The organism is Saccharopolyspora indica (assembly GCF_027853965.1).
GTDB lineage: Bacteria > Actinomycetota > Actinomycetes > Mycobacteriales > Pseudonocardiaceae > Saccharopolyspora > Saccharopolyspora indica.
The window spans coordinates 227,355-337,826 of sequence record NZ_JAQGLB010000004.1; the positions used below are offsets into that span (position 1 = coordinate 227,355).

General features: G+C 70.4%; 113 protein-coding genes and 1 tRNA gene (2 of these 114 running past the window's edge). 61 read left to right on the forward strand and 53 right to left on the reverse strand.

Annotated features, from left to right (window positions below):
- Positions 1-465: the start of a sensor histidine kinase gene (locus OU416_RS11645; RefSeq protein ID WP_270926905.1), read on the reverse strand. Its footprint begins 1,371 nt before the window's first position; 465 of the gene's 1,836 nt are visible here — the first part of the coding sequence; it begins with the start codon at positions 463-465; its stop codon lies off the left edge, out of view.
- 207 nt (positions 466-672) lie between these two features.
- Between OU416_RS11645 and OU416_RS11650 the strand changes: the two genes are divergently transcribed.
- Together OU416_RS11650 and OU416_RS11655 are read left to right on the forward strand one after the other, a co-directional pair.
- The gene (locus OU416_RS11650) at positions 673-1,380 is read left to right on the forward strand and encodes an ABC transporter ATP-binding protein (protein WP_270926906.1); all 708 of its coding nucleotides are present in this window, start codon (positions 673-675) and stop codon (positions 1,378-1,380) included.
- Positions 1,377-3,611: an ABC transporter permease gene (locus tag OU416_RS11655; RefSeq protein ID WP_270926907.1), complete on the forward strand. Its 2,235-nt coding sequence runs from the start codon at positions 1,377-1,379 to the stop codon at positions 3,609-3,611. The genes OU416_RS11650 and OU416_RS11655 overlap by 4 nt, the downstream gene beginning before the upstream one ends.
- A 359-nt stretch (positions 3,612-3,970) precedes the next feature.
- Here the strand turns inward: OU416_RS11655 and OU416_RS11660 are convergent, their stop codons facing one another.
- Positions 3,971-5,209, reverse strand: a complete 1,239-nt coding sequence (locus OU416_RS11660; protein WP_270926908.1) for a nitric oxide synthase oxygenase — start codon at positions 5,207-5,209, stop codon at positions 3,971-3,973.
- A gap of 264 nt (positions 5,210-5,473) precedes the next feature.
- Here OU416_RS11660 and OU416_RS11665 point away from each other — a divergent pair, with 264 nt between their 5' ends.
- Positions 5,474-5,911, forward strand: coding sequence for a nuclear transport factor 2 family protein (locus OU416_RS11665; RefSeq protein ID WP_270926909.1), 438 nt, complete (start codon positions 5,474-5,476; stop codon positions 5,909-5,911).
- A gap of 84 nt (positions 5,912-5,995) precedes the next feature.
- Here OU416_RS11665 and OU416_RS11670 read toward each other — a convergent pair whose 3' ends face one another.
- From OU416_RS11670 to OU416_RS11685, 4 genes are all read right to left on the reverse strand, one after another.
- A complete protein-coding gene (locus OU416_RS11670) occupies positions 5,996-6,436 on the reverse strand; it encodes a GNAT family N-acetyltransferase (RefSeq protein WP_270926910.1) in 441 nt (146 codons plus the stop codon).
- Positions 6,437-6,461: 25 nt separating this feature from the next.
- On the reverse strand, positions 6,462-6,965 hold the full coding sequence (locus OU416_RS11675) for a DinB family protein (protein WP_270926911.1): 504 nt from the start codon (positions 6,963-6,965) through the stop codon (positions 6,462-6,464).
- A gap of 17 nt (positions 6,966-6,982) precedes the next feature.
- Entirely contained in the window at positions 6,983-7,627 is a 645-nt protein-coding gene (gene trmB, locus OU416_RS11680) for a tRNA (guanosine(46)-N7)-methyltransferase TrmB (protein WP_270927177.1), read from the reverse strand.
- Positions 7,628-7,747: 120 nt separating this feature from the next.
- On the reverse strand, positions 7,748-8,302 hold the full coding sequence (locus tag OU416_RS11685; RefSeq protein ID WP_270926912.1) for a hypothetical protein: 555 nt from the start codon (positions 8,300-8,302) through the stop codon (positions 7,748-7,750).
- Positions 8,303-8,520: 218 nt separating this feature from the next.
- On the opposite strand from OU416_RS11685, the gene OU416_RS11690 reads away from it, so the two are divergent.
- Positions 8,521-8,988 carry a universal stress protein gene (locus OU416_RS11690; protein ID WP_270926913.1) on the forward strand — a complete coding sequence of 156 codons (468 nt, stop codon included), beginning with the start codon at positions 8,521-8,523 and terminating at the stop codon, positions 8,986-8,988.
- A 1,106-nt stretch (positions 8,989-10,094) separates the two neighbouring features.
- On the opposite strand, the gene OU416_RS11695 is transcribed toward OU416_RS11690, so the two are convergent.
- The 5 genes from OU416_RS11695 to OU416_RS11715 all read right to left on the reverse strand — a co-directional run bounded on the left by OU416_RS11695 (position 10,095) and on the right by OU416_RS11715 (position 14,749).
- A complete protein-coding gene (locus tag OU416_RS11695; RefSeq protein WP_270926914.1) occupies positions 10,095-10,823 on the reverse strand; it encodes a hypothetical protein in 729 nt (242 codons plus the stop codon).
- The gene (locus OU416_RS11700) at positions 10,820-11,761 is read right to left on the reverse strand and encodes an ABC transporter ATP-binding protein (RefSeq protein ID WP_270926915.1); all 942 of its coding nucleotides are present in this window, start codon (positions 11,759-11,761) and stop codon (positions 10,820-10,822) included. Before OU416_RS11700 ends, OU416_RS11695 begins: the two co-directional genes overlap by 4 nt.
- A 165-nt stretch (positions 11,762-11,926) precedes the next feature.
- On the reverse strand, positions 11,927-12,727 hold the full coding sequence (locus OU416_RS11705; protein WP_270926916.1) for an HAD family hydrolase: 801 nt from the start codon (positions 12,725-12,727) through the stop codon (positions 11,927-11,929).
- A 51-nt stretch (positions 12,728-12,778) separates the two neighbouring features.
- Positions 12,779-13,435, reverse strand: coding sequence for a response regulator (locus OU416_RS11710; protein WP_270926917.1), 657 nt, complete (start codon positions 13,433-13,435; stop codon positions 12,779-12,781).
- Positions 13,436-13,567: 132 nt separating this feature from the next.
- The gene (locus OU416_RS11715) at positions 13,568-14,749 is read right to left on the reverse strand and encodes a sensor histidine kinase (RefSeq protein ID WP_270926918.1); all 1,182 of its coding nucleotides are present in this window, start codon (positions 14,747-14,749) and stop codon (positions 13,568-13,570) included.
- Positions 14,750-14,908: 159 nt separating this feature from the next.
- On the opposite strand from OU416_RS11715, the gene OU416_RS11720 reads away from it, so the two are divergent.
- The 3 genes from OU416_RS11720 (at position 14,909) to OU416_RS11730 (ending at position 18,897) form a co-directional block, all read left to right on the forward strand.
- A complete protein-coding gene (locus OU416_RS11720) occupies positions 14,909-16,444 on the forward strand; it encodes a dynamin family protein (RefSeq protein WP_270926919.1) in 1,536 nt (511 codons plus the stop codon).
- Between the two features lie 110 nt (positions 16,445-16,554).
- Entirely contained in the window at positions 16,555-16,881 is a 327-nt protein-coding gene (grpE, locus tag OU416_RS11725; protein WP_093151142.1) for a nucleotide exchange factor GrpE, read from the forward strand.
- Between the two features lie 168 nt (positions 16,882-17,049).
- Positions 17,050-18,897, forward strand: coding sequence for a dynamin family protein (locus OU416_RS11730; RefSeq protein WP_270926921.1), 1,848 nt, complete (start codon positions 17,050-17,052; stop codon positions 18,895-18,897).
- A 70-nt stretch (positions 18,898-18,967) separates the two neighbouring features.
- Here the strand turns inward: OU416_RS11730 and OU416_RS11735 are convergent, their stop codons facing one another.
- Positions 18,968-19,396, reverse strand: a complete 429-nt coding sequence (locus OU416_RS11735) for a DoxX family protein (RefSeq protein WP_270926922.1) — start codon at positions 19,394-19,396, stop codon at positions 18,968-18,970.
- Between the two features lie 189 nt (positions 19,397-19,585).
- Between OU416_RS11735 and OU416_RS11740 the strand changes: the two genes are divergently transcribed.
- Positions 19,586-20,035 carry an NUDIX domain-containing protein gene (locus OU416_RS11740; protein WP_270926923.1) on the forward strand — a complete coding sequence of 150 codons (450 nt, stop codon included), beginning with the start codon at positions 19,586-19,588 and terminating at the stop codon, positions 20,033-20,035.
- 101 nt (positions 20,036-20,136) lie between these two features.
- On the forward strand, positions 20,137-20,673 hold the full coding sequence (locus tag OU416_RS11745) for an AAA family ATPase (RefSeq protein WP_270926924.1): 537 nt from the start codon (positions 20,137-20,139) through the stop codon (positions 20,671-20,673).
- A gap of 95 nt (positions 20,674-20,768) precedes the next feature.
- On the opposite strand, the gene OU416_RS11750 is transcribed toward OU416_RS11745, so the two are convergent.
- The 3 genes from OU416_RS11750 to OU416_RS11760 form a co-directional block, all read right to left on the reverse strand.
- Entirely contained in the window at positions 20,769-22,760 is a 1,992-nt protein-coding gene (locus OU416_RS11750) for a PhoX family protein (RefSeq protein WP_270926925.1), read from the reverse strand.
- 178 nt (positions 22,761-22,938) lie between these two features.
- Positions 22,939-24,162 carry an MFS transporter gene (locus OU416_RS11755; protein WP_270926926.1) on the reverse strand — a complete coding sequence of 408 codons (1,224 nt, stop codon included), beginning with the start codon at positions 24,160-24,162 and terminating at the stop codon, positions 22,939-22,941.
- Positions 24,163-24,378: 216 nt separating this feature from the next.
- Positions 24,379-26,121: a hypothetical protein gene (locus OU416_RS11760; protein WP_270926927.1), complete on the reverse strand. Its 1,743-nt coding sequence runs from the start codon at positions 26,119-26,121 to the stop codon at positions 24,379-24,381.
- 516 nt (positions 26,122-26,637) lie between these two features.
- On the opposite strand from OU416_RS11760, the gene OU416_RS11765 reads away from it, so the two are divergent.
- The gene (locus OU416_RS11765) at positions 26,638-27,042 is read left to right on the forward strand and encodes a hypothetical protein (protein WP_270926928.1); all 405 of its coding nucleotides are present in this window, start codon (positions 26,638-26,640) and stop codon (positions 27,040-27,042) included.
- 91 nt (positions 27,043-27,133) lie between these two features.
- Here OU416_RS11765 and OU416_RS11770 read toward each other — a convergent pair whose 3' ends face one another.
- The 8 genes from OU416_RS11770 to OU416_RS11805 all read right to left on the reverse strand — a co-directional run bounded on the left by OU416_RS11770 (position 27,134) and on the right by OU416_RS11805 (position 34,106).
- Complete coding sequence (locus OU416_RS11770; RefSeq protein WP_270926929.1) at positions 27,134-29,434, reverse strand: LuxR C-terminal-related transcriptional regulator; 2,301 nt, start codon at positions 29,432-29,434, stop codon at positions 27,134-27,136.
- 64 nt (positions 29,435-29,498) lie between these two features.
- Positions 29,499-30,347, reverse strand: coding sequence for a DUF3592 domain-containing protein (locus tag OU416_RS11775; protein ID WP_270926930.1), 849 nt, complete (start codon positions 30,345-30,347; stop codon positions 29,499-29,501).
- Between the two features lie 42 nt (positions 30,348-30,389).
- Positions 30,390-31,706 (reverse strand): MBL fold metallo-hydrolase, encoded by a 1,317-nt coding sequence (locus tag OU416_RS11780; RefSeq protein WP_270926931.1) that lies wholly within the window; start codon positions 31,704-31,706, stop codon positions 30,390-30,392.
- The gene (locus OU416_RS11785) at positions 31,706-32,053 is read right to left on the reverse strand and encodes a cupin domain-containing protein (RefSeq protein ID WP_270926932.1); all 348 of its coding nucleotides are present in this window, start codon (positions 32,051-32,053) and stop codon (positions 31,706-31,708) included. The genes OU416_RS11780 and OU416_RS11785 overlap by 1 nt, the downstream gene beginning before the upstream one ends.
- A 59-nt stretch (positions 32,054-32,112) precedes the next feature.
- The gene (crcB, locus tag OU416_RS11790) at positions 32,113-32,487 is read right to left on the reverse strand and encodes a fluoride efflux transporter CrcB (protein WP_270926933.1); all 375 of its coding nucleotides are present in this window, start codon (positions 32,485-32,487) and stop codon (positions 32,113-32,115) included.
- Positions 32,484-32,825 (reverse strand): DUF190 domain-containing protein, encoded by a 342-nt coding sequence (locus tag OU416_RS11795; protein WP_270927178.1) that lies wholly within the window; start codon positions 32,823-32,825, stop codon positions 32,484-32,486. Before OU416_RS11795 ends, crcB begins: the two co-directional genes overlap by 4 nt.
- Entirely contained in the window at positions 32,825-33,268 is a 444-nt protein-coding gene (locus tag OU416_RS11800) for a fluoride efflux transporter FluC (RefSeq protein ID WP_270926934.1), read from the reverse strand. Before OU416_RS11800 ends, OU416_RS11795 begins: the two co-directional genes overlap by 1 nt.
- Positions 33,269-33,350: 82 nt before the next feature.
- The gene (locus tag OU416_RS11805; protein WP_270926935.1) at positions 33,351-34,106 is read right to left on the reverse strand and encodes a MerR family transcriptional regulator; all 756 of its coding nucleotides are present in this window, start codon (positions 34,104-34,106) and stop codon (positions 33,351-33,353) included.
- Between the two features lie 171 nt (positions 34,107-34,277).
- On the opposite strand from OU416_RS11805, the gene OU416_RS11810 reads away from it, so the two are divergent.
- Together OU416_RS11810 and OU416_RS11815 are read left to right on the forward strand one after the other, a co-directional pair.
- Positions 34,278-34,949: a biliverdin-producing heme oxygenase gene (locus tag OU416_RS11810; RefSeq protein WP_270926936.1), complete on the forward strand. Its 672-nt coding sequence runs from the start codon at positions 34,278-34,280 to the stop codon at positions 34,947-34,949.
- Between the two features lie 134 nt (positions 34,950-35,083).
- Positions 35,084-36,928 (forward strand): acyl-CoA dehydrogenase, encoded by a 1,845-nt coding sequence (locus OU416_RS11815; protein ID WP_270926937.1) that lies wholly within the window; start codon positions 35,084-35,086, stop codon positions 36,926-36,928.
- A 173-nt stretch (positions 36,929-37,101) separates the two neighbouring features.
- On the opposite strand, the gene OU416_RS11820 is transcribed toward OU416_RS11815, so the two are convergent.
- Entirely contained in the window at positions 37,102-37,533 is a 432-nt protein-coding gene (locus OU416_RS11820) for a DUF3224 domain-containing protein (RefSeq protein WP_270926938.1), read from the reverse strand.
- A 51-nt stretch (positions 37,534-37,584) separates the two neighbouring features.
- On the opposite strand from OU416_RS11820, the gene OU416_RS11825 reads away from it, so the two are divergent.
- Entirely contained in the window at positions 37,585-38,547 is a 963-nt protein-coding gene (locus OU416_RS11825) for a helix-turn-helix transcriptional regulator (protein ID WP_270926939.1), read from the forward strand.
- Here the strand turns inward: OU416_RS11825 and OU416_RS11830 are convergent.
- The gene (locus OU416_RS11830; RefSeq protein ID WP_270926940.1) at positions 38,538-39,263 is read right to left on the reverse strand and encodes a TetR/AcrR family transcriptional regulator; all 726 of its coding nucleotides are present in this window, start codon (positions 39,261-39,263) and stop codon (positions 38,538-38,540) included. The two genes, OU416_RS11825 and OU416_RS11830, sit on opposite strands and share 10 nt — an antisense overlap.
- Before the next feature lie 78 nt (positions 39,264-39,341).
- Between OU416_RS11830 and OU416_RS11835 the strand changes: the two genes are divergently transcribed.
- Positions 39,342-40,520 carry a DUF418 domain-containing protein gene (locus OU416_RS11835; protein WP_270926941.1) on the forward strand — a complete coding sequence of 393 codons (1,179 nt, stop codon included), beginning with the start codon at positions 39,342-39,344 and terminating at the stop codon, positions 40,518-40,520.
- Here OU416_RS11835 and OU416_RS11840 read toward each other — a convergent pair.
- Both OU416_RS11840 and OU416_RS11845 read right to left on the reverse strand, forming a co-directional pair.
- Positions 40,426-41,739: a glycosyltransferase family 87 protein gene (locus OU416_RS11840; RefSeq protein WP_270926942.1), complete on the reverse strand. Its 1,314-nt coding sequence runs from the start codon at positions 41,737-41,739 to the stop codon at positions 40,426-40,428. The two genes, OU416_RS11835 and OU416_RS11840, sit on opposite strands and share 95 nt — an antisense overlap.
- Positions 41,740-41,872: 133 nt before the next feature.
- Positions 41,873-42,640, reverse strand: a complete 768-nt coding sequence (locus tag OU416_RS11845; RefSeq protein ID WP_270926943.1) for a deoxyribonuclease IV — start codon at positions 42,638-42,640, stop codon at positions 41,873-41,875.
- Positions 42,641-42,806: 166 nt separating this feature from the next.
- On the opposite strand from OU416_RS11845, the gene OU416_RS11850 reads away from it, so the two are divergent.
- From OU416_RS11850 to OU416_RS11880, 7 genes are all read left to right on the forward strand, one after another.
- Complete coding sequence (locus OU416_RS11850) at positions 42,807-43,733, forward strand: hypothetical protein (protein ID WP_270926944.1); 927 nt, start codon at positions 42,807-42,809, stop codon at positions 43,731-43,733.
- 196 nt (positions 43,734-43,929) lie between these two features.
- The gene (rpsF, locus tag OU416_RS11855; RefSeq protein ID WP_235863400.1) at positions 43,930-44,286 is read left to right on the forward strand and encodes a 30S ribosomal protein S6; all 357 of its coding nucleotides are present in this window, start codon (positions 43,930-43,932) and stop codon (positions 44,284-44,286) included.
- Between the two features lie 42 nt (positions 44,287-44,328).
- Complete coding sequence (locus OU416_RS11860; protein ID WP_093151210.1) at positions 44,329-44,811, forward strand: single-stranded DNA-binding protein; 483 nt, start codon at positions 44,329-44,331, stop codon at positions 44,809-44,811.
- A 46-nt stretch (positions 44,812-44,857) separates the two neighbouring features.
- A complete protein-coding gene (rpsR, locus tag OU416_RS11865; protein WP_093151213.1) occupies positions 44,858-45,094 on the forward strand; it encodes a 30S ribosomal protein S18 in 237 nt (78 codons plus the stop codon).
- Between the two features lie 19 nt (positions 45,095-45,113).
- The gene (gene rplI, locus OU416_RS11870) at positions 45,114-45,566 is read left to right on the forward strand and encodes a 50S ribosomal protein L9 (RefSeq protein WP_093151215.1); all 453 of its coding nucleotides are present in this window, start codon (positions 45,114-45,116) and stop codon (positions 45,564-45,566) included.
- Positions 45,567-45,987: 421 nt separating this feature from the next.
- Positions 45,988-47,379 carry a replicative DNA helicase gene (gene dnaB, locus OU416_RS11875; protein WP_270927179.1) on the forward strand — a complete coding sequence of 464 codons (1,392 nt, stop codon included), beginning with the start codon at positions 45,988-45,990 and terminating at the stop codon, positions 47,377-47,379.
- 55 nt (positions 47,380-47,434) lie between these two features.
- A complete protein-coding gene (locus OU416_RS11880; RefSeq protein ID WP_270926945.1) occupies positions 47,435-47,992 on the forward strand; it encodes an SMI1/KNR4 family protein in 558 nt (185 codons plus the stop codon).
- Here the strand turns inward: OU416_RS11880 and OU416_RS11885 are convergent.
- Positions 47,897-48,961 carry a helix-turn-helix transcriptional regulator gene (locus tag OU416_RS11885; RefSeq protein ID WP_270926946.1) on the reverse strand — a complete coding sequence of 355 codons (1,065 nt, stop codon included), beginning with the start codon at positions 48,959-48,961 and terminating at the stop codon, positions 47,897-47,899. The genes OU416_RS11880 and OU416_RS11885 overlap by 96 nt on opposite strands.
- A 101-nt stretch (positions 48,962-49,062) precedes the next feature.
- On the opposite strand from OU416_RS11885, the gene OU416_RS11890 reads away from it, so the two are divergent.
- Positions 49,063-49,467: a VOC family protein gene (locus OU416_RS11890; RefSeq protein ID WP_270926947.1), complete on the forward strand. Its 405-nt coding sequence runs from the start codon at positions 49,063-49,065 to the stop codon at positions 49,465-49,467.
- Positions 49,468-49,563: 96 nt separating this feature from the next.
- On the opposite strand, the gene OU416_RS11895 is transcribed toward OU416_RS11890, so the two are convergent.
- Positions 49,564-50,307 carry an SDR family oxidoreductase gene (locus OU416_RS11895; RefSeq protein ID WP_333779632.1) on the reverse strand — a complete coding sequence of 248 codons (744 nt, stop codon included), beginning with the start codon at positions 50,305-50,307 and terminating at the stop codon, positions 49,564-49,566.
- Positions 50,308-50,446: 139 nt separating this feature from the next.
- Here OU416_RS11895 and OU416_RS11900 point away from each other — a divergent pair, with 139 nt between their 5' ends.
- Positions 50,447-51,367 (forward strand): LysR family transcriptional regulator, encoded by a 921-nt coding sequence (locus OU416_RS11900; RefSeq protein ID WP_270926949.1) that lies wholly within the window; start codon positions 50,447-50,449, stop codon positions 51,365-51,367.
- Here OU416_RS11900 and OU416_RS11905 read toward each other — a convergent pair.
- On the reverse strand, positions 51,328-51,912 hold the full coding sequence (locus tag OU416_RS11905) for a GNAT family N-acetyltransferase (RefSeq protein WP_270926950.1): 585 nt from the start codon (positions 51,910-51,912) through the stop codon (positions 51,328-51,330). The two genes, OU416_RS11900 and OU416_RS11905, sit on opposite strands and share 40 nt — an antisense overlap.
- A gap of 133 nt (positions 51,913-52,045) precedes the next feature.
- Complete coding sequence (locus tag OU416_RS11910; RefSeq protein ID WP_270926951.1) at positions 52,046-53,155, reverse strand: FAD-dependent oxidoreductase; 1,110 nt, start codon at positions 53,153-53,155, stop codon at positions 52,046-52,048.
- Between the two features lie 67 nt (positions 53,156-53,222).
- On the opposite strand from OU416_RS11910, the gene OU416_RS11915 reads away from it, so the two are divergent.
- A complete protein-coding gene (locus tag OU416_RS11915; protein ID WP_270926952.1) occupies positions 53,223-53,918 on the forward strand; it encodes a TetR/AcrR family transcriptional regulator in 696 nt (231 codons plus the stop codon).
- A 48-nt stretch (positions 53,919-53,966) separates the two neighbouring features.
- Here OU416_RS11915 and OU416_RS11920 read toward each other — a convergent pair whose 3' ends face one another.
- Positions 53,967-54,407: a MarR family winged helix-turn-helix transcriptional regulator gene (locus tag OU416_RS11920; protein WP_270926953.1), complete on the reverse strand. Its 441-nt coding sequence runs from the start codon at positions 54,405-54,407 to the stop codon at positions 53,967-53,969.
- 111 nt (positions 54,408-54,518) lie between these two features.
- Here OU416_RS11920 and OU416_RS11925 point away from each other — a divergent pair, with 111 nt between their 5' ends.
- Positions 54,519-55,601, forward strand: coding sequence for an epoxide hydrolase family protein (locus tag OU416_RS11925; RefSeq protein ID WP_270926954.1), 1,083 nt, complete (start codon positions 54,519-54,521; stop codon positions 55,599-55,601).
- Between the two features lie 40 nt (positions 55,602-55,641).
- On the opposite strand, the gene OU416_RS11930 is transcribed toward OU416_RS11925, so the two are convergent.
- Both OU416_RS11930 and OU416_RS11935 read right to left on the reverse strand, forming a co-directional pair.
- Positions 55,642-56,136 carry a GNAT family N-acetyltransferase gene (locus tag OU416_RS11930; RefSeq protein WP_270926955.1) on the reverse strand — a complete coding sequence of 165 codons (495 nt, stop codon included), beginning with the start codon at positions 56,134-56,136 and terminating at the stop codon, positions 55,642-55,644.
- Positions 56,137-56,321: 185 nt separating this feature from the next.
- Positions 56,322-57,215, reverse strand: coding sequence for an RNA polymerase sigma-70 factor (locus tag OU416_RS11935; RefSeq protein WP_270926956.1), 894 nt, complete (start codon positions 57,213-57,215; stop codon positions 56,322-56,324).
- A gap of 234 nt (positions 57,216-57,449) precedes the next feature.
- Here OU416_RS11935 and OU416_RS11940 point away from each other — a divergent pair, with 234 nt between their 5' ends.
- Both OU416_RS11940 and OU416_RS11945 read left to right on the forward strand, forming a co-directional pair.
- Positions 57,450-57,935 carry a carboxymuconolactone decarboxylase family protein gene (locus OU416_RS11940; RefSeq protein WP_270926957.1) on the forward strand — a complete coding sequence of 162 codons (486 nt, stop codon included), beginning with the start codon at positions 57,450-57,452 and terminating at the stop codon, positions 57,933-57,935.
- A gap of 464 nt (positions 57,936-58,399) precedes the next feature.
- The gene (locus OU416_RS11945) at positions 58,400-58,867 is read left to right on the forward strand and encodes a hypothetical protein (protein ID WP_270926958.1); all 468 of its coding nucleotides are present in this window, start codon (positions 58,400-58,402) and stop codon (positions 58,865-58,867) included.
- A gap of 61 nt (positions 58,868-58,928) precedes the next feature.
- On the opposite strand, the gene OU416_RS11950 is transcribed toward OU416_RS11945, so the two are convergent.
- From OU416_RS11950 to OU416_RS11960, 3 genes are all read right to left on the reverse strand, one after another.
- Positions 58,929-60,101, reverse strand: coding sequence for a hypothetical protein (locus OU416_RS11950; protein ID WP_270926959.1), 1,173 nt, complete (start codon positions 60,099-60,101; stop codon positions 58,929-58,931).
- A 158-nt stretch (positions 60,102-60,259) separates the two neighbouring features.
- On the reverse strand, positions 60,260-60,892 hold the full coding sequence (locus tag OU416_RS11955; protein WP_270926960.1) for a hypothetical protein: 633 nt from the start codon (positions 60,890-60,892) through the stop codon (positions 60,260-60,262).
- A gap of 9 nt (positions 60,893-60,901) precedes the next feature.
- On the reverse strand, positions 60,902-61,750 hold the full coding sequence (locus tag OU416_RS11960) for an alpha/beta fold hydrolase (RefSeq protein ID WP_270926961.1): 849 nt from the start codon (positions 61,748-61,750) through the stop codon (positions 60,902-60,904).
- A gap of 72 nt (positions 61,751-61,822) precedes the next feature.
- Here OU416_RS11960 and OU416_RS11965 point away from each other — a divergent pair, with 72 nt between their 5' ends.
- The 3 genes from OU416_RS11965 to OU416_RS11975 are packed head-to-tail and all read left to right on the forward strand — an operon-like array spanning position 61,823 to position 64,383.
- The gene (locus tag OU416_RS11965; protein ID WP_270926962.1) at positions 61,823-62,833 is read left to right on the forward strand and encodes a helix-turn-helix domain-containing protein; all 1,011 of its coding nucleotides are present in this window, start codon (positions 61,823-61,825) and stop codon (positions 62,831-62,833) included.
- A gap of 15 nt (positions 62,834-62,848) precedes the next feature.
- On the forward strand, positions 62,849-63,172 hold the full coding sequence (locus tag OU416_RS11970) for a YciI family protein (protein ID WP_270926963.1): 324 nt from the start codon (positions 62,849-62,851) through the stop codon (positions 63,170-63,172).
- A complete protein-coding gene (locus OU416_RS11975) occupies positions 63,169-64,383 on the forward strand; it encodes an RNA polymerase sigma factor (RefSeq protein WP_270926964.1) in 1,215 nt (404 codons plus the stop codon). Before OU416_RS11970 ends, OU416_RS11975 begins: the two co-directional genes overlap by 4 nt.
- 24 nt (positions 64,384-64,407) lie before the next feature.
- On the opposite strand, the gene OU416_RS11980 is transcribed toward OU416_RS11975, so the two are convergent.
- From OU416_RS11980 to OU416_RS11995, 4 genes are all read right to left on the reverse strand, one after another.
- Complete coding sequence (locus OU416_RS11980; protein ID WP_270926965.1) at positions 64,408-65,358, reverse strand: aldo/keto reductase; 951 nt, start codon at positions 65,356-65,358, stop codon at positions 64,408-64,410.
- 109 nt (positions 65,359-65,467) lie between these two features.
- Positions 65,468-65,950 (reverse strand): hypothetical protein, encoded by a 483-nt coding sequence (locus OU416_RS11985; protein WP_270926966.1) that lies wholly within the window; start codon positions 65,948-65,950, stop codon positions 65,468-65,470.
- Positions 65,947-67,383 carry a sensor histidine kinase gene (locus OU416_RS11990; RefSeq protein WP_270926967.1) on the reverse strand — a complete coding sequence of 479 codons (1,437 nt, stop codon included), beginning with the start codon at positions 67,381-67,383 and terminating at the stop codon, positions 65,947-65,949. The genes OU416_RS11985 and OU416_RS11990 overlap by 4 nt, the downstream gene beginning before the upstream one ends.
- A 93-nt stretch (positions 67,384-67,476) precedes the next feature.
- The gene (locus OU416_RS11995) at positions 67,477-68,385 is read right to left on the reverse strand and encodes an NmrA/HSCARG family protein (protein WP_270926968.1); all 909 of its coding nucleotides are present in this window, start codon (positions 68,383-68,385) and stop codon (positions 67,477-67,479) included.
- A 95-nt stretch (positions 68,386-68,480) separates the two neighbouring features.
- On the opposite strand from OU416_RS11995, the gene OU416_RS12000 reads away from it, so the two are divergent.
- Positions 68,481-69,035, forward strand: a complete 555-nt coding sequence (locus OU416_RS12000; RefSeq protein WP_270926969.1) for a TetR/AcrR family transcriptional regulator — start codon at positions 68,481-68,483, stop codon at positions 69,033-69,035.
- On the opposite strand, the gene OU416_RS12005 is transcribed toward OU416_RS12000, so the two are convergent.
- Entirely contained in the window at positions 69,019-69,711 is a 693-nt protein-coding gene (locus OU416_RS12005) for a MerR family transcriptional regulator (protein ID WP_270926970.1), read from the reverse strand. The two genes, OU416_RS12000 and OU416_RS12005, sit on opposite strands and share 17 nt — an antisense overlap.
- Before the next feature lie 113 nt (positions 69,712-69,824).
- Here OU416_RS12005 and OU416_RS12010 point away from each other — a divergent pair, with 113 nt between their 5' ends.
- The 3 genes from OU416_RS12010 to OU416_RS12020 all read left to right on the forward strand — a co-directional run bounded on the left by OU416_RS12010 (position 69,825) and on the right by OU416_RS12020 (position 72,739).
- A complete protein-coding gene (locus OU416_RS12010; protein WP_270926971.1) occupies positions 69,825-71,012 on the forward strand; it encodes an erythromycin esterase family protein in 1,188 nt (395 codons plus the stop codon).
- A gap of 69 nt (positions 71,013-71,081) precedes the next feature.
- Positions 71,082-72,071 (forward strand): GlxA family transcriptional regulator, encoded by a 990-nt coding sequence (locus tag OU416_RS12015; protein ID WP_270926972.1) that lies wholly within the window; start codon positions 71,082-71,084, stop codon positions 72,069-72,071.
- A gap of 68 nt (positions 72,072-72,139) precedes the next feature.
- Positions 72,140-72,739, forward strand: a complete 600-nt coding sequence (locus tag OU416_RS12020) for an isochorismatase family protein (RefSeq protein WP_270926973.1) — start codon at positions 72,140-72,142, stop codon at positions 72,737-72,739.
- A 16-nt stretch (positions 72,740-72,755) separates the two neighbouring features.
- Here the strand turns inward: OU416_RS12020 and OU416_RS12025 are convergent, their stop codons facing one another.
- On the reverse strand, positions 72,756-74,129 hold the full coding sequence (locus OU416_RS12025; RefSeq protein ID WP_270926974.1) for an alpha/beta fold hydrolase: 1,374 nt from the start codon (positions 74,127-74,129) through the stop codon (positions 72,756-72,758).
- 94 nt (positions 74,130-74,223) lie between these two features.
- On the reverse strand, positions 74,224-74,829 hold the full coding sequence (locus OU416_RS12030) for a TetR/AcrR family transcriptional regulator (RefSeq protein WP_270926975.1): 606 nt from the start codon (positions 74,827-74,829) through the stop codon (positions 74,224-74,226).
- A 98-nt stretch (positions 74,830-74,927) separates the two neighbouring features.
- On the opposite strand from OU416_RS12030, the gene OU416_RS12035 reads away from it, so the two are divergent.
- The gene (locus tag OU416_RS12035; protein ID WP_372907226.1) at positions 74,928-75,284 is read left to right on the forward strand and encodes a hypothetical protein; all 357 of its coding nucleotides are present in this window, start codon (positions 74,928-74,930) and stop codon (positions 75,282-75,284) included.
- Here OU416_RS12035 and OU416_RS12040 read toward each other — a convergent pair.
- Positions 75,259-76,401 carry a serine hydrolase domain-containing protein gene (locus OU416_RS12040; protein WP_270926977.1) on the reverse strand — a complete coding sequence of 381 codons (1,143 nt, stop codon included), beginning with the start codon at positions 76,399-76,401 and terminating at the stop codon, positions 75,259-75,261. The two genes, OU416_RS12035 and OU416_RS12040, sit on opposite strands and share 26 nt — an antisense overlap.
- A 140-nt stretch (positions 76,402-76,541) precedes the next feature.
- Here OU416_RS12040 and OU416_RS12045 point away from each other — a divergent pair, with 140 nt between their 5' ends.
- From OU416_RS12045 to OU416_RS12055, 3 genes are all read left to right on the forward strand, one after another.
- A complete protein-coding gene (locus tag OU416_RS12045) occupies positions 76,542-76,952 on the forward strand; it encodes a hypothetical protein (RefSeq protein WP_270926978.1) in 411 nt (136 codons plus the stop codon).
- Positions 76,953-77,107: 155 nt separating this feature from the next.
- Positions 77,108-78,379: a threonine--tRNA ligase gene (gene thrS, locus OU416_RS12050; protein ID WP_270927180.1), complete on the forward strand. Its 1,272-nt coding sequence runs from the start codon at positions 77,108-77,110 to the stop codon at positions 78,377-78,379.
- Between the two features lie 257 nt (positions 78,380-78,636).
- Positions 78,637-79,563, forward strand: coding sequence for an LCP family protein (locus OU416_RS12055; RefSeq protein WP_333779633.1), 927 nt, complete (start codon positions 78,637-78,639; stop codon positions 79,561-79,563).
- 37 nt (positions 79,564-79,600) lie between these two features.
- Here OU416_RS12055 and OU416_RS12060 read toward each other — a convergent pair whose 3' ends face one another.
- On the reverse strand, positions 79,601-80,038 hold the full coding sequence (locus OU416_RS12060; protein WP_270926979.1) for a carboxymuconolactone decarboxylase family protein: 438 nt from the start codon (positions 80,036-80,038) through the stop codon (positions 79,601-79,603).
- A gap of 27 nt (positions 80,039-80,065) precedes the next feature.
- Complete coding sequence (gene sigJ / locus OU416_RS12065; protein ID WP_270926980.1) at positions 80,066-80,944, reverse strand: RNA polymerase sigma factor SigJ; 879 nt, start codon at positions 80,942-80,944, stop codon at positions 80,066-80,068.
- 202 nt (positions 80,945-81,146) lie between these two features.
- Between sigJ and OU416_RS12070 the strand changes: the two genes are divergently transcribed.
- The 3 genes from OU416_RS12070 to OU416_RS12080 are packed head-to-tail and all read left to right on the forward strand — an operon-like array spanning position 81,147 to position 82,454.
- Complete coding sequence (locus OU416_RS12070) at positions 81,147-81,548, forward strand: SSI family serine proteinase inhibitor (protein WP_270926981.1); 402 nt, start codon at positions 81,147-81,149, stop codon at positions 81,546-81,548.
- A 48-nt stretch (positions 81,549-81,596) separates the two neighbouring features.
- Positions 81,597-81,932, forward strand: coding sequence for a tRNA-binding protein (locus OU416_RS12075; RefSeq protein WP_270926982.1), 336 nt, complete (start codon positions 81,597-81,599; stop codon positions 81,930-81,932).
- 15 nt (positions 81,933-81,947) lie between these two features.
- A complete protein-coding gene (locus OU416_RS12080) occupies positions 81,948-82,454 on the forward strand; it encodes a DinB family protein (RefSeq protein WP_270926983.1) in 507 nt (168 codons plus the stop codon).
- A 125-nt stretch (positions 82,455-82,579) separates the two neighbouring features.
- Here the strand turns inward: OU416_RS12080 and OU416_RS12085 are convergent, their stop codons facing one another.
- A complete protein-coding gene (locus OU416_RS12085) occupies positions 82,580-82,981 on the reverse strand; it encodes a DoxX family protein (RefSeq protein ID WP_270926984.1) in 402 nt (133 codons plus the stop codon).
- Positions 82,982-83,107: 126 nt separating this feature from the next.
- On the opposite strand from OU416_RS12085, the gene OU416_RS12090 reads away from it, so the two are divergent.
- The 4 genes from OU416_RS12090 (at position 83,108) to OU416_RS12105 (ending at position 86,541) form a co-directional block, all read left to right on the forward strand.
- Positions 83,108-83,545 (forward strand): GtrA family protein, encoded by a 438-nt coding sequence (locus OU416_RS12090; protein WP_270926985.1) that lies wholly within the window; start codon positions 83,108-83,110, stop codon positions 83,543-83,545.
- 48 nt (positions 83,546-83,593) lie between these two features.
- Positions 83,594-83,962, forward strand: a complete 369-nt coding sequence (locus OU416_RS12095; protein WP_270926986.1) for a hypothetical protein — start codon at positions 83,594-83,596, stop codon at positions 83,960-83,962.
- Between the two features lie 424 nt (positions 83,963-84,386).
- On the forward strand, positions 84,387-85,736 hold the full coding sequence (locus OU416_RS12100; RefSeq protein ID WP_270926987.1) for an FAD-binding oxidoreductase: 1,350 nt from the start codon (positions 84,387-84,389) through the stop codon (positions 85,734-85,736).
- A gap of 217 nt (positions 85,737-85,953) precedes the next feature.
- On the forward strand, positions 85,954-86,541 hold the full coding sequence (locus OU416_RS12105; RefSeq protein ID WP_270926988.1) for a hypothetical protein: 588 nt from the start codon (positions 85,954-85,956) through the stop codon (positions 86,539-86,541).
- A 290-nt stretch (positions 86,542-86,831) separates the two neighbouring features.
- Here the strand turns inward: OU416_RS12105 and OU416_RS12110 are convergent.
- A tRNA-Gly gene (locus tag OU416_RS12110) sits at positions 86,832-86,902 on the reverse strand.
- An 80-nt stretch (positions 86,903-86,982) separates the two neighbouring features.
- Between OU416_RS12110 and dcd the strand changes: the two genes are divergently transcribed.
- From dcd to OU416_RS12130, 4 genes are all read left to right on the forward strand, one after another.
- Positions 86,983-87,564, forward strand: coding sequence for a dCTP deaminase (dcd, locus tag OU416_RS12115; protein WP_270926989.1), 582 nt, complete (start codon positions 86,983-86,985; stop codon positions 87,562-87,564).
- A 198-nt stretch (positions 87,565-87,762) separates the two neighbouring features.
- Entirely contained in the window at positions 87,763-89,169 is a 1,407-nt protein-coding gene (locus OU416_RS12120) for a sugar porter family MFS transporter (RefSeq protein ID WP_270926990.1), read from the forward strand.
- 111 nt (positions 89,170-89,280) lie between these two features.
- Complete coding sequence (gene vanY-N, locus OU416_RS12125; protein ID WP_270926991.1) at positions 89,281-89,907, forward strand: D,D-peptidase/D,D-carboxypeptidase VanY-N; 627 nt, start codon at positions 89,281-89,283, stop codon at positions 89,905-89,907.
- Between the two features lie 88 nt (positions 89,908-89,995).
- Positions 89,996-91,138, forward strand: a complete 1,143-nt coding sequence (locus OU416_RS12130) for an epoxide hydrolase family protein (protein WP_270926992.1) — start codon at positions 89,996-89,998, stop codon at positions 91,136-91,138.
- Between the two features lie 101 nt (positions 91,139-91,239).
- Here OU416_RS12130 and OU416_RS12135 read toward each other — a convergent pair whose 3' ends face one another.
- Positions 91,240-94,254, reverse strand: coding sequence for a TIR domain-containing protein (locus OU416_RS12135; RefSeq protein ID WP_270926993.1), 3,015 nt, complete (start codon positions 94,252-94,254; stop codon positions 91,240-91,242).
- Between the two features lie 84 nt (positions 94,255-94,338).
- The gene (locus OU416_RS12140) at positions 94,339-95,271 is read right to left on the reverse strand and encodes a sigma-70 family RNA polymerase sigma factor (protein WP_270926994.1); all 933 of its coding nucleotides are present in this window, start codon (positions 95,269-95,271) and stop codon (positions 94,339-94,341) included.
- Positions 95,272-95,391: 120 nt separating this feature from the next.
- Here OU416_RS12140 and OU416_RS12145 point away from each other — a divergent pair, with 120 nt between their 5' ends.
- The 3 genes from OU416_RS12145 to OU416_RS12155 are packed head-to-tail and all read left to right on the forward strand — an operon-like array spanning position 95,392 to position 99,834.
- Positions 95,392-97,620 carry a tetratricopeptide repeat protein gene (locus OU416_RS12145; protein WP_270926995.1) on the forward strand — a complete coding sequence of 743 codons (2,229 nt, stop codon included), beginning with the start codon at positions 95,392-95,394 and terminating at the stop codon, positions 97,618-97,620.
- 22 nt (positions 97,621-97,642) lie between these two features.
- Positions 97,643-99,127 (forward strand): NB-ARC domain-containing protein, encoded by a 1,485-nt coding sequence (locus OU416_RS12150; protein WP_270926996.1) that lies wholly within the window; start codon positions 97,643-97,645, stop codon positions 99,125-99,127.
- A complete protein-coding gene (locus tag OU416_RS12155; RefSeq protein WP_270926997.1) occupies positions 99,082-99,834 on the forward strand; it encodes a tetratricopeptide repeat protein in 753 nt (250 codons plus the stop codon). The genes OU416_RS12150 and OU416_RS12155 overlap by 46 nt, the downstream gene beginning before the upstream one ends.
- Before the next feature lie 51 nt (positions 99,835-99,885).
- Here the strand turns inward: OU416_RS12155 and OU416_RS12160 are convergent, their stop codons facing one another.
- Entirely contained in the window at positions 99,886-102,108 is a 2,223-nt protein-coding gene (locus OU416_RS12160; RefSeq protein ID WP_270926998.1) for a (Fe-S)-binding protein, read from the reverse strand.
- 359 nt (positions 102,109-102,467) lie between these two features.
- Here OU416_RS12160 and OU416_RS12165 point away from each other — a divergent pair, with 359 nt between their 5' ends.
- The 9 genes from OU416_RS12165 to OU416_RS12205 all read left to right on the forward strand — a co-directional run bounded on the left by OU416_RS12165 (position 102,468) and on the right by OU416_RS12205 (position 109,986).
- On the forward strand, positions 102,468-102,899 hold the full coding sequence (locus OU416_RS12165; protein WP_270926999.1) for a DUF1707 SHOCT-like domain-containing protein: 432 nt from the start codon (positions 102,468-102,470) through the stop codon (positions 102,897-102,899).
- A gap of 80 nt (positions 102,900-102,979) precedes the next feature.
- Positions 102,980-103,303, forward strand: coding sequence for a DMT family transporter (locus tag OU416_RS12170; protein ID WP_270927000.1), 324 nt, complete (start codon positions 102,980-102,982; stop codon positions 103,301-103,303).
- A complete protein-coding gene (locus OU416_RS12175; RefSeq protein ID WP_270927001.1) occupies positions 103,300-103,917 on the forward strand; it encodes a TetR/AcrR family transcriptional regulator in 618 nt (205 codons plus the stop codon). The genes OU416_RS12170 and OU416_RS12175 overlap by 4 nt, the downstream gene beginning before the upstream one ends.
- A gap of 17 nt (positions 103,918-103,934) precedes the next feature.
- Entirely contained in the window at positions 103,935-104,627 is a 693-nt protein-coding gene (locus tag OU416_RS12180) for a GAP family protein (protein ID WP_270927002.1), read from the forward strand.
- Between the two features lie 103 nt (positions 104,628-104,730).
- Positions 104,731-105,573, forward strand: a complete 843-nt coding sequence (locus tag OU416_RS12185; RefSeq protein ID WP_270927003.1) for a DUF4097 family beta strand repeat-containing protein — start codon at positions 104,731-104,733, stop codon at positions 105,571-105,573.
- A 187-nt stretch (positions 105,574-105,760) separates the two neighbouring features.
- A complete protein-coding gene (dnaK, locus tag OU416_RS12190; RefSeq protein ID WP_121505342.1) occupies positions 105,761-107,635 on the forward strand; it encodes a molecular chaperone DnaK in 1,875 nt (624 codons plus the stop codon).
- Positions 107,636-107,652: 17 nt separating this feature from the next.
- On the forward strand, positions 107,653-108,324 hold the full coding sequence (gene grpE, locus OU416_RS12195) for a nucleotide exchange factor GrpE (RefSeq protein WP_372907176.1): 672 nt from the start codon (positions 107,653-107,655) through the stop codon (positions 108,322-108,324).
- A gap of 25 nt (positions 108,325-108,349) precedes the next feature.
- On the forward strand, positions 108,350-109,531 hold the full coding sequence (dnaJ, locus tag OU416_RS12200) for a molecular chaperone DnaJ (protein WP_270927005.1): 1,182 nt from the start codon (positions 108,350-108,352) through the stop codon (positions 109,529-109,531).
- A 2-nt stretch (positions 109,532-109,533) separates the two neighbouring features.
- Positions 109,534-109,986, forward strand: a complete 453-nt coding sequence (locus OU416_RS12205) for a heat shock protein transcriptional repressor HspR (RefSeq protein WP_270927006.1) — start codon at positions 109,534-109,536, stop codon at positions 109,984-109,986.
- Between the two features lie 191 nt (positions 109,987-110,177).
- On the opposite strand, the gene OU416_RS12210 is transcribed toward OU416_RS12205, so the two are convergent.
- Positions 110,178-110,472 carry the 3' portion of an FAD-binding oxidoreductase gene (locus tag OU416_RS12210; RefSeq protein ID WP_270927007.1) on the reverse strand. The gene runs 809 nt beyond the window's last position, so 295 of the gene's 1,104 nt are visible here — the last part of the coding sequence; its start codon lies beyond the right edge, outside the window; the stop codon is at positions 110,178-110,180.

Here is a 110,472-nt window from a genome sequence, read left to right on the forward strand (position 1 = left end):
GGCCACCCGCAACCGGACCGCGACCGATACCAGGCAGCTCAGCACGAGCACGGCGGTCACCGGGATGGCCTTGCGCAGCGGGCTCGCCCGGAACAGGTAGAGCACCAGCAGCAGGCCGGCGGCGTTCTCGGTCGGCAGGATCTCCGCCAGGCCGAGGCTGTAGACGTACGAGCGGGTCACCGCCAGCACCCCGGTGTTGCCGAGCAGCACCACCGCGGCGAGCAGTCCACATCGGACCGGGTACCGCCTGCCGAAGATCGCCAGCAGCGCCATCACGGCGATACCGGGGAGCATCAGCACCGCACTGCGCCGGTCGCCGTATATCTCCAGCAGCGCCAGCGTGTCGCCGCACAGGACCAGGCCGAGCAACGCCGCGAAGATCCATTGCTCGCGCAGCAAGCTGCCGAACCGGTGCCACCAGGGCGCGTCCGGTCCGGGTCCGTTGGGCGTCGCGAAGCTGCTCACGCTGAAACGGTAGTCGGTGCGCCCGGTCGGGCACCTTGGCCGATCGGCTGGAACAACCTGGCCGATCGGCCGACCTCCGCAGCACGATCAGCGGCCCGCAGGCCGATCCGGAAATCGCTGCCGCCGACCAGTGTTGATGGCATCGCGGCGGCCCGTTCCGAGCGGCGCCCCACCACCCAGAGCAGTGCGCACGAGCAGGAGGAAGACATGTCGGCTCCCATGGCCGCGCAACGGCCCGGAGATCCGTTCCTGGTGGGACGGGGTCTGGTCAAGAACTACGGCGCGTACCGCGCGCTGGCCGGGGTGGACATCTCCCTCCGCGCCGGCGAGGTGGTCGCGATCGTGGGGCCGTCCGGATCCGGCAAGACCACGCTGCTGCACGTGCTGGCAGGCATCCTGCGCCCGGACGGCGGGGAGGTCCTGCTCGACGGGCACCGCATCGACCAGCTCGGCGAGGCCAAGCGCAGCGCGCTGCGCAGGCACGAGTTCGGGTTCGTCTTCCAGCAGGGCATGCTGGTCGGCGAGCTGACCGCGGCCGAGAACACGGCGTTACCGCTGCTGCTGGCCGGGGCCAACCGCAAGCAGGCGATGGCAGGTGCGCGGGACTGGCTCGGGCGGCTCGGCCTCGGCGGCATGGAGGACCGGCTGCCCGGTGAGCTCTCCGGCGGCCAGGCGCAGCGGGTCGCGATCGCGCGAGCGCTCGCCCACCGGCCGAAGGTGATCTTCGCCGACGAGCCAACCGGCGCGCTGGACACGCGCACCGGTGAGGAGACCACCAACGCGCTCTTCAACGCCGCGGCCGCCACCAACGCGGCCGTGGTGATCGTGACGCACGACCGCGATCTGGCCGCCAAGGCCGGCCGCGTGGTGGAGATCCGCGACGGGCTGATCGCCGGTGGGGTGATGGCCGCATGAATCCGGTGCAGTTGGCGCTGCGGGTGCTGCGCGTGGACTCGCGCAGCCGCCTGTCCGCCGTGCTCACCGCCGCGGGAGTCGCGGTGGCCACCGCGCTGATCCTCTTCCTGGCGACCCTCCCGAACGCGACGGAAGCCCGTTTGACGCGGTCGGAATGGCAGCAGGGCTCGGTGACGGAGTCCGGTGTCACGATGGCCAACCGGGACTTCTTCCAGAACGATCCCATCGTGCGGCTGGACGTCTCCGGCCGGGCCGAGCAGGGCAGCGGGGCGCCGGACTACCCCGGCCCCGGCGAGGTGCTGCTGTCCCCGCGACTGGCCGAACTGGCCGAGCAGCATCCGGACCAGACGCTCGCCGACCGGTTCGCGGGCCAGGTGGTCGGCACGATCGACGAAAGCTCGCTGAAGTTCCCCGAGCAGCTGGTCGCGATCGTCGGGCACGCACCAGGGGCGCTGGACGCGGCGGAGGCCGCGGAGAAGGCGGAGCTGGCCGGTGCGTTGGCGGTCAGCAACAGCGACTTCATGCTGGACATCCTGGCTGGAGTCGGCATCGTGCTGCTGGCGATCCCCAGCATGGTGCTGGTCGCCTCGGCCGCCCGCCTGACCGCAGCACGACGGGAACGCCGACTGGCCGCGCTGCGGTTGGCCGGAGCCACTCCCGGGCAGGTGATCGGCGTGGTCACCGCCGAGACGGCCGTCGCCGCCGTGACGGGCACGGTCGTGGGGCTGCTGCTGAGCTGGCCGCTGCGGTACCTCGGCACGCAGATCCCGTGGGGCGGTGGCACCTGGCTGGCCAGTGACTTCACCCCGTCGGTGGTCATCGTCGCGCTGGTCGGTCTGCTGATCCCGGCGCTGGTCGTGCTGGCCGCGGTGCTGGGCCTGCGGCGGGTGGTCCGCACGCCGCTCGGCGCGGCGATGAGCCACACGCGGAAGCGACCGAAGGCGTGGCGCCTGCTCTCGCTGGTCGCCGTGGGCGCGTTCTTCCTCTTCGGGCTTTACACGGCCGAGGAGACCGGCGGCATGGGCGTCCTGCTCGCCTCGCTGGCAGCGGTGCTGCTGTCGGCGTCCATCATCGGGCCGTGGCTGACCGGGACGCTCGGTTCGCTGTTCGCCGCCGCGTGGCGGAAGCCGTCGGTGCTGCTGGCCGGAAGGCGGTTGAGCAGCGATCCGAAGGCCGCCTACCGCTCGGTGTCGGGCATCGTGCTGGCGGTGTTCGTCGGGACGATGGCACTGACCCTGCTCCCCAGCTTCGAGGCGTTCGCCGGCGGCGGCCGCTCGTTCAAGGACACGGTGCTCTACGTGGACGTCCCGACGGCGCAGGCCGCTGAGCAGGAAAAGCGCATCAGGGACGGACTGGCCGCCAGCGGAACGGACGCGACGGTGGCGAGCACCGAGAAGATCTTCCTGGAAGCGCCCGACGGGCAGACCGTCTCCGGGCTCGTGATCGATTGCCGGGCTGCGGCGGCGCTGACCCGGATCAACGTCGGGGACTGCGCCGGGCCACCCGCGATCCGGGCCGCCGCGTCCCAGCAGCTGCCCAGCTCGGGTCTGAAGGTGCAGGCATCCCCGCTGGCAGGCGCCACCTTCGACGAAACTCCGTCGATCGTGCTGCCCGGGGAAGTCCCGATTCGCCCGCTGGGTGCCAACGAGGATCCGGACCTCGACTACACGGTGCTGGTCGATCCCGCGCTGGTGCCCGGGTTCCCGGAGGGGGAATCGACGCTGGCGGTGAACCCGGCGAACGATGCGGACCGGGAGAAGGTGCGGACGGTGCTCGCGGCCGCCGTGCCGGGGGAGAGCTTCAACAGCCGTGAGCTGCGGCTCTACGACCAGCAGCTGATGCTCGGCGACCTCAAGCGGGTCACCGCCATCGGGCTCGGGCTGACCGCGTTGCTGGCCGGGTGCAGTGCGGCGATCACGGCGGCCTCGTCGGTGGTCGACCGGCGGAAGACCTTCGCCGCGCTGATCGCCGCAGGTACTCCGGTCCGGGTGCTCAGCCGAGCTCTGCGCACTGAAGCCGCGCTGCCTGCGCTGGTCGCGACGATCGGGGCGGGCGTAGCCGGGACCGCGGTCGCAGCCGGGATCTTCACGCTGTTCGGTGACTACCCGGTGGTGCTCAGCGGCTGGCTCCTGGCGCCGGTGGTCATCGGACTGGCCGTCGCGGTGATCGCGTCCGCCAGCAGCGGGCCGATGCTGCGCCGGATCAGCGCGGAGCGCATCAGCGAGGAGTAGACCAAACGGCAGGTCGGTGTGCGGGCACGGTCGGGAACGGCCGTGCCCGCACACGCATGCGTCCGGCCAGCCGATCGGCCAGTCAGGCACCGCACGGGACTGGCCGATCGGTCAGCCGGCCCGGCCACCTGACCGATCCGCCGACCCCCTGGAAGAGGAGAAGCTTGTGGTGTCAACGCGGAAGGGCGCGAGCAGCGGAGCGCCGGGAGCCAGGAAGGTCGGGGTTGAAATGGTCACCACCATCTTTTCCATCATCGGAGGCGTCCTCGCAGTGGCCGTGCTGCTGCTCATGTCGATCAGCTCGGTCCTGCCGGACCTGCTGGAGCGCTTCGCGCCCCGTCAGAGCGCCGACGAGGCGGTCACTCGACGGATGGATCGGTCCCGAGGCAGCGCCGGTTCAGCCGCGACAGCTCGTCGTAGCGCGGTTGCCTCGGTGCGGGGGACTGGAAGCCACGCGGTGCTCCCTGCCGGGCACGCCGGTTCGCTTCCCTGGTGACGCTGAACATCGGCCGGGAGGCGCTGGGGCGCTGTCCGGAGCGCAACCAGGCGAGTCGGTGCAGGGCTTCGCTGTGGTGATCGGTGATCGTGACCCGCGCGGAGTCGAAGGAGAACAGCACGGCCCGGTTGATCTCGACGATCGCCCGGTCCCGCCACAGGGTTCGTTCTGTCGAGGTGTCCATGCCCAGCCGTTCGGCGACGTGCCGGGTGATCCCGTAGGCGTTCTCGTCGGCCAGCCCGCGGGTGCCGATCTCGGTTCCGACGAACCAGGTGTTGAACGGCGCGGCCGGGTAGCGGATTCCGCCGATGTCCAACTGCATATTGCTGATCAGCGGCACCGTGTGCCAACGCAGTCCGAGCTCGGCGAACCACGGGTGCTCCGGGTGTTCCAGCGGAACCTCCTGCACCACGTCGCGGGGCGGGGCGACCAGCTGGATGCCCTCGTGCGCGGTTTCCACCACGAGCGGCAGGTGGTCGAAGCGGCCGCGCTGGACCGGCGGCTTCCAGCCCATCCGCTGGACTTCCGCGGTGAAGCCGCTGTAGCGGGCGTCGCCGAGCACTCCGCCACCGGACATCGCGTATCCGGCGTAGCGCACCACCTGCTCGTTCCAGATGCGCGGGCCGGGGGTGCTGGGGGAGTCCGGGGCGAAGACGGTGACCAACGGCTGGATCCGGCCGGCATTGGTGGCCAAGCGCAGGTGCTCGAAGCACTCGCTGGCAATGGCCGAGCCGTTGCGCAGCCCGCGCAGGTCGCGGACCTTCAGCCGGCGCCAGGGAACACCGCTGGTGCACCAACCGCTGTCGCGGAGCGCGACTCGAGCGCCGTAGGCGAGTTCGGGGCCGGTGTGCCGATAGGTGCCGGTGGCGGCGATCGCGCGACGTACCTCGGTCAGCCGTTCGGCGAGCGATCCGGCCTTCGGGTGCGCGTCGTGGAAAGCACGCAGGAACTCTTCGGCAGCTGAGACGTCCGTGGTCGAATCCGTCCGCACGAGCGCGCTCGACGGGCTGCCGCCGGACTCGCCGACCTCGCACGCAACGTCGGGAGCCGACTCGGGCGGGCGTTGCTGGACCGGGATCACTTCATCACGGGTAACCGTCACGGGCCGGAAACGTAGTCGCGATCGGCGCTTACTCGTCACTCCAGCGGCACTCTTCTTTCCGGTGAAATTCCTGGCCACGATCGTAGCCGTGACAACCGGATGTGAACGGCATCGGCCAACTTGCGCCCGAACTTGATCGCTCAATCAAGCGAATCGTTATCTGTTGATCTTCGCGGTGAGCGGATCTCCGCACTCCCACCAAGAGCGATCGCGACGTCCGGAAGGCGCCAGCCAACGGCATCCGCAACGACAATGCTGGGGGCCGTGACCGATCAGAGCAACACCAGGACGATCTTGAAGCGCATGTACGCGGCCGAGGCCGAGTACCTGTTGGCGGGCGGGCCCGGCAGCGCCGACTTCGAACTCCTCGCGGAGCACTTCTCGCCAGAGGTCGTGCTGCACCAGGCCGAAGCGCTGCCCTACGGCGGGATCTGGCGCGGCCACGCGGACCTGGAACGGTTCTTCGCCGCGATGAGCCGGACCTGGGCGGTGTTCGAGTTCACCGAGCAGGAGTTCGTCGCCACCGACGAGAGCACCGGGACCGCAGTCGTGCTCACCCAGGTGCGGGCCCGCTCCCGCGCCACCGGTCGCGACCTCGAGTTCCCGATCCTGCAAACGATCACCGTCCAGGACGGCCGGATCACCGAGGTCCGACCGTTCTACTGGGACACAGCAGCGATCGCTGCGGCCTGCAAGCCCTAGCGGGCAGCGCCGCGGCCGAACGGGCCGCCACGGGTGGGCGTCCCGGGCAGCGACCGGCTTGCCCGGGACCCCCACACCAGCCGCTCAGGCGGGCTGGCGCGCCATGAAGACGTCCACCGGATCCTCGGACTCGATGGAGAACCCGTGCCGCTCGTACAGCCGCAGGGCCGGGCTGCCCTGCAGGACGTTCAGCCGCACCAGCACGCCATCGCGGTCGCACTGCTCGAGCAGCAGGCGCAGCACGCCCGAACCGATGCCGCTGCCCTGCAGGTGCGGTGCGAGGTAGAAGTGCTCCAGCCAGTGGGCGTCCTCGGCCGGTCGCAGAGCCACGCAGCCGGCGAACGCGCCGTCCACTTCGATCACCCGGGTGCACGCGGGGTCGAACCCGTCGCGCAGCCGCTGCCGCACGCGCTGCTCGTCGTACCGGCCGAGCCGCTCCAGGTCCGCCCGCAGCACCACGGCGCGCAGTTCGGCCACCGCCTCGACGTCGGCCTCCGAAGCCGCTCGGACATCCCAGCTCACCACGGTGGCCACGCTACTTCGGGCCGGTCTAGCGCCCGACGGAGCCGTCGATGTGCTCGCGGAGGATGTCCGCGTGGCCGGCGTGCCGCGCGGTCTCCTCGATCATGTGCACCAGGATCCAGCGCATCGACGGCGGGGTCGCCTCGCGCACCGAACGCGCGCCAGGCGTGCCCAGGTCGTCGCACGCCAGGACGACTTCGTTGCTCCGCCGGATCGCGCGCCGGTAGGCGCTGATCAGCTGGTCGGCGGTTTCGTCCGCGGCGAGCGGTGCTTCGTCGTCCTGGACGGGGACGTCGGCACCGTCGTAGGACCATTCGAACCAGTTGGCCTCGACCGCCGTCAGGTGCTTGATCAGGCCGAGCACGCTGGTGCCGGAGGCGACTCCAGGAGTGCGGGCTTGCTGGTCGGAGAGGCCTGCTGTCTTGGCGATGACGGCTTCCCGCAGGTAGTCCAGGAAGGTCAGCAGCGTCGTCCGCTCGTCGGTGTTGCTGTTCGGCGGCCCGAGATCGCCGCGCGGCGCGTCGTCGGTCATGCCGCGACAGTACGCGGTCAGATCCGCTCGAAGATCAGATCGCGGATCTCCCGGCCTTCCTCGTGCGCCCGGTTCTCGAACTTCGTGACCGGCCGCCACTCCGGCCGCGGCGCCCAGCCGCCTGGTGCGTCGGCGTAGCGGTTGCGCAGCTGGGACTCGCCCGAGCAGACCTCCATCATCTGCTCGGCGTAGTTCTCCCAGTCGGTGGCCAGGTGCAGCACCCCGCCCGGCTTGAGCCGGGAGGCGATCAGCGCCACCGATGCGGACTGGACCAGCCGCCGCTTGTGGTGGCGCTTCTTCGGCCACGGGTCGGGGAAGTAGATGCGGACCTCGTCCAGCGACTCCGGTTCGAGGTGCTCGCGCAGCAGCACGAGCGCGTCGCCGCGCAGCAGCCGGAGGTTGGTGACCTCCAGCTTCTCCGCGCGGAGCATGAGCTGGGCCAGGCCGGGCTTGTAGACCTCGACCGCGAGGTAGTTGGCCTCGGGCTGGGCGGCCACCAGTTGCGCGGTCGTCTCCCCCATGCCCGAACCGATCTCCAGCACGACCGGCGCCGAGCGGCCGAACCAGGACGCCACGTCCAGCGGGCCCGTCGGCAGCGCGGTCACCTCGGAGCCGAGCTCGGCCCAGTGGCGATCCCAGGCCCGCTGCTGGCCCACCGTCATCCGCTCGCCCCGCTGGACGTAGCTCACGACAGTACGACGGAAAGGAACCTGCTGGTCAGAGGCGTTCACAGGGAGCCAGTATGGCAAACCGGCCGCTCGCGCCGAGCAGCGCGGTGCCGGTCACCAGGATTCGATCTGCGCCAGCATCGCGACCAGCCCGGCGACGCCCTTGACCGGGATCGCGACCGGCTCCGGGTCGTGGTGGGCGGGCACCACGTTCAGCCAGCCGTTGTGCTCGTCGGTGAGCGCCACGGTGGTCGGCATCTGCATCGGTGCCCGGTCCGACGGGGCGTACTCCCAGTACCCGGCCTCACCCGTTCCGGCCCAGGGCACGAACACCCAGCCGGGGCGGGCGCGCAGGACCGCGTGCACCTCGTCCTCGACCTCGAACGCCGCTTCGCGGGACGGCAGCTCACCGCGGTCCAGCGCCCGCAGCCACCACGGCGCGGGCAGCCGGCGCTTGGCGCCGTGCAGCTTGCGGAACAGTTCGAGCACCTGCGGTTCCGGCGCGGTGTGGATCCAGCTGCGGCGCAGCGAAGCGGGCTTGGCCGCTTCCAGCGCCGGTGGATGTGCTTCCGTCGCCAGGGACCACTCCAACCGGGGAACCGGTTGCAGCTGGACCTCGTCGGCCGACCGGCCCGAACCGATGACCGAGCCCTCCTGCGGTTGCACCATTGGCCCACCCCTCTGCTGTTGAGAAAGTTGCGAGCCGCCAACTCGCCCTCGACCAGCTCATGCCCCCAAGCGACGCTGGTTCGGGACATCCCTACTCAATGCCTTACCACAGCGGATGCGATCAATGACACCATGTAGTCAATTGTGTCTGAATTCACACATGTCCGACCGCTGCGGATCGCCCCGCGACCCGCCCCGAGACCGCCTGGAGTGGACAGATGGCCGACCAGATGATCCAACGGGTTGAAATCGACGGCGGTGTCGCCGTCGGCGTCGACAGCTCCGCTTCGTCGGTGCGCGCGCTCGTGGCGGCCGCCGAGGAGGCGAGGAGGCGCAACACCGTGCTGCACGTGGTGCGCGCGTGGAGCCTGCGGACCGCTCCGCGGCCCGCGGACTGCCCGCCGAACGTGATGCCGAGCATGGAGGAGTTCCAGCGGTCGGTCGAGGAGGACACCGATCGGATCGTGAAGGCCAAGCTCGGCGAGCACGGTGACCTCCAGGTGGAGTTCCACATCGTCCACTCGCCGTCGCCGCAGGCGCTGCTGTCCGCGTCTAAGGGCGCGGACCTGCTGGTGGTGGGGCACCGCGGGCGCGGCGGGTTCGCCGGGCTGATGCTGGGCTCGGTCGCGGAGCAGTGCGTCCGCCACGCGGCGTGCCCGGTTCTCGTGGTCCGTCCGAACGTCTAGCCGAAGAGGGCGGCCAGGTCGTCCTGCAGGCTCAAGAGGTCGGTCAAGATCCACAGTCCTTCGCCTGGCCGCGGTTGTGCGCTGTGCCCGACGGGATCTCGACGATCTGGTTCGCCGGGTCGGGCAGGTCGTCGAGACCGACGACGCCGAAGCGGCCTCGCGCCACCGCTTTCGCGGGCGGTTGCGCCGCGGGCGTGGCCGGGTGAACGTCCCGTCGTAGAACTCGATCACCGGAAACTCGTTGCCGCCGTGCATCTCCCGGACGTGGGCGGCGTGGAAGCGCTCGCCGAGCTGGACCGAGACGACGTCGCCGACGCGCAGCGACGACCGCGGTTGCCGTCGCCGCGGGCGGCGCGTCAGCGGGACCGGGGCCGAGCTCAGCAGGTCTTTGATAGCCGGGGAGCGCCGCGCGAAAGCGTCGGAGAGCACGACTGCGCGATTCAGCTCGTCGACCGCTCGCACGGCATCTGCGGTGATGCCGGAGTCCTGGAGCCCGTACTCGTGCAGCAGGGTGGCGCTCGGGCGACGTTCTTCGTGTTCGGGCCGATGTCGTCGGCGTCGAACAGGCAGCGCCACCGCACCAGAACCGGCGGGATCACCGACCGCGCCACCTCGGGATGGGGCCGACCGGCCGGAGGCATCTGGCGCGCGACCCACATCGCGAGCTCGTGTCCATCGTGCGCACGAGGAAGCCGGCGGCGAGCTTGTCCAGGACCTGGCTGTGCTTCACGGGCGCACCCTCCCGCTCGGGCGGCGGCTGCCGATCACGGAAAGCACAGGGCCCGGGCCATCCCCCGAATGACAGCCCGGGCCCTCCCCCGTCCCGACCGCCGGCGCCCCCGAGCGCTGTTGCAGTCGGTCGATTCACTTGTGCTGGTCGGGCCGCGCCATCGCCGGTCCCGCATCATGTCCACTGAGGACACTTCGCGCCGCTGTGCTCAGGTGCGCCGAGTGGGTGACGGCTGCGGCTCGATCTTGCCGCCGATCCTATCGGTTGACGTGATCAGACTCTCGGCCGGGCCGGGTAACGTTTTGCTATCCGCCGCCCAACTGGGCATTTCCAGAGTTGATCATGGTGGGTTTCCAGCGCGGAAGATCAGCGCTGGTCAGGCGTCCCGGCGTCGCACGACGACCAGGGCGATCACCCAGACCGCGAGCACGACGGCCGCGAAGTAGCCCAGCGAACCCCACGGTCCGAGCGGCATGGCGGCAGGGCCGTCGGCGGGCATTCCGGACAGGAAGTTGCTGGCGTGGTTGAACGGCATCCACTTCTGCACGGTCGCACCGATCCCCGGGATCAGGCCGACCAGGCTCTCCACCAGCAGCGACCAGATCAGCAGCAGCGTCACCGCTCCCGCGGTCTGCCGCAGCAGCGCACCGACCGCGACGGCCAGCACCGCGCCGAGGGCGAACACCAGGCCGACTCCCGCGACCATCCGCCAATCGTCCGCAGTGGTCAGCGCCAGGTCCGAGACCGGTGCGAGCACCTTCGCCACGGCCCACGAACCGAAGGCGGAGAGCTCGCCGATCACCAGCGCCACCAGTGCGACGAGCACCGTCTTGGCAGCCAGCGCGGCTGTGCGGTTGGGCACCGCGAGGAAGGTCGCGCGGATGGTGCCGAAGCGGTACTCGGTGGTGATCGACAGCGCGGCCAGCACCAGCACCACCATCAGGCCGAACTGGTAGCCGACCTGCGTCATCCCCAGCGAGATGTCCTCCATCTGGCTGGCGAACAGGCCCGCGAACCCGATGGTCAGCGCCAGGGCGAGCGCGGAGCACCACCACGCCGAGCGGGTGGAGAAGAGCTTGATCCGTTCCACGGCGAGCAGGGTCATCGGGCCACCCCCGGAGCGATCGGCGCGGCCACGCCGAGATTCGTCTGGTATTCCACGGAATCACTGGTCAGCTGCATGAACGCGTCCTCCAGCGAACCGCGCTGCGCGGTCAGCTCGTGCAGCACGATCTGGTGCTGCGCGGCGAGTTCGCCGACCTGGTCGGTCTCCGCGCCGTCGATCACGAGCGTGTCGTTGGCGGTGGCGCGGACGCTCATGCCCTGCGCGGCGATCAGCTGCTGCAGAACGGATGCGCGCGGTGAACGCACGAGCACGGCCTGCGATCCGGCGTTGTCCACGAACTGCTGGGTGCTGCACTGCGCGATCAGCTCACCGCGGCCGATCACCACGAGTTCCTCGGCCGTCAGCGCCATCTCCGACAGCAGGTGGCTGGAGACGAAGACGGTGCGGCCTTCCGCGGCCAGGCCCTGCATGAACCGGCGGATCCAGTGGATGCCCTCCGGGTCCAGGCCGTTCACCGGCTCGTCGAACAGCAGGATCTTGGGGTCGCCGAGCAGCGCGCCGGCGATCCCGAGCCGCTGCGACATGCCGAGGGAGAACCCGCCCGCGCGGCGGTTCGCGGCGCCTTCCAAGCCGACCATGCCGAGCACCTCGTCGACGCGGCGCAGCGGGATGCCGTTGGACTTGGCCATCCACCGCAGGTGGCTGCGCGCCGAGCGATTCGGGTGCACCCACTTCGCGTCGAGCAGCGCGCCGACGGTGTTCAGCGGGTTCTTCAGGTCCTGGTAGCGCTTCCCGTCGATGCGCACCTCGCCCGCGGTCGGGCGGTCCAGGCCGAGGATCATCCGCATGGTGGTGGACTTCCCGGCGCCGTTCGGACCCAGGAAGCCCGTGACCTGGCCGGGCTTCACCGTGAACGACAGGTCGTTCACCGCGACTTTCGGGCCGTAGCGCTTGGTGAGGCCGATCGCCTCGATCATGATCACTCCTGTTGCCGGGGACAACGCTGGGCGGCCCCCTCCGGGCCACGACAGCAACGATGCCCGCACAACGGGTGCGCGGGCATCGTTCCGGTGTATCGACCTGGTGTCAGACCCAGGTCGTAGGCGAGCCTGACCAGAGGATGACCCCGGCGGCCGGCGAGCTCAGCGGAACCAGCGGTCGAGGACCGCGGCGAGGCCGTCCTCGGCGACCGGGGCGGCCACCTCGTCGGCGGCCGCGTGGACCGCCGCCGGGCCCTGGCCCATGGCCACGCCGTGCGCCGCCCAGCGCAGCATCTCGACGTCGTTGTCCCCGTCGCCTGCGGCGAACGTGTCCGAGCCGAGCACGCCCAGTTCGGCGCGCAGCTTCTCCAGGGCGGAGCCCTTGGACACGCCCTGTGGTGTCACGGTCACCCAGGGCTCGTAGTGGTCCAACGTGTAGGTGCACGACGGCAGTTCGACGCCTGCCAGCCGTTCGACGAGCTCGGCGGGCCGGCGGCCGGGCCAGCTGGCGATCAGCCGCGGCGCCGGAACGGCGGCCAGTTCGTCCACTGTGGCCGGTTGCTGGAGGCCTTCCAGCTGGTGCGCCGGGAACTCGGCGGTGACCCGGTTGCCGACGCCGAGGTCCTCGGCGGCGAAGATCACGCCCGGCAATCGGGCCGACAGCTCCGCCAGCACCGGTGCGAGGTCGAACGTCTCCACCGACGCCGCCTCCCGGGAGGTCACGTCCAGCAGCACGGCACCGTTCGAGCACAGGGCGAAACCGCTGGTCAGCTGGAGTTCGTCGAGGACGGGGGCGACGCCGAGCACGGTCCGGCCGGTCGAGATGACGACCTGGCCGCCGCCGGCGATGGCGCGGTGCACGGCGGCCTTGACGGCTGCCGAGATCAGCCCGGTGTCCGGGTTCAGGAGGGTTCCGTCGACGTCGAGGGCGATGAGTCGGGGTTTCCACGCGGCGTCGGTCACCAGGGCAGGTTATCCGCCGGTTCGCGCGTTGTGGCTGGTTGGAGGCGAAGTTCACGCCTCGCCGGGTTTGACCAGACCGGTCTCGTAGGCGAGCACCACCGCCTGCACCCGGTCCCGCAGGTCCAGTTTGGACAGGATCCGGCCGAGGTGGGTCTTCACGGTGGCCTCGGACAGGAACAGCTTGCCCGCGATCTCGGTGTTCGACAGGCCCTTCGCCACCAGCACCAGCACCTCGCGCTCCCGCTCGGTCAGCGCGTCGAGCACCGATGCGTCGCGCAGCTCGCCGCCGCCCTCGCCCAGGAACCGGTCGAGCAACCGCTTCGTGACGCTCGGTGAGACGACCGCGTCGCCGCTGGCCACCGAGCGCACCGCGCTGACCAGGTTCTCCGGCGGGGTGTCCTTGAGCAGGAACCCGCTGGCCCCGCTGCGCAGCGCCGACAGCGCGTACTCGTCCAGGTCGAAGGTGGTCATCACCAGGACCTTCGCCGCGTCGGCCGCGACGATCCGGCGGGTCGCCTCGACGCCGTCGAGCACCGGCATCCGCACGTCCATGAGCACCACGTCCGGGCTGAGCTTCCCGGCGAGCTCGACCGCGTCCTCGCCGTTGCCCGCCTCGCCGACGACCTCCAGGTCCTCCTGCGCGTCGAGCACCATCCGGAACCCCATGCGCATGAGCTCCTGGTCGTCCACCAGCAAAACCCGAATCATGCCCCCGACCGTAGCGCTGCCGCCCCTGCCCGGCGGTCCGGGGAGCGGGGGGCTGTGGTCGGGTTGGGGAGAGCGGCTGCGGTTGTGGAGGGGTCCGTGAGCGGTTCGGGGTGTCATAGCGCCCCGAACCGTTCACGAGGGTTCGAGGGGCAGCACGGCGTGGACCCGCCAGCCGCCTCCGGGACGAGGCCCGGCCTCCAGGGTTCCGCCGTAGACCACCGCTCGTTCCCGCATGCCGATCAGGCCGTTGCCGCCCGAGGCCAGGCCGCTGGGCAGCGACCCCGTTCCGGCATCGACCACCTCTATGTCGATGCGGCGGCCGTCGTTGACCGCGCGGACGTCGGCCTTCGCGCCGGTTCCGCCGTGCTTGACCACGTTGGTCAGCGATTCCTGCACGATGCGGTACACGCTGAGCCCGATCCCGGCGGGCAGGCCGGTGAAGTCGCCGGCCAGCTCCAGCGAGGTGGTCACGCCGAGCGCGCGCACCCGGTCGACCAGGTCGTGCAGGTTGGCCGCGGTGGGCTGCGGGATGCGGTCCGGTTCGTGCTCATCGGGATTGCGCAGGACACCGAGCAGTCCGCGCAGCTCGTTGAGCGCCTCCCGGCCGGTGGCGCTGATCGTCTGCAGCGCCTGCCCGGCGAGCTCCGGCTTCTTGCTCAGCGCATAGCCGGCGCCGTCGGCCTGCGTCACCATCACGCTGATCGAGTGCGCCAGGACGTCGTGGATCTCCCTGGCGATGCGGTTGCGCTCCTCGGCGACGGCGATGCGGGCCTGCTGATCGCGCTCGAACTCCAGGTTGCGCAGCCGCCGCTCCACCTCGGCGAGGTAGGCGCGGCGCGCTCCGATGAACGCGCCCAGCGCCCAGCAGAAACCGACCAGCATCACGAAGAACACGACCTGGGCGATCAGCAGCTGGACCAGGTTGTCCGTCGGCTCCAGGCCGATGAACAGCTCGACCAGGAACAACACGCCCACCAGCAGCGTGTACAGCGCCCCGACGCGCCGGGTGGTGTAGGCGACGAGCGTGTAGATCATCACGCACTGGACCAGGGCGCCGACGACGGCATCCTCCTGCACGGCCACCAGGACCGCCGATGCGAGCAGCGTCGCGTAGGCCGACCGGATCGGCCAGATGCGCCGGGTTGCGATCGGAACCGTTACCAGCAGGTGCACCGGGAGCAGCAGCCAGAACATCAGGCGGTTCTGCTCGCCCTGGGTGCCGCTCTCGGCGACCTGCAGCAGCAGCATGAAGGCGGCGATCGCGCCGTCGCCCACCACCGGATGCGCCTGCAACCACAGGCTCAGTTTCCGCACGAGCCCGAGCCTAGAACGGTCCGACCTGCGGTGACGTCATGCCAGCGGCTCGAATCGGGTCAACCTGTGGTCGTACGTGCGCCCCCGCGGGCGGGCCGCTGCGTGGCAGGATGTAGCGGCGCAGAGCGCGCAGTTGGCATCGGCATCGAGAGGTCCGCGTTGAGCACGGCATCCGAGCAGCACTGGCCAGGCCCGCTGTCCGCTGCGGTCGCCCGGTTGTGCACCGGGCTGCAGCCGCAGGTGTCCGAGCAGACCGCGGCCGGTTTCGCGGAGGTGCTGCGCCGGTTGTCCGCGCCGCTGCAGGTGGCCGTCGCCGGGCGCATCAAGTCCGGCAAGTCGACGCTGGTGAACGCGCTGATCGGCCGCCGGGTGGCGCCCACCGACGTGGGCGAGTGCACCCGGCTGGTGACCCGCTTCCAGTACGGCACGGTGGACCGCGTCGAGGTGGTCTTCCGCGACGGGAGCAAGCAGGCGGTGCCCTTCGACGCCGACGGCGGCATCCCCGCCGATCTGGGCGTGGACATCGACGAGGTATCGCACCTGGAGGCCTACCTGACCAACGCGGTCCTGCGCGATCTGACGGTGATCGACACCCCCGGGCTCGGTTCGCTGGACGCCGCATCGGTGGCGCGCACCGAGGAGCTGCTGGGTGCGGGCAAGACCGCGGACGGCGAGCTGGACCCGGTGTCGCGCAACGCCGTCGCCGGGGCCGAAGCCGTGCTGTACGTGGTCACGCAGGGCGTTCGCGCCGATGACGAGCACGCGCTGGCGTCGTTCACCGCCGCCACCGCCAGCCGGGAAGCCGGCCCGGTCAACGCGATCGCGGTGCTGAACAAGGCCGACACCATCGAGGCGAGCACGGTGGAGGGCGCGGGCGAGGACGTGTGGAAGGCCGCGGCGCTGCTCGCCGAGAAGCAGGCCGACCTGCTCAAGCCGAAGGTCGCCGACGTGCTGCCGGTGATCGGCCTGCTCGCCGAGACCGCGGAATCGGGCGGGTTCACCGCCAACGACGCCGAAGCCCTGCGCGAACTGGCCAAGCTCGACGGTGCGACCCGTGAGACGCTGCTGATGTCGGCGGACCTGTTCACCAGCTGGGAGTGCGACGTCCCGGCGGGCACCCGCAGCCGACTGCTGGAGCGGATGGACCTCTACGGGATCCGCAGCGCGCTGGAGGCCATCGACGCGGACCCGGAGATCACCGCGGGCGCGCTGCGCCGCAGGCTGCTGGACTCCTCCGGGCTGGCCTCGGTGCTGCAGCGGCTGGACACGGTGTTCCGCGCGCGGGCGGACGGGATCAAGGCCGCCGCCGGGCTGGCCTCGGTGACCGCCCTCTCGCACTCCTCCGGGGATCCGGGCGAGCGGCAGCGCGTGCACGACGCGATCGAGGTGCTGCTGGCCAAGCCGGAAGCTCACCAGCTGCGCGTGCTGGAGGCGTTGACGCTGGTCGCGGCGGGTGCGGTGACGATGCCCGCGGACCTGGCCGAGGAGGTGATGCGGGTCGGCAGCAGCACCGACGCCGGTGAGCAGCTGGGCTTGCCCGGACGCCACCGCAAGGAGCTGACCGACTACGCGCTGGAACGGGCGAACTGGTGGCGCTCGTTCTCGTCGTTCGGCGCCACGCCGGCGCAGAGCCGCATCGCGCACGTGGTGCACCGGGCTTACTTCCTGCTCTGGCAGCAGCTGCGCTCGGGGTGATCGCGGTGTGGGGCTGGCGGCGCAGGAATTCACCTGAAAGTGGAACCGATCAGGTTTCCGGCACGTCCGATGCCGAAGAGGGCACTTCGGACGTGGAGTTGGGGACAGACATGACCGCCGTGACCGCGGATCCGCTCGGCCAGGCGCTCGCCGAGCGCGCGACCTTGATCCAGCTCTGCATGTACGCCCTGGACCGGGCCCGCAGCACGGGAGTGGTGGAGCGGCTGGCCGAGGGCCTCAGCGGAATCGGCGTGGCCCCGCTGCGCCCGGACGGCACCCGCTTCGACCCGGCGCTGCACGAGGCCGGCGGCACGCTGCCCACCGACGACCCCGCCCTGGACGGGGTGATCGCGGAGACCGAGGTGCTCGGCTTCGCCGACCGCGACCGGATCCTCCGCGCCCCGATCGTGACCGTCTACCAGCTCCGCAAGCAGTAACCCGCGCCACCCGCAGCCGACGTTCACCCGCTCCCCGGTCAATTTCGTACGAAATTGACGCCGTGCCGGGTGGTGGCGGGCGGGTTTGGGGAAGTGGTTCCCCGGGTTGCTGCCGGTCGGGGAGAATCCGGTGGTTCGACCGGATCGCGGGAAAGGAGCTGGGCGCGCATGACGGCACCCGGCGTTGCGGTGGCTGCGGCCCTTCCGCAGCAGGTCAAGCAGACCAGGGACAAGCTCATCGGGCTGCTGCGGGAAGCCGCGCCGGACGCCGCCGAGTGGGTCGAGCAGGTCCGGCGCGGCCGCCCCCGCACGCCCAGCGTCGTCGTGGTCGGCGAGACCAACCGCGGCAAGAGTTCGCTGGTCAACGCGATCCTCGCGCACCAGGGGCTGTCCCCGGTGGACGCCGACGTGGCCACCGCCACCTACCTGCAGTTCGAGCACGGCGAGCAGTGGGCGGCGCACGCCTGCTACCCCGGCCAGCAGGATCCGGTGGCCTTCGACTTGGCCGAGCTGGCGAACTGGACCAGCGTGGGCCGCGAGCTGCCGGAAGGTCAGCTGCCGCCGCGGTACGTGCGGATCACCGCGCCGCTGGAGGCGCTGGCCAAGGTCACCGTGGTGGACACACCGGGCGTCGGCGGGCTCGACGAGATGCACGGCGAGCTGGCGATGGAGGCCGCTGCGTCCGCGACGGCGCTGCTGTTCGTCGTCGACGCCTCCGCCCCGTTCACCCGCGGTGAGCTGGAGTTCCTGCAGAAGGCCGGGGAGCGGGTGGAGACGGTGGTCTTCGCGCTGGCCAAGACCGACCAGTACCGCGGCTGGCGGCAGGTCCTGGAGGCGGACCGGAAGCTGCTGGTCGAGCACGCGCCGCGGTTCGCCGAGGTGCCGATCTTCCCGGTGTCGGCGCGGTTGCAGGAGATGGCCGCGAAGGCGCCCAGCGAGCAGGCGGCGGCGATGCTGCTGGAGAAGTCCGGCATCGCCGAGCTGCGCAGCGAGCTGGAACGGCTGATCGGCGGCCGCTCCGCGATGCTCGGCGAGGCCAACACGATGCGCGCGCTGTCCACTGTGCTCGGTGAGCAGGTGGTGAAGCTGGAGGGCGAGAAGCGGGCGCTGACCGTCGGCGAGGACGAAGCGGAATCGCTGCGCGCTCGCCGCGACGAGCTGTCCACCTCCCGGCGCTCGTCGACCCGGGGCTGGCAGGTCAAGCTGCGCGGCGAGGTCCAGCGCACCCGGGTGGAGACCAGCCACGAGGTGACCCGCCAGGTCCGCGAGGTGCAGAACTGGTTCCGCCGCGCCATCGACGCCGCCGACCGCCAGCAGCTGGCCGAACTGCCCCGCCAGGTGGACGTGGCGTTGCAGATGGCCTCCACGCGCGTGGCGGCGGCGCTGTCCGCGCGGTTGGCCTCGGTCGCCGAGCAGTCGTTGAAGGAGCTGTTCTCGGCGGAAGAGCTCGACGTGATCCGCTCCCAGTTCGCCCGCGGCGCGCAGGCACCGATCGCACTGCGCCCGCCGGACAAGCGCCCGCCGACGGCCGAGGACAAGCTCCTGGTGTTCATGGGCGTCTCCGGTGGTCTCGGCGTGGGACGTGCGGCGGCGATGCCGTTGGCGGGCCTGGGGATCGCGGCGCTGAACCCGGTGGTGCTGCCGGTGACGATCGTGCTCGGCCTCGGCGCGGGCTGGTGGATGGCCCGGACCCGCAAGCACGCGGCGGACAAGCAGCACCTGAAGCAGTGGCTGACCGAGGCGATCGCCGACGCCCGCTCCGCGCTCGACCAGTTGGTGGCCGAGCAGCTCATCGAGGCGGAGCAGCAGCTCTCGCTGGCGCTGGACGACGCGCTGACCAAGCGGATCGAAGCGATCGAGGCGGAACTCCGCGAGGTGGACAAGGCGCTGAAGATGGATGCCGCGGAGCGCAGCCGCCAGCTCCAGACCGTCAACCGCCGCCTCGCGGAAGCCACCAGCGGCCGCGAACGAGCCGAAGCCCTCCTCGCCAACATCCGCAACCTCCGCGACACCTGATCAGGCGACAGGTGAAGGGCACCTTTCACCAAGTAAGTTGGCGAAAGGTGCCCTTCACCTCGACTCCCGCTCAGCGGCGGAGGGCGAAGGCGCCGGGGCCGAAGGCGGCGAGGAGCAGGAAGATCCAGGAGTACATGGCCGCCGGCTCGCCTTGGTTGTGCATCGGCATCAGGGCCAGCGGGGCGTGGTAGACGAAGTAGGCGTAGGCCATCACGCCGGAGAGCAGGAAGGCCGCGGTGCGGGTGCCGAAACCGGCCAGCACGCACGCGGAGCCGACGACCTCGATCAGGCTGGCGTACCAGCCCGGCCACTCGCCGAAGGCCATCGCCAGGCCCGCGCCGTCGATGCCGCCGAAGAAGCCGAACCCCTGCAGGCCGTGGCAGAGGAACAGGAAGCCCATCACGATGCGGAAGAGACCGAGCACGATCGGGCGGACGCGGTCAGCGCGGGCGGCGACGGTGGTGGCGGCGGCGGTCTTGGGGGCGGTCTGGATGCTCATGGCGGGTGTCCTCTCCGGGGCTCTCGAGGTGCTTTCACCCATGCATCGAAGAAGACCGGCCCGGATCGACACGAACCCCAGAACTTTTTCGAAAAAATCTTCGCGACACTGTTCTCGCAGGTAGATGCGCTGGAAGTCGACCCCGATGGGTGCTTGGGAACTTCGGGGAGCACCGCCAGGATCGGAGACGTGCTGATTCCGCGTGCGGTTGCCGTGGTCGTCGACGGGCGGCGTGCCCTGGTCATCAAGCGCTACCTGCGGCGCGAGTCGGCCGCGGCGTGCGCGATGTGCGGGAACACGCCGGGCTGCCCCGGGCATCGCTACGCGGTCTTGCCCGGCGGCCACGTCGAGGACGGGGAGTCGGCGGAGGACGCGGCGGTGCGGGAGCTGGCGGAGGAGACCACGCTGCGGGCGCGGATCGGCCGGTTGCTGTGGACCGGGCAGCACAACGGGCGCCCGGCCTCGTACTTCCTCATGGCGGACGTCAGCGGTACCGCCGTCCTGTCCGGTTCGGAGGCCCGAGCGCACAGCCCGGACAACAGCTTCGAACTGGCATGGGTGACCGCGGACGAGTTCGAACGCCTGAACCTGCACCCCGCCGACATCAGGGACCCGCTCACACGGCTGCTGAGCCGGTAACCCGTGGGCTTCCGACGCCAGGGCTGTGACCAGCTGGAACATGCCGCCGAGCGGGCGAAATCCCGTCGCGCCCGGGCTGCTCGGACTGGCAACCTCCTCGCATGACCTCAGCGGAAGTGCTGCTCATCGGAGGCCGAGCCGGTGTCGGCAAGACGACTGTGGCGTGGGAGGTCTCGGCACTCCTGCGCGAAGCGGCGGTCTCCCACGCGATCATCGACGGCGACTTCATGGGGCAGGTGCACCCGGCCCCGGACGGCGACCCCGACCGCTCGGAGATCACCGAGCGGAACCTGGCCGCGGTGTGGGCGAACTTCGCGCAGCGCGGCTACCACCGCCTCGTCTACACGAACACCGCATGCGTGCTGCCGTCGGAAGCAGGGTTGTTCGTCCGAGCCTTGGGCGCGGACGTGCGGGCCACCAGGATCCTGCTCACCGCGACCGACGCCACGACCCGAGCGCGGCTGACCCGGCGAGAACTCGGCTCGGAGCTGGAGCGGGAACTGGTGAACAGCGCCCGCAAGGCACGCCTCCTGGACACCGGAGCATCGCCGGAAACCATCCGCATCCCAACGGACGGACGCCCGGTCAGGTCCATCGCCGAGGAAGCAGCGGCGGCCACGGGCTGGACCCAAAACTGACCACTGTGGACCATCCGCGCCGCCGGAACACGATCCGGTGAGCGGTGAAGGGCACCTTTTAGCAACTTACTTGCCTAAAGGTGCCCTTCACCGGGTCAGCGCCAGACGGCGACCACGGAGGGGCGGGGTTGGGTGGTTCCGCCGTCCGGCCAGTGGGAGACGGGGTTGTCCGCGCTGGCGCCGTCGACTTCGCCGGGGTGCTGGGCGGAGATCATGATCAGGTCGTCCTGGACGATCGGGCCGCAGGCTTCCGCGCCGCGGGGGACGGAGAGGAACTGCATCACGTGGCCTCGGTGCGGGCCTTCGAGCGGGACCGCGTAGAGGCCGTCGTTGGCGCCGAGGGCTTCCGAGGAGTCCGTGCTGATCCAGAGGTTGCCGTGGCTGTCGAAGGTCACGTTGTCCGGGCAGGAGATCGGGCTGACCTGGGACTTGTCGAAACCGCCGAAGTAGGTGGCGGGATCCTCGGGGTCACCGCAGACCAGCAGCAGCCGCCAGGAGAAGCGCTCGCCCACCGGATCGTCGTCGAGCTCCAGGACCTGGCCGTGCTTGTTGGCGGTGCGCGGGTTCGGCTCGTCGGCCGGGGCCTTGCCGTCCGGGCCGCGGTCGGAGTTGTTGGTCAGCGCGGCGTAGACGCGGCCGGTCTTCGGGTGGGGTTCGACGTCCTCGGGGCGGTCCATCTTGGTCGCGCCGACCTGGTCGGCGGCCAGCCGGGTGAAGATGTAGACCTCCTCGGCGGTCATCCCGTCGACGAAGCTGGTGTCGTTGTGCGCCAACGGGATCCACTCGCCGGTGCCGTCGAACTCGCCGTCGGCCGGGAGCGTGCCGGTGCCGTCGATCTCGCCGGGGCTGTCGCCGGTGAGCTTGGCGACGTAGAGGGTGCCCGAGTCCAGCAGCGACATGTTGTGCCTGCGGGCGTGCGCGCTGGCGCCGCGCTTCATCCTGCCGTCGGAGACGAAGCGGTAGAGGTACTCGAACTTCTCGTCGTCGCCCATGTACGCGACGGCGCGGCCGTCCTCGGTGAGGCGGATGTTCGCGCCCTCGTGCTTGAAGCGGCCGAGGGCGGTGTGCTTGACCGGCGTCGATTCCGGGTCGTACGGGTCGAGCTCGATGATCCACCCGAACCGGTTCGGCTCGTTGACCTGCTCGGCGAGGTCCCAGCGGGAGTCGAAGCGCTCCCACTTCCGCTCGCTGGCGGCGCCCTTGATGCCGTAGCGGGCCAAGCGCTGCTGGGCGGCCGGGTCGGCGACCTGGTCGGCGTTGGCGAAGTAGAAGTGGATGTTCTCCTCGCCGGAGAGGACGGTGCCCCACGGCGTCACGCCGCCGGAGCAGTTGTTCATGGTGCCGAAGGAGCGCGTGCCGGTCGGGTCGGCGGGAGTCTTCAGGTGGTCGCTGCCCGCGGCCGGTCCGCGCAGCTCGAACGGGGTGTTGAGGGTGATCCGGCGGTTGAGCCGGTCCAGCACGGGTTTCGGTGCTCCGCCACCGGTTTCGAGCACCACCACGGACAACCCGTGCGCCGCCCACGCGATCCGGACCTGCTGCTCGGTGGGGTTCTCCGGGTCGTAGCCGCGGAAGAGGAACTCCTCGGTGGTGTACTCGTGGTTGTTCACCATCAGCCGCCGCTCGTCGTTGAGCGGGAGCAGCGCGCAGAAGTCGTTGTTGTAGCCGAACTGGGCTTCCTGCGCCTCGGGCGTCTGGGCGTCGAAGTCGAATTCCGGCGCGCCGGGCAGGATCGGGTCGCCCCAGCGGATCACGATGTCGTGCTGGTAGCCGTCCGGGACGACCACGGCGTCCGCGCTGTTCGGCTGCACCGGCGTGAAGTCCAGGCCTGGCGGCGGACCGGCTTCGGCGGCGGCCGGGCGGGTGCCGAGACCGGGGAGCACGGCGGCGGATGCCGCGACCACCGCGCCTGCCCGCAGCAGCCCGCGCCGGTTCAGCGCGGTGGCGAGCAGGTCGCCGAAGTACGGGTTGTCGGTGGTGTTCGGCGGGTGCTCGGCGCATTGGTCGCCGCAGCGGTACCGGCAGGTCAACCGGGCCCGGCCGGTGGAGAGCAGGGGCAGGAGTCGACGTTCGTCCGGCTGTGGTGGCACCGGTACCTCCAAGCAGTTCGAGAAACGGCTTGGAGCGTATGCCAGGGTGAACGAATAGCAAGCGATGTGGGAAAAACAGGTGAATTCCCGACAGGGCCTTGATCGGTGCGAGCTCGCCTGCCGCAACGGCGAGCGGACCGCTCACCTCGCTGGGCGAGGCGAGCGGTCCGCTCCGGAATCAGAACTCCTCGCCGACCAGGGCTGCTTCGGCCGGGACCTGGTGGGCATCGCCCTTGGTGCGCAGTTCCAGGGAGAGCAGGCCGGCCGCGATCACGCACAGCACCGCGCCGACGGCGAACGGGGCGTGGTTCGAGCCGAAGAGGGTGGCGATGTGCCCGACCACGGTGGCCGCGACCGCGCCGCCGAGCCAGCGCAGGAAGTTGTAGCCCGCGCTGGCGACCGGGCGCGGCGCGTCGCTGATGCTCATCGCGGAGCCGGTGAACAGGGTGTTCAGCAGGCCGGAGGCCAGGCCGCTGAGGATCACCGCGACGACCACCACCGGCTTGGAGCCGATGGCCATCACGCCGAGCAGGACCGCGAAGGACAGCACCGCGATGATGGTGCCGCCGACCTCGCCGAAGCGGGCCGCCAGCCGCGGGGCCAGGAAGACCCCGGCGAAGGCGACGCACAGGCCCCAGCCGAAGAACACCAGGCCGACCGCGATCGCGCCGAACTCCAGGACGAACGGCGACCAGGCCAGCACGATGAAGAACGCGGCGGTGTAGAAGGCCGAGCCCAGCGCGGTCCGCAGCAGGCCGCCGTGGCCGAGCGCGCGGATCGGGTCCAGCAGCCGCACCTTGGTCCGCTCGGAGCGAGGCCCGTCCTTCGGCAGGAAGCCTGCCGACAGGATGAGCGCGATCGCCATCAGCACCGCGGTTCCGGCGAACGGCCCGCGCCACGAGATGTTGCCCAGCAGCGCGCCCAGCAGCGGTCCGGTGGACAGGCCGATGCCCAGCGCCGCCTCGTAGAGCATGATGGCGGCCCCTTGGCCGCCGCTGGCGGCGCCGACGATCACCGACAGCGCGGTGGCGATGAAGAACGCGTTGCCCAGGCCCCACACCGCGCGCAGCGCGACGAGTTCGCCGATCGAGCTGGCCAGGGCGCACAGCACCGTGGCGATCACGATCAGCACCAGCCCGGTGACCACGGTCCGCTTCGGGCCGAAGCGGGCGCTGAACGCGCCGGTGATGAGCATCGCCACGACCTGCACGCCCAGGTAGGACGAGAACAGCAGGGTGACCTGCTCGGGCCCGGCGCGCAGCGCTTCGGCGATCGAGAGCAGGATCGGGTCGACGAGCCCGATGCCCATGAACGCGATCACGGCGGCGAAAGCGGTGATCCACACCGCTTTCGGCTGCCCCTTGAACACATCGAGAAACCGAACGTCATGCCCGGCGCTCATCGGCCGACACTCCTCGCAGCAGGAAGCAGGTTCGTTTGCAATGCTAACAATTTTTGGTTAGCACACCAAACGAACATGAGCGGGCTCACCTGCGCAATGGGCTGAACAGCTGACATTGGCCGGTTCGGATCAAGATGGCCGGGTGGTGGGTGAGACCTCCTCTCGGTGTTGTGCGGTGACCGGCCGCCTCGACGGGCGAGGCGGCCGGCCCGGCCATCAGGTGCCCAGCCCGGTGCGAGCCGCCGTCGCGATCACCTCCTCGGGGTGGTGCTCGGCGATGACGGCGAGCACTTCGGTCGCGCTGGAGTGCTCGCTGCCGGCGATCTCGGTGATCAAGGACAGCTGGTCGGGCGTGGGATGCCTGCCGAACTCGGTGAGGAACAGCTCGACGTCCTCGTCCAGCGCGGCGGCCATGCCATCCAGCGCGCACAGCAGCTCATCGCCCGGTCGGAGCGCGGCGTCGGTGTTCGACGACCGAGCCTGCAGCCACACGCGCACTGCCGGGCCCGCCACCGGATCCTCGACCAGCTCGCGCGCCGCTGCCACGCCCTCCGCTCCGGTGTGCTCCAGGACGGCCAGCGCCGACAGCCGGACCGTCGGGTCGTCGACCCGGCGCAGCAGGGCTGCCAGCTCGCCGCTCGCCCGCCGGGTGCCCCGCTGCTCGACCCACCGCCCGATCAGCACCGGTTGCACGTCGGCGGGGGTGTCGGTGAGGGTCAGGGCCAGCAGCTCCGCCGGGGCGGACGCCAGATCGTCCACCGAGGGAACGCGGAAGCCGAAGGCGCGCAACGACTCCCGCGCCGCCCACAGGCCGGCGGGCAGCAGCTCCACCTCGGTCTCACCCGGCGCGGTGGTGTGCGTGCGGATCGCCTGCATCGACTCCCACTGGGCGAGCACCTGGCCGACGACGTCGCGCACCGCCCCCTGCGCCGCGGGTTCCGCCTCGTCGAGCAGGTCGCAGGTCGTCGCCACGATCAGCTCCAGCGGCACCCCGTCGGTCCGCGCGTAAAGCACGCTCAACGCCGCCTGCACGATCTCCGGCAGCGCGTCGGCGCCCTCGGACAGCACGTCCAGCTGCTCCCGGAAGACGTCGTCCACCAGCACGAAGCGCTGCCACAGCCGGGACCACAGCAGTTCCGGGTGGGCCAGCAGCGGATCGGCGATCAGGGTGCGCACCAGCAGGTCGCCCGCCGGGCGGACCAGGCCGGCCCGCTCGGCCCACTCCAGCAGCAGGTCGGCTTCCTCGGCATGACCGCCCAGCGCCGCCACCAGATCGTCCACATCGGACGGATCGCGGCCGTCGCCGATCCACTCCAGCACGACGTGGATCAGCTGCACCACCGGTGATCCCGCTGCGATCGCCCGGTGCGGTTCGAGCTCGGCGAGCTCCACCGGTGGCAACCACAGGGCGGGCTGATCGCCCGGCTCCAGCGCTTCGCGGCGCTCGATCTCCTCGAGCACCTCGTGGTCCACGTCGACCTCGTCGGCGTCCACCGCGGCGAAGAACTCCGCCACGGCCTGCGGGTTCTCGGTGTCCACGCCGAGCTCCCGCATCGTGATCGCCCAGAACTTCGCCGAGCTCCACTCGGCCGGTTCGGCCATCGCGATCAGGTGGTCCGGGGTGGCCCGCTCCACCGCGTCGTGCAGCTCCGGCACCGTGCTCGGGCCGGTCAGCAGGTCGTTCTCGGCGAGGAAGCCGATCCACTGGTGCAGGAAGTCCGGCGCCAGCGACCAGTCCGCCAGCACGGACTCGCGCGGCACCACCGCCACCAGGAATCTGGCCAGCTCCTCCTCGGACCACCAGGCCAGCAAGCCGTCCCTGGCGAACTTGTCGGTCAGCAGCTGGTCGAGCAGCTCGTCGGCGTCGAGCTCGGGACGGCTGCGGCCGAACCGGGCGATCAGCTCGTCGCGGGCGGCCTCGAACCGGTCGGCCTCGCCGTGGATGAAAACGGTGCGCATGGGGTGCTCCTCTTCGCTCAGGTGTGCGGATCACGTCGAGGGTAAGGACGGAGCACGGCGATCCCGGGTAGCGCAAGCAGGGTTCTGCACGTGTGTCGGGACCCCCTAACGGGTGAAGTTCGTGGGGGCATCGGTATGGCCGTAGGTACTTGTCCCGCTTCGGGCACCAGGGCCGTTGGTCCAAGCTTGCGCTGCGTCCGACGCGGACGCGGCGCCGCTCCCGCAGCAGCGCACCGCCGCGGAGGACCTGCCCGGCAGCCGCGGAAGCCGCCGCCCCGGTTCCGGCCCACCCGGCCGGTGCGGTGGAGCGGACTGCCGGCACAGCCGCAAGAGGGAGGAGGTTCCGGCGACCGGACGAGAGCACCTGCCCCAAAGCTGCTCGTAGTCCGGCCTCCCGTCAGCGAGGTGGGTGCCACCCGTCCGACAGGCGGCAACGGCGCCGCCGCCACCCACCTCGCTGAACCCCACCGCGGCGCTCCCCGTCCCCCGAACCCAGAAGGCCCAGCGAACCGCCCCATGTCCAGCCACTCCGAATTCCAAGCAGCGGGCTGGCGGGTCGATCACGACCCGCGCACCGGCCGAACCACGATCCTCGTCGGCGACCGCGTCAGCGCCCTCCGCGCGCCCGCCGGATTCGCCGCCCACGTGCACCACGTGCTGGCCGTGCACCTGCAGGCAGGCCCGGTGCTCGCCGACGGCCCGGACTGGGTGCTGTTCACCCAGCCCGATCCGGACGCCGAGATGCCGGTCGACCTGCCCGAGCTCACGACCGTCCCGAACGGCACCCGGCTCGCGCTGCCGCCGCTGGCCGACTCGCGCTGGATCACCCCGCCGCGCCCCGGCCTGTCCGCGCCCGCGCACCAGGTGATCTGCTCCGCGACCCGGCGAGCCCTCCTGACCGCTCCGCGCGCCGCGGCCTGAAAGAGGTTGACGGTGGCCGGTCTGCTGGCGGGTGGTCGACCCGCGTGCGCACTCAAAGCGGCTTCGCCGCTTGCAAAGGCGCGGACGGCCCTCACGCCTGCTCGGCGACCCACACCGCGATCTGCGCGCGCGAGGTGACGCCGAGCTTGGCCATGATGTGCTCGATGTGGCTGTCCGAGGTCCGCTTGGAGATCACCAGCTGCTCGGCGATCTGCCGGTTCGACAGGCCCTGCGCCACCAGCCCCGCCACCTCGCGCTCGCGCGGCGTCAGCCGCACCGACGCGTCCATGGTGGGCACCGGATGCCGCTCGCCCAGCGCGAACTGGATCAATTCGTCCAGTGTGGACTCCGAACCCCGGCGCCGAGCGGCGCGCAGTTCCGCGGTGGGCAGCGCGTTCCGGATCCGGGCCTCGGCCGCCGCGTGCCAGGCCAGGTACGGGCGCAGGCCGAACAGGTAGCTGCCCAGCGGCTGCCACAGCCGGGTCACCGCGGCGCTCAGCTGCGCGGCCCGGGCGGCCCGGCCCTGCGCCGCGGCCACCCAGGACTCGATCTCGACGGCCAGCAGCACGCCGAGCACATCGCCGAAGAGCTGCTTGATCCGCAGGCATTCGTGCAGGTGGGACACGGCCGCGTCGAGATCGCCCTGCTGCCAGCGGACCAGTCCGAGCACCAGCTCGCACCACGACCGCGCCCACTTCTCGCCGTGCTCCGCGCAGATCTCCTGGCACCTCCGGCACAGGTCGAGCGCGCGCGGGAGATCGCCGTGGAAGACCTGCAACGCCGCCAGGCTCGCCATGCTGATCATCGCGAGCCCGTCGTGGAGCATGACCTCCTCCTGCTCCAGCGCTTCGGCGAACCACGCCATCGCGGCCTCGTGCTGGTCGCGGACCATGTCGATGAGCCCGGCGATGTGCGGGACCAGCTCCAGCACCGCGTCCGCCCGCACCTGGCGGGCCACCTCCTGGCCCTCGGCCAGCAGGTCCAGCGCGGCACCGGAGTCCCCCTGCCAGCCGCTGATCAGCGCGTCCACCAGCAGCGCGCGGGCCCGCTGCGGGCTCGGTTCGGGGGACACCTGCAAGGCCTCGCCCAGCCAGGCGACGGCCTCCCGGGGAGTTCCGGCCGCGAGCCAGAAGAACCGCAGCGCCGCCGCCATGCGCAGGGCCTCGCCGGATTCGCCGGGCTCGGTGCAGCAGAACTTCAGCGCACCGCGCAGGTTCTCCCGGTCCAGCCGCAGCCGGGCCAGCCACTCCACCTGGTCCGGCCCGAGCCACTCGGCGTCGACCCGTTCGGCCAGCAGCAGGAAGTGATCGCGGTGGCGGCGGCGCAGCACCAGCTCCTTGGTCCCGCCGCCGAGCCGCTCGCGGCCGTACTCCTGGATCGTCCGCAGCAGCCGGTAGCGGGTGCGCGCGTTCTGCGGATCGTCTTTGACCAGCACGGACTTCTCGACCAGCCCGGCCACCCCGATGAAGACGTCCTCCACGGTCACCCCGTCGCCGACGCACACCGCCTCGGCCGCCTCCAGCTCGAAGCCCTGCGCGAACACCGACAGCCGCGCCCACACGGACTGCTCCACCGGCGAGCACAGGTCGTAGCTCCACTCGATCGCCGCCCGCAGCGACTGGTGGTGCGGCGATGCGCTGCGATCGCCCCAGGTCAGCAGCCGGTACCGGTCGGTGAGCCGGGCCAGGACCTCCGACACCGACAGCGATCGCATCCACACCGCGGCCAGCTCGATCGCCAGCGGCAGCCCGTCCAGCTGCTGGCACAGGCGGACCACGTCGGCCTCGTTGTCCGGCCCGATGGTGAAGCCGGGCAGCACCGCCGAGGCCCGGTCGGCGAACAGCTCCAGCGCCTCGTGGCCGACGGCGCGCCGCACCACCCGGCCCTGCTGGTCGAGCTGCGGCATCAGCAGCGGCGGCACCGACCACACCTGCTCCCCGGCGATGGCCAGCGGCGCACGCGAGGTGACCAGGACGCGCAGTTCGGGAGCGGCCGCCAGCAGCTCGCCGACCAGCGGCCCGCACTCGTCGAGCAGGTGCTCGCAGCCGTCCAGCACGATCAGCATCCGCTTGTCGGCCAGGCGCTCGGCCAGCAGGTCCTCGGCCGCCGCGGGCGGCGTGCCGCGCAGGCCGAGGCTGCTCACCAGCACCTGCGCGAGGTCGTTGTGCGCGGGGATCTCGGCGAGCTCCACCAGCCGGATGCCGTCCGGGAAGGCGCGGCGCAGATCGCGCGCGACACGCGTGGCCAGCCGGGACTTGCCGACCCCGGCCACGCCGGTGAGCGTCACCAGCCGCGAGGTCGACAGCAGCCGTTTGACCTGCGTGATCGCTCCGCGCCGACCGACGAAGCTCGTCAGGTCGTCGGGAATGCTGCCCACCCGTCGGGTTGTCATCGGCAGACCACCCGCACTCACCGGAAGTACGTCGTGTCCGAGTGTAGGCCCGCCGCGCCCGGGTTCACCCGATGAGGGAAGTCCCGAGCACGGCGCAGCCGACGCCGGTGAACAGCGCACCGACGAGCAGGGCCGCGACGTCGGACCCGCTCACCGGATCACCGCCGAGCAGGATCCGGTACGGGTCGCGCGGGTGCTGGTTGACGACGACCTCGGTGCCCACCGGGTTCCGGCCCCGCTCCCGGCCCCGCCCGCTGGGCGCTTCCAGCACCTGGCCGCCGGAGGTGGTCCACCGGACCACCGGGTGGTGGCGGGTCGCGCCCTTCGAGCTCAGGCTGGTCGTCTCGCCGACCACGACGCCGCGCGAGCGCGGGCCGGTCTTGACGCGCAGCTCGGAGAGAAGACCGGTCAGGCCCCACAGCAGGACCACGCCGCCCATGAGCAGGGCCATCGTGCCGCCGAACACGTGACCGCCCGCCAGCTGCGTGATGGGCGTGCCCCGCGAAGCCGTCACGAACGCGCTCAGACCGAGGGTCGTGAGGACCGCGCCGATCGCGGTCGCCGCCGCGGTCGGACCGCCGTCGTGGGCGGGGATGAAGATGTCCGACGGGTTGTCGCGGTCGTAGTGCACGGGCACGCGGCGACCGGGGATGAACGTGGTGCGGCTCGAGGCGAAGCCGGATCGGGCCCGGCGGGTCCGCCCGTCCTCCGCGACGAACTCGATCACCGGGCGGTGCGTGTAGCTGCCGCCGCCACCGTCCGACGACGACCAGCGGCTCTCCAGGGCCGCGACGACCCCGAGAACGCGGACCCCGTCGCGCACCAGCCGTCGATTTCGCCGGATCCGCCGGATGCCGTGGAGCAGGAGCACGAGCCCCATCACGAGCAGGACGAGCACGAAGATCCGGTCCATGTCCAACAGGACGTTCCGGAACCCGGGAGGTTGCGGGCGGTTTCAGCGATCGGAGGCCAGCGGGAGGCCGGCCCGGTGCGCGGCGGTGAAGTCCTCGTCGACGAACACCACTTCGCGCCCCTCCCTGGCCAGCAGCGATGCCGCCGCCGCGGCGCGGTAGCCGGCGCTGCAGTGCACCCACACCACGCCGTCGGGGAGTTCGCCGGAGCGGTCGCGCAGCTCGAACAGCGGGATGTGCGCGGCGCCGCGCAGGTGGCAGGTGCGCCACTCGCGGCGCATCCGAACGTCCAGCACCACCGTTCCCGGCCCCGCCTCGGCGAGATCGGCGAAGGTCGCCGACGGCAGGCCGCGCACCAGGTTCGGGGCCGGTGCCAGCTCGTCCGGAGTGCCGGCCGCGGCGGTCGTGCGGTCCAGGCCGATGCGCGCCAGCTCGCGCTGCGCGGCGGCGAGCTGCTCGGCGGTCTCGCCCAGCAGCGTCATCGGTGCGGTCCAGTCGGCCAGCCAGCCCAGCCAGTGCGCCAGCGGTCCGTCCAGACCCAGGCAGATCGCGCCCGCCAGGTGCGCTCGGGAGAACTCCCGGCGGGGGCGCAGGTCGACCACCCACTCCCCGGTGCGCAGCCGCCGCGCCAGCTCCGCGGGTCGCAGCCGGACGGGTTCGCGCAGGTCGACCGGGTCCGGCCCGGTGCGGTTCCGCGCGCTCAGCTGCGCGTAGTAGCCGGGGACGGGATCCAGCGAGGTCAGGGCTTGATCGACGAAGGCGTCCTCGTCGAGGTGGAACGCGGCGTTGACCTTCAGCTGCTGGCCGATGGTCGCGTTGTCGCCGTGCGCCGGCCAGACCTGAGCCGTGCCGGGCAGGAGCTCGGCGAGCTTGCGCACCGAGGCGTGCTGAAGCCGGGCGAGGTCCTCGCTGTGCTGCGGGCCGAGCAGATCGGTGCGCCCGGTCGAGCCGGACAGCAGCGAGTCGCCGGTGAACACGCCGATCGCGTCATCGGCGTTCTCCAGCACGTAGGACAGGTGGTGGAAGGTGTGCCCGGGCGTGGCCAGCACGCGCAGCCGCAGCTGCGGCGACACCTCCAGCACATCGCCCTCCACCAGCGGCCGCGCGAACGGCACCCCGTCGGCCGCCGCGACCCCGTACTCCGCGCCGGTCAACCGGCACAGCTCCAAGCCGCCGGAGAGGTGGTCGTGGTGGAGGTGGGTGTCCAGCACGTGCGTGATGCGGACGCCGCGGCGGCCCGCGGCGGAGAGGAAGCGGTCGACATCGCGGGTCGGGTCGATCACCGCCGCTCGTCCGTCGTCGCAGACCAGGTAGCTGCGGGCGCCCAGCGAGGCGGTCTCGACGGTCTCGACCTCGACCATCAGGCGGGTTTCTCGTCCCGGCCGTGGACCTGGGCAGGCGGGTGCGTGGCCTCCACGGCGGTGAACTCCTCCAGGATCTTGTAGTGGTGCTCGGCGCCCTTCGGGATGATCCACGAGTCCCCGGGCTCCAGCAGCACGACCTGGCCTTCGCTGTGCAGCTCCGCGCGGCCGCTGATCACGTAGCCGACGGTCTCGTAGTCCCGGGCGGCCGGTTTCTTCTCCAGGCCGGGCGGTTCACCGCGCCACAGCCGCATCGCCAGGCCGACGCCCTCGGCGAGGTAGTACTGGCCCTGGGAGCCGCGCGGCGAGTGCGCACCGTCCACCTTGATGATCGTGGTGTCGCTCATCGAATTCACCTCCCGCGGTGGCCCGATTCTCCCGCCGGTGTTGCGGCGGGGCAGCGCGATCAGGCCAGCACCGCGGCGGCCAGCACCACGCCGAGCACCCCGGAACCGATGCCCGCCAGCACCGTTGCGAGCACGTTGAGCACCGCGTACAGCCGCGCGCCGTCGGCCAGCAGGCGCACGCTCTCGTAGCCGAAGGTGCTGAAGGTGGTCAGCGCCCCGCAGAACCCGACGCCCACCAGCGCCTGCAACTCCGGCGATTCCAGGCCGAACAGCGCCGCGCCGGTGAGGATCCCGAGGATCAGCGAGCCGACCGCGTTGACCGTCAAGGTGCCCCACGGGAACCCGGTGTCGTGCCGGGCCTGGACCCAGCGATCGGTCAGGAAGCGCACGCAGGCGCCCAGCGCGCCGCCGATCGCGACCAGTGCGAAGGTCACCGCTGCTCCCGTCCGGCGTAGCGGATCACCTCGACCTCGTCGAGCAGCACCAGCCCCTCGCCGACGAGCTCGTCGAGCTCGGGCAGGAAGTCCCGCACCCGCTGCTCGTCGTCGACGATCACCACCGCGATCGGCATGTCCTCGCTCAACGACAGCAGTCGCGTGGTGTGGATCGCCGAGGACGCCCCGAAGCCCTCCACGCCGCGGAACACCGAAGCTCCCGCCAGCCCGGCTCTCCGCGCCCTGCACACGATCTCGTGGTAGAGCGGTTTGTGCTGGTAGGTGTCGGTCTCACCGAAGATCGCGGTGAGCCGGACGGCCCGGCCGTGCAGTCGCATCACCGATTCCCCCTCCCGAACGCACCGGCCACCGACCGCGCACCGAGCACGCCGGCGGCCACCGCGAGCAGGCAGGCCAGCACGGTGCCCGCCAGGTAGGCCAGGGCGAGCGCGGGACGGCCGTCGAGCACGAGGTGCACCGCGTCGGCGACGTAGGTGGAGAACGTGGTGAACCCGCCCAGCACCCCGACGCCCAGGAACGGCCGGACCAGCCGGTGCGCGGTGACCAGGTCGGTGATCACGAACATCAGCACGCCGATGGCCAGGCAGCCGAGCACGTTGACCGCGAACGTCGACAGCGGGCCGGGCCAGGCGAGGTACGCGCCGTAGCGCAGCACCGCGCCGACGGCGCCACCCGCGGCGACCGCGGCGAGCACGTCCCACGGCGGACGCGTCCGGGGCTTGCGGGCCGGGCGCAGCTCGGCGGGGAAAGCGGACCCCATGACCCCTCCCGCACGTGCTCGACCTGTGCCCGAACAGTACTCGGGCCCCGCCTCCGAAGCCCGGAGCCGGTGGCCGCCCGCTTCACGCCCCGGCGCGGTCGGCGTTGGCGTGGATCGCCGTGCGGATGTAGGCCGCCAGGCCCGGTTCGAGCTTCTCGTAGTGGCCCGTGAACCGCTCGTCCGCCACGTACATCTCGCCGAGGCCGCGGTGGATCTCGTACGTGCAGTCGTAGCACCAGCGCGTGATGTGCTGGCGGTGCTCCTCGGCCAGGTCCATGGCCTGTTCGCTGTCCGGGGCGATCCCGGCCTGCTTGGCTTCCGCCAGCCGCTGCCCGACCTCCTGCTGCTCGGCCGTGAAGCGCTGCCAGTCCTGCTTGGTGAAGGAGTTCATCTTCTGCTGGGACTGGCGGTACGCGTCGGTGCCGCCCCAGCGCCGCTCGGCCTCCTCGGCGTGGTCGTCCGGGTCGAAGTCGCCGAACAGCTCGAACTTCTCCTCCTGCGTCAGCTCGACGCCCATCGTGCTCGCCTCCAGTTCGCGGTCCACCGCCGCGACCACCCGCTGCAGCCGGTCGATCCGCGCCAGCAGCAGCTCCCGCTGCCGCCGCAGGTGTTCGCGGTCGGTGCCGTCTTCGAGGATGGTCGCGATCTCGTCGAGGCCGAGGTCCATCGCCCGGTACCCGAGAATCCGGCGCAGCCGGTCCAGGTCCGCGTCGGAGTAGCTGCGGTAGCCCGCCGCCGTCCGGGCGCTCGGGGTGAGCAGTCCGATCTCGTCGTAGTGGTGCAGGGTGCGCACCGTCGTTCCGGAGAGCCGGGCTGCTTCGCCGACCGAGTGGGGCACGGTCCTCACCTCCTCGTCGACGAGCCTGCGGCCTCACGCGGCGTGAGGGTCAACCTGGATTCTGCCGTCCGGGTGAAGCGGAGGTCACCGGGAACCGGACCTTGGCAGCACCGGCGCCGCGCTCTAGGGTGAGTGAAGTTAAGTAAGCCTTGCCTAAGTCAGAGGTTGCCGATGACGACCGCCGAACGCCCGGTCCGCCGCGACTTCGCGCAGCGGCTGCGCTCGGAGACCCGGGCCGAGCACGGCCGCGCGCACGCCCAGCCCTACGTCCGGGCCCTGCTGGCCGGGCAGCTCGGAGCCGAGGACTTCGCGATGCTGCTCGCCCAGCACTACTTCGCCTACGCGGTGCTGGAGGCGGCCGCCGAGCACATGCGCAGCGACCTCGTCGCCGGACCCTTCGTCAGCGACCGGCTGCGGCGGCTGCCCGCGCTGGAGGCCGATCTCCAGCACTACTTCGGCCGCGGCTGGCGGCGCAAGATCGCGCCCAGCGCCGCCACCGAGGAGTACCTGGCGCGGATGCGCGAGGTCTGCTTCGACTGGCCGGGCGGCTTCGTCGCGCACCACTACACGCGCTACCTCGCCGACCTCTCCGGCGGTCAGGCGATCCGGGGGATCATGCGCCGGAGTCTGGGCCGGTCGGACGGCGCCGGTTTCGCGTTCCTGACCTTCGAGCGGATCCCGAACGGCCCGCGCTTCAAGGACGCCTACCGCACTCTGCTGGACACTGCGGGCTGGGGCGCGGCGGAGGAGGATCGGATCGTGGCCGAGGTCAAGCGCGCTTACGCGCACAACACGCGAGTTCTCGCCGAGCTCAGCTACCTGCTGATCCCGCGGCAGCGGTGATCGGCTGGCCCTCCCGGGTGGTGTAGCGAAGACCGCCTTGGCAGAAGTTACCGTCAGGTAATACCCTCTTGTTACCGACGAGTAAGGGCTCAAGCCGGGCCCACCCGCAGCAGCGTGCAAGAGGGAGCCTTTCCATGGGCCACTACAAGAGCAACGTACGAGACCTCGAGTTCAACCTGTTCGAGCTGTTCAAGGTGCAGGAACGGCTGGGCAAGGGCGCCTTCGAGCAGTCCGACGAGGACACCGTGCGCGGCGTGCTCACCGAGCTCAACGAGCTCGCCACCGGGCCCCTGGCCGAGTCCTTCGTCGAGGGCGACCGCAACCCCGCCCAGTTCGACCCGGCCACCCACACGGTGACCCTGCCCGAGGCCTTCAAGAAGTCCTACCAGCAGGTCATGGACGGCGAGTGGTGGCGGCTGAGCCTGCCGGACGAGCTCGGCGGCTACGGCACCCCGCCGAGCGTGATCTGGTCGGCCGCCGAGCTCATCCTCGGCGCCAACCCGGCCGTGTACATGTACATGGCGGGCCCGAACTTCGCGACGATCCTGTGGCGCAACGGCACCGAGGAGCAGCGCCGCTGGGCCGAGCTGATGATCGAGCGCGGCTGGGGCGCCACCATGGTGCTGACCGAGCCCGACGCGGGCTCCGACGTCGGCGCCGGCCGCACCAAGGCGGTCAAGCAGGAGGACGGCTCCTGGCACCTCGACGGCGTCAAGCGGTTCATCACCTCCGCCGACCAGGACATGACCGAGAACATCATGCACCTGGTGCTCGCGCGCCCCGAGGGTCCCGGCATCGAGTCGAAGCCCGGCACCAAGGGCCTCAGCCTGTTCCTGGTGCCCAAGTTCCACTTCGACGGCGCCACCGGTGAGCCCGGCGAGCGCAACGGCGCCTTCGTCACCAACGTCGAGCACAAGATGGGCCTGAACGCCTCGGCCACCTGCGAGCTGACCTTCGGCCAGCACGGCACCCCGGCCAAGGGCTGGCTGCTCGGCGAGGTGCACGACGGCATCGCGCAGATGTTCCAGGTCATCGAGTACGCCCGGATGATGGTCGGCACCAAGGCCATCGGCACGCTGTCCACCGGCTACCTCAACGCGCTGGACTACGCCAAGGAGCGCGTGCAGGGCGCCGACCTGACCCGGGCCGCGGACAAGACCGCCCCGCGCGTCACCATCACCAACCACCCCGACGTGCGGCGCATCCTGATGCTGCAGAAGGCCTACGCGGAAGGCCTGCGGTCGGTGTACCTCTACGCCGCCGGCTTCCAGGACCAGGTCTTCCAGGGCCAGCACGAGGGCACCGACTTCAGCACCGCCGAGCAGGTCAACGACCTGCTGCTGCCGATCGTCAAGGGCGTCGGCTCGGAGCGGGCCTACGAGATGCTGACCCTGTCGCTGCAGACGCTGGGCGGCTCCGGCTTCCTGCAGGACTACCCGATCGAGCAGTACATCCGCGACTCGAAGATCGACAGCCTCTACGAGGGCACCACCGCGATCCAGGCGCAGGACTTCTTCTTCCGGAAGATCGTCCGCAACAACGGTGCCGCGCTGGGCCACGTCGCCGCCGAGATCCAGGCGACCCTGGAGGCCGAGGGCGCCGACGAGCGCCTCAAGGAGGAGCGGGCGCTGGTGGCCCGGGCGCTGCAGGACGCCCAGGGCATGCTCGGCACGATGATCGAGTTCCTGACCTCCTCGCAGGAGGACGTCAAGAACATCTACAAGGTCGGCCAGCACGCCGTGTCGTTCCTGATGAGCATGGGCGACCTGCTCATCGGCTGGCTGCTGCTGCGCCAGGCCGAGATCGCCCTGGCCGCGCTGGACGCCGGTGCCCCGGCCAAGGACCAGCCCTTCTACCAGGGCAAGGTCGCGGTGGCCCGGTTCTTCGCCAAGAACGTGCTGCCGGAGCTGACCGGTCGCCGCAAGATCATCGAGGCGGCCGACAACTCCCTGATGGAGCTCGACGAGTCCGTCTTCTGAACCATCCGGTGAACCCCCGCTGACTTCGGGCGCAGCTCCACCCAGGAGCTGCGCCCGAAGTCTTTGTCGGCTCCGTTTGCACTGGTCAGGTGCCGTGAGTGTTTTGTGGGGCTATGGCACCACAAAACACTCACGGGCCCCCACCTGCGAAAAGTGGGCCGACGACGGAGGTCTCAACCCAGCTCGTAGTCGAAGGTGAAGGGAACCGCGGGGACTCCGTGCTCCGCGGTGTACTCGCCGGTGCCGCTGAGGCCGGTCAGGTCGCCGGTGCCGGAGCCCGGGACCACCTCGAAGGTGCTGCGGATCTTCCCGTCGGCGCCGAAGTGGCCGCGCTCCTGGAGCGCGAACGCGCCCGCGCGGCCGTCGAGGGCGCCGCGGACCAGCTGCATCCCGGTGAACGCGCCGGTCAGGTCGCCGCTGTAGACGAGCACGTACTCGCAGGCGACCTCGGTCGCCTCGATGCCGCCGGTGAAGGTGTTGGTGATCGAGGCGTGCGCGAGCTTCGGGTGCTCGTCCGCTCCGATGGTGCGCTCGTCCCAGCGGGCGACGGTGAAGTGGCCGGTGGTCTGCATGGAATTCCCTTCGATCAGTGCTGCCACCAGCATCGGAGGTGTACCTGACATCTCCTGTCAGGTACTGCGGCAGAATTTCCGGGCATGCGCGCCGACCGCCTGCTGTCCCTGCTCCTGCTGCTGCAGAACCGCGGCCGGATGACCGCGACCGAGCTGGCCGCCGAGCTGGAGGTGTCGGTCCGGACCGTCTACCGGGACGTCGAAGCCCTCGGCGCGGCGGGCGTGCCGGTCTGCGCCGACCGCGGTCCCGACGGCGGCTACCGCCTGCTCGACGGCTACCGCACCCGCCTCACCGGGCTCACCGATGCCGAAGCGGGCTCGCTGTTCCTGTCCGGCGCTCCCGGCCCGGCCCAGGACCTCGGGCTCGGCGCGGTGCTGGCCACCGCGCAGCTGAAGGTGCAGGCCGCGCTGCCCGCGGAGCTGGCCGAGCGGGCCCGCCGCATCCAGGACCGCTTCCACCTCGACGCGCCGGGCTGGTTCCGGGACGCCGACGAAGTGCCGCACCTGGCCGAAATCGCCCGCGCGGTCTGGGAGCAACGCGTGCTGCACGCGCACTACCGCCGCTGGAACGGCGAGGTGCACCGCGAGCTCCACCCGCTGGGCATCGTGCTGAAGGGCGGCATCTGGTACCTCGTGGCCCGCGCCGGCGAAGCCGTCCGCACCTACCGCATCGCGCGCTTCCTCGACGTGCGGACCGCGCCCGAGACATTCGACCGCCCAACGGGTTTCGACCTCGCCGCGAGCTGGGCGGAATCAGCCCGCCGGATGGAGGAGTCGATGGTGCGCGGAACCGCCCGGCTGCGGATCTCCCCGGTCGCACAACGCCTGCTGCCCGCGCAGTTCGGCGCGAAAGGCACGCAGGCGCTGGCCGAAGCGGGCTCGCCGGACGAGCAGGGCTGGGTGGCGGTCGACCTGCCGGTGGAGACGACCGCTGTCGCGGTCCACGACGTCCTCCGCCTCGGCGCGGAAGCCGAAGTGCTCGCGCCGCCCGAACTCCGCGCCGCCGTCGCGGAAACCGTCACCGCGCTCGCGGCCCGCTACTCCTGAGCTCGGGCGTCGATCAGCACCGCGATGCCGTCGAGGACGCGGTGCAGGCCCAGCTCGAACGTCTCCGACGCGGCCGGATTCCCGCCGGAGATCAGCGCGTGCGCGAGGTGCGGGTAGGCGTCGAAGTCCACCAGGCGTTCCAGCGCGCTGTCGCGCTTGGCCAGCCAGGCGGGATCCTTGTGCCGGTCCTGCTTGTTCGACGCGGTGCCCCGGACGTAGTTGTCCAGCGTCTCGATGACCCCGACCTTCTCCCGCTCCGACAGCCCGGTGTCCGCCAGCACCCGCAGCGCCGAGTCGTACCAGGCGAGCGCGTTCGGCCCCGGCAGCACCGGATCGGAGGCGACCGCGGGCACCCACGGGTGCCGGTGGAACATCGCCCAGTCCTCGGCGGCCCACGCCTCGAACTTCGCGCGCCAGTCGCCGGGCAGCTCGTGCGGCAGGCTGGTGCGGCCGATCACCTGGTCGAGCATCAGCGCGATCAGCTCGGGCCGCCCCGGCACGTAGGTGTAGAGCGATGCGGTGCCCACGCCGAGCTCCGCCGCGACGCGGCGCATCGTCAGCGCGGCGACGCCTTCCCGGTCGGCGACGTCGATGGCGGCCTGCACGATGCGGTCCACGTCCAGGCCGGGGCGCGGGCCGCGCTTCGGGCGGTCCCGGACGCCCCACAGCAGCGCGAGGGCGCGGGACGGATCTGACTCGGTTTCTTCACTCGGCATGTTGCGCCCAGCCTATAACTCCGAATACTGTTCGGATAACTCCGAACAACAGTCGGAGTTAAACCTCTGGGGAGATCGATGCCGACCAGCACCCGCGGTCCCGTGACGACCGCCGAACGCGCCTTAGCCCCCGACCTCGCCCGCGGCCTGATGCTGCTGCTCATCGTGCTGTCCAACGCGGCGTTCTTCCTCTGGGCCGCCGACTACGACGGCCAGTACCCGGCGTCCACCGGCCCGGCCGACAGCGCCGTGCAATTCCTGCAGATCCTGGTCCTCGACGTGCGGGTCTACCCGCTGTTCGCGTTCCTGTTCGGCTACGGGATGACGCAGCTCTACCGCCGCCAGATCGCCGCAGGCGCGAGCGAGCTCGACGCCACCGCGCTGCTGCGCCGCCGCAGCGGCTGGCTGCTCCTCTTCGGCTTCGCGCACGCCGCGCTCCTGCTGCCCTCCGACGTGCTCGGCTCCTACGGCGTGATCAGCTTCTTCCTCGGCTGGCTGCTCCTCCGCCGCGCCGACAGGACCCTGCTCGCCTGGGGCGCGGTCGGCACGACCTTGCTCGCACTGCTGCTGATCGGCGGGATCGTCCTCGCGATCAGTGCCCCGGGCTCGCTCGGCGAACCCGGCCCGTCCTCCGCCGCGATCAGCGGATCCGGCGAACCGGACTACCTCATCTCGGCGATCCACCGGCTCGTCATGTGGGGCGTGCTGGTCATGCTGAACTTCGTCGGGATCACCGCGCCGACGGCCATGCTGCTCGGGATCTGGGCCGGCCGCCGGAGGATCCTCGAAGAGCCGCACCGGAACCTGCCGCTGCTCCGCCGCGTCGCGATCATCGGCATCACCCTCGGCTGGCTCGGCAGCCTGCCCGCCGCGCTGGACCGAATCGGCGTGCTGCCCCCGGTCAACGAACTCGCGCTGATGGCGATGCAGTGGCCCACCGGACTGGCCGGCGGCATCGGCTACGTCGCGCTGTTCGGCCTGCTGGCCCACCGGGTCCCGCCCAAGGCCGTCGTCGCGATCAGCGCCGTCGGCAAGCGCTCGCTGTCCAGCTACCTGACGCACTCGCTGCTGCTCGGGCCCGTCCTGGCGGCCTGGGGGCTCGGCCTCGGTGCGCACCTGACCAGCGCCACGATGGCCGCTTACGCCGTCGGCGCCTGGCTGGTCACGGTTGCCGCGGCTTATTGGCTGGAACGCCGGGGGATTCGCGGCCCGGCAGAAACCGCCCTCCGCCGACTGGTCTACCGTCGTCCACAGTAGACCGAGCGCTCAGGAACGCGACGAACAGCCCGACCAGCAGCGCCGCCCGGCCCCACACCCCGATCATCAGCGCCTGCGCGGTGAAACCGTCGTGGATGCCGCTGGCCTCGCCCATCATGTTCAAGTACAGCCAGCGGAAGATGCTGATCCCCATCGCCACGTCCGCCACCAGGTACGCCGCGATCCAGCCCCAGCGCACCCGCACCAGCACGAAGAACGGCAGCAACCACAGCGTGTACTGCGGCGAGTGCACCTTGTGCAGCAGCAAGAACCCGCACAGCATCGCCGCCGACACCGGCACCCACGGGTACGTCCCGGACCGCTCGTACCGCAACCAGCCCACCGCGCAGGCGACGGCGAACGACAGCAGCATCAGCAGCGGCGAGACCACACCCATCGCCGACTGGAAGTCCGCCGAATCCGTCCAGTGCCGGAAACCCCAGTACCAGACCGAATTCGTGCTGATGTCCACCTGCCGCCGCGACTGGAACTCGAACGACGCCGCCCAGCCGCCGAACCCGGCGATCATGAACGGCACGTTCACCACCACCGCGGTGGCCACCGAAGCCCCCACCACCTGCAACGCCCCGCGCACGTCCCAGCGCTCCCGGCCGCTGGTCAGCACGTACAACGCCAGCGGCAGCACGAACAACGCCGGGTAGATCTTCAGCGCGAACCCCAGCCCCAGCACCACCGCGGCCACCGTCGCGCGCCGCCGCAACGGCACCGACGTCCACCGGTGCACCACGAACACCGCCGCGACCGCGCACGCCACGACCGGCAGATCCCAGTTGTGGAACGCATAGAGCACCAACGGCGGGGACAGCGCCCACAACAGCGCGCGCCACCCGCTCAACCTGCCCAGCCACCACGCGGTCGCGAGCCCGAACGGAGCCATCAACAACGCCGACGCCGCCAGGAACCCGGCATCGGTGTCGACGAAGAACGCCCCCGCCCACATCAGCAATCCGGACAGCACCGGGTACTCGACCACGCCGCCCCACAGCGAACCGTCCGGCTCGATCCCGCCGTGCACGTACGGGAAGACGTGCCGGTCGATGTCCCGGCCCACCCACAGGTTCTGGATGTCGGAGTAGCAGACGTCGCCGTACGCCCGCTCCTGGTACGCGGGCTCCGACCGGCCCCACTCGTCGAACTCCGGGCCCGTGCACCGGGCCTTGTTCGCATACCCCAGGGCCAGCGACAGCGCCGTCAGCACGCACAACGCCACCAACCCGGAGACCGTCAGCCCGCGCGCCGCCCTGCTGATCGCCGATCCCTCCGATCGATACCGGGGTGAAGGGCACCTTTTAGCAAGTAAGTTGCCTAAAGGTGCCCTTCACCCGGAAAAATCACTGCACCTTGCCGCGGAGGAAGGCGATGTCGTCCGCCTGGCCCTCGTCGGGGGTTTCGACCACGACCGGGGCGCCTGCGCTTGCGCAGACCGCGACCAGGAGGTCGGGGTCGATGGTGCCCGCGCCGATGTTGGCGTGGCGGTCGCGGGACGAGTCGAACTCGTCGCGGGAATCGTTCAGGTGGACCAGGTCGATCCGCCCGGTGATCGCCTTGACCCGGTCGACGATGTCCAGCAGCTCCTCGCCCGCCGCGTGCGCGTGGCAGGTGTCCAGGCAGAACCCCGCGCCGAACTCGCCGACGGCGTCCCACAACCGCGCCAGCGCGTCGAACTTCCGCGCCATCGCGTTGGCCCCGCCCGCGGTGTTCTCGATCAGCACCGGAACGTCGAACCCGCCTTCAGCGGCCTGCCGCTCGAACAGCTTCCGCCAGTTCGCCACGCCCTCGGACGGCTCGTCGTCCTTGGTCACGTGCCCGCCGTGCACGATCAAGCCCTTCGCGCCGACCTCGGCCGCCGCCTTCGCCTGCTGGCCGACCGCCTTGCGCGACGGGATCCGGATCCGGTTGTTCAACGACGCCACGTTGATCACGTACGGCGCGTGGACGAACACGTCCAGCTCGCTGCCGCGCAGCTGCTCGGCCTGCGGATGCGGCTTCGGGGCCTTCCAGCCCTGCGGGTCGGACAGGAAGAACTGCACGACCTCCGCACCGCGCTCGGCAGCGGCGGTCAACGGGTCGTCATCTCGGACGTGGGCGCCGATACGCATGCCCGAAGTCTAGGCGGACGCCCGACACCGCTCGCGCCGACCGATTCCCACGAGGTGGAAACCGGACCGGACCGTCACCAATGGCGGTGTTCAACCGTTGTACACATCTGAGAGGTTCTCGTTTGAGAGAGTCATCACCGAAGCGCACATCCTGGGGAGGCGAGCCATGGGTGCACGGGGGCGGCCCAACCCGTTGATCAACCCGCAGGTCCGCGGCCGGGCCCTGTCGGCCGGACTCGTCGGCCTCGTGCTGACCGCGAGCACCTTCCTCGGTGCCGGGACCGCGCAGGCCGTCGACCCCCTCGTCGTCGACAGCCCGCTGGCGATCGTCAACGCCGTGCCCGGCCAGCAGGTGACGGTCAAGCCGAGCACGCTGGACTTCAAGGTCCGCGAAGCGGTGCTGCTGGCCATGCCGCTGGCGTTCGGCAAGGCCAAGGATGCGGGCGACCGCTTCGCCGAGCTGAGCCCGATCCCGATCGGCACCGTCTCCGAGGGCCGCACCTTCTACTCCGGCAAGAAGATCGCCGAGGCGGCCGGCCCCCGGATCGCCGAGATCGGCCTGCCGGAGGACAAGGTCGACGCGGTGCGCTGGCACTTCACCAACCTGGTCAGCATCGGCAACGCGGTGACGGTGCACGCCGAAGCGCCCGAGGAGGAGCCGCCGCCGCCCCCGCCGCCCGCGCAGCAGCCGCCGCCCCCGCCGCCACCGGGCCCCGCGCCCGGCACGCCCGCGCCGCCGGAACCCAGCCCCGCGCTGCTCCCGCCGGACCCGACGACGTTCGTCCCGCAGCCGGGCGGAGCGCCGTCGGCGATGAGCCTGTTACCGCCCGAGCTCCGGGGCTCGTCGCTGACCTGGGCGCAGGGCCACTACGGCCAGGCGCCCGGGATGACGCCCGACATCGGCGACCTGGTCAAGCAGACCGAGGAGCGGAAGGCGCGCGAGCAGCAGGACGAGGTGCTGGCCGCGGGCAAGGCCGAAGCGCTGCCCACCGAGGTCACCGAGCGGGTGGCGGTCCCGGTGCTCCTCGCCTCGATCGCCCTCGCCGTCGCCACCGCGGCGCTGGTCCGGAGCTGGGTCCTCCGCCGCCAATAGCCGAACGTTTCCGCAGGTCAGAACCCGTGAGCGGTTCGGGGTGCCAGAGCGCCCCGAACCGCTCACGTGCGTTCGGCGGGTGCGCGTCGCCCCGTTCGCCGGGCCGTCGGGGGGCCTTGCTAGCCTTGTCCAGTTCGTCGACGCGAACGACCCTCCTGCCATGGAGAGCCCATGGCCGTGAGTCCACAGGAGGTGAATGGTCTTCATGCGTCATTACGAGCTCATGGTCATCCTGGACCCGAGCCTGGACGAGCGCACCGTCGCTCCGTCCTTGGAGAACTTCCTCAACGTCGTCCGCAACGACGGTGGCACCGTCGAGAAGGTCGATGTCTGGGGCCGCCGTCGGCTGTCCTACGAGATCGAGAAGAACGCCGAGGGCATCTACGTCGTCCTGGACCTCAACAGCGAGCCGGCCACCATCAAGGAACTGGACCGGCAGCTGAACCTCAACGAGTCGATCCTGCGGACCAAGGTCCTGCGCAAGGTCGTCGAGCCCCGCAAGGCCGCCCGTGCCGCCAAGGCCCGCGCTGCCGCTGCTCAGGCCAGCGCCTGATCCGGCCCGAATCGCTAACGACCAGACTGGAGTCCCCAGGTCATGGCTGGTGAAACGGTAATCACGGTGGTCGGCAACCTGACCGCCGACCCGGAGCTGCGCTTCACCCCGTCCGGTGCCGCGGTCGCGAACTTCACGGTCGCGTCCACGCCCCGGACCTTCGACCGCCAGAGCGGTGAGTGGAAGGACGGCGAAGCCCTCTTCCTGCGCTGCAACATCTGGCGGCAGGCAGCGGAGAACGTGGCCGAGTCGCTGACCCGCGGCATGCGGGTGGTCGTGCAGGGCAGGCTGCGCCAGCGCTCCTTCGAGACGAAGGAGGGCGAGAAGCGCACCGTCGTCGAGCTCGAGGTCGACGAGATCGGCCCGTCCCTGCGCTACGCGACCGCCAAGGTGAACAAGGTCAGCCGGGGCGGCAGCGGCTTCAGCGGCGGTGGCGGCCCGGCCGGTCCGCCGGCCGACGACCCGTGGGGTTCCGCACCACCTGCCGGTTCCGGCGGTGGGTTCAGCGACGAGCCGCCGTTCTAAGCGCGGCGAGAAACGCTCTCGAAGTTTTCGTTCAGGAGGAAGACCGATGGCCAAGGCGCCTGTGCGCAAGCCGAAGAAGAAGGTCTGCGTGTTCTGCAAGGACAAGGCCGCGCAGATCGACTACAAGGACACGACGCTGCTGCGGAAGTACATCTCCGACCGCGGCAAGATCCGTGCCCGTCGCGTGACCGGCAACTGCAGCCAGCACCAGCGCGACGTCGCCATCGCGGTGAAGAACGCCCGCGAGATGGCGCTGCTGCCCTACACCTCGACCGCTCGCTGACCAAGGAAGGAGCCACGTCGTGAAGATCATCCTCACCGCTGACGTCTCCAACCTCGGCGAGTCCGGCGACATCGTCGAGGTCAAGGACGGCTACGCGCGCAACTACCTGCTGCCCAAGGGACTGGCCATCGTGGCCACCAAGGGTGCGCAGAAGCAGATCGAGACGATCCGCCGCGTCCAGGAGAACCGCCGCGTGCGGAACCTGGAGCACGCGCACGAGCTGAAGCAGCAGCTGCAGAACCTGGGCGGCGTCACGCTGACCGCCAAGGTCTCGCCGCAGGGCAAGCTGTTCGGCTCGATCACCACCGGCGACGTCGTCGCCGCTGTCCGCAAGGCGGGCGGCCCGAACCTGGACAAGCGTTCGGTCAGCCTGCGCGGTCACATCAAGTCGCTCGGCAAGCACGTCGTCGACGTGCAGCTGCACCCGGACGTGGCGGCCAACGTCAGCGTCCAGGTCACCAAGGGCGAGTGACCCGGTAATACCGCTTCAACCGCAGCATCGTCCACTCCGACCTTCAGGTGAAGGGTGGACGATGCTGCGTCCGGCGCGCGCACCGGCGGTCACGGTGACGACGGAGTTCCACCGATCCCGACACGCCGATCAGCGCGACACGCCCGGACTTTTCCACGGATTTCTTCCACAGCCTATGCACAGCTTCTGACCAGGGGATTCTTGTCACTTTTGGCGAGTTGTCCCCAAGTTGTCCCCAGCTGCGCGGAGGGCTGCCGCGAGTTATCCCCAGCTCGATTCGATCTATCCACAGGTTGTCCCGAGCTTTGTCCACAGCTTGATTTGCCTGCTCCGAGCAGGCGATCTAGCTTCGCGCGCGTGCCCACGCGCCCACCGCGCGCGATGGTCTTGGCGCCGGAGGAGGTGACCGGGTCAGGTGGCGATGCCAGAGGAACCCGAAGACCCCTACTTCGACGATGACGAGGGCGGCGGCAACAGCGCCCCCCGCACCTTCGAACGGCAGCCTCCGCAGGACCTCGCCGCGGAGCAGTCCGTGCTCGGCGGCATGATGCTGAGCAAGGACGCGATCGCCGACGTGGTCGAGGCGCTCAGCCCCAACGACTTCTACCGCCCGGCCCACCAGTCGATCTACGACTGCATCCTGGACCTCTACGGCCGCGGCGAACCGGCGGACGCGATCACCGTGTCCGCGGAGCTGGAACGCCGCCAGGAGCTGCTCAAGGTCGGCGGCGCCCCCTACCTGCACACGCTGATCGCCACCGTGCCCACGGCGGCGAACGCGGGCTACTACGCGGAGATCGTCGCGGAGAAGGCGATCCTGCGCCGGTTGGTGGAGGCGGGCACCCGCATCGTCCAGCTCGGCTACCACGGCTCCGAAGGCGCCGCGATCGAGGAGATCGTGGACCGCGCCCAGGCGTCGATCTACGACGTCACGGAACGCCGCGCGAGCGAGGACTACCACGCCCTCGAAGAACTCCTCCAGCCGACGATGGACGAGATCGACGCGATCGCGTCCCGAGGCGGCCAGTCCCAGGGCATCCCCACCGGCTTCGCCGACCTCGACGCCCTCACCAACGGCCTCCACGCAGGCCAGATGATCATCGTCGCGGCGCGTCCCGGTGTGGGCAAATCGACCCTGGGACTGGACTTCTGCCGGGCTGCTTCGGTGCAGCACGGGTTGGCGACCGTCATCTTCTCGCTGGAGATGGGGCGCACCGAGATCGTCATGCGCATGCTCTCCGCCGAGGCGCGGATCCGGCTCGGTGACATGCGCGGTGGCCGGATGACCGATGACGACTGGACCCGGTTGGCTCGGCGGATGAGCGAGATCAGCGAGGCGCCGATCTTCATCGACGACTCGCCGAACCTCACCATGATGGAGATCCGCGCCAAGGCCCGGCGGCTCAAGCAGCGGCACGACATCCAGCTCATCGTCGTGGACTACATGCAGCTGATGACCTCGGGCAAGCGCGTCGAGTCCCGTCAGCAGGAGGTCTCGGAGTTCTCCCGAAACCTCAAGCTGCTGGCCAAGGAGCTCGAAGTCCCGCTGGTCGCGATCTCCCAGCTCAACCGAGGCCCGGAACAGCGGACGGACAAGAAGCCGCAGCTCTCCGACCTCCGCGAATCGGGTTCGCTGGAGCAGGACGCGGACATGGTGATCCTGATCCACCGCCCGGACGCGTTCGAGCGGGACGACCCGCGCATGGGCGAGGCGGACCTGATACTGGCCAAGCACCGTGCCGGTCCGACGGCCACGGTCACCGTCGCCCACCAGCTGCACTACAGCCGCTTCGTCGACATGGCCCAGGAGTAGTCCCTGCGCGTAGGAGCTCACGACTGACTTCCTTCGCGCCTGGCAGGCTGGCCCCATGAACCACACCGCCCGCGAGTTCGCGCGATTGCGAGCTGTCCTCGAGCGGCGACTACCCGGTACCGCGCCGTTCCTGCCCGGCGCAACCGATCACGAGCTCGACCGGCTCGCCACCGCGACCGGACTCGTGCTGCCAGCTGACCTGTGCGCACTGCTGCGCGCATCAGCGGGCCAGGACGACCCCGACCACCTGCACGGCCCGCTCAACTTCCACCACTTCCTGACCGTCGACGAGATCATCGAGATGCACCGCATGCTGACCGAGGTGGTCGGCGACATGGCCGAGCCGGTAGCGCAACCCGCCTACTACCGGTGGACCGTGTGGTCGGAGTCGTGGTTGCCGTTCCTCGCGTTCGAGGGCGACTGCTACTTCCTGGACCTGGATCCCGGCGAGCGCGGCACGGTGGGCCAGGTCGTGTTCCGTCCCAACGCGCCAGACCTGGGAGAGCCGAAAGCGCCGTCACTCGCCGCGTTCCTCGGCCGTGCCGCCGACCTCATCGAAACCGGGCACGCCGAGGCCGAGGAGAGCACTCTCGTCCTCCTCGACCTGTGCTGAGCCGGTCCGATCCAGTGCGTCGGCGAGTCGGTTGGCCAGTGCGCGCACCAGGTCGCGGAGGGCGTCGGGTTGTTCGACGACGAAGGGTCGGTCGAGTGCGGCGAGCAGGGGTGGTATCCATTCGAGCCGTTGCGCGCGTATTCGGGCCCGGACCCAGGGCGTGCCGGGGTTGATCTCCTCCAGCGCGGCGACGGAGGGTGGGAAGACGGCGCGGATCTGTTCGGGCGTCGATCGGATCCGCACGGATACCTCGTGCTGGTGCGGTGCTTCGGCGATCGCGGTCAGCACTCGTTGGGCCGGGTCGAATCCGGCTGGTACGTCGAACGTTCCGGCGCGCAGCTCGACGGTCGTGATCCGGTCGACGCGGAACGTGCGGACCTGCTCGCTGGCGGAGTCGAAGCCGGTCAGGTACCAGCGCCCGGAGTGGGCCACGATCCCGTACGGGTGGACGACGCGTTCGCTGGCGCCGCCGTGGCCTGCGGTGTAGCCGAGATCGACCGGGCGGCGGTCCCGCGCTGCCTCCGCGACGGTGAGCAGGACCTCGGCTTCCGCGGTGAGCGCCGGTCGTGCGGGTGCGGTGAAGTCGGCGACCTCCAGCAGCGCGTCGAGTCGGCGGCCGACGGATTCGGGCAGCACTCGGCGGACTTTCGCGACCGCGCTTTCGGCGGCCGCGACCGAGGTGCTGAGCAATCCGGCGCGCCGGCCCGCGACCAGACCGAGCAGGACGGCGAGCGCTTCTTCGTCGGTGAGCATCAGCGGCGGCATCCGGTAGCCCGGGGACAGGCGGTACCCGCCGTGCCGCCCGCGCACCGAGCGGACCGGGATGTCCAGGTCGAGGAGGTGGTCGACGTAGCGGCGGACGGTGCGCTCGTCCACGTCGAGGCGCTCGGCGAGCTCGGCGACGGTCCGGGTACCTCCGCTCTGGAGGATCTCCAGCAGTGCCAGCACGCGGGCGATCGGCCGAGTCACGCGCAGAATCCTCCCAATACCGGGCGGATCCTGTCCACTATTGCTTCTAGCGTGTCCGGTGTCCCCGGAGGGCGCGCCCTCCACCGCAGAGAGGATCCACCGTGCAGCTCGTCTCCGTCCGCGTCATCACCAACGACGTCGCCCGTCTCGTCGAGTTCTACGAGCAGGTGACCGGGCTCGCTGCGCGGCGGCCCGCCGAGCAGTTCGCCGAGCTCGTGGGCCCGTCGTGCACGTTGGCCATCGGCAGTGCCGAGACGATGGCGCTGTTCAGCGCCGGGGCGGCCGTACCCGAGTCGAACCGGACCGCGATCCTCGAGTTCCTCGTCGAGGACGTCGACCGGGAGCACGAACGGCTGACGAGCCTGGCTGTCGCTCCCGAGGTCGTGCAGAAGCCGACCACCATGCCGTGGGGAAACCGCTCCCTGCTGTTCCGCGACCCCGACGGCAACCTGGTCAACTTCTTCACCCCGCTCACCGACGACGCCCGCGCGAGGCTCGCCCGCTGACGGGCCCTGTCAGCGGCCGGGCGATCGACGCCATCGTCAGGCCGGGGAACGCGATTCACCGCGTCCCGGCTCTCCCGTCGGCCTCGGGAGCGACGATCAGAGCTGGGAGCCGCCGCCGTCCACGGCGAGTTCGGCTCCCGTGGTGTAGGTGGCGTCGAACGCGAGGAACGCGACCGCTTTGGCGATCTCGGTGGGCGTGCCCATGCGCAGCATGGGGTTGTCCGCAGCCATCTGCGCCTTGGTCTGCTCGGCCGCCTCCCGGGGCATCGACTTCTCCAGGATCCCGGAGTCGATCGGGCCGGGGCTGACCGCGTTGACGCGGATCTTCCGCGGGAGCAGTTCCCGGGCCAGGCTGCGGGTCATCGAGCGCAGCGCGGCCTTGCTGGCCGCGTACGCGCTGAGCATCGGTAGGCCCAGCACGTTCGCCACCGACGTGGTGAGCACGACGCCGCTGCCCTCGGCCAGCAGCGGAGCGAGCTTCTGCACCGTGAAGTACGGGCCCTTGGCGTTGATGGTGAGCAGCTCGTCGAAGAGCTCCTCGGTCGTCGCCTCGAACGGTGCGAAGCCGTTGATCCCGGCGTTGGCGAACAGGGCGTCGGCCGTGCCGAACTCGGCCTTCACCCGGTCGGCCAGCGCATCGATGTCGGGCAGCGACGACGCGTCGCCGCGGACCGCGATCGCGTTCTCGCCGAGCTGATCGCGGGCGGCATCCAGGGTGGCCTGGTTGCGCCCGGTGATCAGCACGCGCGCCCCTTCGTCGACGAGCAGCCGCGCGGTGGCCAGGCCCATGCCGCTGCTGCCTCCGGTGATCACGACGTGCTTGTCCTCGTACCTGCCCATGTCGGACATCCCCTGTTCTCGATTGCTGGTTCTCGTGCCCCGGCGGGACGAGATCGAGTCAACAGCGGTGCGAACTGGGCGTCCAAGACCTGTTTCGCACCCCGTCATGCAGGATCGGCATCACGCGTAGAGTGGCCGGGTGTCCGACGAAGCCTCGCCCGCTCCGGCGCTCGATCTCGGTTCGGACCTCGATCTGCGGTTGGTGCGGTACTTCACGGTCGTCGCGGAGCACCTGAACTTCGCCCGGGCGGCAGCGGCGTTGCACGTCGCTCAACCCTCGCTGAGCCGCCAGATTCAGCGGCTGGAGGACGCCCTCGGGGTGCGCCTGCTGGAGCGCACCACCCAGGGCAGCAGTCTCACCGCCGCGGGCGCGGCATTCCTCCCCCGCGCACAGGAACTCCTGCACTCCGCCCATCGGGCGGTGCACACCGCACGCGCCGCTGCGCCGCCGCGCGCGGTCACCGTCGGATACGTCGAGGACCTCGTCATCACACCCGCGGTGCGGGAGCTTCGCCGCCGTTGTCCCGACGCCCACGTCCGCACCCGTCACCTGGACTGGGACGAGACGGGTGCCCTGCCCGACCGTCGAGTCGACGTGCTCGTCGCCCGCACGCCGCTCCCGATCCCGGCCGACGACCTGCGCGTGACCACCCTCTACGACGAACCCAGGGCGCTCCTCGTGCCCGCATCGCACCGTCTTGCCGGGCGGGAGTCGGTGCGCCCGGAGGACTTCGCCGACGAACCCCTCGTGGCCTGTGTCGGCATGGCCGCGGTCTGGACCGGGTTCTGGCGGCTCGATCCCCGCCCGGACGGTGGCCGGGCTCCGCTCGGCCCCATGCTCGTCGACACCTTCGAGGACAAGCTCGAGGTCGTCGCGGATGGGCGCGCCGTCGCCCTCGTGCCCGCGAACGACCGGCGCTGCGCCCTCCGGGACGATCTCACGACCGTCCCCGTCGAGGGAATCGAACCCTGCCAGGTGGTCGTCGCCAGCCGCGCCGACGACCGCAGCCCGCTCGTCGCTCAGTTCCGGGAGTCCGCGACCCGGTTCCTCGTTCCCTGACTCGTCCAGTCGGGGCGCAGCAGCTCGTACTCGACCTCGCCGTGCTCGGTGCCCGGGAGCGGGTCGTCGAAGTGCAGGTGGAAGGTCCGCACGTGCCTCAGACCGGCCTTCTCCAGCACGCGGCGGGAGGCGGTGTTGACCGCCATGGTCTGGGCCCACACCCGCTGCACGCCGAGTTCGGCGAATCCCTTCCGGATCAGCGCCCGGGCTCCTTCGGTGGCGTATCCGCGGCCCCAGACCGAGGTCTTGAGCCGGTAGCCGAGTTCCACCTCCTCGACGCTGCCGTCCTCCGGTGGCTGGAGGGCGAGCCAGCCCGCGAACTGGCCCGTGGACCGCTCGAGCGCGGCCCAGCGCCCCGCCGGTCCCAGGTCGTAGTCGCGCAGGATCCTCGGCAGCACCTCCTCCTCGATCTCGGCGCGCGGCGTCGGCTCCCCGGTGAGGAAGCGCATCACCTCGGGATCGCTGTCCAGCAGGACGAGGTCGTCCGCGTCGGCCTCGGTGAACCGGCGGAGCACCAGCCGATCCGTCTCCAGGAACACCTTCACCAGCAAGCCTCTCTCGGCGGGGCGTGATCAGCTGCCATCCTGTCGAGAACCGGCCCAGCGGTCCAAGGCTTTTCGACGCGGCGGGACGGCTGTGCGAGCTCGGGATCCGGCAGCCCAGAAGCCGGCGCCGGATTCAGCCCGGTTGGAAGAACTCGAGCATCTTCTGGGCGGCGTCCGGTGACATCAGCAGTTCCTGCAGATCCGCGGACATCCGGGCGGCCGCGCTGGTGCGTTCGAACATCTCGCGTTCGTATTCTCTTACGGCGGTGGGGAAGTCGTCCGGGTGCGCGGCCAGCGCTAGGCCGAGCACGGCTCCGTCGAGCAGTGCCATGTTGGCGCCCTCTCCCACCGGCGGCATCAGGTGGGCGGCGTCGCCGAGCAGCGTGACGTCCGGCTTCGACGGCCAGGTCAGGCCGACCGGCAGCGTGGTGATCGGCCGCGGCACGACCGCGTCGTCGCAGGCCGCGATCAGCGCGGTGAACCGCGGGTTCCAGCCGGGGAGCAGGTCGATCAGCCGCGCGCGGGCGGCGGGCGGGTCGTCGAACGGGATTCCGCTGGTGGCCAACCAGTCTTCGGCGGTGTGGTAGAAGCTGATGCCGATGCGGACGCGGCCGTCGCCGTTGCGCTGCGCGGCCAGGGAGATGTCGTCGCCGAGGACCCAGTAGTTGCCGCGCCCGACCATCGCCGCGAGGTCGGGGTGCGTGCGGTCGACGTCGGGGATGCCGACTTCGACGACGTTCTGGCCGATGTGCGCCGGGCGGGCGTCGGTGAGCAGTGCGCGGACCCGGGAGTTCGCTCCGTCGGCGCCGACCAGCAGGTCGTACGTCGCGCTGCTGCCATCGGCGAAGTGCAGCACGCCGTCGGCGGCGGACTCGAACGCGTGCCCCCAGCGCACGGCGCCTTCGGGGAGGGAGTCCAGCAGCAGGTCGCGCAGGTCGGCGCGGTCGACCTCGGGTCGTTCGAGCGGGGCGTCGTCGGGCGTGTCCTCCTGGTGCAGGAGGGTTCCGTCCGGTTCGAGGAGGCGCATGTCCTGGCCCTCACCACGGGCGATCGCGTGGAACTGGTCGATCAGACCGGCCTCGCGCAGCGCCCGCTGGCCGGAGTGGATGTCGAGCATGCCGCCCTGGCCGCGCGCGTCGCGCGACGGTTCCCGTTCGTGCAGGACGGCGTCGACGCCGTTCACGTGCAGCACCCGGGCGAGGGTCAAGCCGCCCAAGCCCGCTCCGACGATGGCGATGGTCATGGCCCCTCCTCGATACACCGTACGTATCGATACACTGTATCGAGCGATGCAATGTATTGTCAGCGGCATGTTGGTGTGGGAGAGGCCGGAACCGCCGAATCGACCCGCGCCGGCCCCGTTGAGCCGGGAGCGGATCGTGCTGGCAGCGATCCGGCTGGCCGACGCGGACGGGCTGGATGCGGTCTCGCTGCGCAAGGTCGCCACCGCGCTGGACGTCCGCCCGATGCGGCTGTACGGCTACATCGCGGGCAAGGAGGAGCTGCTCGACCTGATGGTCGACGCCGTCCACGCCGAGATCCGGCCGGTCGGAGACGGTTGGCGGGAGGTGCTCCGGTCGCTCGCCGAAGCCACTCGGCGCGCCGCGCACGAGCACGAATGGCTCGCCGATCTGCTGGGCGGCCGACCCCAGCTCGGGCCGCACGCGCTGGCCAGCGGGGAGGCCGTGATGGCCGCGCTGGGCGACGTCGAGGTGGACGCGGTCATGCCGGTGGTCGCCGCGGTCAACGCGTACGTGATCGGCGCGGTGCGCCGGGAGATCGCCGAGCGGCGTGCCGAGCGGGCCACCGGGATGGACGAGAAGCGCTGGCAGGCCTCGCTCGGGCCCTACCTGGAGCGAACCTTCGCCACCGGCCGGTTCCCCGCGATGGCCGCGGTGGTGCGCGATGCTGCCCACCTGGACGCCGACGACACCTTCCGCATCGGTCTCGGCTTCCTGCTCGACGGCATCGGAGCCCGCATCTCGGGCGGTGTGAAGGGCGCCTGAGCCCACTGCCCGGTCAGCGGTGGTGCCGCGTGATTCGCGGCTTCCGCTTCATCGCCGCTGGTGGTGCGCGAGCAGTTGGGCGAGCAGGCGGGTGAAGGTCTGGCGGTCCTCCGCCGGGAGCGGTCCGAGCAGGTCGTCCTGCACTTCCTCGAGCGCTCGGTCCAGGCGTTGCAGCTGCTGGGTGCCCGTCTCGGTGGCGGTCACGATGTTGCGCCTCCGGTCGTCCGGGTCCGGAGCCCGCTCGACGGCGCCCTGCTCGGCGAGTTCGTTGATCGCGGCCACCACGTCGCTGCGGTCCATGTTGCACCGGCGGCCGAGGTCGGCCTGGCTGGCTGCTCCGAATTCGTCCAGCGCGGCCAGGATCCGGTAGTGGTAGCCGCGCGCGCCTGCCTCGGCGAAGCCGTCGGTCACCAACCGCGCGCCGTGCACCGCCAGCTGGCTGAGCAGCCAGCTCGGCTTCGCGGTCAGGCGGGCGGGTGTCTTCTCCACGGTGCCCACCTTACATCGTTGGCCAAGCCAACGAATTTATGTACAGTTGGCGCGGCCAACGTTGGCGAAGCCAACGAAAATCCCGGCCGGATGACCCCTGGAGCGAGGACCATGATCACGCCGTTCCGCATCGACGTTCCCCAGGCCGATCTCGACGACCTGAACGACCGGCTCTCCCGCGCCCGCTGGCCCAACGAGATCGCCGACGCCGGGTGGGACTACGGCTTCCCCTTGGCGCGCCTCAAGGAACTGGCCGAGCACTGGCGCACCGGCTACGACTGGCGCGAGCACGAGGCCGAGCTCAACGAGCTCCCGCACTTCACCACCGAGATCGACGGCCAGCACATCCACTTCGTCCACGTCCGGTCCTCGAAGCCGGATGCGCTCGCGCTGCTGCTCACCCACGGCTGGCCCGGTTCGTTCCTGGAGTTCCTCGACGTGATCGAGCCGCTCTCGCGCGACTTCCACCTGGTGATCCCGTCCATCCCCGGCTTCGGCTTCTCCGGGGCGACCCGCGAGCGCGGCTGGGACTACGTGCGGGTCGCGCGGGCCTGGGCCGAGCTGATGCGGTCGCTCGGGTACGAGCGCTACGGCGCGCAGGGCGGCGACTTCGGTTCGGGCATCTCGCTGGCGCTCGGTGCGGTGGCGCCCGAGCGGGTCGTCGGGGTGCACGTGAACTACCTGCCGACCCGGCCGGATCCCGGCGTTGAACTCTCCGAAGTGGACGAAGTCCGGTTGGGCAAGGTGCGGCAGCTGATGGCGAACCGTCCGCCGTACCAGGCCCTGCAGGCCGCCACACCGCAGACCATCGGCTACGCGCTGACCGACTCGCCGGTGGGTCAACTGGCCTGGATCGCCGAGCGCTTCGCGCAGTGGACCGACCCTCGCTCGCAGATCGACGACGACCGGATGCTGACCGGCATCTCGCTGTACTGGCTGACCGCCACCGCGGCGTCCTCGGCGCGGATGCACCGCGAGGCCCAGCGGCGGACCGAGCCGTGCCCGGTGCCGGTCGGCGTGGCGGTGTTCGCGCACGACATCACGTTGTCCGTGCGACCGCTGGCCGAGCGGCTGCACGACATCAGGCACTGGTCGGAGTTCGAGCGCGGTGGCCACTTCGCGGCGATGGAGGTGCCGGAGCTGTTCGCCGCGGACGTCCGGGACTTCTTCCTCGCCCGGATCGAGGACCGTTAGGCCAGGGGCCCTGGAGGCATCGCTTCCAGGGCCCCTGGTTTCAGCGCGGGTCCAGCGTGAACCTGAACCGGGCGGTGCTCCCGTCGGTGGTCCAGCGGCGGAAACCGGCCTTCTCCAGGACGCGGACCGAGGACGGGTTCGACAGCTCCACACCGGCGGACACGGTGTGGACATCCGGTGCGGTCAGGGCGAACTCCGCCAGGGCGCGGGCGGCCTCGGTGGCGTAGCCGCGACCGCGGCGAGAGGCCACGATGCCGTACCCGATTTCCAGGACGCCGTCATTGGGCGGCCAGAACAGGCCGATCGAGCCCACCACCGAACCGCTCGCGCGCTCGACGACCAGGCGGTGGCCGTGCGCACCGAGCCAAGCGGGGTTCTCGCCGAGGAGACCGGCGATCACGCGATCGCCTTCGGCGGGGAAGTCGGCCGCCCAGTGCGGGGACCGGGTGCCGTCGAGGACCGCGGTGGCCTCGTCCGCGGTCCAGGTCCGCAGGACGAGCCGCTCGGTGATCAGATCGGCGGGTGAAGAGGACACGTGCTTCTCCTGGTCGTTGAACGACCCGGACCGCGCTTCGACTAGTGCGCGGCCCGGATGAGGGCATGCTGAAGAGGGCCGACGACGGCCATATTCATCAACCTCCCCATCCGGTGATCACGCGTCTCTCGCGCTGGCGCGACGGTAGCAGCGGTTTCTCAACCGCGGCAACGCATTTTCGGAGCTCAGCGGCGCATGGCGGTTTCGAGGTCGATGCGTGCCAGCTTCTCCGGATTGCGCACCGCGTACAGGCCGGTGATGAGGCCGTCGTCGATGCGCACCGCCAGGACGGAATCGGCCTTTCCGGTCAGCTCGATGAGCAGTGCGGGCTGTCCGTTGATCTGCATCGGCCGCAGCGAAGCCGCGGTGAGCCGGTTCAGCACGCGGGTGACCTGGTCGGCGCCCACGACGGGTGCCAGTGCGGCCGGTACGACTCCGCCGCCGTCGGTCAGCAGGACGACGTCCGGTGCGAGGACGTCGAGCAGGCGTTGCACGTCGCCTGTTTCGACCGCCAGCCGAAACGCTTCGAGCGCGTCGCGGGCCTCGGCCGGGGAGGTGTTCCCGCGTGGTCGGCGCGCGGTGACGTGGTTGCGCGCGCGGTGGGCGATCTGGCGGACGGCAGCCGGTGTTCTGCCGACGGCGCCCGCGATTTCGTCGTAGCCGAGGTCGAAGACCTCGCGCAGCACGAACACGGCGCGCTCGGTCGGTGCGAGCGTCTCCAGCACCAGCAGCATCGCCATCGAGACGCTGTCGGCCAGCTCGACGTCCTCGGCCACGTCGGGGGCGGTCAGCAGCGGTTCCGGCAGCCAGGGGCCGGTGTAGGACTCCTTGCGGCGGCGGAGTGCGCGCAGTCGGGTCAGCGCTTCGCGCGTGGTGATCCGCACCAGGAAGGCGCGCCGATCGCGCACCGCGCCGAGGTCGACTCCCGTCCAGCGCAGCCAGGTCTCCTGCAGGACGTCCTCGGCGTCGGCGGCCGAGCCGAGCATCTCGTAGGCCACGGTGAACAGCAGGTTCCGGTGGGCGACGAACACCGCGGTGGCGGGGTCCGTGCGGTCGTGCGCGGCGGTGCCCTCGTTCATTCCCGGCTCCTGTCCGTTCGCTTCCGGGCGGATGGCCCGACCCTGCAACTCGAAGTGCGGTCGAGGTCAACCGCGTTGTGCACGAGAAGCCGCACGAGGCCGCTTTGTGACAGCCGAACCTGGTGACCTGCGTCACGCCGCTGCCCTGTCACAGAGCCCGGGTGGGCGGCTTCTCCATGGGCGTCACGATGCCGCGAACCGCGCGGCCCGCGTTCCACGAGTGAGGACGAAGCGATGGAACCCCGCATCAACCTGATGACCAACCAGCTCGGCGCCAAGATCAGCAAGCGGATCTACGGCGTCAACCTGGCGATCCAGGAGGTGGCGCTGCCGAAGACGTTGCTGGAGCTGATCGAGCTGCGGGTCAGCCAGATCAACGGCTGCGGCTGGTGCGTCGACGTCCACACCAAGGAGGCGGCGCGCGCCGGTGAGACCGCGGTCCGGATCAACCTGGTCGCAGCCTGGCGCGAGTCCACCGCGTTCACCGAGGCCGAGCGGGCCGCGTTGGCGCTCGCCGAGGAGGGCACCCGGCTCGCCGACGCCCACCAGGGGGTTTCCGACGAGACCTGGGCCCAGGTGCGCGAGCACTACGACGACGATCAGCTCGCGGCGCTGGTCTCCCTGATCGCGATGATCAACGCCGCCAACCGGCTCGGCGTGATCACGCGCATGCGGGGAGGCTCCTACGACCCCGGCATGTTCGCGGACCTGTCGAGCTGATCGCCCGAGGTCGCGGATGCGGGTGCGCAGCGGTTCGGGCAGCTCGCCACCGCCTTCGCAGCGACCGGGTCGGATCTGCGGTTGGCGAACGTCCATTCGGCCACCATCGAGCTGGATGATGCGCCTTTCCTCGATTGGGTGACGCCGCGTCTGCATTTTCGTGCTGGGTTTGCCGGGGTGCGATTCTCCGATTTCTCGCGAGGGCGGCTCGGGTCGTGTCGAGATGGGGTTGGGAAATGCGTCCCGCGCATCCCGGGACGCGTTGAACTCCCTGTTCAGAACGGGTTTGGAATCCCATTCACTCTATTTCGACAGAAATCGCGTTGCGGCCCTCATCCGGTGCTCGGCAAGATTCATGGCGTCCGCTGGAGTTCCTGGGGGAAGCGGTCTCGCTGGGGCTTCAGAACACCTGGGCGAACTGCCCGGAAAACTGTTGATGGGGAATCACGATGGGGAATCAGCGCATGAATTCCAGCAAGGTCGCGAAGGCGATCGCGGCAGGGGCGTTCGCCGCGGCGGCGCTGGCTCTGGGGGTCGTCCCGGCGCAGGCCGGCGCCGACGTGCGGGGCCAGGAGTGCGGGTGGGGCGGCTGCAGCGAGATCCAGAACCGCTCGCACCGGGACGTGAAGGTGGGGCGCGACTGGTGCGGCGACGACCCCGCGGGGACGGTCAAGAAGGTGAAGTGGATCTGCGGCAAGCCCTCGGACAAGCACCCGTACCAGGACCTCAAGCCCGGGGAGCACTCGCACGAGTCGGCCTACGCCGATACCGACACCTTCCGCATCGACCCGGGCTACGAGATGCACGTCCAGTGGAACAACGACGGTGAGGAGAACGGCCCGGTCACGGTGTACGGGAAGAAGGACCACACCCGCTGGGTGAAGGTCGCCAACAACCACGACATCGACATCGAGGCCTACTTCAAGCCCTGATCGCCGAGCGCCATCCACCCCGTGATCAGCCGCTCGGCGATCACGGGGTGGATGCGGGTGCTCACGACAAGGAGAGGGAGGCCATGCCGGTGTCCAGCGCCAACTTGTCGAGGAATTCGTCCGCCGCCTTCCCGCCGCCCTGGCCGAACTTGACCTTGCTGTATCCGAAGGCGGTCGGCCAGGTGGTCGTCTCGGTCCTGCCCTTGCCGGTGATCTTTTCGGGTCGCTGGTAGCCAGCCCTGTTGAGTCTCGACAGCAGTGCCTTCGCGGCCGCTGGGGCGAGCTTCGCACCGTCCCCGACCTTCTTCCCCATCTCCACCTCGAAGTGGTTCTGCTTGTCCTTGGCGCTGGTCGCGGTCATGGAGTCGTAGACCTCCCGGGTGGCTTTCCCGAGGGCCTGGATCCGCTGCTCCTTCCGCTGCTGCTTGTCCTTCGCCTGGCCCCGGCGCTTCGCCGCGCCTGCGGGGCCGGAATCGCTGGGGCTGAGATTGCTGAGATCCAGCTTCGGGTACATCACCTCGGCGACGTAGTCCTTGGTGGTCCAGCCTGAGCCGTCCTTCTTGAGGACGTGGTTCACCTGCTCGGTCGAGGTGACGTCGAACCAGGCGATCGCCTTCTTGCTCGAATCGAGCAGGCGGATGTCGGGTCGCGTATTCCCCGATCCCACCTGGAAGTCGATCGTGTACCCATCCGGCAGGAGGTGGTCGAGCTTCTTGTCCGTCTCCAGCCAGCTCTGGACGACGGCCTCGACGGCGTAGCCGAACCTGGCGTGCACCAGATCGGTATCCTTCTTGCCCGATTCCAGATACGTCCGGTACGCGGTGTGCCACCGATCGATGTGACCGCTTCCGCCGACCGGGACGCTATCGGCGTTGTGCAGAACGGTCTGCGCCGCCAGCTCGACCAGGCCGCTCAAGCTCTGACCGAACGCCACCAGGTCGGTTCCCGTCTGTCGATGCCATTTGATCTCCCGCTGGACCGGAACGTTCGCACCGCCGTGTGCCGGACTCGCGGAGTCGGTACGCGTGACGGCAGGGCCCACCGTCTCGCGCCGCTCGGTCAGAAGCCTGACCACCGCGGCGTTGCCGATGCTGCGTTGGAGGGCCGGCACCGCGTCCGGTGCCGGGTGCGCTGGATGCGGGACCGGCACCCCGTTCGCGCGGGCAGCGCCTTCCGAACCGGAAGCACGCAGGTCCGCGTGATCTTTCCGTTCCAGCCTGTCGTATGCGGGCATGATCGCCTCCTGGAGTGGGTTGATCGAGGGTGTGAGAGCGCCCTTCTTGTCAACCACGTGCCGAACACCGCGGAACAGGTCCCCACGGGCAGACTGCGGGGCACGGGCGGAGGGTCGTTGAGGCGTTCGTGCGGTCCGCACCGGCCCGGGTGCCGGTGTCAGGGTTGCCGGGTGGCGGCGCAGGTTTCGATCCACCTCGTGAGGTCGGGTACGTCGTCGATGGCGAGCAGGGATGGGCAGCCCGGCAGGGGCCTCACCCCGGTGAACGCGTGGTCCTGGGCGAAGAGCAGGAGCCGACCGCTCTGGCGGTGGACCAGCGTCAGGTTGCCGTTGGCCTCGACCGCGACGACGTAGTGCTCGTCGGGCTGGATGGGGATGTCGTGCCCGTCCCAGAGCGCGCTGGCTTCGAGCACTTCCGCGAGCCGGATCTGCGCGACGTCGGCGGTGAGCACCTCGTCCTGGTTGCGCCACCAGGAGCCGGGTTCGCCGAACCACTCGGTGATCCCGCCGCAAACGGCCCAGAAGGCTCGGTGGACCGGGTGGAACTCCTCGGCTCCCGCTTGCTGAGGCGGGCGGCAGAGCCATCCTCGCCGGTCGTCGCGCGGCCCCCAGGCCAGCAGCTCGTAGGACTCCCCGTCGTCGGAGACCGGTGTGACGGTCGCTGATTCGAGCAGGGCCGAGAGCGCGGGCAAGCCGGGTACCGGCCCGCGCGACCACGGCTTCGCCTCGCCCGCCACGGCGGTTTCGCCGAACCACGGAACTCGGTCGAGGAACTGCTCCCAGTCGGACACGGGCCGACCCTAGCCGTGCTGCTCGGCTGTGCGGCCGAGTTCTCGTTCGAAGGCGAGGAGTTCTTCGGCGAAGGCTCGGGGGTTGTCCTCGGGGGAGAAGTGGCCCGCTTCGGGGATGAACCTGAGTTCGGCTTCCGGGAGCGCTGCGGCGAGCTCGCGGGCCTTCTCCGGCGGGAACCACGCGTCGTCGGAGCCCCACAGCAGCCGCACCGGCACGGTGAGCCGGTCGAGCCGGGCAACCAGCGGCGCCGCCATGTCCTCGTCGTAGCGGGCGACCGCGCGCCAGTACGCCGCCACGCCTTCCTCGCCGCGCCAGGGCGACATGTAGGCCTCGAAGACCTCCGGCGGCATCGGGCGGTGCGTGGTCTGCGCCAGGTGCGCGGCGATCATCCCTTCGGCGATGTGCGTCGGCAGCCGGCGCATCGTGCCCTGGTTCTCCCGCGCCAGGCGGGAGAAGTCCGTGATGAACGGCGGGATGACGGCCGCGTCGGCGAAGACGAACGCTCCGACGTCGAGGCCTTCGAAGAAGTGTGCTCGCAGGGCGAAGATCGGTGCGAAGTCGAAGGCCACCACGGTCGGTGCGGTGAGGTTCCAGTGCGCGAAGAGCTCGGGAAGCCGGCGGGCCTGCTCGTCCCACGAGATGTTCTGGCCGTCGAAGCGGTCCGAGCGGCCGAATCCCGGCCAGTCGAACACGTGCACGTGGTGCTGCGGCGACAGGTGCTCGACCACGCCGCGCCAGATGAACGACCAGTTCGGCGTGCCGTGCAGCAGGACGATCGGCGGGCCGGAGCCGAAGGAGTCCCAGCGGATCGCGCCTTGCGGTGAGTCGAACGTGCGGGACAGGTGCCAGTCGGACATGGGTCAAGGCTGCCGCGCTGGTCGCGCTCGCACGAGTGGCGCTGGTGCCACGTACCGCTAAGATACCGCCACATGGGGCCGACGGTGTCCGTCCTCGCCTACGAGGGCATGTCGGCGTTCGAGACCGGCATCGTCACCGAGGTCTTCGGGCTGCGCTGGCCGGAACTGGACGTCGACTGGTACGAGCTGACCATCTGCGCGGAGCGGCCGGGCGCGGTGCGGGTCGTCGGCGGTGCCACGCTGTCCACTCCGCACGGTCTCGACGTGGTGGCGCGAGCCGGGACCGTGGTGATCCCGAGCGTGTCCGACGTGACCGCCGAGCCGACGCCCGAGCTCGTCGCCGCCCTGCGCCTGGCGCACCAGCGGGGTGCGCGCATCGTCTCGATCTGCTCGGGGGCTTTCGCACTGGCCGCCGCGGGCCTGCTCGACGGCCGCCGGGCCACCACGCACTGGCGCTACGCCGATCTGCTGCGCCGCCGGTACCCGCGGGTGGAGGTCGATCCGAACCCGCTCTACATCGACGATCGCGACGTCCTGACCAGCGCCGGGTGCGCCGCCGGGCTCGATCTGTGCCTGCACATCGTCCGGCAGGACTTCGGTGCCGCTGTCGCCAACGCGATCGCCCGCAGGCTGGTGGTCCCGCCGCACCGCGACGGCGGGCAGGCGCAGTACGTCGAAGCGGCGGTGGCACCGGCTCCGGAGGACGGCCGGATCGCCGAGAGCATGACGTGGGCGGTGCAGCACCTCGCCGAGCCCATCACCGTGGCGGCGCTGGCCCGCCGGGCCGCCATGTCGGCCAGGAGCTACCTGCGGCACTTCGCCCGGTGCGCGGGCACCAGCCCCATCCGGTGGCTGATCGCCCAGCGCGTTCAGGCCAGCCTCGGCCTGCTGGAGACGACGGATGCCTCGATCGACGAGGTCGCGCGGGCGGTGGGGTTCGACACGGCGGTCACCTACCGCCACCACTTCACCAAGGCCATGCGGACCTCGCCGTCGGCTTATCGCCGGACCTTCCGGGTGTCCGATCGGGGCGGTGCCGTTCGTGGTGGGGTGAGGGGAACCTCCCCGCCGTCCCCGACCTGATCCGGAGGAGTTGAGATGCAGTACCTGGTTTCGGTGATCGACGACAAGACGGCGTCCGCCACCGAGGACGAGATGGCTGCCGTCGGAGCGTTCAACGAGCGGCTCCAGGCCGAGGGGCACTGGGTCTTCGCCGGTGGGCTCAACGCGCCCAGCACGGCCACCGTCATCGAGCACCGGGACGGGGAGCCGATGTTCACCGACGGGCCCTTCCTGGAGTCGAAGGAGCACCTCGCCGGGTTCTGGGTCATCGAGGCCCCCGACCTCGACGTGGCGCTCCAGCTCGCCGCCGAGGGAGCCCGGTGCTGCAACCGGAAGGTCGAAGTGCGGCCGTTCCTGTGAACCCGGTCGAAGAGGCGCTCGCCCGCGCTCACCGCGAGGAGTGGGCGCGGGTGGTCGCCGTCCTGACCAAGCGCTTCGGTGATCTCGACATCGCCGAGGAAGCGGCGGCCGAGACGTTCGCGACGGCCGTCGAGCGGTGGGCGGCCGACGGCGTGCCGCCGAATCCCGGTGCCTGGCTGACCACCACCGCCGCCCGCAAGGCGATCGACCGGCTGCGGCGGGAGAGCAAGCGCGAGGGCAAGCACCGGGAGGCGCTGCTGATGCACGACGAGCCCGGGCCCGCCGGGGCCATCGGCGACGAGCGGCTCCGGTTGCTCTTCACCTGCTGCCACCCGGCGCTGGCGATGGAGGCCCGGGTCGCGCTGACGCTGCGCATGGTCGGCGGGCTGACCGCTGCGGAGATCGCGAACGCGTTCCTGGTGCGGGAACCCGCCATGGGCAAGCGGATCACCCGCGCGAAGGACAAGATCAAGGCGGCTCGCATCCCGTACCGGATCCCGTCCGCCGAGGATCTCCCGAAACGCGTTTCCGGTGTGCTCGCAGTGCTCTTCCTCGTCTTCAACGAGGGCTACCTGGCGACCGGTTCCGGCACCGATCCCGTCCGCCAGGAGCTGACGGCCGAGGCGATCCGGTTGGCGCGGCTGGTCCGCGGCCTCCTGCCCGATGACGGTGAGGTGGCCGGGCTGCTGGCGCTCATGCTGCTCATCGAATCCCGCCGGGCCGCCCGGGTTTCGGCGACCGGCGAGCTGATCACGCTCGCCGAGCAGGATCGCGGTGCGTGGGACGCGGCTCTGATCGCCGAGGGACATCAGCTGGTGCGCGAGCGCCTGGCGACGGGAGCACCTCCCGGGCGCTACCAGGTCCTCGCCGCGATCAACGCGGTGCACACCTCCGCCCGTGATGCCCGCGACACCGACTGGCGGCAGGTCGTCGCGCTCTACGACCAGCTCGTGCGCCTCGATCCTTCGCCGATCGTCGCGCTCAACCGGGCCATCGCGGTCGCCGAGGTCGACGGCCCGGAGGTGGCGCTGGCGGCCGTCGACCGGCTCGACCTGGCCGGTTATCACGCGTTCCACGCGACTCGCGCCGACCTGCTGCGGAGGCTGGGGCTCGTGCGGGAAGCGCGCTCGGCGTACGGCGAAGCCATCGAGCTGGCGGGCAACACCGCCGAAATCGCCTACCTGGCACGCCGCCGCGACCAGCTGGGGTAGCGCGGCGTGCCAGGAGGCGTTCGGTCAGGCCGAGGCGGCCGTGAGCGCCTGGAGCTCGGCGTCGGTCAGCTGCAGGTCGTGCAGGGCGAGCAGCGCGGGCAGCTGCTCGACCGTGCGGGCGGAGGCGATCGGCGCGACCACCGTGGGCTGCTGCGCGAGCCAGGCCAGCGCGACGGTCGCCAGCTCCGCGCAGCGAGCCGCCGCGACCTCCTCCAGCGCGGCGAGGACCCGCACCCCGCGTTCGGTGTCCGCGTAGCCACCGGCCAGGCCGGGCATGTCGCGCACGCTGTCGACGGTCTTGCCCGGGCGGTACTTGCCGGTCAGGAAGCCGGAGGCGAGCGCGAAGTACGGGACGCAGGCCAGCCCGCCGCGCTGCACGATCTCCTGCCGCTCGCCCTCGTAGGTGTCGCGCGAGACGAGGTTGTACTGCGGCTGGAGCGCGACGTAGCGGGCCAGGCCCTCGCGGTCGGAGAAGGCCAGCGAGGCGGCGAGCCGCTCGGGGCTGATGTTGGAGGCGGCGATGGCGCGGACCTTGCCCGCCTTCACCAGGCCGTCCAGCGCGGTGATGATGTCCTCGACCGGGACGGACTCGTCGTCGAAGTGCGTGTAGTAGAGGTCGATGCGGTCGGTGCCCAGCCGGCGCAGGGAATCCTCGGCGGCGGCCGCGATGTTCGCCGGTGCGAGCCCCTTGCGCTCGGGGTGGTCGCCGACCTTGGTCGCGACCACCACGTCGTCGCGGTTGCCGCGGTCGGCGAGCCACCTGCCGATGATGGCCTCGGACTGGCCCGCTTCGTTGCCGGGGAAGTGGTGCATGTACGAGTCGGCGGTGTCGACGAAGTTGCCGCCCGCTTCGCGGTAGGAGTCGAGCACCGCGAACGAGGTGGCTTCGTCGGCGGTCCAGCCGAACACGTTCCCGCCCAAGCACAACGGGGACACGGACAGGCCGGACGAGCCCAGTGGGCGAAGTGCGGTCATGGTTGATTGAACCACGGCTCGCGCGGTCGCCGAGGCGGCAGATCGCCCGTTCGCCCGGGAGCCCGTTCGGCGGCAGCGCGATGGGTCCAGAGCGGACGCGCTCGCGCGATCAGGGGATGTCGCAGATCTTGTTGCGGTAGGTGGCGCCGACCGCGATGACGTCGACACCGGTGCCGGCGACCGGGTGGCCGTCGGCGACCAGCGCGGCGATCGCCGTGCACGCCACCTGGTTGATCCGGGCGGGAACGTTGTCGGGCAGCGGCGCGGGCACGTGCACCGCCACCGGTGTCGCGGTGGTGTCGACGGTGGGGACGACCGGCTCGCCGGGCAGCAGCGAGGAGAAGCCCGCCGCCGCTTCTTCCGGGGTGGGGCCCTGGAAGAGCGCCGCGAGGGTGCTCTGCGGTGTCACCTCCGGGATGCTGCTGCGCTGCACCGCTTCCAGCCTGCCGTCGTGGAGGAAGTACAGGCTCATCCGGTTGCCGCCGAACTTGTACATGGACGGGGCGCTCCCGGCGTCGACGACGGAGGTGGGCTGGATGCCGCACCCGGCGACCAGCAGCAGGGCGGTGGCGATGAGGAGGCGTCTGGTCACGGCTGCTCCCGGGGCAGGGTGAGGGTGAACCGCGCGCCGCTGCCGGTGTTGGCGGCGGTGATGTCGCCGCCGTGCAGCCGCGCGTTCTCGCGGGCGATGGCCAGGCCCAGACCGCTGCCCTCGGAGCGGGTGCGGGCCGAATCTGCCTTGGTGAACCGGTCGAACACGTGCGGCAGCACCTCGTCGCGGATGCCGGGGCCGTGGTCGGTCACGGTCAGCACGACGGTCCGCGCATCCGCGGTGAGCGCGACCAGGACCGGTGGGTTCCCGTGGCGCAGGGCGTTGCTGACGAGGTTGGCGACGACGACGTCGAGCCGCCGGGGATCCAGCGTCGCGGTGGTGCCGGGTGCGAGGTCCAGGACGATGCTCTCGTGCCCGTTCCAGCCGCGGGCGGTGAGCGTGCCGGTGATCGCCGTGGCGACGTCCAGCTCCTCCAGCCGGAGTTCGGCGCGACCGGCGTCGAAGCGCGAGATCTCGGCGAGGTCCTGCACGAGCCGGGTGAGCCTGCGGGTTTCGCTCGACACCAGGCGCGCGGCGGTGGCGGTGTCCTGCGGCAGCTGCTCGGCGTCCTCGTCGAGCACGTCGGTCACGGCGTTCATCGCGGCCAGGGGCGTGCGCAGCTCGTGGGACATGTCGGCGACGAACCGGCGCGCGTCGGCTTCCATCGCGCGCAACGACGCCACGGTCCGCTCCAGTTCGGAGGCGGTGTGGTTGAAGGTCGTGACGAGTTCGGCCAGTTCGTCGTTGCCTTCGACGGGCAGCCGGACGTCCAGCTGCCCGTCGCCGAGCTCGCGGGCTGCGGTGTTCAGGGCGCGCACGGGCCGCAGCACCTGGCTGGCGGCCAGCAGCGCCAGCAGCACCGCGAGCGGCAGCACCACCAGGGTGACCTGCCACGCCTGATCCGCGAGTTCGCCGATGGCCTCTTCCTGCTGCCACAGGGACATCGCCGCGTAGACCTCGATGCGGGTGTCCGGGCTGTCCGGGAGTTCGGATCCCCGCACGGCGGTGCCCATCACCAGGTGGGGAACGCCCCGGTCGTCCATGATGCGCTGGAACTGGATTCCGCGGCCCTCGGCGACTTCCCGCCGCATCTCGTCGGACAGCAGCTCCGGCCGGAACCCGTGCCGGGAGCGCAGTTCGCCGTAGTACGCGATGGAGTTGCCGTCGTTGACGTTCTCCGCCAACGCGTTCAGCTGCGCCTTGTCCGGCGGCGCCGTCAGCTGCGGCAGGTACGCGGTGATCTGGTCGCGCATCTGCTCCATCGCCGGGTCCTGCGCTGCCGACAGGATCGTGTTGCGCGCCGACACGTAGCTCGCGCCGGAGGCCGCGCCCGCGCCGACCACCGTCATCACCGCGAAGGCGAGCACGAGGCGCGGCCGCAGCCCGGACAGCAGCGCCCGCACCCGCTTCACCGGCGGGCGCTGCTCAGCCATCGTGTTTTCCCTGCTCCGCCATGGCCGTCATTGTTCCGAGCGGATGCGCGCGCCAGCGGCGAGCCACCGGTTTTGTAGCAGAACCATGACACTTCAGGCCCGCATGTGCTCCCGGGCCCAGTCCTCGAAACCGGTGAGCGGGATGCCGAGGTCCCCGGCGTACTCCGGGCGTCCCGGTTGGCCCGCCGCGTTGAGCCACTCGTGCCCGGCGCCCACGGGCGGCATTCCGGCGGCGACGGCCTGCTCCTCGGTCATGTCGGGCGCGGACAGCCGGGTTCCGAGCACGCGGGAGAGGACCTCGGCGACCTCCCGCATCGACAGGACCTCGCTCGCCAGCTCGAGCTCGACCCGGTCGAACCGCTCCGGCTCGGCGATGGCCGCCGCGGCCGCCGCGCCGATGTCGTCCACCGCGACCAGGGACAGCCGCGTTGCGGGCTTGATGACGCTGACCAGGCCGCCCTCGATGCCGCGCGGGAACAGGAACGCGGCGGCGGGCAGGAAGTTCTCCATGAAGAAGCCCGGTTTGAGCAGGGTCCAGCGCGGAAAACCGGCTTCGCGGAGGCGGTCCTGGAGCGCGGCCTTGGTGTTCATGGCGTGCTCCAGCATCTCCCAGCGGCCGTCGGCCCAGCCGGGGGTTTCGGTGTGCTGGCCGGCGCCGGAGACCGAGGTGTGCACGAACTGCGGAACCCCGGCGGCCAGCGCGGCCTCGATGAGGTTGACGCCCTGGGCCAGCTCACCGTCGAAGTCGGGGCCGTCGGCGGTGAAAGCGGGCATCTGCACGGAGAAGACCGCGCGGACGCCCTCGACGGCGCGGAGCACGGAATCGCGGTCGTTCAGGTCGCCCCGGACGAGTTCGGCGCCGAGCGCTTCGACGGCCGCGGCCTTGTCGTTCGCCGGGTCGCGGACCAGGGCGCGGACGGGAACGCCCGCGGCGAGCAGGGCGCGCGCAGTGGCGCCGCCTTGCTTGCCGGTGGCGCCGGTGACCAGGACGGGTGCGGGCATGGGGTGCCTCCTGAGAATAAGTGGCGGGGTCCGCCGTTTCTGCTCGGGTACGATATGGCGGACCCCGCCGTTTAGCAAGTCCCGGAGGTGACGCGATGGCGCAGCGCGCCGACGCCCAGCGCAACTACGCGCGGATCCTCGCGGTGGCGGAGCAGGAGGTCGCCGCGCACGGCCCGGACGCCTCGCTGGAGCAGATCGCCCGCGTCGCGGGAGTCGGCTCGGCCACGGTGCGCAGGCACTTCCCCACTCGGCAGGCGTTGCTGGAGGCGGTCTCCCGGGAGCGGATCGAGGCGCTGCGCCTCCGCGCCGAGACCCTGGCCGGCGAGAACAGCAGCCGCGATGCGCTGCTGAAGTGGCTGGGCGAACTCGTCGCCTACTGCGTCTCCGCGCGAGGTCTGGCGGCCGCGCTGGCCTACGACGATTCCGAGGACCCCACGCAGAACGGCTGCGCGGCCGCGCTGGAAGAGGCGGCAGGCGACCTGCTGGTCCGCGCGGCGCGGGACGGTGCGGTGACGGCCGACGTCACGGTCGCGGACCTGCTCTCGCTGGCCGTCGGCATCGCCCTGGTCACCCAGCACTCGCCCGAGCCGGCAGCCCGGGCGGACCGGCTGTTCCAGCTGGTCGTGGCGGGCGTCAGCCCGCGGGGCTGAGCATGGTCAGGTAGGTGTCGAGCTGGCCCGCGCCGGCGAGGAGGCCGCGGCTGCGCGCGGTCAGGCGGGCCTGCCAGGAGTCGAGGAAGGCGGCCAGCGCGTCGGCTCCGCCCGCCTCGCGCAGCGAGTCGACGAACTTCGCGACCTGGGTCAGCGGATAGCCGCCTCGGCGCAGTTGACGTGCGATTTCGGCGTCGCGCACGCAATCCGGCCGGTACTCGCGGTAGCCCGTCGCCCGGTCGCGCTCCGGGCGCAGGATGCCGTGCGTCTCCCAGGTGCGCAGCGTGGCCGGGTGCACGCCGATCCGGCGCGCGAGTTCGCCGACGGTCAGCGGCGGGCCGGTGACCGCCGTGGTGCTGGACAGGCTGCTCAGCGCCGTGGCGACCTCGGCGCGGGTGTCGCGCTCGGCGAGCAGCGCGACGTGCGCGGCGTCGATGAGCCGGTAGGCGGACTCGGTGTCACCGCGGTTGCTCGCCCGCATGATCTCCACGGCCTGCTGGTGCCCGTGGCCTCCGCGCAACGCGAGGAAGGCGCGCAAGGCCTGCGCGTGCAGGGGCGTGTAGCGGCGGTATCCGGTCTCGCTGCGCTCGGTCGGCGGGAGGACGCCCGCCTCGTCGTAGTTGCGGACGGCCTGGGCGGACAGCCCGTGCTCCCGGGCGAGGTCGATCGGTCGCACGCAGACCTCCGATTGAGGCTTTGAACATCGACTACCAGGTGGAATCGGTCGAAGTTTCACCCGATTCTTCAACGATAGCGTCGAAGGGAGTGCGAATCCGAGAAGGAGTGCTCATGTCCATTGCCGAGATCGCCCGCCAGCTCGACGACCTGGGCGGCGCCGTCGACGACCTGCTCGCCGCCCGGCCCGAACCGCCGGTCCTGCTCGGGCTCGGCGAACCCACGCACGGCATCGAGGCGTTCCCGCTGCTGCGCAACGAACTCCTGCCCGTGCTCGTCGAGCGCGGCTACCGCTCGATCGCCTTGGAGACGGACTTCCACGCCGCGTCCGTCGTCGACGACTACGTGGCCGGGAAACCGGCGGACCTCGACCAAGTGCTGGAAACCGGGTTCAGCCACCGGTTCGGCGCGGTGCCGGGAAACCGCGAGCTCGTCGAATGGCTCCGGGCCCACAACGCCGAGCGCGAACCGCAGGACCGGGTCCGCTTCCACGGCTTCGACGGGCCGATGGAGATGACCGGTGCGCCCAGCCCGCGGCACGCGCTGACCTCGGTCATCGACTACCTGCCCGCCGCGCTGGAGGTCCCGGACGTCGACGCGCTGCTCGGCGACGACGCGGACTGGACGAACGAAGCGGCCATGTTCGACCCGGCAGCGTCCATCGGAGGCTCCGACCGCGCTCGAGCGCTGCGCATCGTCGCCGACGACCTCGCCAGCGCCCTGCGCCGCGCGGCACCGGGCCTGCGCCGCCAGAACCCGGACGCCCACGACCGAGCCACCGCGCACGCGCGCACGGCCCTGGGCCTGCTGCGCTACCACGCGGCCATGGCCAGCCCATCGCCCGACCGGATCGCGACCTTGCTCAGCCTGCGCGCCGAGATGATGGCCGAGAACCTGCTCGCGATCGTCGCCCGGGAACAGCGCCGCGGACCGACCCTGGTGTTCGCGCACAACGCGCACCTCCAGCGCACGAAGTCCGACATGCAGTTCGCCGGGGACGACGTGAGCTGGGACGACGCGGGCGCGCTCGTCGAAATCGCCCTCGGCGAGCGCTACGTGTTCCTGGCGGCCGACGCCGATCCCCGCAGCGCGCCGGGCACCCTCCAGGGCGAGCTGGCCGAAGCGACCACCCGCCGCGCCCTGTTCCCGGCACCGGCCCTGCGCGCGGCGCTGCCCCCGTCGACCCGCGCGGGCGAACCGGTGGTCCCCGGCCACCTGCCCCTGAAACCGGAACAGCTGGCGGGCGCCGACGCGGTCGTCTTCATCGCCGACACCGACGGGAAGCAGCACCAGTTCTGGTGAGCGCGCCGTGTCCGGATGTGACAGCCGATCGTCATTGAGGACATCGGCGGCAGCGGTGAACATGGAGGCATGTCCATCGCGCACCGCGTCGTCATCGCGGTCTTCCCGGACGTCGACCTGCTCGACGTCACCGGTCCGGCCGAGGTCTTCGCGCTGGCCAACCGGGAGACCGCCGGGCGGGCCGGGTACCAGGTCCGGCTGGCCGGGCCGGTCGCCGGGGAGATCCGCACCTCGGCGGGGGTGCGGGTGCTCGCCGACGTGGCCTTCGCCGACGTCGGCGATGACGTGGACACGCTCCTGGTGCCGGGAGCGGTCGACATGACCGACGGCGGACCCGTCGCCCGCATCGATCCCGGTGTGGTGGCGTGGGTGCGGGAGACCTCCGCGCACGCCAGGCGGGTCGCGTCGGTGTGCGTGGGCGCGCACGTGCTGGCCGCCGCCGGGCTGCTGGGCGGGAAGACGGTGACCACGCACTGGTCGACCGCCGCCCAGCTCGCCGCCGAGCACCCGGACGTCGCCGTCGATCCCGACCCGATCTTCGTGCGCACCGACGGCGGCAGGCTGTGGACCGGCGCCGGGATCAGCGCCTGCCTGGACCTGGCGCTGGCCCTGGTCGCCGAGGACCTCGGCGACCAGACGGCGCTGGCGGTGGCCCGGCAGCTGGTGATGTACCTCAAGCGGCAGGGCGGGCAGAGCCAGTTCTCCGTGCCGCTGAGCCGGCCGGCGGGCCGCCGGGACATCGACGAGCTGCGGGTGTGGATCGCCGACCACCTCGACGCGGACCTGTCCGCGCGGGCGCTGGCCGAGCGGATGTGCTTGAGCGAGCGGCACTTCGCCCGCGTCTTCAAGCAGGAGACCGGCACCAGCCCGGCGACCTACGTCGAAGCGGCCCGCGTCGAGCTGGCCCGCCGCCTGCTGGAGACCACCGACTGCCCGCTCGACCAGGTCGCGGCGGCCGCCGGGCTCGGCTCGGCGGAAACCCTGCACCGCGCGTTCCGGCGCCAGCTGGCCACCACACCGGCGGCGTACCGGAGGCGCTTCCGCACTCCGGCCGCCTGACCGGCGGTCGACCACCCCTGGCGAAGGGGTGCTTCGCCATGCCGTTTTGCCGAACGAGAGGACGTTCCATGCCATCGAAGACCCTGCGCGACGTGATCGGCCTGGACGCCCAGCCGCCGCGGCTGAGCGATTCCGCGCTGATCCTGATCGACTTCCAGAACACATACCGCACCGGCGTCATGGCCCTGGACGGCGCCGAAGAAGCCCTGGCGGCGGCCGCCCGGCTGCTGGAGCGCGCGCGAGCCGCGGGCATCCCGGTCGTCCACGTCATCAACGACGGCGGCGAGGGCACGCCCTACGACATCCGCGCCCACATCGGCGCCATCAGCGACGAGGTCGCGCCGGTCGACGGCGAACCGGTGGTGGTCAAGCAGTTCCCCGACTCCTTCCACGCCACCGAGCTGGAGAAGACGCTGAAGGACCTGAACATCGGCGGTGACCTGGTGCTGGCGGGGTTCATGACGCACATGTGCGTCACCTTCACCGCCCAGGGCGCGTTCAACCTCGGCTACCGGCCCACGGTCGTCGCCGAGGCGACGGCCACCCGGTCGCTCCCCGCCCCGGACGGCACCGCGCTGCCCTCGGCGGCCCTCCACGAGGCGGCCCTGACCACGATCACCGACCTGTTCGGCCTCGTCGTCCCGGAAGTCGACGCGCTCCAGGACTGAAAGTCCACTGTGGAATTCAGTCCGAGCATTCGGTGCCGGGCGGCGGAAGTGCGCCGGTCGTGAGGTAACCGTGCACGATCTCGCGGGTACAACGGCTTTCGCCGCTCAGGTACACCGAGTGGTAGCCGTCGACGCCGAACCAGCGTGCCCCGGGCAGCTGCGACGCGACGTGGCTGCCCTCGGACGGCGCAGTGGTCGTGTCGTGCAAGCCGTTGGCCAGCAGCACCGGCGGTAGGCCGGGGGCGTGGATCGGTCGGGGCGGGTAGGTCGCCCCGGGCAGGCCGAGGCAGCGAACCGCGGTGAGCGGCAACTTCCAGCCGACGCGGGGCTCCGCAGTGCGCAGTTCGCCGATCAGCTCGGCCGTCGGTTCGTACCGCGGCGCGGGGAAGTCCGCGCACTCCGCGTGGAAGGTGAGGCCCGCGGGCAGCACCGGCGCGATGCCGAGGAAGTCCGAGGCATCACCGGCATCGGCCTCGGCGATCGCCGAGGTGACCATCGGCCAGGCGGCCTCCACCAGTAGCAACGCACCGGACCTCGCGCGGAACTGCTCGCCGGTCAGCACGCCTGTGCCACCGGGGATCGGGTGCTCGGCGGCTTTCGCCAGCACCCGGTCCCACACCGCCAGCACGCTCTCGCCGTGCAGCGCGCAGTTTGCGTTCGCCGCGCACCAGCGGTCGATCCGGGGCAGGTCGGCGCGGATCTGGCGCATGATCGGGTCGTAGTGGTCGCGGTCCCGCGGCCGGGTGTGGTCGACGACGCTGTCCAGGTACATGCGGCCGACGCGGTGCGGGAAGAGATCGGCGTAGACCTGCCCGTACACGGTGCCGTAGGAGTTGCCGAAGTAGTTCAGCCGCTGCTGGCCGAGCGCCACGCGGATGGCGTCCACGTCGTGCGCGACCTGCCAGGAGTCCAGCCGGCCGGCGAGGTCGCCGATCGCATCGGAGCACGCGCGGTCGAACTCCCGGCCGCTGCGCTCGTGCTCCGCCCAGCGCCCGGCCGGATCCTCCATGGCCGGCAGCGGATCGGGCGGTGCGGTCGGGCAGGTCACCCCGGCACTGCCGCCGAAGCCGCGCGGATCGAAGGCGATCACGTCGAACCACTGCGCGAGCTCGGTGAACCTGTCGCGTTGCCGCCGCAGCGCGTCGGTGCTCTCGTCCGGCCCGCCGAGGTTCACCAGCAGCGGGCCGAGTTTGCGCGACTGGTCCTGGGCCGGGAGCTTCGCCAGCGCGATCTCGACGGTCCCGGCACCGGGATCGCGCCAGTCCGCCCGAACCGGCACGTCCAGGCATTCCAGCCCATCACCGCAATCCCGCCACTCCGCGGCACCTGCTGCCGGAACGCTCGACAGCAGCAGGCAGATCGCCGCCGCACCGACCAGAACTGCGCGCATGCCAGGACCTTCCTGCCGAAGGGGCTCCCGGGCGACTGTCGCAAGGTCTTCGGGCACCGCTCGTCGGGGTTCTCCCCGAGATCGCCCCTGAAAGTCAGCAGAGGTCGCGCAGGCTGAGCGGCGCTGGTGGCGGGAGAGGTTCGGCGTGCTCGGCCCGCAAGGAGTTGAGCAGGTAGCCCAGCAAGCGGCGGGAGGCTGCCGGGGTCGTCATGCCGTTGTTCGCCATGAGCAGCAGCGGGAGGTCGCTGAGCGCGAAGTCGGCGCGGAGCGCACCGGCCGCTTTGGCGCGGTCGGCCAGCGTCGAGAAACTGCGCAGGGCGCGGTCGATTTCCTGCCCGATGTCGACGGCATCGGGCAGCGCCGCGAGGAAGGCCACGCTGAACCCGCGGTCCTCGGCCTGCATGGCGAACACCTTCTCGAGCGCCGAGCAGAACCCGCGCCACGGATCGGGATCCTCCAGCGCCTCGTGGACGACCGCCGTGCAGTTCGCGAACTGGTCGGCGAACGCCTCGGTGATCAGCGCTTCCTTCGTGGGGAAGCGGCGGTAGAGGGTGGCGACGCCGACCTCGGCGCGCCGGGCGATCGCGGCCATCGGCACGTCGAGGCCGCGCTCGGCGAACAACGCCCGCGCCACCTCGACGATGCGTTCGCGGTTCTGCTGCGCGTCAACGCGCAGCAGGTGAGACGACCCCGTGCTCATCGCTCTCACTTTAACTCAAGTGGAGGGGTGCTCCACTTTTCTTGCTAGCGTTGTACGCGCAGGTAGATGGTGGTTTCGGCGGCGGATCGAGGAGTCTCATGAGGGTCGGAGGAGCACGGGCGGAACGCATGATCGGGGGCGTGAACGCGTGGGTGAGCGGACTGCGCCGATCACCGCGTTGGGGCCGCTTCGTCCGCAAGTACTTCACGGTCATCACCTACACCGGCCGGCGCTCGGGCCGGACCTTCACCACCCCGGTCGGCTACCGGAGAACGGGCGACACCGTCAGGATCGGCGTCGTCGCTCCCGACGCCAAGAACTGGTGGCGGAACTTCACCGGCGAAGGCGGCCCGATCACCCTGCACCTCGACGAAGTCGACCGCCAGGGCCACGCGATCGCCCGCCGCGACGAGAAGGGCCGCGTCGCGGTCACCGTCCGGCTGACCGGTCCGTAGCGCAGATCGCGGCGTCCGCGGTGGCGAACAGGGCGCGGCGGATCTCCGGGGTGGCCGGGTTGAGGTTGGCCACGACGGTGGCGCTGCGACCGTCGCCGGTCGTGGCGGCGAGCGTGCTGAACCCGATGATGTCGCCGCCGTGGCCCCAGAACTCGCCGCCGCAGGACAGCGGAACGCTCGCCAGGCCGAGACCGTAGGCCGCGCCGTCCGGGCCGATGTCGGCGGGGATCGTGCGCTGCATCTCGGCGAGCTGTTCCGGCGGGAGCAGACGGCCACCGAGCAGCGCTTCGTAGAACCGGTTCAGGTCCTCGCCGGTGGAGATCAGAGCACCCGCCGCGCCGCCGATCGACGGGTCGAACTCGGTGAAGTCGATCAGCGGCTCACCCGGGGCGTACCCGCGCGGGTGCGGGCCGGGCAGCCGCTCCTCGCCGCGCACCGGCAGGTGGGTTCCGCGCAGGCCGAGCGGTTCGACGATGCGCTCGGCGATCTCGGTGTGGATGCTCCGCCCGGTGACGCGCTCGACGAGCATCCCGGCCAGGACGTAGTTGGTGTTGGAGTAGGACCAGCTCGTGCCCGCCGGGAACAGCGGTTCGTGCTGCATCGCGATGCCGACGAGCTCGGCGGGGTCGGCGCCGCGGTGGCGCAGTTCCTCCGGGTCGACGGCGAGGAATTCCTGCAGGTAGTCGTAGATCCCGCTGGTGTGCTGGAGCAGCTGGCGCACGGTGATCGCGGTGCCGTCGTTGCCGTTCCCGGCGATCACCCCGGGCAGGTGCTCCTCGACCGGGGAGTCCAGCTCGACGCGGCCCTCGGCGACGAGCTGGAGGACGACGGTGGCGACGAAGGTCTTGGTGACGCTGCCCGCGCGGAACCTGCCCCGCTCGGGAATCGGGTCGCCGGTGACGACATCACCGACACCGCTGCGCGCCCACCAGACCTGCCCCGCGCGGTCGTGCGCGGTGGCCAGCGCGCCGGGTGCGCCTCCTGCGGTGATCGCGTCGAGCGAGCGCTGGACGTCGGGGTGCGGCGCGGCGAGCGCCGGGCCCGCTGCGGTGGCGGTCATCAAGGCGACCAAGGCGGTCACGGCGGTGATCTGCTTGCGGCGCAACGATAATCGCATGGTGGAGAACTCCGATCTCGCGGTTGCCCAGCACGCTACGACCGGGCAGCCGTCCGGAGCATCGGGCAGAACCCTGAAAACGATCCGGGGTCGGCGGCTTTCGTGGCAGCATGGCGCAATGACGTTTCACCGAAAGGGCGATGCCGCGTAAGCGGCCGGGCGCGCTGCGCGCCGAACGATCGGACCACCGCCGACCGATCCGTCGCGGACCGCTGGCGGAGCTGGACGATGTGACGGTCCGGCGGTGGTACTGGAGAATACGTGTCGAAGGGCCGCTGCGGCGGTATCGACGATTCCTCGGCCAACCAGGACGGCGGCTCTACCTGCCGCGAGCGGATCTCTACTCCCCGCACGATCCCGCCGATGCGCGGGACGACCTGGAGCGCCTGATGTCCGAACTGCCACCCCGAATCGGCGGTGAGCTGCGGCGGATGGTGGCTCCGCTGGACGAGGAGCTCCGGAGGCGCACGATCCGGGATCCGCACGCCGCGCGGGTGGGCCGCTGGTACGGCACGCCGTGGTGGTGGCACCGGTTGCGCGAGGACTTGTGACCAAAGCCCGTGAGCGGTTTGGGGTGCTATGGCGCCCTGAACCGCTCACGAGCCCGGAATCACGTCGTGCCGACGCTCGCTGGGGTGCTACCGTCGTCGGCGTGAAGCGCGCTGGTCTGACTACGACGCCGGACGACGTCCCGGCGCGCTGACTGCTGTTCTCGCGAAGCTCCGGGGCGGGTGCCCCGGAGCTTCGTCGTGTGGTCACCCGCCTCATCACCGGTGAGGAGACCACCATGCACGACCACCGCAAGCTCGGCCGCGAGCTGGGGCTGTTCGACACCGACCCGCTGATCGGCGCCGGGCTGCCGTACTGGCTGCCCGACGGCGCCGTCGTGCGGCACACCCTGGAGGAGTACATCCGCGACGCCGAGCGGCGCGCGGGATACCGGCACGTCTGCTCGCCGGTGCTGGGCAAGCGCGAGCTCTACGAGATCTCCGGCCACTGGGCGCACTACCGCGACGACATGTTCCCGCCGATGGATCTCGGCGGTGAGCAGGTGGTGCTGCGCCCGAGCCTGTGCCCGCACCACGCGGTCATCTACCGGTCCCGCGCGCACAGCTACCGGGAACTGCCGCTGCGGATGGCGGAACTGGGCGGCATGTACCGCTCGGAGCTGTCCGGCGTGCTCGGCGGCCTGACCCGCGTGCGGGCGATCCAGCTCAACGACGCGCACATCTTCTGCACCCTCGACCAGGTCGCCGACGAGGCCGCGGCCGCGCTGGAGCTGATCCGCAGCGCCTACGCCGCGATGGGCATCAGACCCGCCCGCTACCGGCTCTCGCTGGCCGGTGAAGGCGGGAAGTACGTCGCAGCGCCGGAGAACTGGAAGCGCGCCGCCGCCCTGCTCACCGAGGTGCTCGACCGCAGCGGCCTGGAGTACGAGGCCGTCGAGGGCGAAGCGGCGTTCTACGGCCCGAAGATCGACGTGCAGGTGGCCGACGGCGCGGGCCGCGAGTCGACCCTGTCCACCGTGCAGGTCGACTTCCACCAGCCCGAGCGGTTCGACCTGCACTACACCGGCCCGGACGGCGCCAAGCACCGCCCGGTCATGGTGCACCGGAGCATCATCGGCAGCGTGGAGCGAGCCGTCGCGCACCTCATCGAGGTGCACGGCGGAGCCTTCCCGGCCTGGCTGGCCCCGACCCAGCTCGTGGTCCTGCCCATCTCCGACGCCGAGCTGCCGCAGGCGGATCGCTTCGCCCAGCAGTGCCTGCAACGAGGTCTGCGCGCGGAGGTCTCGGCCCCGGACCGCGGCAGCCTCGGCGCGCGCATCCGGGAAGCCCGGTTGGTGCCGTACCAGGTGGTCATCGGCGCGAAGGAGGCCGAAGCGGACCTGGTCTCGGTGCGCCTGCGCGACGGTCAGCGCCTGGACGCCCAGCCGGCCGATGAGTTCCTGGCCGGTCTCGGCGATCTGCGGCCCTGATCCTCAGCGGACGCCTGGGCCATGCGGCTGTTTTTCGGGAGGGATGGCAACCACCGGTGCGGTCGGACGTCTGAACGGGTATGAACACCCGACGCATGCGGAACGACTGGAGCGCACGGCCGCCGGCACACGACCCGAGGCCTGCACCGCCCCGTCCTGCGAACGGGATGCGGGACGACTGGAACCCACGCCCGCCGGCACACGGCCCGAGGCCTGCGCCGCCGCACGCCCGGCGGCGCAGGCGCCGCTGGCCGGTCGTGGTGCTGCTCGTGCTGGTCCTGTTCCCGCTGGTGTTCGGGGGTTGGCTCTGGTTCCACGTCGACTCGACGATCAACCGGGTCAGCGCCTTTCCCGACTACGACGGTCGCCCGGCGGCGGGTGCGGGCACGAACTGGCTCATCGTCGGCTCCGACAGCCGCGACGGGCTCGACCAGGAGACCCGTGAGAACCTGCACGTGGGTTCGGCCGATGGGAACCGCACGGACACGATCATGATCGCGCACCTGCCGGACAACGACACACCGCCGACGCTGATCAGCCTTCCACGCGACTCCCGCGTCCCGGTGCCCGGCCAGGGCCGGAGCATGATCAACTCGGCGTTCGCCATCGGCGGCCCGCAGCTGCTGGCGCAGACCGTCGAGCAGGCCACCGGCCTGCGGATCGACCACTACGCCGAGATCGGCTTCGGCGGCTTCGCCGGCCTGGTCGACGCGGTGGGCGGCGTGGAGATGTGCCTGGAGCAGGAGATGCACGACACGCAGACCGGTCAGACGCTGCAAGCCGGCTGCCAGATCCTGGACGGCGAGAAGGCGCTGACCTTCGTCCGGATGCGCTACAGCGAGGCCACGCCGCGATCGGACCTCGACCGGGTCGCCAACCAGCGCAAGTTCATCGGTGCGCTGGTCAAGGAGGCCTCCAGCTTCGGCACCCTCATCAACCCGTTCACGACCTACGCCCTCGCCGACAGCGGCGCGGCCGCGATGAAGATGTCCGAGTCCGACGGCGTCGGCGACCTGCTGTCGCTGGCCTGGGCGATGCGCGGCATCTCCTCGGGCGGTGTGGTGACCACGACGGTGCCGGTCGCCGACAGCACCGCCAAGCGCTGGGACAAGGAGAAGGCCGGCGAGCTGTTCGAGTCGGTCAACAACGACCAGCCGATCCGCGAGGACCTGATCGTCGAGTGAGGTCGTGAGTGCGGCCGACCCGCACTCACGACCGAGTTCACCGGCGCGGCGGCTTCATCTCCAGCGGCACCCCGATCAGGTTCAGCGCGTTGATCAGCGAGACCTGCGCGACGAGGTGCCCGAGCTCGGCCTCGTCCGGGAACGCCTTGCGCAGCGCGTCCCACAGCTCGTCGGTGACGTGCTCGCGCCGGGTCGCCGCCTCGGCGTAGGTGAGCGCGGCCCGCTCCCGCTCGTCGAACAGCTCCGACTCCTGCCACACCGGCAGCTGCAACAGCCGGTCCTGGCCCTCGCCGTGGCGCAGGGCCTCCCGGCTGTGCATGTCGACGCAGTACACGCAGCCGTTGATCTGCGAAACCCGGATCTTCACCAGTTCGCGCAAGGTCGCGTCCAACGGCCCCTGCCGCAGCGCGGCATCGGCCTGCTTGAAGCCCGCGTACGGCTCGGGGGCGGTCTTGCCGAGATCCAGTCGTGCCATGGTCTTCCTCTCCCGTCGAAGCCTTCATCAGGGAGACGACTCGGGTCGCGCGAACGTGACCGCCTGGAGCTTCCGCGGGTTGAGCTGCCTGCGGTAGGCGCTGATCCGGCCGTCGGTGATCTCGACGGTGTCGACGCTGTGGACGCGGCCCTCCCGGTAGGCGACCAGCGCGGGTTCGCCGCCGATCTCGACGATGTCGACACCGCTCAGCGACCACTGCCGACCCACCCGCAACAGCACTTCGGCGATGCGCCGCCCGCCGTGGATGAGCTTGCGCGCCGCGAAGACCTCACCGCCACCGTCGGTGGTGTACACGGCGTCAGGGTGCATCAGCTCGACCAGCCCTGCGAGGTCACCGGCCTGGTAGGCGGCGCGGAAGGCGACGAGCAGGCGCTCTCGTTCGGCGCGCGGCGCGGTCGGCGCGGATTCCCTGGCCTCGGCCACCCGGCGCCGCGCCCGCGAGGCCAGCTTCCGCGCCGCGGGCACCGAACCGCCCAGCACCTCGGCGATCCGGTCGAAGGAGATCCCGAAGACGTCGTGCAGCACGAACGCCACCCGCTCCGGCGGGCTCAACGCCTCCATGACCAGCAGCATCGCGGTCGTCACCGACTCGTCCACGAGCACCGGCTCGGCCGCGTCGGGCCCGGTGAGCAGCGGCTCCGGCAACCACGGCCCGACGTAGCTCTCCCGCTGCACCCGCGCGGACTTCAGCACGTCGTAGGAGCGCCGCGCGGCCACGGTCACCAGCCAGGCCCGGAGGTCCACGACCGCGCTGAGATCGGCTGAAGACGCCCGCAACCAGACGTCCTGCACGACGTCCTCGGCGTCGGCGACGCTGCCGAGCAGCCGGTACGCCACCCCGAACACGGCCGGCCGGTGCTCCGGCCACTCGGCCGCCAGCCGCATGCACCCTCCCGCGAGATCCGGTCGCCGCGAATTCCGAGGCGAGCAGGCGAATCCTGGCACGACTCCATCGTCACGCAGTGACCCCACCGCTGTGGGTGACCAACCAACGGAATCGCCCTTTCGGGCTAGTCGAAACTACGCCAAGTAGTCCACTACCGTCGCCGGAGCACCCGCACTCCCCCGACTGGAAGAGCGAAAAACCTTGTTGCTGAAGCAGATCCGCCGCGTGCTGCTGGCCACCACCCTGATCGCCGGAGCCGCGGTGACCTCCGCGACGACGGCCCCGGCGCAGGGCGAACTCCCCAGCGTGCTGCACCTCTCGCTGAACACCGAGGGCTCCTCGGTCCAGCGCACGACCCTCCTGGAATGCCACCCGGCGGGCGGCACGCACAAGTTCGCGCAGAAGGCCTGCACCGACCTCGAACTGGTCCAGGGCGACTTCCGCCGGATGAACGTGCACCTGGCCCGCGCGTGCACCCTGGAACACCTGCCGGTGACGGCGAAGCTCGAGGGCAAGTGGCGCGGCGGCGTCGTCAGCTACACCAAGAACTACCCGAACGCCTGCGCCATGCAGAACGAAACCGGCGTCCTCTTCGACCTCTGACCTCGCCGCGTAGGCTGCCGTCGGATGATCTGCGCGGAAAGGTGGCCGATGCCGGAGATCGAGTGGGCCGACTTCGAGAAGGTCGAGCTGCGGGTGGGAACGATCGTGGACGCGGCGCCCAACGAGAAGGCCCGCAAGCCCGCGTACGTGCTGAAGGTCGACCTCGGTGGCCTCGGCGTCCGGACCTCCAGCGCGCAGATCACCGACCACTACGCACCGGAAGACCTGCGCGGCCGCCAGGTGTTGTGCGTCTGCAACTTCGCCCCGAAGCGGATCGCGGGAGTCAAGTCGGAGGTCCTGGTGACCGGCGCCCACGACGAGGACGGCAACGTGGTCCTGGCCGGCTTCGACCACCCGGTCCCCAACGGCACCCGCCTGCTGTGACGCCGAGGAGCTGACGTGCTGCCCTTCCCGGAACCGACGAAACCGGTGGCCTCCCGCAACGAGGTCTTCACCGGCTACCTCGACTTCTTCCGCTCCCGAGTGATCGACAAGATCACCGAGCTCCCGGAGCCGGAGCTGCGCACCAGCCGAGTCCCCTCCGGCTGGACGCCCCTGGAGCTGGTGAAGCACCTGACCTTCGTGGAACTCCGCTGGATCGAATGGGGCTTCCAAGGCCGCCCGGTCGAAACCCCCTGGGGCGACTGGAAGGACGACCGCTGGCACGTCGACGCGGCGGAAACCCGGGAATCCCTCCTGGAAGCCCTGCGCACCCAAGGCCGCCACACCACCAGCGTCATCGAGTCGACGGACCTCTCGGAGGTCGGCCAACCGGGCCCCCGCTGGAAGGGCGCAGAACCGGCAACCCTGGAGCGAGTCCTCTTCCACCTCGTCCAGGAGTACGCCCGCCACCTGGGCCACCTCGACATCATCACCGAACAGGCAACGGCAGCATCCGGCAAGTAGCCCTCCGAAGCCGCTGTCGGCCCACTTTCCGCAGGTGGTCGCCCGTGAGTGCTTTGGGGTGCTATAGCCCCACAAACCGCTCACGGGTCCTGACCAGCGGAAACGGAGCCAATCCGAAGTCGCTCTCAGCGACCGCGACCCCGACGGGCAACCCGCAACGCCCACCAGACGAGCGGAACCTGAAGCGGAACCCGCGCATAGGCAACAGCCCGCCGCGACATCGACTGCGTCCGCCAGTCCCAGGCCATCTTGACGTTGGCGGGAAGGACGGCGACGAACAACAAGGCGGCGAGCCGCCCACCCACCCGCCGAGTCCGAGGCACCGCAACGAGCCCGGCGCACCCGACCTCAGCAACCCCGGAGACGTAGGTCCAGGCCCGAGCCGGCCCAGGCAGAACCCGAGGAACGATCGGATCGAAAACCTTGGGAGCAACGAAGTGCATCACCCCAGCCCCACCCAGCAAAGCGGCCAACCCACGAGTGGCCAACTGCCCGCGCGAACGTCCAGAACCCAACTCCTGAGCCATGAAACCTCCACAACGCCGAGCCCACCCCGAACCTACTAGCCGGTAACAAACCCCGCCAGCCCCGCGAAGGCCACTCCGATACGTTCACGCCCACCCGAGGCAAGAAAACGCTGCCCTGGAGGACCCTTGAACGCGAACCCGGATGCAGAACCCCGAACCAACCAAGGCTTCTTCACCCAAGCGTTCCGCTTCGGCCTGGTAGGAATCGGCGGCGCGGCGGTCGACTACGGCAGCCTGACCGTGATCCTCGCCCTCGGAACCTGGCCGGAGCTGGCCAGAATCCTGAGCTTCACGATCGGCAGCACAGCGGTCTACCTGGTGAACCGCCGCTGGACCTTCACCTCGAGCAGGAGCACGAGAGAAGTGGTGGCACTAACGGCGGTCCTGGCCACGACCTTCGCCCTGGTAGCCGGAGTGAACGCCCTGGCCCTCCGCCTCCTCCCGGAAGGATCCTGGCAAATAACCCTCGCCTGGGCGATCTCCCAAGCAATAGCAACAACATTCAACTTCCTGGCCCAAAGAACAATCGTCTTCCGCCAGAGAAGCGCGAGCACCCCGGCCTGACCCGGCAACCACCAGCCCAGCGGATCACGTCCCAGTAGGCTCGGCCACATGCACAGCACCCTGACCGAGCACGCCCGCTGCCTCTACGGCAACGAGTACCGGTCGACGCCGCAGTGCAACAGCGACCACCGAGAACACCACTTCGTGGAAGAACTGACCTTCGCAGAAGCGGATGCGATCCTGGCAATGCTCCACGAACTCTCCCCGAACCTGGTCGACGGAAACCTCCCGGTCTGGATCCGCGACCTGTCCTACCGCCTCGCCCTGCTCCAACGCCCCAACGACCCCCAACTGATGCGAGAAGCAGCAGAAAGCCTCCACCTACACGGCCCGGACTGGGACAACATCGCAGCAAACCTCCGAACGAAAGCAGAAGCCACGGAAACAAGAACCGGAGAACGCCGACCACCCCACTGAAACCCAGAAGCTGACCAACCCACCCCGCCACCAACAGCAAGCCAGAACCGAAAACGCTCCAGCCACCCGCGCAAAAGGCCGACCGCCAACCCAGCCCACCCACGCCACTGACGACCTCGGCGATCCCGGACAGGTAAGTCCAGGTACGAGCCCGCCCAGGAAGAACCCGAGGAACGATCGGATCGAAAACCTTGGGCGCCACGAGGTGCGTCGCCCCGGCCCCGCCCAGCAGCGCGGCCAACCCCCGAGCGGCCACCAACCCCCGCGAACGCGCCGTGACTTCTGTGCCGTTGCACGAATGACCGCAAGACTTTGCCTGAATGCGCACTGTCCTCGTCGATCAGCTGCAGCCGTTCGCATGTCTGCAGTGGGTTTGGTCGACGGAGGAGCAAGAATGCGGTCCATGCGAACTCTGGAACCTCGGGTGAACGACCTCGTGAAGATCTTACGGGGAACGACCCACGTCGATTCGGTGAACACCGCGGGCTCGAGCTACGAGACGACGCGGCGTATCTGGAACGGCGCCGTCACAACACAGCCGGGCGTCGTGGTCCAATGCGCCGACGCTGATGATGTGCGCGCTGCCCTGCTCGCGGCGCGTGAGACAGGGACGCCGCTGACCGTGCGCGGCGGCGGGCACGACTGGGCAGGTCGGGCATTGAGCGACGGCGGCCTGACGATCGATGTCAGCGGATTGCGCCGAGTGACGGTTGACCCCGTAACGAAGACCGCGGATGTCTCGGCGGGCGCCATCGCGGCCGATCTCGCTGCGGCAACAGGGCCGCTCGACCTGATTCCGGTGACAGGCACTGCCGGCTCCGTGGGCATGGTCGGGCTGACACTGGGCGGGGGATACGGTCCACTCAGCGGTCGTCACGGACTCGCCCTCGACAACGTGCTGTCGGCGAACGTCGTCCTGGCCGATGGCTCCGTCGTCACGACCGACGCTGAGCACGAACCCGACCTGTTCTGGGCGCTGCGCGGCGGCGGTGGCAACTTCGGCATCGTCACGTCGATGCGTGTGCGCGTCCACGACGTGCCCACCTTGCTGTCCGGCTTGTTGGTCTTCCCGTGGGCACAGGCGGAAACCGTGCTGGAGGGGCTGGCGGACATCGTGTCCCAGGCGTCCGACGACCTGACCGTCCAGTTCGGCGTCCTGAGCGGCCCCGACGGCGCACCGGTGGTGTTCGCCTCGCCCACGTGGAGCGGTGACGACGCCGCAGAGGGCGAGCAGGCCCTCGCCCGGATCAGCGCGCTCGGCACCCCGCTCGTCGCCCAGATCGGTGCGACCACGCTGCCCGACATGCTGGCCGGGATCGACGCCCAGTTCCCCGCGGGGCAGCACGTCGAGATCCGCACGCGTTCCGTCCCGTCACTCAACGCAGGCGTGCGCGAGGCGCTGATCCAGGCCGGGGCGACGCTCACCTCACCCGGCTCCGCGGTGTCCGTGCACAGTCTCCACGGAGCCGCGCAGCGGGTACCGGTGCTGTCGACGGCGTTCGGCAATCGCGACCCACACCTGATGATCGAGGTGATCGCCCGGTGGGAGCCCGGCAACGTCCGGGCAACCGAGCACCGCGCCTGGGCGGACGAGGTGACGCACGCTCTCGAGCCTGAGGCCATGGCCGGTGGCTACCCCAACCTGCTCGGCCCGAACGAGAAGGCCCAAATCGCGCACGCCTACGGTCCGAACGCCGCTCGTCTGCTCACGACGAAGCGCCGCTTCGATCCCGACGACGTTTTCCACGCGATCGCCCTGCCTGATCCGTCGTGACCGGCGGTTTCCCGGGGCCGCTCAGCGGCAGAAAGCCTCCACCTGCACGGCCCGGACTGGGACAACGTGGCGGCTGACCTGAGGGCAAGAGCCGAAGCCCTGAAAGCAAGGGCCTGAGGAGCGCCAGGTCACTAAACGCTCTGTGTGGAACAACGTTGGCCAGTTCTCGCCCGGGAAGCGGATCCTGAGAGGGATCTAACTCGGTATCGTCCGCCGGGTGAGTTCGGGAACAGTCCAAGGGCAGGTCTCGGTCTGGGTTCCGATCGTGGTCGGCCTCCTCGGTATGGTCGGCGTGATCAGCGGCCAGTTCGTGAGCGCTTGGCGAGAGCAGCGACGCGAGAACATCCGCTGGTGCCGTGAACGCGAAAAGGAAGACCTTCAGCGTCGAAGAGAGGACTACCTCCACTGGCGGGACAAGCGTCTGGAAGTCGCGGTGGAGCTCATGATCTCCCTGAACAAGTGGCGCGAGCTGATCGTCGACAGGCTTCGGGAACATCACGGTCTGCTCAAGATGCCCGTCGACACGAGCGAGCAGCTCCGCGACGTCGTGGAGGAGACGAGCGACCGGATGGCCCAGCTCAAACTCGTCGGAACCGACACGATCCGCACCTTGGCGAGTGAGACGGTGAACCTGTTCCGCTCGCGCTTCGGTTCGGCCATGAGCTCGCCCAGCAAGCTGACCTCGGACGAGATCGAACAGATCTCCCGCGAACTCTCGCTGAAACGCAGAGATCTGCAAGAAGCAGTCCGCAAAGAGCTCGGAGTCGACACCCCAAACCCAGCCGAGCACCACCAGAAACCCTGAACCACGACGAAAGATGAAGCGCCATCACGAACCCAGGCCGGTTATGCAAGATGAAGGGGTGGCCGGTAATCAGATCAGACATGCCACGGATCGCAGGCAGAAACACAAGCACCCAACTGCCCCGGTGAAAAGCTGGTCAGCAACCCAGGCCGGGTACGGCACCAACAGCTAGGAGCACTCGAAAGGCGACCCCCGCACCGTGGGGGGTTTGGGGGGGTTCGAACCCCCCCAATAAAATGGCGAAGGAGCCGAGGCCAACGCGAAAGCGTGGCACACGACTCCCAGCTCCGAGCGGATGACGGGAATCGAACCCGCGTTCTCAGCTTGGGAAGCTGATGTTCTACCATTGAACTACATCCGCGTCACCCCGTGTCTGGGGCTGCGCCAGCTTAACACGGTGGGGCGCGAAGATCATCATCGGGTTGCCGATACGCTGTGGGCGTGTTGCTGAGTGACCGGGACCTGCGCAAAGAGCTCGACGAGGGCCGCCTCGAACTCGATCCGTTCGACGCGGCCATGATCCAGCCGTCGAGCATCGACGTGCGGCTGGACCGCTTCTTCCGGGTCTTCGACAACACCCGGTACACCCACATCGATCCGTCGAAGCAGCAGGACGAGCTGACTTCGCTGGTGGAGACGCCGGACGACGATCCGTTCGTGCTGCACCCGGGCGAGTTCGTGCTCGGGGCGACCTTCGAGGGCGTGCGGCTGCCGGACGATCTGGCCGGCCGGTTGGAGGGCAAGTCGTCGCTGGGTCGGCTCGGGCTGCTGACGCACTCCACCGCGGGGTTCATCGACCCCGGGTTCTCCGGGCACATCACCCTGGAGCTGTCCAACGTGGCGAACCTGCCGATCACGTTGTGGCCGGGGATGAAGATCGGGCAGCTGTGCCTGTTCCGGCTGTCGAGCCCCGCCGACTTCCCGTACGGGTCGAAGGAGGCCGGTTCGCGGTACCAGGGGCAGCGGGGGCCGACGCCGTCGCGGGCCTACCTGAACTTCAAGCGCGCTGAAACCAAGCGGTGACTCTCCGCAACTGCGGATGATCTTGTTTTCCCTGGCAGCGCCGCGGTCGGTGGCACGGCCTGGGATTCGGTTACAGTGAGCTACTTCACCCTGAATCGAGTAAGCAAGTAGCGGGTTCAGAACTTACGATCCCCTGCGCCCGGCGTTCTGGAACGATTCGCAACGGAGCGGTCGACGTGCGGGCAGCAGGAGTTCTCGATGTCCGCAATGCAGTCGCGTGCCTCGGGTGCTGCCGAGCAGCTCGGGCACGTGGTGATGATCGCCGGGGCCGCCGCGCTCGGCGGCTTCCTCTTCGGTTACGACACGTCGGTGATCAACGGCGGCGTGGACGCCATCCAGAAGCACTTCAACGTCGGTTCCGCGCTGACCGGCCTGACCGTGTCCTCCGCGCTGCTGGGCTCGGCCGTCGGTGCCGGGGTGGCCGGTGGGCTGGCCGACCGGATCGGCCGGATCCGGGTCATGCAGCTGGCCGCGATCCTGTTCATCATCAGCGCCATCGGCTCGGCCTTGCCGTTCGCGATCTGGGATCTGGCGATCTGGCGGGTCGTCGGCGGCGTCGCCATCGGCATCGCCTCGGTGATCGCGCCCGCCTACATCGCGGAGGTGGCGCCCGCGGCCTACCGGGGCCGGTTGGGATCGCTGCAGCAGCTGGCGATCGTGCTCGGGATCGCGATCTCGCAGCTGGTCAACTACGCCTTGGCGCAGGCCGCCGGCGGCAGCGCGTCCGGGATGCTCGGGCCGCTGCAGGCCTGGCAGTGGATGCTCGGGGCCGCCGTGGTGCCCGCGGTGATCTACCTGGTGGTGGCCTCGACGATCCCCGAATCGCCGCGCTACCTGGTGGCCGCGGGCAAGCTCGACAAGGCGCGGGAGGTGCTGGCGCGCGTCGAGCCCGGTGATCCGGCGGAGAAGGTCGCCGAGATCAAGGCCGCGCTGGGCGGGGAGCGCAAGCCGCGGCTGAGCGATCTGCGCGGGCGGCTCGGGCTGCTGCCGATCGTGTGGGTCGGCATGGCCATCGCCGCGCTGCAGCAGTTCGTCGGCATCAACGTGATCTTCTACTACTCGTCGTCGCTGTGGCACTCGGTGGGCATCGACGAGAGCAACTCGCTGCTGCTGAGCCTGTTCACGTCGGTCGTGAACATCGTCGGCACCTTCGTGGCCATCGCGCTGGTGGACAAGATCGGCCGCAAGCCGCTGCTGGTGATCGGTTCGCTGGGCATGGCCGCTTCGCTGGCCGTGACCGGGTGGGCGTTCAGCTTCGCCGAGGTCGTCGGCGAGGACGCCGCGCTGCCGTTCCAGTGGGGTGTGGTGGCGCTGATCTCGGCGAGCGCGTTCGTGCTGTTCTTCGCCGCGTCGTGGGGCGTGGTGATGTGGGTGCTGCTGGGCGAGATGTTCCCGGTGCGCATCCGCGCCGCCGCGCTGGCGCTGGGCACCGCGACGAACTGGATCGCCAACTGGCTGGTGACGGTGAGCTTCCCGAGCATGCGGGACTGGAACCTGCCGGTCACCTACTTCATCTACGCCGCGTTCGCGCTGATCTCGGTGGTGTTCGTGGTGAAGTACCTGAAGGAGACCAAGGGGCGTTCCCTGGAGGAGATGGGCGGCTGAGCCCGGTTTCGACGCGAGGGCGGTCCCGGTGCCGGGGCCGCCCTCGCTTTGTCGCAGGGCTGTGACATTCGCATCGCGGGGCGCGGACATCGGGCCGCGAACGTTGATGGCATGAGCGAACCACGTGTTACGCCGCTGCGGGCCCGGGACCGGGTGTACGCGGCGACGGCCCTGCTGATCGGTGTCCTGGTGCTGCCGGTGGCGTTCGTCCGCCGCCCGGGGCGCGCTCTCGAGCTGGCTTGTTCGTGGGCGCTGCGGATGCGCTTCCCCGCCGAAGACCTCAGCGGTCTCGACGAGCGGGCCAGAGCCGCGTTCGTCGCGGCGCGGACCGATGCGTTCTGGCGGCACGGCCAGCTCATCGGGCTCACCTCCGGGTTCCGCGACCCGGCGGTGCAGCGGCGGATGTTCGACGAGCAGGTGCGCCGGTCGGGATCGCCCGCGGCGGCCCGGCTGCTCGTGCTGCCGCCGGAGGAGTCCAGCCACGTCCAGGGCATCGCGCTGGACGTCCGGCCGCGGGAGGGCGCGCGGTGGCTGGAGGAGCACGGCGCGCGCTACGACCTGTACCGCACCTACGACAACGAGTGGTGGCACTTCGAGCACTGGCCCAACTGCGGGAGCCTGCCGCCGCGGCGGCTGCCGCATCCCGGCGTGGAGCGGGAGACCGTTCGGATGCCGACCGCCCGGGGCCACCGGACGACCGCGCGACTGCGCTGCGGAACGACCGCACTGCTCCGCTGACCTGCGATCGAAGATTTCTTCCCGGTTCCGGGAACAACGCGGACTCTTCGTGCGTATTAGATACCGTACAACGTACGAAGGAGTGTGCATGGCTCGCGACATCACCCCGTTCCGCCTCGACGTCCCCCAGCACGACCTCGACGACCTGCGGGAACGCCTGGCGCGGGCCCGCTGGGCCGACGAGGTCCCGGGACTGGGCTGGAGCTACGGCCCGCCGCTGGGCTACCTCCGGGAACTGGCGGAGTACTGGCGCGACGGCTACGACTGGCGCGCGCAGGAAGCCCGGCTGAACGAACTCCCGCAGCACACCACCGAGATCGACGGCGCGAACATCCACTTCCTGCACGTCCGCTCGCCGCGGCCGGACGCGCTGCCGCTGCTCATCACGCACGGCTGGCCGAGTTCGGTCGCGGAGTACCTGGACGTCGTCGAGCCGCTCACCGACGCCGGGTTCCACCTGGTCATCCCGTCTCTGCCGGGCTACGGGCTGTCCGGTCCGACGGTCTCGGTGGGGTGGGGTGCCGAGCGGGTCGCGCGGGCGTGGGCGGAGCTGATGAGCCGCCTCGGCTACGAGCGGTACGGCCTGCAGGGCGGCGACTGGGGCACGTGGATCTCCCGCACGCTGGCGATCAACGAGCCGGAGCGCGTGGTCGGCCTGCACACCAACGGGATGATCACCTTCCCGTCCGGCGACCCGGACGAGTTCGGCGAGCTGGCCGACGTCGACCACGCGCGGATGGCCCGGTGGCAGCGCTACACCGACGAGCTCTACGGCTACAAGCTGATCCAGTCGACCAAACCGCAGTCGCTGGCCTACTCGCTGGCGGACTCCCCGGTCGGCCTGCTGGGCTGGATCGTCGGCGTGCTCAAGGAGTGGACCGACTGCGAGGACACGCCGGAGGACGCGATCGACCGCGACCGCATCCTGACCACGGTGATGCTCTACTGGCTGACCAACACGGCCGGTTCGGCGGCGCGGTCCTTCGTGGAGACCCCGGACAACTCCGGGAAGGCGGCGGAGGAAGGCGTGATCGAGCAGCTGACCGACGGCACCGTCCCGCACGGCGTGGCGGTGTTCCCGAAGGACGTCCTGGCCCCGGTCCGCCCGTTCGCGGAGCGCATCAACAACATCGTCCGCTGGACGGAGTACGACCGCGGCGGCACCTTCCCGGCGATGGAGCAGCCGGACCTCTACGTCCGCGATGTCCGGGAGTTCTTCGAGTCGTTGTGATGGCGATGGTGCCGTGAGTGTTTTGTGGGGCTATAACCCCACAAAGCACTCACGGCACGGGGACGGCTGAACCAGGCGCGGTGCCTCGCGCTGGTTTCGGGCTACCGGGACGGGCAGACGTCCTGGTAGTCGGCCCCGGGCAGGTGCCGGTTCCACTCGTCGGGGGTGAGGGTGCGACGGGCGGTGTCGCACAGCTCCGCGGGGACGTCCTCGGCCGCCCGGCTGCCCCAGAAGCGGATGGCCGCGTCCTCTCCTGCGCTGGCCAGGGTCTTGCCGTCGGGGCTGAACGCCACTGCGCGGACGGACTGCCGGTGGCCGATGTGCGCCGCGTTGATCTGCTTGCGGGCCGGCACGTTCCACAGCCGCACCGAACGGTCTCCTCCTCCGCTGGCCAGCGTTCGGCCGTCCGGGTGGAACGCCAGGGAGTAGACCGCACCGGTGTGCCCGATCAGCGGATCTCCGGCCATCCGCCGGGTGGCGACGTCCCACAACCGGATCGCGCCGTCGTCACCCGCGCTGGCCAGCTGCGTGCCGTCCGGGCTGAAGGCCAGCGTGCCGACCGGCCCGGTGTGGCCTTCCAGCACGTCGCCGATCGGCTGCCTCGTGCCGGTGTCCCAGAGCCGGACCTCGCCCTGGTCGTTGCCGGTGGCCAGGATCGATCCGCTGGGGCTGAACGCCACCGAGTAGACGGTTCTCCCGGCGTCGACGGTGCCCAGCGGGCGGTAGCTGTTGGCGTCCCAGAACGTCAGCGCGGTCGGTCCTCGGCCCGAGTTCATGCCGGCGGTGACGAGCATCCGACCGTCGGGGCTGAACGCCGTGGCGCGGACGAGCAGCAGCTCGTCGGGCAGCGGCGGTGCGAACGGGGTGCGGTCGGCGTGGTTCCACAGCGTGGTGGCGCCACCGTCGCCTCTGCTCGTCTCGCCGTCTTCGCGGCCGCTCATGCCGCCGGCGGCCACGGTCGTGCCGTCCGGGCTGAACGCCACCGCCAGCACCGGAGTGCGGTCGGCGGTCGGCAGGTCGGTGACGGGCTTGCGCTGCGCTGCGTTCCACAGCATCAGCGTGCGCGGCGGTCCAGCGGGCGGTAGCTGCGCGCCGGGCGGGCGGAGGAACTGCACCATCGTGCCTCCCAGCGCGCTGACCTCGCCTCCGTCGACGTAGCACAGGCCCCAACCGGTGTGGCTGCACGCTTCCATGCTCCCGTGGCTGCCAGCGGTCTCACCGTTGTCGCCGCCGGTGACGATCGTCTTGCCATCAGGGCTGTAGGCGAGCGCGTACAGCATGCCGGAGTGCTCGATCGCCGGGTGCGCGAGCTGGAGGTGCTCCGCCACGTTCCACAGCCGCGCCGTGCCGTCTCGCGCGCCGCTGGCCAGCGTCCGGCCGTCCGGGCTGAACGCCAGCGACGTGACAGCACGGGTGTGACCGCTCAGCGGGGTGCCGAGCAGGTTTCGGGTGCGGACGTCCCAGAGCCGAACCGTGCCGTCCTCGCTGCCCGCGGCGAACATGCGCCCGTCGGGGCTGAAAGCCAGCGACTGCGCGAGAGTCGTGCGGTCGGGCCTGGTGTGCCCGCTGAGCGGCGTGCCGACCGGTTGACGGGTGGTGGTGTCCCAGAACCGGATCGTGCCGTCCGTGCCTCCGGTGGCGAAGAGGGTTCCGTCGGGGCTGAACACGATCACCGGGCCGACGAGGCTCGCGTTGTCACCGGGGTGGGCCGGGAGCGGTTCACCGATCTGGAGGCCGGTTGCGGTGTCCCAGAACTGAACCGCTCCGTCGGTGCTGAGCGTGGCGAACAGGGACCCGCCGGGATGGAAGGCGACCGCCGGGGACACGGTGTTGCGCTGGAAGGGGTCGATCTGCGGTGTCGTGACGGTGTGCACCGCCTTCCCGCTCGCGATGTCCCACAACGTCACACCGTGGCCAGGATCGCCGAAGACGAGCCTCGTGCCGTCCGGGCTGAACGCCGCGCTGATCGAATCGTTCGGACTCCACCGCGAGTTCCCGTCCTCCTGGTAGAGCTGCGCCGACAGCGCCCCGGTCTCGGTGTGCCACAGCTTCGCGGACGGTCCTTGCCCCGCGGTGAGCAGCATCGTGCCGTCCGGGCTGAACTGCACGGTCCGCACGGCTTTTTCCTGCCACACCGCTTCCTGCGCGCCGATCGTCTCGCCGACCTGCCGCCGCGTGACGGTGTCCCATGTCCGGACGTTGTCGCCACCGGTCACCAGCGCCTTGCCGTCCGGGCTGAAGGCGACCGCCTCGACATCGCCGCCGGCGACGATCCGGCCGATCCCGGGACGCGCGGCGGCCTGCGACATCGCCGCCTCGGCTTCAGGGGTTCCACCGATCCGCCACGCCGCCAGCGCGAGGAGCCTGGACAGCTCCGGATCGCTGTCCCCCATCAGCTCGCTCTTCGCCGACACGGCGCGCGACAACGCCTGCTGCCCCTGCTCGATCGCCCTCTGCTGCAACAGGATCGTCCGCGCGCCGAGCCCCAGCACGGCGATGAGCAGCACCGTCAACGCCGCTGCGGCGCCTCGGCGCACCAACGTCGCGAACCGGTACCGCCGGACGTCCTCGCTGTCCAGCTCCTCCTTCGCGGTGCCGTGCACCGCGGCCGCCAGCGTCGCTACGTCGAAGCGGAACCGGCTGTGCCGCAACGACAGATCCGGTTCATCCCGGGCCCAGGACAGATCGACCCACAGCGGTTCGGCGGAGAACCACCCCCGCAGCGTCTCCGGCAGCGCGGTAGTCCGCTCCCAGTCGAAGTCCCCGGCCGCGTCGTCCCACGCGATCTCCCCGCCGGTGAACGCGATGAGGAACGTGCCCTGCTCTCGTTGCGTCCGCCAGTACTCGACCTCTCGCCGCACCCAGGGTGACGCCGCGGCTTCCGGCGAGGCCAGCAGGACGAAGAACCGGGATTCGCGCAACGCGTTGTCGATGGTGTCCCACAGGTCGGGGTTGGCGGCGAGGCTCTCCTTGTCCTGGAACACCCGCAACGCCCAGATCTGGTTCCACCGCCGGGCCAACTGGTGCAGCCCCTGCCGCAGGACCGGCGCGATCCGCTGGTCCGCCGCGTGGCTGTAGGACAGGAACGCGTCGTAGCGGGTCCCCGACTCGTTCATCGCGTTCTCCCGGTCTCTCCGCCCGATGTGCGGACGAGTTTTCCCGACCGCAGGCGCAATCCGCGCGCATGCGGCACCTTCCGGTCAGGGGGTGTCAATTTCGTACGAAATTGACACCCACCTGGCTTGTTGGCTGCTGGGGGATGTCGGGTTGGACCAGGCGAAGGCCATCGATATGGCCAGGACCAGGGCGCTGAGCAGGAGGAGGAGCCAGGGCGGGATGTTCCGTCCGGTGAACGGGCGGCGGGGGAGGTCCGGGGCGTCGTCCATGACGAGCGGTTCGATGATCGCCCGGATGCCGCTGTTGACCTCGGCCACCTCGTTGGCCAGCGCTCGGCACCGCGAACAGCACCTCAGGTGGGACTCCACGATCTGCTCGTCGCGCTTGGACAGGGCGTTGCGGGCCCAGCCGCCCAGGCGGTCGATCACCGTTCGGCAGCGCGGGTCGGAGACCTCGGCGAGGTGCGCGTTCAGGTACTCCCGGCGCAGGCCTTCGCGCGCCCGGTAGGACAGCGCGGACACCGCATTGGGGCGGAGGCCGAGGTACGGGGCTGCTTCGGCGGGCGTGCGGCCCTTGATCTCGGTGTGCCAGAGGACCTTCTGCCAGTTCGCCGGCAGCCGGGCGAAGGCCTTCGCCGCGAGCGTCCGCTCCGCCGCGTCCACCGCCGAGTCCTCGACGGGATCGATGGAGTCGTGCACCGCCACGCTCTGGACGTCCTCCACCAGCTGCACCTTCCGGGCGGTTCGCGAGCGGTCGTAGGCGAGGTTGCGCAACGTCGTCAGCAGGTAGGCGCGGAACGCGCTGGTGGGCCCGCCGCCGCTGGTCAGGCTGCAGAGGACGTTGGCGAACGCCTCGGACACGAGGTCGTCGGTCTCGGGATCGGAACGCGAGAGCCGCCGCGCGGTCTTGTAGGCGGCGCGCACGTGGCGCTGGTAGAGCTGCCCGTAGGCGCCCTTCTCGCCGGAACGAACCAGCTCGACCAATTCGGCGTCGCTGAGCTCGGGCGTCTCGGCCATCTGTCCTCCGCATCCGGTGCCGGTCGATACCGGGACGCCCCGGCCGACGGCATATGACGCCGGAATCCGCAACTCGATGTGAACGTTTGGATACGCTGGGTGCGATCTCGTGGGGGTGGCATGCCGGAACCGGTTCACAACGCGCTGAGCGGCAACATCGGCGCGGCGGTCCAGGCCGGGAGCATCAGCGGCGGCGTGCACTTCAACGTCGTCCCGAGCACCGGCCCTGGCCTGGGATCACTGGCCCCACCAGCGCTGACGCACGACGTGCGCGGTCGTGGTGACCTGGTGGCGGCGGTGGTCGAGGAGCTGCGAGCCGGGCAGAGCTGCGTCGTGCACGGCGCAGGCGGCTACGGCAAGACGACGGTGGCGCAGCAGGTGGCGGCCGAACTCGGCGCGGAGACGTGGTGGGTCGACGCGTCGTCGGAGCGGAGCCTGCACGACGGCCTGCGCGAGGTCGCCCTGCGCGCGGGCGCGAGCCCGCAGGAGGTGCACGAGGCGTGGGAGGGGCGCGGACACGCGCCGGACCTGCTGTGGCGGCGGCTGGCCGAGGTCGAGTCCCGGTGGTTGCTGGTGCTGGACAACGCCGACGACGTGTGCGCGCTCGGCGCCGGACGCCCGATCGCCGAGCAGATCGGTTGGCTGCGCACGACCAGCGGAGTGCTGATCACGAGCCGCGACGGAAACCCGCAGTCCTGGGGAGGTCTCGTCCGCCTGCACGCGATCGAGACGCTGCCGGTCGCCGACGGCGCCCAGATGCTGCTCGACCGCGCACCCGATGCCGGTTCCGCCGACAGCGCCGGTGAACTGGCACAACGCCTGGCCGGGCTCCCGCTGGCGCTGCACCTGGCGGGCCAGTACCTGGCGGTCGTCGCAACGATGCCGCAGGTCCCGGGCCTGGACCTGCCGGTGGACTTCGACAGCTACCGAACCGCGCTCGACGACCGCTGGCCGGAGGTGACGGAGCTACCGGAGGCGCCATACCCGCTGGCAGAGCGCGAGACGCTGCACCGCACCTGGGAACTGTCCCTGGACCTGCTGGCCGAGCGCGGCTACCCGACCGCTCGCCCCCTGCTCCGCCTGCTGTCTCACTTCGCCGACGCACCCATCCCGCTGGAAGTGCTCCGCGCCGAAGTCCTGGCGATGAACCGGGCTTTCGCCGGGATGACCGCAGTCCACCTGGCAGCGGTGATCAAAGCCCTGTCCGGCGTCGGCCTCCTGGCCTCCGACAGCCTGCACGGCCCGGTGCCGCTCCTGCGCCTGCACCCGGTGGTGCGCGAGACGAACCGCTACCTCGGGTGCCCGCAGGAAATCGGGAACAGCATGGCGCACTCGGTCGTGCTCGTCGCGGCCATGGCCGCGAACAGCGAGGTGACCGATCCCAGCACGTGGCCACGCTGGCGCGTGCTGCTCCCGCACTGCGCAGCAGTGCTCGACCTCCCTGTTGCGGTGCGGGAGGCGGTGCTCGTCCTGATCGCGTTGACGTGCGAGCGGGCGACCAGGTTCTGCGTCACCGATGGTCTCGTGCTGCACGGCATCGACCTGGCCCGGGCGGCGTTGTCCCGTCTCCCGGAGGCGGAGTCCGAGGTGCGCGAAGCTCTCCTGGGCACCCGCAACAACCTCGCCGCGATGCTGCTCGGCCGGGGTGACCTCGATGCGGCGGAAGCGGAATTCCGCGTCGTGCTGGAGTCCGCGCCTTCGGTCTTTGGTGCGAAGGACGGAAAGACGCTGGGGATAAGGCACAACATGGCCAGTGTGCTGCAGGCTCGCGGCGACCTGGAGCAAGCGGAAGCGGAATTCCGCGCGGTGGCCGAACTGGCGGCCGAAGCCCTCGGTTCGAAGGACTCCACAACGCTGAGCGCGCGGCACAGCCTTGCCGGAGTGTTGCGGGCTCGCGGTCGGCTGTCAGAGGCTGAGTCGGAGTACCGGGCAGTCCTCGAACAGCGGCAGCAAGTCCTCGGCGCGGACCACATCCTCACCATGACCACGCGGAGCGAACTTGCCGGTGTCCTGCGGGATTCGGGTGAGCCGGAGGTAGCGGAGGCTGAGCTCTGCGAGCTGCTGGACTGGGCGGTCGACACCTTGGGCGACGAGCATCCCCGCACCCTGATCACCCGGGCCAACCTCGCGGGCGCGCTGGCGGCCCAGGGGGCTCTGACGCAAGCAGAGTCGGAGTTGCGCGCTGTCCTGGCGGTGGCGGACCGGGTTTGGGGTGCTGATCACCCCCACTTCCTGGCAGCGCGCGGCCAACTCGCGAATGTGCTGCTGGAGCAGGGGAAGCAGACCGAGGCTGAAGCTGTGCTGAGCGAAGGCCGCACCGCGAATTCAGCTTCCCCCGAACGGCATTGAGCGCACGTCGACGTTCGCCACCTTGGATAGCCTGACCGGGGATCGCATGGGGGTTGGCATGCAGGAATCGGCGCATAACGCGTTGAACGGCCACGTCGGGTCGGCGGTGCAAGCCCGCTACATCCACGGCGACGTGAACTTCAACGGAGCACCAGCTGTCGGCCCGGGCCTGGGCACGGTGACTCCTCCTGTCGCGGCGCACGATGTGCGCGGTCGCGATGAGCTGGTGAGGTCGGTGGTCGAGGCGCTGCGCGGGCGGAACCCCGTCGTGCTTCACGGCGCAGGTGGCTATGGGAAGACCACGGTCGCGCAATGCGTGGTGACCGAGCTCGGCGTTGAAACGTGGTGGGTGGACGCCTCGTCCGAGGCGAGCCTGCACGACGGCCTGCGCGAGGTCGCGCTGCGCGCGGGCGCGGATCCCGAGGAAGTGCAAAGCGCCTGGGAGGGGCGCGGGCTCGCGCCGGACCTGCTGTGGCGGCAGCTGGAGCAGCGCACGGATTGGCTGCTGGTGCTCGACAACGCCGATGACTCAAGCCTTCTCGGTGCCGGGAGACCGGTCTCGGCGGGCACGGGATGGTTGCGGCGGACGGGCTCCGTGCTGGTCACCAGCCGCGATGGGCATCCGCAGGCGTGGGGGAACCTCGCGCAGCTGCATGCGGTCGGCCTACTCTCTTCCGCCGCTGGCGCGCAGGTGTTGCTGGACCGCGCGCCGACTGCCGGAACGCCAGAGCAGGCGCGCGAACTGGCGGAACGGCTCGGTGGGTTACCGCTCGCCCTGCACTTGGCGGGTCAGTACCTGTCCGTCTCAGGCGCTATGCCACGGGTGCCGGGTCTGGAGCTCCCCACCGACTTCACCGGCTACCGGACCGCGCTGGACGAGCGCTGGCCGGAGGTGACCGAACTCCCGGAAGCGCCGCATCCTCTGACTCAGAGGGCGATGCTGCACCGCACCTGGGAACTGTCCCTGGACCTGCTCGCGGAGCGCGGGCATCCGATGGCTCGCCCCCTGATCCATCTGCTGGCGCAATTCGAGGCCGCGCCGATCCCGCTCGAACTCCTCGATGTGGCCGTGCTGGTCGTGATTCCGGAGTTCGAGGGACTCACCGCCCTGCGGCTCGCCGCCACGTTGAGCGCGCTGTCCGGGTTCGGGCTCATCGAGTCGACCACTCACGGCGAGGCGGCGATTCCAGTCCTGCGCTTGCACCCGGTCATCCGCGAGGCGAACCGCTACCAGGTCAGCGACGACAAGCGAGACACGTACGTGCTGGTGTGCTTGGGGCTGCTGACGATCGCGGGCCGCTCCATCGATGCCGGTGACTACACGACTTGGCCGCTCTGGAGCCTGCTGGTCCCGCACTGTGCGTTTCTGGCCAGCTTCGCCGACCAGCGCGACGAATTCCGTGAGCTCGTGGGGGGACCAGTGGCGGACATGTGCACCGCGACGGGCGCTTCTGTTCGCAGATGGGTCACTTCACCCAGGCCCTCCGCTTTTTCCAGCTGGCGTTGAAGTGCCACCAGGAAGAATCGGGAGACGGAAGCTGGCGGACCCTGGACGCGCGGAACAGGGTCGCCGGGATGCTCCAGGAACAAGGTGAGTATTCCCGGGCGGAGGCCGAGTACCAGGAGGTGCTCGATCTGTCCGCGCAGATCGACGGTGAGGCGCATTCCGTGATGCTGACTGCGCGGGTCCACCTCGCTGGTTTGCTATTCGCCCGCGGCGAATCAGCGCGGGCTGAAGCCGAGCTCCGCGCGGCCTTGGCGCTGTCGTACCAGCTTCGCGGCGCGGAACTTCCGCAGACCCTGCTCATCCGGGCGAGCTTGGCCATCGTAGAGAAGAGCCACGGCGAGCTGGGGCACGTTGAGAAAGAGCTGCGCGAAGCGCTCCGGTTGGAGGAGCAGTCGTACGGTGAGTCCCACTTGATGATCCTGAAGCTCCGGACCTCCCTGGCGTCCCTGCTGATGGGCCGGGGTGAGCTCGCGCAAGCCGAGACCGAGTACCGGGCGCTGCTGGACCAGGCCGTCCGGACGTGCGGCGAGGAGAATCCGAACACGCTGTTCATCCGGGACAGTCTGGCTGGCGTGCTGCTGGAGCGCGGAGAGACGGATCAAGCTGCGGCGGAGTTTCGGAAGGTGTGGGAATGCAGCTGCGTGCTTTTCGGAGCGGAACACCCGCGCAGCCGTGCGGTGAAGGCGAGATTGGACAAGCTGTCCTGAAAAGACGAAGGGCGCCTCCCGAGTCGGGAGACGCCCTTCGCAGTAGATCCGTCAGCTACCGGTCGTGGCGGTGTCTTCGGAGTCCTTCTTGTCTCCGCGCTTCACCGCGGACAGCAGGAGCTGCGCCACGTCGACGACCTCGATCGACTCGGCGGCGACCTTCTCACTCTGGCGGGCGGTCAGGCCGTCGGAGAGCATCACCTTGCAGAACGGGCAGCCGGTCGCGATCTTCGACGGCGCGGTGCCCAGCGCTTCGTCGACGCGCTCGACGTTGATCCGCTTGCCGATGCGCTCTTCCATCCACATCCGCGCGCCACCCGCACCGCAGCACATCGAGCGGTCGGCGTGGCGCGGCATCTCGCGGAAGGTCGCACCCGAGGCGCCGACCAGGTCGCGCGGCGGCGTGTAGACCTTGTTGTGACGGCCCAGGTAGCAGGGGTCGTGGTAGGTCACGTCCTCGGCCACCGGGGCGACCGGGGTCAGGCGCTTCTCGCGGACCAGCTTGTTCAGCAGCTGGGTGTGGTGCACGACCTCGAAGTCGCCGCCCAGCTGCGAGTACTCGTTGGCCAGCGAGTTGAAGCAGTGCGCGCACGTCGCGACGATCTTGCGCTTGCCCGGCTCGCGGCCCTCGAACACCGAGTTCAGCACCTCGACGTTCTGCTGGGCCAGCATCTGGAAGATGAACTCGTTGCCCGCACGCCGCGCCGGGTCACCGGTGCAGGTCTCCTCCGGCCCGAGCACCGTGTACTTCACCCCGGCCATGTGCAGCAGCTCCGCCACGGCCTGGGTGGTCTTCTTCGCGCGGTCCTCGAACGCACCGGCGCAGCCGACCCAGAACAGGTACTCCACGTCCTCGGCCAGCTCGCCGTCGAAGACCGGCACCTCGAAGTCCAGGCCCTCGGTCCACGCCAAGCGGTCCTTGGCGTTCTGGCCCCACGGGTTGCCCTTGTTCTCCAGGTTCTTGAACATCCCGCCCAGCTCGGTCGGGAAGTTCGACTCGATCATCACCTGGTAACGCCGCATGTCCACGATGTGGTCCACGTGCTCGATGTCCACCGGGCACTGCTCCACGCACGCACCACAGCTGGTGCACGCCCACAGCACCTCGGGGTCGATCACCCCGAGCTCGTCCGGGCCGCCCACCAGCGGACGCTCGGCCTCGGCCAGCGCCAGCACGTCGATCTTCGCCAGCTTCGCCTCGGCGTCGTCACCGGTGATGCCGACCTCGTCACCGGCCATGTCCTTGCTGCCACCGGCCAGCAGGTACGGGGCCTTGGCGTAGGCGTGGTCGCGCAGCGAGGTGATCAGCAGCTTCGGCGAGAGCGGCTTGCCGGTGTTCCACGCCGGGCACTGCGACTGGCACCGACCGCACTCGGTGCAGGTGGTGAAGTCCAGCCAGCCCTTCCACGAGAAGTCCTCGACCTTGCCGGCGCCGAACACGTCGGTGTCCGGGTCGGCCTCCTCGAAGTCCAGCGGCTTGCCGCCCGACATCATCGGCTTGACCGCGCCCAGCGCGACATCGCCGTCGGCCTCGCGCTTGAAGTAGATGTTGAAGAACGCCGAGAACCGGTGCCACGCGATGCCCATCGTCATGGTGCGGGCCACCACGACCAGCCAGACGGTCGCCGACATCAGCTTCAGGAACGCGAACGCCGACACCAGGTCCTCGCTGGCAGGCAGCAGCATGCCCAGCGGGCCGGAGACGAACTCCGACCACAGCGGCATCGGGTGCACGCCCAGCGCGGACTTCGCGGCCCGCACGCCCAGGATGCCCAGGCCCTCGATCAGCACGACGGCCTCGATGAAGTAGGCCCACTTGAAGTTCGAGCCCTGGAAGCGCGAGACCCGGTCGGCGCGGCGCGGGTGGTTGCGCTGCCGGATCACGATCAGCACCACGATGCCCACCACGGTGCCCACGCCGAGGATCTCCATCAGCAGGCCGTAGATCGCCAGGTCGCTGAGGATCGGGAAGCCCCACGTCGGGACGAACACCTCCCCGTAGGCCTCGAACACCGCCAGCGAGCCGAGCAGGAAGCCCCACATCACCAGCCAGTGCCAGAAGCCGACGTTGCGGAACTTGTTCATCCGGGTGTGCGCGGCGAACTCCTTGACCAGGGTCGCCAGGCGGGCCATCACCGGGCCGTTGCGCGTGGGATCCGGTTGCCCGAGGCGGATGATCCGCACGAACCGGGCGATGGTCATGGCGAACATGCTCCACGCGACGACGCCGAGCGCGACCGAGATCGCGCCAAGCGTGATCTGAACAGCACCCATGCTCGCGGCCTCCTGTTCGAGGGTTGTCCGTTAGGGCAGCGTACGCCCTGTTACCCATCGGTAACTACAGGGGCCGTGCGCAGGTCGGTAACAGTCGGTGATTCTGCGAGACCGCCGGGCGAAAAACTAGTTGTGCATTCGTACAGGTTTATCCGGTAGGCTGATCCCGTGGCGTCGGCGCCGCGGCTGGGGTTGTCCGAGTTGTTCCTGCTGGCGGCTGGGGCGGGGGTTGCGATTTCGTCGCGGATCCCGCGTGCCGGGCGTCGCTCGGAGCAGAATCCGGACGCGGTGCGATTTTCGCCACGTATTTGATCGGGTGAACGGTTCGTTCGGTCACACCGAGCGGTCCAGGGGGTGCGATGACTGGGGCGGACAGCGGGGCGATGCGCGCGTCGGACGGCGACCGGGAGGCCGTGGCGCAGCGGCTGCGGGCGGCGCTGGACGAAGGGCGGCTCACCCTCCCCGAGTACGACGAGCGCCTGCAGCAGGCGTTCGCGGCGACGACCTACGGCGAGCTCGCGCCGCTCACCTCGGACCTCCCCGAGGCGGCGCCGCCGAAGCCGTCGAAGCAGGTCGCCAAGCGCGAGAAGCGCAAGCGCAAGCAGATCAAGGAGTGGCGCGACTGGGGCGGGACCGGGGTCATCCTGGTCGGGATCTGGCTGGTGACCTCGATCGCCTCCGGTGCGGCGACGTTCTTCTGGCCGATGATCCCGCTGGGCATCTGGGCCGCGGTGATCCTCGCCGACCTGGTCTTCGGCAGCGGCGGGAAGTCCGAGCGCTCCGAGGACTGAACCGGTGCCCCCGTCGGCGGGGGCACGCTCGTGCCCACAAAGTTGGGCGATCGTTCAGGTTTTCGAAGGGAGAGGGGCGCGTGGCCTACCTGGTGCTGGCGGTGGCGATTCTCAGCGAGGTGCTCGCGACCGTGTCGTTGAAGCTGTCCGAGGGGTTCAGCAAGCCCATCCCCTCCGCCCTGGTGGTGATCGGCTACCTGGTCGCCTTCACCGCGCTGGCCTCGGTGCTCAAGCTCGGGCTGCCGGTCAGCATCGCCTACGCGATCTGGGCCGGGGCCGGGGTCGCGCTGGTGGCGATCATCGGCGCGGTGTTCCTCGGCGAGTCGATCACCGCGGTGCAGATCGGCGGCGTCGCGCTCATCATCGGCGGCGTCCTCGCGCTGGAGCTCGGAGGTGCGCATTGACCCAGCCGCGTCGCACCCCGGAGGAGGAGACCGACGGCCGCAGGCTCAAGGGCGAGCGCCGCCGCCGCGCGATCATCGACGCGGCGCTGCGGGTGGTCGCCCGCGAAGGGGTCGGTGCGGTCAGCCACCGCAACATCGCGCGCGAGGCCGGTGTCCCGCCCGCCTCCATCGCCTACTACTTCGACGGCATCGACGACCTGCTGGTGGCCGGGCTGCTGGAGGGCTGCGAAGGGCTCATCGAGCAGCTGGACGTGCTGCGCGAGCAGGTCCAGGAGCGCACCGACTGGCCCCGGGCCATCGCCGAGAACCTGGCCGGGCTGCTGCGCGACCACCGCGAACGCACCCTCGGCGAGTACGAGCTGTACCTGCTGGCGGCCCGCCGCCCGGCGCTGCGCCCGGCCGCGCGCCGCTGGATCGAGGCCGCCTCCGGCTACGTCAACGACGGTCGCGGCGGCGACGAGCCGGTGATCCGGGCCCTGTTCGCGGCGATCGACGGAATCCTCATGCAGGGCCTCATCGCCGACGAACCGCCCACCGCCGACGACCTCGAACCGATGCTCCGCTTCCTCGTCCAGCCGATCGACTACCTGCGCGACCGCGGTTACCTGAACTGATCTCCCGGGGGTTCGACATGTCCGCACTGCTGGGCTTCTACGGCTTGTCGCTGATAGACGCGCTGAACCCGTCCGCGCTGGCGGTGGCCGTGATCCTGGCGCTGCGCGGCGGCCCGTACCGGAGCCGGGTGGCGGTGTACGCGGCCGCCATCTTCGCCACCTACCTGACGCTCGGCCTGCTGATCTACTTCGGGCTCGACGGGGTCCTGCGCTTGGCGGACGGGCTCTGGGTGGAGCGCGTCGGCAACGCGCTGGCGGCGGTCGGCGGCGTGGCGATGCTGATCATGGCGCTGTTCCCGCCGAAGCGCTTCCGGTCGGGGGTGCGCCTGCCGTCGCTGCCGCAGAACCTGCCGATGCCCGCGGTCTTCGGCACCGGTGTGGCGATCACCCTCGCCGAGTTCAGCACCGCGCTGCCCTACCTGGGCGCGATCGGAATCCTGCGCGGGTACACCGCCGAGCCGCTGCTCGCGGTGCTGCTGCTGACCGGCTACAACCTCATCTTCGTGCTGCCGCCGCTGCTGCTGGTCGCCGGTTTCGCGCGCTTCGAGCCGCGAGTGCGGCCCAAGCTCCAGCGGTGGCTGGACAGGCGCGAGGACAAGGAGGCCGACGGCAGCTGGCTGTGGATTCTCGGAATCGTCGGCTTTCTGCTCGCCCGGCAGGGCATCGTCTACTACGCGGGGGTCTTCGGCTGGCTCCCCGCCGTCGGGTGACGGCGAACCCCGGGTCGGTTCCGGGGAGTCCCCGATGTGGGGAATTGCGCGCGGTGCGTAGTTTCCTCGGCGCGAAGCGTTCTGGGGATGAGAGGACTTGGCCATGGCACGGGTAGGGCTCGCGATCGGCGGCGCGGCGTTGGTGCTGATCGGAGGTGCCGTGGCGTTCTGGGGACCGCTGTCGACCACGCAGCAGCGCACCGATCCGGTGAGCGGCGTCGACCGCGTCCGGCTCGGTGACGGCTCCGGATCGGTCGCGGTCCGGTACGAGCCGGGCGGGCGCGGCGAGATCACCCAGAAGGTGGAGCGGTGGGGCGCTGCGCTCTGGGGCGGCGGCGACGGCGAGGTGGAACACCGGGTCGAAGGCGGCGAGCTGGTGCTGGCGAACGACTGCGGGTGGAACTGCAGCGTGTCCTACGAGGTCACGCTGCCCGCGCAGGTGCCGGTCGAGGGCGAGCTCGGGTCCGGCGGGCTGATCGTCGTGGGCATGGCCTCGGTGCAGGCGGAGGTCAGCTCCGGGTCGGTCGAGCTGCGGGACATCGCCGGGCCGGTGGGCGTGCGGTCCAGCTCCGGGGGCGTGCAGGTGAGCGGCACCGACAGCCCGGTCGACGTGCGCAGCAGCTCCGGGAGCATCGAGCTCGCCGACCTGGGCGGGCGGGTCGAGGCGGAGGCGGGCAGCGGGGGCATCACCGGCACCGGCCTGCGCGGCGCGGAGATCGTCGCGAGCAGCGGCTCCGGGAGCATCGAGCTGGAGCTCACCGGGCCGCAGCGCGCGGAGGTGTCCACCGGCAGCGGCGGCATCGACCTGGTGGTGCCCGCCGACCGGTACCGGGTGGACACCGACGCCGGCAGCGGCGGCGTGGACGTCCAGGTGCCGCAGGACCCGTCCGCGGCGAAGCGGCTGACGCTCTCCAGCGGCAGCGGGAGCATCAGCGTGCGTTCCTGACCGGGTGGTTCGCGTCACTTCGCGGAACTCGTCAGGCAGGGCCGGGCGTTGTCCAGTCAGAAAGCTTGAGTGAGCTGCGCTCAACCCGGTTGACGGTGCTGATGTGCAGTGGGTAGAACTTGAGTGAGCAAGGCTCAGGGCCCTGGCGGCTCCTGGGCGCACAGGCACAAGTCGGGAGGAATTCAGCATGGCGCGAGCGGTCGGCATCGACCTGGGGACGACCAACTCCGTCGTTTCCGTCCTGGAGGGCGGTGAACCGACGGTGATCGCCAACTCCGAGGGCTCGCGGACCACGCCGTCCATCGTGGCCTTCGCGAAGAACGGCGAGATCCTCACCGGTCAGCCCGCGAAGAACCAGGCGGTCACCAACGTGGACCGCACCATCCGGTCGGTCAAGCGGCACATGGGCACCGACTGGAAGGTGCAGATCGACGACAAGGCCTACACCTCGCAGGAGATCAGCGCTCGCGTGCTGATGAAGCTCAAGCGGGACGCCGAGGCCTACCTGGGCGAGGAGGTCACCGACGCGGTGATCACCGTCCCGGCCTACTTCGAGGACGCCCAGCGGCAGGCCACGAAGGAAGCCGGCCAGATCGCCGGTCTGAACGTGCTGCGGATCGTCAACGAGCCGACCGCGGCCGCGCTGGCCTACGGCCTGGAGAAGGGCGAGAAGGAGCAGACCATCCTGGTCTTCGACCTCGGTGGCGGCACCTTCGACGTCTCGCTGCTGGAGATCGGCGAGGGCGTCGTCGAGGTGCGGGCCACCAGCGGTGACAACCACCTCGGTGGTGACGACTGGGACGAGCGCATCGTCGAGTGGCTGGTGGAGAAGTTCAAGTCCTCGTCGGGCATCGACCTGACCAAGGACCGGATGGCCATGCAGCGGATCAAGGAAGCCGCGGAGAAGGCCAAGATCGAGCTCTCCAGCTCCTCCAGCGCGAACATCAACCTGCCCTACATCACGGTCGACGCGGACAAGAACCCGCTGTTCCTGGACGAGACGCTCTCCCGCGCCGAGTTCCAGCGGATCACCTCCGACCTGCTCGAGCGCTGCCGCAAGCCGTTCGAGGCGGTCATCCGCGACGCGGGCGTCAAGCTCGCCGACATCGACCACGTGGTGATGGTCGGCGGTTCCACCCGCATGCCCGCCGTCTCCGAGCTGGTCAAGGACCTGACCGGTGGCCGCGAGCCGAACAAGGGCGTGAACCCGGACGAGGTCGTCGCGGTCGGCGCCAGCCTGCAGGCCGGTGTGCTGCGCGGTGAGGTCAAGGACGTCCTGCTGCTCGACGTCACCCCGCTGTCCCTGGGCATCGAGACCAAGGGCGGCATCATGACCAAGCTGATCGAGCGCAACACCACGATCCCGACCAAGCGCTCCGAGACCTTCACCACCGCCGACGACAACCAGCCGTCGGTGCAGATCCAGGTGTTCCAGGGCGAGCGCGAGATCGCCGCGCACAACAAGAAGCTCGGCATGTTCGAGCTCACCGGCCTCCCGCCGGCGCCGCGCGGCATGCCGCAGATCGAGGTCACCTTCGACATCGACGCCAACGGCATCGTGCACGTCTCGGCGAAGGACCTGGGCACCGGCAAGGAGCAGTCGATGACGATCACCGGCGGCTCCGCGCTGCCGAAGGACGACATCGACCGGATGGTCAAGGACGCCGAGGCGCACGCCGACGAGGACAAGAAGCGTCGCGAGGAGGCCGAGGCCCGCAACCAGGCCGAGACCCTCGTCTACCAGACCGAGAAGGTCCTCAAGGAGAACGACGAGAAGCTGCCCGGCGAGGTCAAGGACAAGGTCAAGTCCGCGATCGACGAGGTCAACGAGGCGCTCAAGGGCGAGGACGTCGCCGCCATCTCCGCCGCGGTGGAGAAGCTGGCCACCGAGTCCCAGGCCCTCGGCCAGGCGCTCTACGCCGACGCCGGTGCCAACGCGGCTGCGGGCGCCGGTGCGCCGGGCGCGGGTGCCGCGGACGACGCCGCGGGCTCCAAGGCCTCCGGTGCCGACGACGTGGTGGACGCCGAGATCGTCGACGACGAGGACGAGAAGAAGAAGTGACAGCGGACCGGTCCGAGATGTCGCGCAACGAAGGCGAGCAGGAGCCGGTGGTGGTCCGGGATCGGCGTCGCATCGACCCCGAGACCGGCCAGCGCCGGACCCCCGCTCCGAACGGAGAAGAGGCGCAGGTGCCCGACAGCATCTCCGGCACCCTCGACGAGGCCGTCGCCGAGGCCGGGGCGGCCGCGGAGTCCGACTCCGCCGCCGAACCGGCCCAGGGCGAGTCCGCCGGCCTGCAGCAGCAGGTCGACGAGCTCACCGCCGACCTCAAGCGGGTCACCGCGGAGTACGCGAACTACCGCAAGCGGGTGGAACGTGACCGCGAGTCGGTGATCGCCGGGGCCAAGGCCTCGGTGGCCGGTGACCTGCTGACGGTGCTGGACGACCTGGAGCGCGCCGAGGCGCACGGCGACCTCAACGGTGCGTTCAAGGCCGTGGCCGACAAGCTGGTCACGACGTTGAACTCGGCCGGTCTGGAAGCGTTCGGCGCGGAGGGCGACGAGTTCGACCCGTCCGTGCACGAGGCGGTGCAGCACAGCACCTCCCCGGACGTGAGCGGCCCGACCGTGACCGCCGTGCTGCGTCGCGGCTACCGGTTCAGCGACCGGGTGCTGCGGCCGGCCATGGTCGCGGTGACCGATCACGAACCGGCGGCCGCAGCCGACGAGAACCAGGCCGAGCAGGGTTGATCAGGAGCGAGAGGAGGGGCGTCCGGTGAGCGCCAGGGAATGGCTCGACAAGGATTTCTACGCCGAGCTGGGCGTCTCCTCCGACGCTTCGGCGGACGAGATCAAGAAGTCGTACCGGAAGCTGGCGCGGGAGAACCACCCGGACGCCAACCCCGGGAACGCGCAGGCGGAGGCGAAGTTCAAGTCCGTCTCCGAGGCCTACGGCGTGCTGTCGGACCCGGACAAGCGCAAGCAGTACGACGAAGCCCGCCGGCTGTTCGGCGCGGGCGGGTTCGGCGGCGGTGCCGGTCAGGGCGGCTTCGGCGGCTTCGGTGGCGGCGGCCAGGGCGGCTTCGACATCGGTGACCTCTTCGGCGGTGCCGGTCAGGGCGGCGGTGCAGGTGGCCTCGGCGACCTGTTCGGCGGCTTGTTCGGCAACCGCCGCCCCGGTTCGACCACGGCCAACCGGCCCAAGCGCGGCGCCGACGTGGAGACCGAGGTCCGCATCGACTTCACCGAGGCGGTGCGCGGTGCCACCGTGCCGCTGCGGCTGTCCAGCCCCGCGACCTGCCAGACCTGCCGCGGTTCGGGGGCCAAGCCGGGCACCCGGCCGCGCACTTGCGGCACTTGCTCGGGCACCGGTCTGGTCACCCGCAACCAGGGCGCGTTCGCGTTCAGCGAGCCGTGCCCGGACTGCCGCGGTCGCGGTCAGCTGATCGACGACCCGTGCCCGGACTGCGCCGGTGAGGGGGTCAGCACCCGCAGCCGCACGCTGACGGTGCGGATCCCGGCCGGGGTGTCCGACGGGCAGCGGATCAGGCTGGCGGGCCAGGGCGAACCGGGCAGGCAGGGTGCCGCCTCCGGTGATCTCTACGTGAAGGTGCACGTCAAACCGCACCGGGTGTTCGGACGTTCCGGTGATGATCTGACGATCACGGTGCCGGTGACCTTCCCGGAGCTGGCGCTGGGCACTACGTTGACGGTGCCGACGCTCGACGGGAAGGTCTCGCTGAAGGTCCCGGCCGGGACCAGCAGCGGCCGCACCTTCCGGGTGCGCGGCAAGGGAGTGGGCAAGAAGGACGGCAGCAGCGGGGATCTCCTGGTCGCGCTGCAGGTCGCCATTCCGTCCAAATTGGACGACAAGGCGGCCGAGGCGCTGGCGGACTACGCGAAGGCGACCGCCGACCACGATCCGCGTCAGGACCTGAACGAGTTGCTCGGAGGGTAGTCATGGCCGGTCGCCGCACAACCGATCCGGGCTTCGGGTTCCCACCGGGGGCCGACGAGGACACGCCGATGTTCGTGATCTCGGTGGCCGCCCAGCTCTCCGGTCTGCACGCGCAAACCCTGCGCAGCTACGACCGGTTGGGCCTGGTCTCGCCCGGCCGGACCCCGGCGGGCGGCCGCCGCTACTCCCTCCGCGACATCGCGCTGCTGCGCGAGGTCCAGCGCCTGTCCCAGGAGGAGGGCGTCAACCTCGCCGGGATCAAGCGGATCATCGACCTGGAGAACGAGGTCGACGCGCTGCGCGCCAAAGTCCAGGAACTGGCGGAAGAAGTCGCCGCGGCCCACGTCGCGGCGGAGCAGGCGGCGGCCCAGATCCACGCCTCCTACCGCCGAGACCTGGTCCCGGTCCGCCAGGAAACCGCGCTGGTCGTCTGGAAACCCAACCGCAGAACCTGATCGATACGGGTGAAGGGCACCTTTCGCCAACTTTGTTGGTGAAAGGTGCCCTTCACTCATCGCCTGACCCGGTGAGCCACCCGCGCAGCGGCGCCCGCCGAGCTTCTGCTGCGCTCGGCTCACCGCTGCGGCTCCTCGGGGTGAAGGGCACCTTTCGCCAAGTAACTCGGTGAAAGGTGCCCTTCACCCCGTCAGTCGAGGGTGAAGGGGTCGTAGCGGATGCGGTCGAGGGGGGTGCCCGCGACGAGCATCTGGGAGACGGTGGCGCGGAGCATTCCCGGGGAGCCGCTGACCAGGACGTCCCAGTCCTGCCAGGCGCCGAAGCGGGTCACCACTTCGGCGAGCGTGCCGTGCTCGACGCCGGAGATGTCCGGGTCGTTCTCCAGCACCGGCGTGATCGTCAGCCACGGGTTGTGCATCGCGATCCGCTGGAGGTTCTCCAGGTCGTAGAGGTCCTCGCGGGTGCGGCCGCCGTAGAACAGCTGG

What these genes read in the sequence shown, in the direction of transcription:
- OU416_RS11945 (WP_270926958.1), top strand. Translation starts at nt 58,400, where the DNA reads ATGAATTCCAGCAAGGTCGCGAAGGCGATCGCGGCAGGGGCGTTCGCC.
- OU416_RS11655 (WP_270926907.1), top strand. Translation starts at nt 1,377, where the DNA reads ATGAATCCGGTGCAGTTGGCGCTGCGGGTGCTGCGCGTGGACTCGCGC.
- OU416_RS11760 (WP_270926927.1), bottom strand. Translation starts at nt 26,121, where the DNA reads ATGCGCACCGTTTTCATCCACGGCGAGGCCGACCGGTTCGAGGCCGCC.
- vanY-N (WP_270926991.1), top strand. Translation starts at nt 89,281, where the DNA reads ATGAGCGAACCACGTGTTACGCCGCTGCGGGCCCGGGACCGGGTGTAC.
- OU416_RS11700 (WP_270926915.1), bottom strand. Translation starts at nt 11,761, where the DNA reads ATGATCGAGGCGATCGGCCTCACCAAGCGCTACGGCCCGAAAGTCGCG.
- OU416_RS11860 (WP_093151210.1), top strand. Translation starts at nt 44,329, where the DNA reads ATGGCTGGTGAAACGGTAATCACGGTGGTCGGCAACCTGACCGCCGAC.
- OU416_RS11980 (WP_270926965.1), bottom strand. Translation starts at nt 65,358, where the DNA reads ATGACCGCACTTCGCCCACTGGGCTCGTCCGGCCTGTCCGTGTCCCCG.
- OU416_RS11770 (WP_270926929.1), bottom strand. Translation starts at nt 29,434, where the DNA reads ATGACAACCCGACGGGTGGGCAGCATTCCCGACGACCTGACGAGCTTC.
- OU416_RS11915 (WP_270926952.1), top strand. Translation starts at nt 53,223, where the DNA reads ATGTTGGTGTGGGAGAGGCCGGAACCGCCGAATCGACCCGCGCCGGCC.
- OU416_RS11960 (WP_270926961.1), bottom strand. Translation starts at nt 61,750, where the DNA reads ATGTCCGACTGGCACCTGTCCCGCACGTTCGACTCACCGCAAGGCGCG.
- OU416_RS11755 (WP_270926926.1), bottom strand. Translation starts at nt 24,162, where the DNA reads ATGAGCGCCGGGCATGACGTTCGGTTTCTCGATGTGTTCAAGGGGCAG.
- OU416_RS11785 (WP_270926932.1), bottom strand. Translation starts at nt 32,053, where the DNA reads ATGAGCGACACCACGATCATCAAGGTGGACGGTGCGCACTCGCCGCGC.
- OU416_RS12180 (WP_270927002.1), top strand. Translation starts at nt 103,935, where the DNA reads ATGTCCGCACTGCTGGGCTTCTACGGCTTGTCGCTGATAGACGCGCTG.
- OU416_RS11780 (WP_270926931.1), bottom strand. Translation starts at nt 31,706, where the DNA reads ATGGTCGAGGTCGAGACCGTCGAGACCGCCTCGCTGGGCGCCCGCAGC.
- OU416_RS12085 (WP_270926984.1), bottom strand. Translation starts at nt 82,981, where the DNA reads ATGGCTCAGGAGTTGGGTTCTGGACGTTCGCGCGGGCAGTTGGCCACT.
- OU416_RS11970 (WP_270926963.1), top strand. Translation starts at nt 62,849, where the DNA reads ATGCAGTACCTGGTTTCGGTGATCGACGACAAGACGGCGTCCGCCACC.
- OU416_RS11795 (WP_270927178.1), bottom strand. Translation starts at nt 32,825, where the DNA reads ATGCGACTGCACGGCCGGGCCGTCCGGCTCACCGCGATCTTCGGTGAG.
- OU416_RS12135 (WP_270926993.1), bottom strand. Translation starts at nt 94,254, where the DNA reads ATGAACGAGTCGGGGACCCGCTACGACGCGTTCCTGTCCTACAGCCAC.
- trmB (WP_270927177.1), bottom strand. Translation starts at nt 7,627, where the DNA reads ATGACGGTGGGCCAGCAGCGGGCCTGGGATCGCCACTGGGCCGAGCTC.
- OU416_RS11675 (WP_270926911.1), bottom strand. Translation starts at nt 6,965, where the DNA reads ATGACCGACGACGCGCCGCGCGGCGATCTCGGGCCGCCGAACAGCAAC.
- OU416_RS12010 (WP_270926971.1), top strand. Translation starts at nt 69,825, where the DNA reads ATGTCCATTGCCGAGATCGCCCGCCAGCTCGACGACCTGGGCGGCGCC.
- OU416_RS11925 (WP_270926954.1), top strand. Translation starts at nt 54,519, where the DNA reads ATGATCACGCCGTTCCGCATCGACGTTCCCCAGGCCGATCTCGACGAC.
- dnaB (WP_270927179.1), top strand. Translation starts at nt 45,988, where the DNA reads ATGCCAGAGGAACCCGAAGACCCCTACTTCGACGATGACGAGGGCGGC.
- OU416_RS11820 (WP_270926938.1), bottom strand. Translation starts at nt 37,533, where the DNA reads ATGCTGGTGGCAGCACTGATCGAAGGGAATTCCATGCAGACCACCGGC.
- OU416_RS11775 (WP_270926930.1), bottom strand. Translation starts at nt 30,347, where the DNA reads ATGGACCGGATCTTCGTGCTCGTCCTGCTCGTGATGGGGCTCGTGCTC.
- OU416_RS12060 (WP_270926979.1), bottom strand. Translation starts at nt 80,038, where the DNA reads ATGGCACGACTGGATCTCGGCAAGACCGCCCCCGAGCCGTACGCGGGC.
- OU416_RS11990 (WP_270926967.1), bottom strand. Translation starts at nt 67,383, where the DNA reads ATGGCTGAGCAGCGCCCGCCGGTGAAGCGGGTGCGGGCGCTGCTGTCC.
- OU416_RS11650 (WP_270926906.1), top strand. Translation starts at nt 673, where the DNA reads ATGTCGGCTCCCATGGCCGCGCAACGGCCCGGAGATCCGTTCCTGGTG.
- grpE (WP_372907176.1), top strand. Translation starts at nt 107,653, where the DNA reads ATGTCGCGCAACGAAGGCGAGCAGGAGCCGGTGGTGGTCCGGGATCGG.
- OU416_RS11815 (WP_270926937.1), top strand. Translation starts at nt 35,084, where the DNA reads ATGGGCCACTACAAGAGCAACGTACGAGACCTCGAGTTCAACCTGTTC.
- OU416_RS11765 (WP_270926928.1), top strand. Translation starts at nt 26,638, where the DNA reads ATGTCCAGCCACTCCGAATTCCAAGCAGCGGGCTGGCGGGTCGATCAC.
- OU416_RS11910 (WP_270926951.1), bottom strand. Translation starts at nt 53,155, where the DNA reads ATGACCATCGCCATCGTCGGAGCGGGCTTGGGCGGCTTGACCCTCGCC.
- OU416_RS12045 (WP_270926978.1), top strand. Translation starts at nt 76,542, where the DNA reads ATGCCGCGTAAGCGGCCGGGCGCGCTGCGCGCCGAACGATCGGACCAC.
- OU416_RS12165 (WP_270926999.1), top strand. Translation starts at nt 102,468, where the DNA reads ATGACTGGGGCGGACAGCGGGGCGATGCGCGCGTCGGACGGCGACCGG.
- OU416_RS11730 (WP_270926921.1), top strand. Translation starts at nt 17,050, where the DNA reads ATGACGGCACCCGGCGTTGCGGTGGCTGCGGCCCTTCCGCAGCAGGTC.
- OU416_RS11745 (WP_270926924.1), top strand. Translation starts at nt 20,137, where the DNA reads ATGACCTCAGCGGAAGTGCTGCTCATCGGAGGCCGAGCCGGTGTCGGC.
- OU416_RS12000 (WP_270926969.1), top strand. Translation starts at nt 68,481, where the DNA reads ATGGCGCAGCGCGCCGACGCCCAGCGCAACTACGCGCGGATCCTCGCG.
- OU416_RS11935 (WP_270926956.1), bottom strand. Translation starts at nt 57,215, where the DNA reads ATGAACGAGGGCACCGCCGCGCACGACCGCACGGACCCCGCCACCGCG.
- sigJ (WP_270926980.1), bottom strand. Translation starts at nt 80,944, where the DNA reads ATGCGGCTGGCGGCCGAGTGGCCGGAGCACCGGCCGGCCGTGTTCGGG.
- OU416_RS12145 (WP_270926995.1), top strand. Translation starts at nt 95,392, where the DNA reads ATGCCGGAACCGGTTCACAACGCGCTGAGCGGCAACATCGGCGCGGCG.
- rpsF (WP_235863400.1), top strand. Translation starts at nt 43,930, where the DNA reads ATGGTCTTCATGCGTCATTACGAGCTCATGGTCATCCTGGACCCGAGC.
- OU416_RS11825 (WP_270926939.1), top strand. Translation starts at nt 37,585, where the DNA reads ATGCGCGCCGACCGCCTGCTGTCCCTGCTCCTGCTGCTGCAGAACCGC.
- OU416_RS11850 (WP_270926944.1), top strand. Translation starts at nt 42,807, where the DNA reads ATGGGTGCACGGGGGCGGCCCAACCCGTTGATCAACCCGCAGGTCCGC.
- OU416_RS11950 (WP_270926959.1), bottom strand. Translation starts at nt 60,101, where the DNA reads ATGCCCGCATACGACAGGCTGGAACGGAAAGATCACGCGGACCTGCGT.
- OU416_RS12155 (WP_270926997.1), top strand. Translation starts at nt 99,082, where the DNA reads ATGGGTCACTTCACCCAGGCCCTCCGCTTTTTCCAGCTGGCGTTGAAG.
- grpE (WP_093151142.1), top strand. Translation starts at nt 16,555, where the DNA reads ATGACCGCCGTGACCGCGGATCCGCTCGGCCAGGCGCTCGCCGAGCGC.
- dnaK (WP_121505342.1), top strand. Translation starts at nt 105,761, where the DNA reads ATGGCGCGAGCGGTCGGCATCGACCTGGGGACGACCAACTCCGTCGTT.
- OU416_RS12020 (WP_270926973.1), top strand. Translation starts at nt 72,140, where the DNA reads ATGCCATCGAAGACCCTGCGCGACGTGATCGGCCTGGACGCCCAGCCG.
- OU416_RS12095 (WP_270926986.1), top strand. Translation starts at nt 83,594, where the DNA reads ATGCACAGCACCCTGACCGAGCACGCCCGCTGCCTCTACGGCAACGAG.
- OU416_RS11735 (WP_270926922.1), bottom strand. Translation starts at nt 19,396, where the DNA reads ATGAGCATCCAGACCGCCCCCAAGACCGCCGCCGCCACCACCGTCGCC.
- OU416_RS12120 (WP_270926990.1), top strand. Translation starts at nt 87,763, where the DNA reads ATGTCCGCAATGCAGTCGCGTGCCTCGGGTGCTGCCGAGCAGCTCGGG.
- OU416_RS12185 (WP_270927003.1), top strand. Translation starts at nt 104,731, where the DNA reads ATGGCACGGGTAGGGCTCGCGATCGGCGGCGCGGCGTTGGTGCTGATC.
- OU416_RS11845 (WP_270926943.1), bottom strand. Translation starts at nt 42,640, where the DNA reads ATGCGTATCGGCGCCCACGTCCGAGATGACGACCCGTTGACCGCCGCT.
- OU416_RS11995 (WP_270926968.1), bottom strand. Translation starts at nt 68,385, where the DNA reads ATGCCCGCACCCGTCCTGGTCACCGGCGCCACCGGCAAGCAAGGCGGC.
- OU416_RS11685 (WP_270926912.1), bottom strand. Translation starts at nt 8,302, where the DNA reads ATGGTGCAACCGCAGGAGGGCTCGGTCATCGGTTCGGGCCGGTCGGCC.
- OU416_RS11880 (WP_270926945.1), top strand. Translation starts at nt 47,435, where the DNA reads ATGAACCACACCGCCCGCGAGTTCGCGCGATTGCGAGCTGTCCTCGAG.
- OU416_RS12130 (WP_270926992.1), top strand. Translation starts at nt 89,996, where the DNA reads ATGGCTCGCGACATCACCCCGTTCCGCCTCGACGTCCCCCAGCACGAC.
- OU416_RS12015 (WP_270926972.1), top strand. Translation starts at nt 71,082, where the DNA reads ATGTCCATCGCGCACCGCGTCGTCATCGCGGTCTTCCCGGACGTCGAC.
- OU416_RS12030 (WP_270926975.1), bottom strand. Translation starts at nt 74,829, where the DNA reads ATGAGCACGGGGTCGTCTCACCTGCTGCGCGTTGACGCGCAGCAGAAC.
- OU416_RS12025 (WP_270926974.1), bottom strand. Translation starts at nt 74,129, where the DNA reads ATGCGCGCAGTTCTGGTCGGTGCGGCGGCGATCTGCCTGCTGCTGTCG.
- OU416_RS11830 (WP_270926940.1), bottom strand. Translation starts at nt 39,263, where the DNA reads ATGCCGAGTGAAGAAACCGAGTCAGATCCGTCCCGCGCCCTCGCGCTG.
- OU416_RS11695 (WP_270926914.1), bottom strand. Translation starts at nt 10,823, where the DNA reads ATGACCCTGCTCGCCGTGGAACGGATCAAGCTCTTCTCCACCCGCTCG.
- OU416_RS12160 (WP_270926998.1), bottom strand. Translation starts at nt 102,108, where the DNA reads ATGGGTGCTGTTCAGATCACGCTTGGCGCGATCTCGGTCGCGCTCGGC.
- OU416_RS11835 (WP_270926941.1), top strand. Translation starts at nt 39,342, where the DNA reads ATGCCGACCAGCACCCGCGGTCCCGTGACGACCGCCGAACGCGCCTTA.
- OU416_RS12040 (WP_270926977.1), bottom strand. Translation starts at nt 76,401, where the DNA reads ATGCGATTATCGTTGCGCCGCAAGCAGATCACCGCCGTGACCGCCTTG.
- OU416_RS11710 (WP_270926917.1), bottom strand. Translation starts at nt 13,435, where the DNA reads ATGATTCGGGTTTTGCTGGTGGACGACCAGGAGCTCATGCGCATGGGG.
- OU416_RS11800 (WP_270926934.1), bottom strand. Translation starts at nt 33,268, where the DNA reads ATGGGGTCCGCTTTCCCCGCCGAGCTGCGCCCGGCCCGCAAGCCCCGG.
- OU416_RS12140 (WP_270926994.1), bottom strand. Translation starts at nt 95,271, where the DNA reads ATGGCCGAGACGCCCGAGCTCAGCGACGCCGAATTGGTCGAGCTGGTT.
- OU416_RS11810 (WP_270926936.1), top strand. Translation starts at nt 34,278, where the DNA reads ATGACGACCGCCGAACGCCCGGTCCGCCGCGACTTCGCGCAGCGGCTG.
- OU416_RS12205 (WP_270927006.1), top strand. Translation starts at nt 109,534, where the DNA reads ATGGCCGGTCGCCGCACAACCGATCCGGGCTTCGGGTTCCCACCGGGG.
- OU416_RS11940 (WP_270926957.1), top strand. Translation starts at nt 57,450, where the DNA reads ATGGAACCCCGCATCAACCTGATGACCAACCAGCTCGGCGCCAAGATC.
- OU416_RS12075 (WP_270926982.1), top strand. Translation starts at nt 81,597, where the DNA reads ATGCCGGAGATCGAGTGGGCCGACTTCGAGAAGGTCGAGCTGCGGGTG.
- OU416_RS11895 (WP_333779632.1), bottom strand. Translation starts at nt 50,307, where the DNA reads ATGGGCAGGTACGAGGACAAGCACGTCGTGATCACCGGAGGCAGCAGC.
- OU416_RS12035 (WP_372907226.1), top strand. Translation starts at nt 74,928, where the DNA reads ATGAGGGTCGGAGGAGCACGGGCGGAACGCATGATCGGGGGCGTGAAC.
- rpsR (WP_093151213.1), top strand. Translation starts at nt 44,858, where the DNA reads ATGGCCAAGGCGCCTGTGCGCAAGCCGAAGAAGAAGGTCTGCGTGTTC.
- OU416_RS11965 (WP_270926962.1), top strand. Translation starts at nt 61,823, where the DNA reads ATGGGGCCGACGGTGTCCGTCCTCGCCTACGAGGGCATGTCGGCGTTC.
- OU416_RS11690 (WP_270926913.1), top strand. Translation starts at nt 8,521, where the DNA reads ATGGCCGACCAGATGATCCAACGGGTTGAAATCGACGGCGGTGTCGCC.